Origin of the sequence: Streptomyces sp. NPDC001381, from assembly GCF_042895685.1 — a bacterium.
Lineage (GTDB): Bacteria > Actinomycetota > Actinomycetes > Streptomycetales > Streptomycetaceae > Streptomyces.
Genome location: NZ_JBIAWO010000005.1, coordinates 166,894 through 280,468, shown reverse-complemented (window position 1 = coordinate 280,468; position 113,575 = coordinate 166,894). Strand labels below are relative to the sequence as shown.

The 113,575-nt window shown below is 73.5% G+C and carries 96 protein-coding genes and 3 pseudogenes (2 of these 99 running past the window's edge); 59 read left to right on the top strand and 40 right to left on the bottom strand.

Annotation, left to right across the window (positions count from 1 at the left end; all coding sequences use genetic code 11):
- The 12 genes from ACFY2L_RS23995 to paaE form a co-directional block, all read left to right on the top strand.
- Window positions 1–965, top strand: the 3' portion of a protein-coding gene (locus ACFY2L_RS23995; RefSeq protein ID WP_390823320.1) for an alpha-ketoacid dehydrogenase subunit beta. The gene continues 55 nt to the left of window position 1, outside the view; the window shows 965 of its 1,020 coding nt (coding positions 56–1,020); the start codon falls outside the window, past its left edge; its stop codon occupies window positions 963–965.
- Window positions 962–2,290 carry a dihydrolipoamide acetyltransferase family protein gene (locus tag ACFY2L_RS23990; RefSeq protein ID WP_390823319.1) on the top strand — a complete coding sequence of 443 codons (1,329 nt, stop codon included), beginning with the start codon at window positions 962–964 and terminating at the stop codon, window positions 2,288–2,290. Before ACFY2L_RS23995 ends, ACFY2L_RS23990 begins: the two co-directional genes overlap by 4 nt.
- Before the next feature lie 78 nt (window positions 2,291–2,368).
- Window positions 2,369–4,105, top strand: a complete 1,737-nt coding sequence (gene paaN / locus ACFY2L_RS23985) for a phenylacetic acid degradation protein PaaN (protein WP_390823318.1) — start codon at window positions 2,369–2,371, stop codon at window positions 4,103–4,105.
- A complete protein-coding gene (locus ACFY2L_RS23980; RefSeq protein ID WP_390823317.1) occupies window positions 4,095–5,276 on the top strand; it encodes a thiolase family protein in 1,182 nt (393 codons plus the stop codon). The genes paaN and ACFY2L_RS23980 overlap by 11 nt, the downstream gene beginning before the upstream one ends.
- The gene (locus ACFY2L_RS23975) at window positions 5,273–6,019 is read left to right on the top strand and encodes an enoyl-CoA hydratase/isomerase family protein (RefSeq protein WP_390823316.1); all 747 of its coding nucleotides are present in this window, start codon (window positions 5,273–5,275) and stop codon (window positions 6,017–6,019) included. Before ACFY2L_RS23980 ends, ACFY2L_RS23975 begins: the two co-directional genes overlap by 4 nt.
- Window positions 6,016–6,882, top strand: coding sequence for a 3-hydroxyacyl-CoA dehydrogenase family protein (locus tag ACFY2L_RS23970; RefSeq protein WP_390823315.1), 867 nt, complete (start codon window positions 6,016–6,018; stop codon window positions 6,880–6,882). Before ACFY2L_RS23975 ends, ACFY2L_RS23970 begins: the two co-directional genes overlap by 4 nt.
- Window positions 6,873–7,688: an enoyl-CoA hydratase/isomerase family protein gene (locus tag ACFY2L_RS23965; RefSeq protein ID WP_390657396.1), complete on the top strand. Its 816-nt coding sequence runs from the start codon at window positions 6,873–6,875 to the stop codon at window positions 7,686–7,688. The genes ACFY2L_RS23970 and ACFY2L_RS23965 overlap by 10 nt, the downstream gene beginning before the upstream one ends.
- Before the next feature lie 27 nt (window positions 7,689–7,715).
- Window positions 7,716–8,675: a 1,2-phenylacetyl-CoA epoxidase subunit PaaA gene (gene paaA / locus ACFY2L_RS23960; RefSeq protein WP_390657395.1), complete on the top strand. Its 960-nt coding sequence runs from the start codon at window positions 7,716–7,718 to the stop codon at window positions 8,673–8,675.
- The gene (gene paaB, locus ACFY2L_RS23955; RefSeq protein ID WP_390657394.1) at window positions 8,672–8,965 is read left to right on the top strand and encodes a 1,2-phenylacetyl-CoA epoxidase subunit PaaB; all 294 of its coding nucleotides are present in this window, start codon (window positions 8,672–8,674) and stop codon (window positions 8,963–8,965) included. The genes paaA and paaB overlap by 4 nt, the downstream gene beginning before the upstream one ends.
- A 19-nt stretch (window positions 8,966–8,984) precedes the next feature.
- Window positions 8,985–9,851, top strand: coding sequence for a 1,2-phenylacetyl-CoA epoxidase subunit PaaC (paaC, locus tag ACFY2L_RS23950; RefSeq protein ID WP_390657393.1), 867 nt, complete (start codon window positions 8,985–8,987; stop codon window positions 9,849–9,851).
- A complete protein-coding gene (gene paaD, locus ACFY2L_RS23945) occupies window positions 9,848–10,363 on the top strand; it encodes a 1,2-phenylacetyl-CoA epoxidase subunit PaaD (RefSeq protein WP_390657392.1) in 516 nt (171 codons plus the stop codon). The genes paaC and paaD overlap by 4 nt, the downstream gene beginning before the upstream one ends.
- A complete protein-coding gene (gene paaE / locus ACFY2L_RS23940; RefSeq protein ID WP_390823314.1) occupies window positions 10,360–11,463 on the top strand; it encodes a 1,2-phenylacetyl-CoA epoxidase subunit PaaE in 1,104 nt (367 codons plus the stop codon). Before paaD ends, paaE begins: the two co-directional genes overlap by 4 nt.
- 161 nt (window positions 11,464–11,624) lie before the next feature.
- On the opposite strand, the gene ACFY2L_RS23935 is transcribed toward paaE, so the two are convergent.
- Window positions 11,625–14,252 (bottom strand): protein kinase, encoded by a 2,628-nt coding sequence (locus ACFY2L_RS23935; RefSeq protein ID WP_390823313.1) that lies wholly within the window; start codon window positions 14,250–14,252, stop codon window positions 11,625–11,627.
- Window positions 14,253–14,670: 418 nt separating this feature from the next.
- Between ACFY2L_RS23935 and ACFY2L_RS23930 the strand changes: the two genes are divergently transcribed.
- From ACFY2L_RS23930 to ACFY2L_RS23915, 4 genes are all read left to right on the top strand, one after another.
- Window positions 14,671–15,297, top strand: coding sequence for a TetR/AcrR family transcriptional regulator (locus tag ACFY2L_RS23930; protein WP_390657389.1), 627 nt, complete (start codon window positions 14,671–14,673; stop codon window positions 15,295–15,297).
- Between the two features lie 270 nt (window positions 15,298–15,567).
- Window positions 15,568–17,025, top strand: a complete 1,458-nt coding sequence (locus ACFY2L_RS23925; protein ID WP_390823312.1) for an APC family permease — start codon at window positions 15,568–15,570, stop codon at window positions 17,023–17,025.
- Window positions 17,026–17,134: 109 nt separating this feature from the next.
- Window positions 17,135–18,625 carry an aldehyde dehydrogenase gene (locus ACFY2L_RS23920; RefSeq protein WP_390657387.1) on the top strand — a complete coding sequence of 497 codons (1,491 nt, stop codon included), beginning with the start codon at window positions 17,135–17,137 and terminating at the stop codon, window positions 18,623–18,625.
- Window positions 18,622–19,332 (top strand): gamma-glutamyl-gamma-aminobutyrate hydrolase family protein, encoded by a 711-nt coding sequence (locus tag ACFY2L_RS23915; protein WP_390823311.1) that lies wholly within the window; start codon window positions 18,622–18,624, stop codon window positions 19,330–19,332. Before ACFY2L_RS23920 ends, ACFY2L_RS23915 begins: the two co-directional genes overlap by 4 nt.
- A gap of 34 nt (window positions 19,333–19,366) precedes the next feature.
- Here ACFY2L_RS23915 and ACFY2L_RS23910 read toward each other — a convergent pair whose 3' ends face one another.
- From ACFY2L_RS23910 to ACFY2L_RS23870, 9 genes are all read right to left on the bottom strand, one after another.
- Window positions 19,367–20,518 (bottom strand): PP2C family protein-serine/threonine phosphatase, encoded by a 1,152-nt coding sequence (locus ACFY2L_RS23910; protein ID WP_390823310.1) that lies wholly within the window; start codon window positions 20,516–20,518, stop codon window positions 19,367–19,369.
- A 100-nt stretch (window positions 20,519–20,618) separates the two neighbouring features.
- Window positions 20,619–21,377, bottom strand: coding sequence for an IclR family transcriptional regulator (locus ACFY2L_RS23905; RefSeq protein WP_390823309.1), 759 nt, complete (start codon window positions 21,375–21,377; stop codon window positions 20,619–20,621).
- Between the two features lie 108 nt (window positions 21,378–21,485).
- A complete protein-coding gene (locus tag ACFY2L_RS23900) occupies window positions 21,486–22,082 on the bottom strand; it encodes a TetR/AcrR family transcriptional regulator (protein WP_390823308.1) in 597 nt (198 codons plus the stop codon).
- Between the two features lie 27 nt (window positions 22,083–22,109).
- Entirely contained in the window at window positions 22,110–24,164 is a 2,055-nt protein-coding gene (locus ACFY2L_RS23895; protein ID WP_390823307.1) for a discoidin domain-containing protein, read from the bottom strand.
- A 283-nt stretch (window positions 24,165–24,447) separates the two neighbouring features.
- On the bottom strand, window positions 24,448–25,164 hold the full coding sequence (locus ACFY2L_RS23890) for an alpha/beta fold hydrolase (protein ID WP_390657378.1): 717 nt from the start codon (window positions 25,162–25,164) through the stop codon (window positions 24,448–24,450).
- Window positions 25,165–25,185: 21 nt separating this feature from the next.
- Entirely contained in the window at window positions 25,186–26,154 is a 969-nt protein-coding gene (locus ACFY2L_RS23885) for an alpha/beta hydrolase (protein ID WP_390657376.1), read from the bottom strand.
- Window positions 26,155–26,319: 165 nt separating this feature from the next.
- A complete protein-coding gene (locus ACFY2L_RS23880; protein WP_390823306.1) occupies window positions 26,320–27,243 on the bottom strand; it encodes a helix-turn-helix domain-containing protein in 924 nt (307 codons plus the stop codon).
- A gap of 107 nt (window positions 27,244–27,350) precedes the next feature.
- Entirely contained in the window at window positions 27,351–29,171 is a 1,821-nt protein-coding gene (locus tag ACFY2L_RS23875) for a BTAD domain-containing putative transcriptional regulator (protein ID WP_390823305.1), read from the bottom strand.
- A 238-nt stretch (window positions 29,172–29,409) separates the two neighbouring features.
- A complete protein-coding gene (locus ACFY2L_RS23870) occupies window positions 29,410–32,277 on the bottom strand; it encodes a BTAD domain-containing putative transcriptional regulator (protein WP_390823304.1) in 2,868 nt (955 codons plus the stop codon).
- A gap of 293 nt (window positions 32,278–32,570) precedes the next feature.
- Here ACFY2L_RS23870 and ACFY2L_RS23865 point away from each other — a divergent pair, with 293 nt between their 5' ends.
- From ACFY2L_RS23865 to ACFY2L_RS23850, 4 genes are all read left to right on the top strand, one after another.
- On the top strand, window positions 32,571–33,026 hold the full coding sequence (locus tag ACFY2L_RS23865) for a MarR family winged helix-turn-helix transcriptional regulator (RefSeq protein ID WP_390657370.1): 456 nt from the start codon (window positions 32,571–32,573) through the stop codon (window positions 33,024–33,026).
- Window positions 33,027–33,174: 148 nt separating this feature from the next.
- On the top strand, window positions 33,175–34,731 hold the full coding sequence (locus ACFY2L_RS23860; RefSeq protein ID WP_390823303.1) for a tol-pal system YbgF family protein: 1,557 nt from the start codon (window positions 33,175–33,177) through the stop codon (window positions 34,729–34,731).
- A 105-nt stretch (window positions 34,732–34,836) separates the two neighbouring features.
- A complete protein-coding gene (locus tag ACFY2L_RS23855) occupies window positions 34,837–35,412 on the top strand; it encodes a hypothetical protein (RefSeq protein WP_390657367.1) in 576 nt (191 codons plus the stop codon).
- Window positions 35,413–35,706: 294 nt separating this feature from the next.
- Window positions 35,707–38,334, top strand: a complete 2,628-nt coding sequence (locus ACFY2L_RS23850) for a LacI family DNA-binding transcriptional regulator (RefSeq protein WP_390823302.1) — start codon at window positions 35,707–35,709, stop codon at window positions 38,332–38,334.
- 8 nt (window positions 38,335–38,342) lie between these two features.
- Here ACFY2L_RS23850 and ACFY2L_RS23845 read toward each other — a convergent pair whose 3' ends face one another.
- The 3 genes from ACFY2L_RS23845 to ACFY2L_RS23835 all read right to left on the bottom strand — a co-directional run bounded on the left by ACFY2L_RS23845 (window position 38,343) and on the right by ACFY2L_RS23835 (window position 41,127).
- Complete coding sequence (locus ACFY2L_RS23845) at window positions 38,343–39,386, bottom strand: threonine aldolase family protein (protein ID WP_390823301.1); 1,044 nt, start codon at window positions 39,384–39,386, stop codon at window positions 38,343–38,345.
- 8 nt (window positions 39,387–39,394) lie between these two features.
- Window positions 39,395–40,051 carry a TetR/AcrR family transcriptional regulator gene (locus ACFY2L_RS23840; protein ID WP_390657362.1) on the bottom strand — a complete coding sequence of 219 codons (657 nt, stop codon included), beginning with the start codon at window positions 40,049–40,051 and terminating at the stop codon, window positions 39,395–39,397.
- Window positions 40,052–40,371: 320 nt separating this feature from the next.
- Window positions 40,372–41,127, bottom strand: coding sequence for a DUF429 domain-containing protein (locus tag ACFY2L_RS23835; protein WP_390657359.1), 756 nt, complete (start codon window positions 41,125–41,127; stop codon window positions 40,372–40,374).
- Window positions 41,128–41,360: 233 nt separating this feature from the next.
- Between ACFY2L_RS23835 and dacB the strand changes: the two genes are divergently transcribed.
- The 3 genes from dacB (at window position 41,361) to ACFY2L_RS23820 (ending at window position 46,113) form a co-directional block, all read left to right on the top strand.
- Window positions 41,361–42,725: a D-alanyl-D-alanine carboxypeptidase/D-alanyl-D-alanine-endopeptidase gene (gene dacB / locus ACFY2L_RS23830; protein ID WP_390657357.1), complete on the top strand. Its 1,365-nt coding sequence runs from the start codon at window positions 41,361–41,363 to the stop codon at window positions 42,723–42,725.
- 189 nt (window positions 42,726–42,914) lie between these two features.
- The gene (locus tag ACFY2L_RS23825) at window positions 42,915–44,612 is read left to right on the top strand and encodes a SulP family inorganic anion transporter (RefSeq protein ID WP_390657355.1); all 1,698 of its coding nucleotides are present in this window, start codon (window positions 42,915–42,917) and stop codon (window positions 44,610–44,612) included.
- Window positions 44,613–44,874: 262 nt separating this feature from the next.
- Window positions 44,875–46,113, top strand: coding sequence for a PP2C family protein-serine/threonine phosphatase (locus ACFY2L_RS23820; protein WP_390823300.1), 1,239 nt, complete (start codon window positions 44,875–44,877; stop codon window positions 46,111–46,113).
- A gap of 414 nt (window positions 46,114–46,527) precedes the next feature.
- On the opposite strand, the gene ACFY2L_RS23815 is transcribed toward ACFY2L_RS23820, so the two are convergent.
- Entirely contained in the window at window positions 46,528–47,442 is a 915-nt protein-coding gene (locus ACFY2L_RS23815) for a peptidoglycan-binding protein (RefSeq protein WP_390823299.1), read from the bottom strand.
- A gap of 220 nt (window positions 47,443–47,662) precedes the next feature.
- Here ACFY2L_RS23815 and ACFY2L_RS23810 point away from each other — a divergent pair, with 220 nt between their 5' ends.
- Window positions 47,663–48,514 (top strand): MIP/aquaporin family protein, encoded by an 852-nt coding sequence (locus tag ACFY2L_RS23810; RefSeq protein ID WP_390657350.1) that lies wholly within the window; start codon window positions 47,663–47,665, stop codon window positions 48,512–48,514.
- 51 nt (window positions 48,515–48,565) lie between these two features.
- Entirely contained in the window at window positions 48,566–50,083 is a 1,518-nt protein-coding gene (gene glpK / locus ACFY2L_RS23805; RefSeq protein ID WP_390657348.1) for a glycerol kinase GlpK, read from the top strand.
- An 89-nt stretch (window positions 50,084–50,172) separates the two neighbouring features.
- On the opposite strand, the gene ACFY2L_RS23800 is transcribed toward glpK, so the two are convergent.
- On the bottom strand, window positions 50,173–51,711 hold the full coding sequence (locus ACFY2L_RS23800; protein ID WP_390657347.1) for a multicopper oxidase family protein: 1,539 nt from the start codon (window positions 51,709–51,711) through the stop codon (window positions 50,173–50,175).
- A gap of 267 nt (window positions 51,712–51,978) precedes the next feature.
- On the opposite strand from ACFY2L_RS23800, the gene ACFY2L_RS23795 reads away from it, so the two are divergent.
- Complete coding sequence (locus ACFY2L_RS23795; RefSeq protein WP_390657346.1) at window positions 51,979–52,752, top strand: polysaccharide deacetylase family protein; 774 nt, start codon at window positions 51,979–51,981, stop codon at window positions 52,750–52,752.
- Here ACFY2L_RS23795 and ACFY2L_RS23790 read toward each other — a convergent pair.
- Complete coding sequence (locus ACFY2L_RS23790; RefSeq protein WP_390823498.1) at window positions 52,712–54,292, bottom strand: hypothetical protein; 1,581 nt, start codon at window positions 54,290–54,292, stop codon at window positions 52,712–52,714. The genes ACFY2L_RS23795 and ACFY2L_RS23790 overlap by 41 nt on opposite strands.
- 276 nt (window positions 54,293–54,568) lie before the next feature.
- Between ACFY2L_RS23790 and ACFY2L_RS23785 the strand changes: the two genes are divergently transcribed.
- From ACFY2L_RS23785 to meaB, 3 genes are read left to right on the top strand one after another with little or no spacing between them, the layout of a single operon-like run.
- Window positions 54,569–56,377: a methylmalonyl-CoA mutase family protein gene (locus ACFY2L_RS23785; RefSeq protein WP_390657345.1), complete on the top strand. Its 1,809-nt coding sequence runs from the start codon at window positions 54,569–54,571 to the stop codon at window positions 56,375–56,377.
- Entirely contained in the window at window positions 56,377–58,551 is a 2,175-nt protein-coding gene (gene scpA, locus ACFY2L_RS23780) for a methylmalonyl-CoA mutase (RefSeq protein ID WP_390657344.1), read from the top strand. Before ACFY2L_RS23785 ends, scpA begins: the two co-directional genes overlap by 1 nt.
- On the top strand, window positions 58,548–59,540 hold the full coding sequence (gene meaB, locus ACFY2L_RS23775; protein WP_390823298.1) for a methylmalonyl Co-A mutase-associated GTPase MeaB: 993 nt from the start codon (window positions 58,548–58,550) through the stop codon (window positions 59,538–59,540). Before scpA ends, meaB begins: the two co-directional genes overlap by 4 nt.
- A gap of 35 nt (window positions 59,541–59,575) precedes the next feature.
- Here the strand turns inward: meaB and ACFY2L_RS23770 are convergent, their stop codons facing one another.
- On the bottom strand, window positions 59,576–60,160 hold the full coding sequence (locus ACFY2L_RS23770) for an O-methyltransferase (RefSeq protein ID WP_390823297.1): 585 nt from the start codon (window positions 60,158–60,160) through the stop codon (window positions 59,576–59,578).
- Between the two features lie 316 nt (window positions 60,161–60,476).
- On the opposite strand from ACFY2L_RS23770, the gene ACFY2L_RS23765 reads away from it, so the two are divergent.
- Window positions 60,477–61,490 carry a phosphotransferase family protein gene (locus ACFY2L_RS23765; RefSeq protein ID WP_390823296.1) on the top strand — a complete coding sequence of 338 codons (1,014 nt, stop codon included), beginning with the start codon at window positions 60,477–60,479 and terminating at the stop codon, window positions 61,488–61,490.
- A gap of 10 nt (window positions 61,491–61,500) precedes the next feature.
- Here the strand turns inward: ACFY2L_RS23765 and ACFY2L_RS23760 are convergent, their stop codons facing one another.
- Entirely contained in the window at window positions 61,501–62,433 is a 933-nt protein-coding gene (locus ACFY2L_RS23760; protein ID WP_390657340.1) for a DMT family transporter, read from the bottom strand.
- Between the two features lie 81 nt (window positions 62,434–62,514).
- Between ACFY2L_RS23760 and ACFY2L_RS23755 the strand changes: the two genes are divergently transcribed.
- Window positions 62,515–63,441, top strand: a complete 927-nt coding sequence (locus ACFY2L_RS23755; protein WP_390657339.1) for a LysR family transcriptional regulator — start codon at window positions 62,515–62,517, stop codon at window positions 63,439–63,441.
- A 243-nt stretch (window positions 63,442–63,684) separates the two neighbouring features.
- Here the strand turns inward: ACFY2L_RS23755 and ACFY2L_RS23750 are convergent.
- Window positions 63,685–64,071: pseudogene (locus ACFY2L_RS23750) on the bottom strand (substrate-binding domain-containing protein); the annotation flags it as partial.
- Between the two features lie 597 nt (window positions 64,072–64,668).
- Between ACFY2L_RS23750 and ACFY2L_RS23745 the strand changes: the two are divergent.
- The 6 genes from ACFY2L_RS23745 (at window position 64,669) to ACFY2L_RS23720 (ending at window position 70,326) form a co-directional block, all read left to right on the top strand.
- A complete protein-coding gene (locus ACFY2L_RS23745; protein WP_390823295.1) occupies window positions 64,669–65,871 on the top strand; it encodes an NAD(P)/FAD-dependent oxidoreductase in 1,203 nt (400 codons plus the stop codon).
- Window positions 65,872–65,917: 46 nt separating this feature from the next.
- Window positions 65,918–66,814 (top strand): RNA polymerase sigma-70 factor, encoded by an 897-nt coding sequence (locus tag ACFY2L_RS23740; RefSeq protein WP_390823294.1) that lies wholly within the window; start codon window positions 65,918–65,920, stop codon window positions 66,812–66,814.
- A 467-nt stretch (window positions 66,815–67,281) separates the two neighbouring features.
- Entirely contained in the window at window positions 67,282–67,935 is a 654-nt protein-coding gene (locus ACFY2L_RS23735; protein WP_390823293.1) for a DUF6629 family protein, read from the top strand.
- Between the two features lie 380 nt (window positions 67,936–68,315).
- Complete coding sequence (locus ACFY2L_RS23730) at window positions 68,316–69,251, top strand: hypothetical protein (RefSeq protein ID WP_390823292.1); 936 nt, start codon at window positions 68,316–68,318, stop codon at window positions 69,249–69,251.
- 76 nt (window positions 69,252–69,327) lie between these two features.
- Entirely contained in the window at window positions 69,328–69,651 is a 324-nt protein-coding gene (locus ACFY2L_RS23725) for an antibiotic biosynthesis monooxygenase family protein (protein ID WP_390657332.1), read from the top strand.
- 270 nt (window positions 69,652–69,921) lie between these two features.
- Window positions 69,922–70,326 carry a hypothetical protein gene (locus ACFY2L_RS23720; protein WP_390657331.1) on the top strand — a complete coding sequence of 135 codons (405 nt, stop codon included), beginning with the start codon at window positions 69,922–69,924 and terminating at the stop codon, window positions 70,324–70,326.
- Between the two features lie 56 nt (window positions 70,327–70,382).
- On the opposite strand, the gene ACFY2L_RS23715 is transcribed toward ACFY2L_RS23720, so the two are convergent.
- A complete protein-coding gene (locus ACFY2L_RS23715; protein WP_390657330.1) occupies window positions 70,383–71,138 on the bottom strand; it encodes a helix-turn-helix domain-containing protein in 756 nt (251 codons plus the stop codon).
- A 223-nt stretch (window positions 71,139–71,361) separates the two neighbouring features.
- Here ACFY2L_RS23715 and ACFY2L_RS23710 point away from each other — a divergent pair, with 223 nt between their 5' ends.
- Window positions 71,362–72,033 (top strand): DUF4097 family beta strand repeat-containing protein, encoded by a 672-nt coding sequence (locus ACFY2L_RS23710; protein ID WP_390823291.1) that lies wholly within the window; start codon window positions 71,362–71,364, stop codon window positions 72,031–72,033.
- A 117-nt stretch (window positions 72,034–72,150) separates the two neighbouring features.
- On the opposite strand, the gene ACFY2L_RS23705 is transcribed toward ACFY2L_RS23710, so the two are convergent.
- Window positions 72,151–73,734, bottom strand: coding sequence for a helix-turn-helix domain-containing protein (locus ACFY2L_RS23705; RefSeq protein ID WP_390823290.1), 1,584 nt, complete (start codon window positions 73,732–73,734; stop codon window positions 72,151–72,153).
- 218 nt (window positions 73,735–73,952) lie between these two features.
- Here ACFY2L_RS23705 and ACFY2L_RS23700 point away from each other — a divergent pair, with 218 nt between their 5' ends.
- Both ACFY2L_RS23700 and ACFY2L_RS23695 read left to right on the top strand, forming a co-directional pair.
- A complete protein-coding gene (locus ACFY2L_RS23700; RefSeq protein ID WP_390823289.1) occupies window positions 73,953–74,183 on the top strand; it encodes a hypothetical protein in 231 nt (76 codons plus the stop codon).
- A gap of 23 nt (window positions 74,184–74,206) precedes the next feature.
- Entirely contained in the window at window positions 74,207–74,656 is a 450-nt protein-coding gene (locus tag ACFY2L_RS23695; RefSeq protein ID WP_390657326.1) for a carboxymuconolactone decarboxylase family protein, read from the top strand.
- Window positions 74,657–74,779: 123 nt separating this feature from the next.
- On the opposite strand, the pseudogene ACFY2L_RS23690 reads toward ACFY2L_RS23695, so the two are convergent.
- Both ACFY2L_RS23690 and ACFY2L_RS23685 read right to left on the bottom strand, forming a co-directional pair.
- A pseudogene (locus ACFY2L_RS23690) lies at window positions 74,780–75,097 on the bottom strand (hypothetical protein); the annotation flags it as partial.
- A gap of 8 nt (window positions 75,098–75,105) precedes the next feature.
- Window positions 75,106–75,883 (bottom strand): annotated as a pseudogene (locus ACFY2L_RS23685) (molybdopterin-dependent oxidoreductase); the annotation flags it as partial.
- Window positions 75,884–76,049: 166 nt separating this feature from the next.
- Here ACFY2L_RS23685 and ACFY2L_RS23680 point away from each other — a divergent pair.
- Window positions 76,050–77,270, top strand: coding sequence for an NUDIX domain-containing protein (locus tag ACFY2L_RS23680; RefSeq protein ID WP_390823288.1), 1,221 nt, complete (start codon window positions 76,050–76,052; stop codon window positions 77,268–77,270).
- A 190-nt stretch (window positions 77,271–77,460) separates the two neighbouring features.
- The gene (locus ACFY2L_RS23675; protein ID WP_390823287.1) at window positions 77,461–78,690 is read left to right on the top strand and encodes a phosphodiester glycosidase family protein; all 1,230 of its coding nucleotides are present in this window, start codon (window positions 77,461–77,463) and stop codon (window positions 78,688–78,690) included.
- An 18-nt stretch (window positions 78,691–78,708) separates the two neighbouring features.
- Here the strand turns inward: ACFY2L_RS23675 and ACFY2L_RS23670 are convergent, their stop codons facing one another.
- The 6 genes from ACFY2L_RS23670 to ACFY2L_RS23645 form a co-directional block, all read right to left on the bottom strand.
- Entirely contained in the window at window positions 78,709–78,903 is a 195-nt protein-coding gene (locus ACFY2L_RS23670; protein ID WP_390657323.1) for a hypothetical protein, read from the bottom strand.
- A 119-nt stretch (window positions 78,904–79,022) separates the two neighbouring features.
- Window positions 79,023–79,877 (bottom strand): phosphatidylinositol-specific phospholipase C/glycerophosphodiester phosphodiesterase family protein, encoded by an 855-nt coding sequence (locus tag ACFY2L_RS23665; protein WP_390823286.1) that lies wholly within the window; start codon window positions 79,875–79,877, stop codon window positions 79,023–79,025.
- 171 nt (window positions 79,878–80,048) lie between these two features.
- Window positions 80,049–81,122 carry an acyl-CoA dehydrogenase family protein gene (locus ACFY2L_RS23660; protein WP_390657321.1) on the bottom strand — a complete coding sequence of 358 codons (1,074 nt, stop codon included), beginning with the start codon at window positions 81,120–81,122 and terminating at the stop codon, window positions 80,049–80,051.
- Window positions 81,119–82,297: an acyl-CoA dehydrogenase family protein gene (locus ACFY2L_RS23655; RefSeq protein ID WP_390657320.1), complete on the bottom strand. Its 1,179-nt coding sequence runs from the start codon at window positions 82,295–82,297 to the stop codon at window positions 81,119–81,121. The genes ACFY2L_RS23660 and ACFY2L_RS23655 overlap by 4 nt, the downstream gene beginning before the upstream one ends.
- The gene (locus ACFY2L_RS23650) at window positions 82,294–83,271 is read right to left on the bottom strand and encodes an NADPH:quinone oxidoreductase family protein (protein WP_390657319.1); all 978 of its coding nucleotides are present in this window, start codon (window positions 83,269–83,271) and stop codon (window positions 82,294–82,296) included. Before ACFY2L_RS23650 ends, ACFY2L_RS23655 begins: the two co-directional genes overlap by 4 nt.
- A 112-nt stretch (window positions 83,272–83,383) precedes the next feature.
- On the bottom strand, window positions 83,384–83,956 hold the full coding sequence (locus ACFY2L_RS23645) for a helix-turn-helix domain-containing protein (protein WP_390823285.1): 573 nt from the start codon (window positions 83,954–83,956) through the stop codon (window positions 83,384–83,386).
- Between the two features lie 78 nt (window positions 83,957–84,034).
- Here ACFY2L_RS23645 and ACFY2L_RS23640 point away from each other — a divergent pair, with 78 nt between their 5' ends.
- The 5 genes from ACFY2L_RS23640 to ACFY2L_RS23620 all read left to right on the top strand — a co-directional run bounded on the left by ACFY2L_RS23640 (window position 84,035) and on the right by ACFY2L_RS23620 (window position 88,738).
- Window positions 84,035–84,985 carry an NAD(P)/FAD-dependent oxidoreductase gene (locus tag ACFY2L_RS23640; RefSeq protein ID WP_390823284.1) on the top strand — a complete coding sequence of 317 codons (951 nt, stop codon included), beginning with the start codon at window positions 84,035–84,037 and terminating at the stop codon, window positions 84,983–84,985.
- Between the two features lie 29 nt (window positions 84,986–85,014).
- Window positions 85,015–86,553: an ATP-dependent DNA ligase gene (locus tag ACFY2L_RS23635; protein ID WP_390823283.1), complete on the top strand. Its 1,539-nt coding sequence runs from the start codon at window positions 85,015–85,017 to the stop codon at window positions 86,551–86,553.
- Entirely contained in the window at window positions 86,550–87,014 is a 465-nt protein-coding gene (locus ACFY2L_RS23630) for an NUDIX domain-containing protein (RefSeq protein ID WP_390823282.1), read from the top strand. Before ACFY2L_RS23635 ends, ACFY2L_RS23630 begins: the two co-directional genes overlap by 4 nt.
- Before the next feature lie 76 nt (window positions 87,015–87,090).
- Entirely contained in the window at window positions 87,091–88,476 is a 1,386-nt protein-coding gene (locus ACFY2L_RS23625) for an NADP-dependent succinic semialdehyde dehydrogenase (protein ID WP_390657314.1), read from the top strand.
- A 25-nt stretch (window positions 88,477–88,501) separates the two neighbouring features.
- Window positions 88,502–88,738, top strand: coding sequence for a DUF6213 family protein (locus ACFY2L_RS23620; RefSeq protein WP_385277643.1), 237 nt, complete (start codon window positions 88,502–88,504; stop codon window positions 88,736–88,738).
- A gap of 87 nt (window positions 88,739–88,825) precedes the next feature.
- Here the strand turns inward: ACFY2L_RS23620 and ACFY2L_RS23615 are convergent, their stop codons facing one another.
- Window positions 88,826–90,052, bottom strand: coding sequence for an acyl-CoA dehydrogenase family protein (locus ACFY2L_RS23615; RefSeq protein ID WP_390657313.1), 1,227 nt, complete (start codon window positions 90,050–90,052; stop codon window positions 88,826–88,828).
- 179 nt (window positions 90,053–90,231) lie between these two features.
- On the opposite strand from ACFY2L_RS23615, the gene ACFY2L_RS23610 reads away from it, so the two are divergent.
- Window positions 90,232–90,876: a TetR family transcriptional regulator gene (locus ACFY2L_RS23610; protein WP_390657312.1), complete on the top strand. Its 645-nt coding sequence runs from the start codon at window positions 90,232–90,234 to the stop codon at window positions 90,874–90,876.
- 70 nt (window positions 90,877–90,946) lie between these two features.
- Here the strand turns inward: ACFY2L_RS23610 and def are convergent, their stop codons facing one another.
- A complete protein-coding gene (def, locus tag ACFY2L_RS23605) occupies window positions 90,947–91,501 on the bottom strand; it encodes a peptide deformylase (protein ID WP_390823281.1) in 555 nt (184 codons plus the stop codon).
- A gap of 156 nt (window positions 91,502–91,657) precedes the next feature.
- Between def and ACFY2L_RS23600 the strand changes: the two genes are divergently transcribed.
- The 5 genes from ACFY2L_RS23600 (at window position 91,658) to ACFY2L_RS23580 (ending at window position 96,200) form a co-directional block, all read left to right on the top strand.
- The gene (locus ACFY2L_RS23600; RefSeq protein ID WP_390657310.1) at window positions 91,658–92,896 is read left to right on the top strand and encodes a MurT ligase domain-containing protein; all 1,239 of its coding nucleotides are present in this window, start codon (window positions 91,658–91,660) and stop codon (window positions 92,894–92,896) included.
- A gap of 20 nt (window positions 92,897–92,916) precedes the next feature.
- A complete protein-coding gene (locus ACFY2L_RS23595; protein WP_390657309.1) occupies window positions 92,917–93,645 on the top strand; it encodes a type 1 glutamine amidotransferase in 729 nt (242 codons plus the stop codon).
- 216 nt (window positions 93,646–93,861) lie between these two features.
- The gene (locus ACFY2L_RS23590) at window positions 93,862–94,887 is read left to right on the top strand and encodes a 6-phosphofructokinase (RefSeq protein ID WP_390657308.1); all 1,026 of its coding nucleotides are present in this window, start codon (window positions 93,862–93,864) and stop codon (window positions 94,885–94,887) included.
- 105 nt (window positions 94,888–94,992) lie between these two features.
- Complete coding sequence (locus tag ACFY2L_RS23585) at window positions 94,993–95,943, top strand: cytochrome c oxidase assembly protein (protein WP_390657307.1); 951 nt, start codon at window positions 94,993–94,995, stop codon at window positions 95,941–95,943.
- A gap of 86 nt (window positions 95,944–96,029) precedes the next feature.
- Window positions 96,030–96,200, top strand: a complete 171-nt coding sequence (locus ACFY2L_RS23580) for a hypothetical protein (RefSeq protein WP_390657306.1) — start codon at window positions 96,030–96,032, stop codon at window positions 96,198–96,200.
- On the opposite strand, the gene ACFY2L_RS23575 is transcribed toward ACFY2L_RS23580, so the two are convergent.
- Genes ACFY2L_RS23575 through ACFY2L_RS23560 form a run of 4 tightly spaced genes read right to left on the bottom strand, consistent with a single transcriptional unit; the run spans window position 96,201 to window position 100,292 of the window.
- A complete protein-coding gene (locus ACFY2L_RS23575; protein ID WP_390657305.1) occupies window positions 96,201–97,406 on the bottom strand; it encodes a sensor histidine kinase in 1,206 nt (401 codons plus the stop codon).
- Window positions 97,403–99,133: a cation acetate symporter gene (locus tag ACFY2L_RS23570; protein WP_390657304.1), complete on the bottom strand. Its 1,731-nt coding sequence runs from the start codon at window positions 99,131–99,133 to the stop codon at window positions 97,403–97,405. The genes ACFY2L_RS23575 and ACFY2L_RS23570 overlap by 4 nt, the downstream gene beginning before the upstream one ends.
- Before the next feature lie 9 nt (window positions 99,134–99,142).
- A complete protein-coding gene (locus ACFY2L_RS23565; protein WP_390657303.1) occupies window positions 99,143–99,541 on the bottom strand; it encodes a hypothetical protein in 399 nt (132 codons plus the stop codon).
- A 1-nt stretch (window position 99,542) separates the two neighbouring features.
- Window positions 99,543–100,292 (bottom strand): LytR/AlgR family response regulator transcription factor, encoded by a 750-nt coding sequence (locus ACFY2L_RS23560; protein WP_390657302.1) that lies wholly within the window; start codon window positions 100,290–100,292, stop codon window positions 99,543–99,545.
- Between the two features lie 77 nt (window positions 100,293–100,369).
- Between ACFY2L_RS23560 and ACFY2L_RS23555 the strand changes: the two genes are divergently transcribed.
- From ACFY2L_RS23555 to ACFY2L_RS23530, 6 genes are all read left to right on the top strand, one after another.
- Window positions 100,370–100,873, top strand: coding sequence for an Lrp/AsnC family transcriptional regulator (locus ACFY2L_RS23555; protein ID WP_390657301.1), 504 nt, complete (start codon window positions 100,370–100,372; stop codon window positions 100,871–100,873).
- Window positions 100,874–101,008: 135 nt separating this feature from the next.
- Window positions 101,009–101,821, top strand: a complete 813-nt coding sequence (gene ddaH / locus ACFY2L_RS23550; RefSeq protein WP_390657882.1) for a dimethylargininase — start codon at window positions 101,009–101,011, stop codon at window positions 101,819–101,821.
- Complete coding sequence (gene rocD / locus ACFY2L_RS23545; protein WP_390823280.1) at window positions 101,818–103,071, top strand: ornithine--oxo-acid transaminase; 1,254 nt, start codon at window positions 101,818–101,820, stop codon at window positions 103,069–103,071. The genes ddaH and rocD overlap by 4 nt, the downstream gene beginning before the upstream one ends.
- Before the next feature lie 148 nt (window positions 103,072–103,219).
- On the top strand, window positions 103,220–106,375 hold the full coding sequence (locus ACFY2L_RS23540; protein WP_390823279.1) for a SpoIIE family protein phosphatase: 3,156 nt from the start codon (window positions 103,220–103,222) through the stop codon (window positions 106,373–106,375).
- A gap of 86 nt (window positions 106,376–106,461) precedes the next feature.
- Window positions 106,462–107,703: a PP2C family protein-serine/threonine phosphatase gene (locus tag ACFY2L_RS23535; RefSeq protein WP_390657298.1), complete on the top strand. Its 1,242-nt coding sequence runs from the start codon at window positions 106,462–106,464 to the stop codon at window positions 107,701–107,703.
- 162 nt (window positions 107,704–107,865) lie between these two features.
- Window positions 107,866–108,588 (top strand): lysophospholipid acyltransferase family protein, encoded by a 723-nt coding sequence (locus ACFY2L_RS23530; protein ID WP_390657297.1) that lies wholly within the window; start codon window positions 107,866–107,868, stop codon window positions 108,586–108,588.
- A gap of 99 nt (window positions 108,589–108,687) precedes the next feature.
- On the opposite strand, the gene ACFY2L_RS23525 is transcribed toward ACFY2L_RS23530, so the two are convergent.
- From ACFY2L_RS23525 to ACFY2L_RS23505, 5 genes are all read right to left on the bottom strand, one after another.
- On the bottom strand, window positions 108,688–110,286 hold the full coding sequence (locus tag ACFY2L_RS23525) for an alpha/beta hydrolase (protein ID WP_390823278.1): 1,599 nt from the start codon (window positions 110,284–110,286) through the stop codon (window positions 108,688–108,690).
- A gap of 144 nt (window positions 110,287–110,430) precedes the next feature.
- Window positions 110,431–111,189 (bottom strand): urease accessory protein UreD, encoded by a 759-nt coding sequence (locus ACFY2L_RS23520; protein WP_390823277.1) that lies wholly within the window; start codon window positions 111,187–111,189, stop codon window positions 110,431–110,433.
- 1 nt (window position 111,190) lies between these two features.
- Window positions 111,191–111,868: an urease accessory protein UreG gene (ureG, locus tag ACFY2L_RS23515; RefSeq protein ID WP_390823276.1), complete on the bottom strand. Its 678-nt coding sequence runs from the start codon at window positions 111,866–111,868 to the stop codon at window positions 111,191–111,193.
- A 308-nt stretch (window positions 111,869–112,176) separates the two neighbouring features.
- Window positions 112,177–112,851 carry an urease accessory protein UreF gene (locus ACFY2L_RS23510; RefSeq protein WP_390657293.1) on the bottom strand — a complete coding sequence of 225 codons (675 nt, stop codon included), beginning with the start codon at window positions 112,849–112,851 and terminating at the stop codon, window positions 112,177–112,179.
- A 13-nt stretch (window positions 112,852–112,864) separates the two neighbouring features.
- Window positions 112,865–113,575: the 3' end of an urease subunit alpha gene (locus ACFY2L_RS23505; RefSeq protein WP_390823275.1), read on the bottom strand. It continues 1,011 nt past the right edge of the window; the window shows 711 of its 1,722 coding nt (coding positions 1,012–1,722); its start codon lies off the right edge, out of view — the gene reads right to left on this strand; the stop codon is at window positions 112,865–112,867.

Below are 113,575 nucleotides of genomic sequence, written 5' to 3'. Positions count from 1 at the left end.
GCGAGGACGAACGGGTCCTCGTCTTCGGGGAGGACGTCGGCCCGCTCGGCGGGGTCTTCCGTATCACCGACGGCCTGACCCGCGATTTCGGCGAGCAGCGCTGCTTCGACACCCCGCTGGCCGAGGCCGGCATCGTCGGACTGGCGGTCGGCATGGCGATGGGCGGGTTCCGGCCCGTGGTGGAGATGCAGTTCGACGCCTTCGCGTACCCGGCGTTCGAGCAGATCGCCTCGCACGTCGCCAAGCTGCGCAACCGCACCCGGGGCCGGATCGGCCTGCCGATGGTGATCCGGGTCCCCTACGCCGGCGGGATCGGCGGAGTGGAGCACCACTGCGACTCCAGCGAGGCGTACTACGCCCACACGCCCGGTCTGAAGGTGGTCACCCCGGCCACGGCCGAGGACGCGTACTGGCTGCTGCGGGACGCGGTGGCCGACCCCGATCCGGTGGTCTTCCTGGAGCCCAAGAAGCTGTACTGGTCGCGCGAGGACACCGATCTCCACACGCGCGGCGCCCTGCCGTTCGGGCGGGCCGCGATCCGGCGGGCGGGACGTGACGCGACCCTCGTCGCCTACGGCCCCTCGGTCCCGGTGGCGCTGGCCGCCGCCGAGGCCGCGGCCGAGGACGGCATCGAGCTGGAGGTCGTGGACCTGCGGACGCTGGTGCCCTTCGACGACGAGACCGTCACGGAGTCGGTGCGCAGGACCGGGCGCTGTGTGGTCGTGCAGGAGGCGCAGGGCTTCGCCGGAGTGGGCGCGGAGATCGCGGCCCGGGTGCAGGAGCGCTGCTTCCACTCGCTCGCCGCTCCCGTGCTGCGGGTGGCCGGCTTCGACATCCCGTACCCGCCGCCGAAGCTGGAGCACGCCCACCTGCCCGGGGTCGACCGGGTCCTGGACGCCGTCGACCGTCTTCAGTTCGCGGACGAGCCCGACACCCGGCACCTGGTGAAGGGAGCGGTCGCGTGACCACGGCGACGAGGGAAGAGCAGCTCTTCCGGCTCCCCGACCTCGGCGAGGGCCTGACCGACGCGGAGATCGTCGAGTGGAAGGTCGCCGTCGGCGACACCGTCACGATCGACCAGATCGTGGTCGAGGTGGAGACCGCCAAGGCCGCCGTCGAGGTGCCGGTGCCGTACGCGGGAACGGTGCTGCGGCTGCACGCGGAGGCGGGCACGGCGCTCGGGGTGGGGGAACCGCTGATCACGGTGGGCGCGGCGGCACCCGTGGGGGCGGCGGCACCCGCGAAGGTGGCGGCGCCCGTGGCGGAGCCCGCCGCGGCCGAGCGGTACCGCGAGGAGGAGCAGGCCGGATCCGGCAACGTCCTGATCGGTTACGGCACCGGGCACGCACCGGCGCCACGCCGTCGCCGCCGGCGTGCCGCCACGACGGCGGCCACCGCACCCGCGCCGGTGGCCGAGGGCCAGGCCCCTCGTGTGATCTCCCCGCTGGTGCGGCGGCTGGCCCGGGACCACGGGATCGACCTCGCCGCCCTGGCACCGACGGGGCCCGCCGGGGTGGTCCTGCGGCGGGACGTGGAAGAGGCGGTCGCGCGCAAGGCGCCGGCCCCGGCCGAGCCCGCGCCGGCCGCGGTCCCCGACGGTCCCGTCCGCATCCCGCTGCGCGGTGTCCGCAAGGCGGTCGCCGACAAGCTCTCGCGCAGCCGCACGGAGATCCCCGACGCCACGACCTGGGTCGACGTGGACGCCACCGGACTGCTCCAGGCCAAGAAGGCACTGGAGGCGGCCGAACCGGGCCGCCGTGTCGGGCTGCTGGCCCTGTTCGCCCGGATCTGCGTCGCCGGTCTGCGCCGCTTCCCGGAGCTGAACGCGGCGGTGGACGCCGAGCGCCGGGAGATCCTGCGCTTCGACGAGGTGCACCTGGGCTTCGCCGCCCAGACCGACCGCGGCCTCGTCGTGCCCGTCGTCCGCGACGCGCACCGGCTGACCACGGTCCGGCTCGCGGCCGAACTCGCCCGGCTGACCGAACTGGCCCGGACTGGGAACCTGCCCCCCGACCGGCTGACCGGGGGCACCTTCACGCTCAACAACTACGGCGTGTTCGGCGTCGACGGCTCCACGCCCATCATCAACCACCCGGAGGCGGCGCTGCTCGGCGTCGGCCGTATCGTCGACAAACCCTGGGTGGTGGACGGCGAGCTGACCGTCCGCAAGGTCACGCAGCTGTCGTTCAGCTTCGACCACCGGGTCTGCGACGGCGGCACCGCCGGCGGCTTCCTGCGCTTCGTGGCCGACTGCGTGGAACGCCCGGCGATCCTGCTCGCCGACCTCTGACCGACCCGTCTTCCCCCGCGCCCCGGATCCGGGCGCACGACACCCCTTCACCGACCGAACGTTCGGCCTGGAGCTCTCATGTCCCCCGACCAGCATCCCGACTTCTACGCCCGCCACGCGGACCTGCTCGAACAGGCCTCGGCGCGCACCGCCGACCGCGGCTACTGGACGCCGTACCCGGAGGTCCCGAGCACCTCCGCGTACGGCGCCGGGGCGCCCGAGGCCGGCGAGGCGGCCTTCCGCGCCCTCCTCGACCGTCCCTTCCCGCTGGACGGGCACCCCACCACGGGCACCGTCCCGGCCGCGGAGGTCTCGCCGTACGGCTTCCCCCTCGGCATCGCCTACCCGCATCTGGCGCCCGAGGCCGCGGTGGCGACGGCCAAGGCGGCCGCCCCGGCCTGGCGTGCGGCGAGCCCCGACGTGCGGGCCGGCGTGGCGGCCGAGATCCTGGCCCGGCTGAACGCGGCGAGCTTCGAGATCGCGCACGCCGTCCAGCACACCACCGGCCAGCCCTTCGTGATGGCCTTCCAGGCCGGGGGCCCGCACGCCCAGGACCGCGGGCTGGAGGCGGTGGCGTACGCCTGGGAGGCGCAGCGGCGCCATCCGGCCACGGCACGCTGGAGCAAGCCCCGGCGGCGGGGCGGACCGCTCGTCATGGACAAGTCCTACACGCCGGTCGGCCGGGGCGTGGCCGTGCTCGTCGCCTGCAACACCTTCCCCACCTGGAACGGCTATCCCGGCCTCTTCGCGAGCCTGGTCACCGGCAACCCGGTGATCGTCAAGCCGCACCGGCGGGCCGTGCTGCCGCTGGCGATCACCGTGCGGATCGCCCGGGAGGTGCTGACGGAGGCCGGGTTCGACCCGGACGTGGTGCTGCTGGCCGCCTCACGCCCCGAGGAGCGCACGGCGCCCGCCCTGGCCACCCACCCCGACGTGCGGATCGTGGACTTCACCGGTTCCAGCGAGTTCGGCGACTGGCTGGAGGACAACGCCCGCCAGGCCGTCGTGCACACGGAGAAGGCGGGGCTGAACACCGTCGTCGTGGACTCCACGGACGACTACGCCGGGCTGCTGCGCAACCTCGCGTTCTCGCTGTCGCTCTACAGCGGGCAGATGTGCACCACCCCGCAGAACATCCTGGTGCCCCGTGCGGGGTTCCCCACCGATCAGGGGCCGCGTACGGCGGACGAGTTCGCCGCCGATCTGGGCGGCGCGCTGGACGAGCTGCTCGGCGACCCGGCCCGTGCCGCCGCCACCCTCGGCGCGATCGTGAACGGCGGGGTCCTCGCGCGGCTGGAGGAGGCGGCCGCCCTGGGCCGTACCGCCCATCCCTCCCGTGCCGTGGCGCACCCCGGCCATCCGGACGCCGTCGTCCGCACCCCGCTGGTGGCCCGGCTGGACGCCGACGCCGACGACAGGACCTACACGAGCGAGTGGTTCGGGCCGGTCTCCTTCGTCATCGGCACCGACGGCACCGCGCACTCCCTGCGCGTCCTGCGCGACACCGTGCGCGGCCACGGCGCGCTCACCGCCTGCGTGTACGCGACCGGCGAGGACGTCCTGGCGGCGGCGCGGGCGACGGCCCTGGAGGCGGGGGTGCACCTGTCGGAGAACCTGACCGCGGACGTGTTCCCCAACCAGTCGGCCGCCTTCAGCGACTTCCACGGCACCTCGGCCAACCCGGCCGCCAACGCGACGCTGACCGACCCGGCGTTCGTCACCGGCCGCTTCTGCGTCCTGCAGTCCCGCCGTCACGCCCCCGCCGAGAAGCACGGGGAGCACCGGAACCCCGAGGAGCACGCCGATGTCCGATGAGGTCTATCTGATCGACGGGGCCCGTACCCCGCAGGGCCGTTACGGCGGCGCCCTCGCGTCCGTACGGCCCGACGACCTGGCCGCGCTCGTCGTCGGCGAGGCCGTGCGACGCGCCGGTGTCCCGGCCGGCTCCGTGGACGAGGTGATCCTCGGCGCCGCCAACCAGGCCGGCGAGGACAACCGGGACGTCGCGCGGATGGCCGTCCTGCTGGCCGGACTTCCGCACACCGTGCCCGGATACACCGTCAACCGGCTGTGCGCGTCGGGACTCACGGCCGTCGCCTCCGCCGCGCAGGCGGTACGGGCCGGCGAGGCCGATCTCGTCGTCGCGGGCGGGGTCGAGTCGATGACCCGCGCGCCGTGGGTGACGGCCAAGCCCGGCACGCCCTGGTCGAGGCCGGGCGAGGTCCACGACACCTCGCTCGGCTGGCGCTTCACCAATCCCCGCTTCCCCGCCGCGACCACGCTGTCGATGGGCGAGACGGCGGAGGAGGTCGCCGCCCTGGACGGCATCACCCGGCTGGAGGCCGACTCCTTCGCCCTGCGCAGCCACCGTCGGGCGGTGGCCGCGACGACGGCGGGCCGCTTCGCCGCGGAGATCGTCCCGGTGCCGGTCGCCGACGGGGAGGTGACCGAGGACGAGGGTCCGCGCCCCACGACCACACTGGAGAAGCTGGGCGGGCTGCGCACGGTCTTCCGCCGGGACGGCATCGTCACGGCGGGCAACTCCTCTCCCCTGTCCGACGGGGCCGCCGCCCTGGTGGTGGCGGGCGGGGCGGCGGTGGAGCGGTACGGGCTCACCCCCCGGGCCCGCGTCGTCACCGCCGCCTCGGCCGGGGTCGAGCCGCACCTGATGGGTCTCGGCCCCGTGCCGGCCACCGCCATGGCTCTGGAGCGGGCCGGCTGGACGGTCGACGACCTCGACGCGGTCGAGCTCAACGAGGCGTTCGCCGCCCAGGTCCTGGCCGTCGTGCGCCGGCTGAAGCTCGACCCCGAGCGGGTCAACGCCGACGGCGGCGCCCTCGCCCTCGGCCACCCCCTGGGCTGCTCCGGCACCCGCATCCTGCTCACCCTGCTGGGCCGTCTGGAACGGGAAGGCGGCCGGCGGGGCCTGGCGACCCTGTGCGTCGGCGTCGGACAGGGCGTGGCGATGCTCGTGGAGCGCGTATGACCGCGTACGAGACGCTGTCCGTCGAGGAGCACGCGGACCGGGTGGTGGTCACCCTGTGCCGGCCCGCCGCCCGCAACGCCCTCGACAGCCGCATGATCGCCGAACTGCACCGGGTCTGCGAGGACCTGGAGCGCACTCCGAGGCTGCTGCTGCTCACCGGGCACGGCGGTGTCTTCGCGGGCGGCGCCGACATCGCCGAACTGCGCCGCCGCGGCCGGGACGAGGCGCTGCGGGGCATCAACAGCCGCCTGTTCGAGCGGGTGCGCGGGCTGCCCCTGCCCACCGTGGCCGCCGTGCCCGGCTGGGCCCTCGGCGGCGGCGCGGAGCTGGCCTACGCCTGCGACCTCAGGATCGCCGGGCCCGACGCGGTGTTCGGCAACCCCGAGCCGGGTCTGGGCATCCTCGCCGCCGCCGGCGCGTGCTGGCGGCTGCGCGAACTGGTGGGCGAGTCGGTGGCCAAGCAGGTGCTGCTCGCCGGGCGGACCCTCGACGCCGGGGCCGCGCTGGCCTGCGGGCTGGTGATGGACGTCGTACCGGCGGGCCGGCTGATCGACGAGGCGCACGCGGTGCTCGACCGGATGTCCCGCTCCTCGGCGCTCGCCCTGCGGCTCACCAAGCTCGTCACCGACGCCGCGGGAGCCCATCCGGTGGCCGACGACCTCGCCCAGGCCGTGCTCTTCGAGAGCCCGGACAAGGAGGAACGCATGACGCGCTTCCTGGAGAAGAAGGGAGGCCGGGCATGACCTCGGCTTCGACACCGCCCTCCGTGGTGGGGGTGATCGGCGGCGGCCGGATGGGCGCCGGGGTCGCGCAGTCCTTCGCGGCCGCCGGTTCGCGGGTGGTCGTGGTGGAGCGCGACGGCGCGGCCGCGGCCGCCGCTCTGGAGCGGATCACCGGGGGACTGCGGCAGGCGGCCGAGCGCGGGACGCTCGGCGGCCCGTCGGACCTCGACGTCCCGGACCGGGTCTGCGTCGTCCCCTCGATCGCCGCGCTCCCCCACGACACCGACCTGGTCGTCGAGGCGGTCCCGGAGAACGCGGCGCTGAAGGCCGAGGTGCTCGCCGCCGCCGAACGCGTGGTGCACGACGACTGCGTCCTCGCCAGCAACACCAGTTCCCTGTCCGTCACCGGCCTCTCGGCGGTCCTGGAGCGGCCGGGGCGCTTCCTGGGAATGCACTTCTTCAACCCCGTGCCCGTCTCCGACCTCGTGGAACTGGTGCTCGCCCGCGACACCGGCGCGGCGGCCCTCGGCGCGGCGATCCGCTGGACGCACGCCCTCGGCAAGCAGGAGGTCGTCGTCCAGGACTCCCCCGGCTTCGCCAGCAGCCGGCTCGGCCTCGCCCTCGGCCTGGAGGCGATCCGCATGGTCGAGGAAGGGGTCGCCGACCCGGAGGCCATCGACACGGCCATGCGCCTCGGCTACCGGCATCCGATGGGCCCGCTGCGCCTGACCGACGTGGTCGGACTCGACGTGCGGCTGGCCATCGCGGAGCATCTGCACGCGACGCTCGGCGAGCGGTTCGCGCCGCCGCGGCTGCTGCGGGAGAAGGTCGCCCGCGGTGAGCTGGGCCGCAAGAGCGGTCAGGGGTTCTACCGATGGCCGTGAGCGACAGCCCCGCCGGGCACGGAGTGTCGTACGAGGTCACCGATGCCGTGGCCGTGATCGAACTGCGCGGACGCACGACCGGCAACGCGCTCGACGCACACCTGCGCAGCGCCCTTCTCATGGCCGCCCGGCGCCTGACCACGGACGCCCGGCGCGAGGTACGGGCGGCCCTGATCACCGCCCGCGGCCGGCACTTCTGCGTCGGCCAGGATCTCAAGGAACACGCCCAGCTGCTGACGACCTCGCCCGCCACCGCCTTCGCCAACATCCCCGACCACTACAACCCGCTGGTGAAGGAGCTGCACGCGCTGCCGGTCCCGCTCGTCGTCGCGGTCGAGGGCTCCTGTGTCGGCGCCGGACTGGGCCTCGCGCTCTGCGCCGACGTGCGCGTGGCGGCCGAGGGCGCCCGCTTCGCCACCGCTTTCGGCGGGGTCGGCCTCGCCTCGGACTCGGGCGTGGCCCGCGCGCTGGCCCGGCAGCTGGGCCCCTCCCGCACCGCGGGACTCATGCTGCTCGGCGACACCTTCTCCGCGCGGGACGCCGAGCGGTGGGGGCTGGTCCACCGCGTCGTCGCGGACGGCTCGGCCGCCGCCGAGGGCGTGGCCCTGGCCCGCGCGCTGGCGGCCGGGCCGACCGCCGCGCACCGGGAGACCAAGACGCTGCTGCGGTCGGCGGCCACCACGACCCTGCCGGCGGCGCTGGAGCGCGAGTCCGTCGTCCAGCGGCGTCTCGGCACCACCGACGACCACCGCGAGGCCGTCACCGCCTTCCTCGAACGGCGGGGCCCGGTCTTCCGCGGCCGCTGACCGCCCGTCACCCACGAAAGGAGACCCATGAACGAGGCAGCCACCTCCATGAACATGTCCGTGTTCGAGGACACCATCGCCCGGGACCGGCGCATCGAACCCCGGGACTGGATGCCCGACGCCTACCGGGCCACGCTCGTCCGGCAGATCGCCCAGCACGCCCACTCCGAGGTCATCGGCATGCAGCCGGAGGGCGAGTGGATCACCCGGGCGCCCTCGCTGCGCCGCAAGGCGATCCTGTTCGCCAAGGTGCAGGACGAGGCCGGGCACGGCCTGTACCTCTACTCGGCGGCCGAGACGCTGGGCGCCGACCGCGCGGAGCTGACCGAGCGGCTGATCGACGGCCGCCAGAAGTACTCCTCGATCTTCAACTATCCGACCCGGACCTTCGCCGACGTCGGGGTGATCGGCTGGTTCGTGGACGGCGCGGCGATCTGCAACCAGGTACCGCTGTGCCGCACCTCGTACGGCCCCTACGGCCGCGCCATGGTCCGGGTCTGCAAGGAGGAGTCCTTCCACCAGCGGCAGGGCTACGAGCTGCTGCTGACCATGATGCGGGGCACGGCCGCACAGCGCGCGATGGTGCAGGACGCCGTGGACCGCTGGTGGTGGCCGTCCCTGATGATGTTCGGGCCGCCCGACGACGACTCCCCCAACTCGGCGCGCTCCATGGCCTGGAGGATCAAGCGGCATTCCAACGACGCCCTGCGGCAGCGCTTCGTCGACATGACCGTCCCGCAGGCCGCGAAGCTGGGCGTCACCCTGCCCGACCCGGAACTGCGCTGGAACGAGGAACGCGGCCACCACGACTTCGGCACCCCCGACTGGGACGAGCTGAAGCGGGTCGTCTCGGGCGACGGGCCGTGCAACGCCGAGCGGATCGCCCGCCGCCGTGCCGCCCACGAGGAGGGCGCCTGGGTGCGGGAGGCCGCGGCCGCGCACGCCGCCAAGCGGGCGGCCCGGCTGCGGGAAGGAGCGGCGGCATGAGCCCCGGGAAGCAGACCTGGCCGCTGTACGAGGTGTTCGTCCGCGGCAAGCGGGGGCTGAACCACGTCCATGTCGGCTCCCTGCGCGCCGCCGACGACGAGATGGCCCTCCTGCACGCGCGTGACCTCTACACCCGGCGCAACGAAGGGGTGAGCATCTGGGCCGTGCGCTCGGACACCATCGCCGCCTGCGCGCCCGACGAGAAGGACCCGTTCTTCGCGCCCAGCGGCGACAAGGTCTACCGGCACCCCACCTTCTACGCCATCCCCGACGACGTCCCCCACATGTAGCGACCCCGAGGAGCAGTGCATGACCGACGAGGACCTGTACGTCGACGGCGACAGCGCCCGCTGGGCGTTCGGCACCGGCTTCACCGACCCGCTGCACGGGGTCGACCAGGCGGTGCCCGACGGTGTCGACGCGGACGATCTGGCCGCCTGCTGCCTGGCGTTCGGCGACGACGCCCTGGTGTCCGCGCAGCGGCTGGCCGAGTGGTGCACCCGCGCCCCGGAGCTGGAGGAGGAGCTCGCCCTGGCCAACATCGGCCTCGACCTGCTCGGGCAGGCCCGGCTCCTGTACGCCAGGGCCGGCCGGGCCGACGGCACCGGCCGCGGTGAGGACGCGTACGCCTACTTCCGCGACCCGGTGGACTTCCGCAACGTGCGCCTGGCCGAACTGCCCGGCGGGGACTTCGCGTTCACCGTGGCCCGGCTGCTGGTGCTCTCCGTCTGGCGGCTGGCCGTGTGCGAGGCGTTCACCGGCACGGCCGACCCAGTGCTGGCCGCGATCGCCGCGAAGAGCGTCAAGGAGCTTGCCTACCACCGGCGTTACGCCGCGGAGTGGACGGTACGGCTCGGCGACGGCACCGCCGAGTCCGCCAGCCGGATGCGGACCGCGCTGGACGCCCTCGGCCCCTGGCTCGACGAGCTGCTGACGGACCGTACGGCCGAGCGGTTGGGCGCGGATCCGGCCGCCGTCGCGACGCGGACCCGCGCGGAACTGTCCCGGGTGCTGGCCGACGCCGGACTGAACCGGTCCGACGACATGTCCCCGACCGGCCTCCCGGCGCCGCCGGTCCCGGGCTCCGGCAGGAACGGAGACCACACCCCGCACCTGGCACCGCTCCTCGCCGAACTCCAGAGCGTCGCCCGCGCCCACCCGGACGCGTCGTGGTGACGGCGTCGCCGGAACGGGCCTGGCGCATCGCCTCCGAGGTCCCCGACCCCGAACTGCCGATGCTGACGCTCGCCGACCTCGGGGTGCTGCACGGCGTCGAGGTGACCGGGCAGGGCACCGTCGTCGCCCGGCTCACCCCGACCTACGCGGGCTGCCCCGCCGTCGCCGAGATGCGTGCCGAGGTGGCGGCCCGGCTGCGGGCCGCCGGCTTCGCCGACGTACGGGTGGTCACGGTGCTCGACCCGCCGTGGACCACCGACCGGATCACCGACGAGGGCCGCCGCAAGCTGGCGGAGCACGGCATCGCACCGCCCGGCCCACGAGGCGCGCCGGGTCCGGCACCGGGCCGGACCTGGCTGAGCCTGACGACGGCGCCGGCCGACGTCGCCTGCCCGCGCTGTGCCTCCGCCGACACGGAGGAGATCTCGCGATTCGGCGCCACCGCCTGCACGGCACTGCGGCGCTGCCGCACCTGTCTGGAGCCGTTCCCCCACGTCAAGGACCTGCCATGACCCTGCCCCCGGTTCGCTCCCGCCGCCGCCCGGCCTTCCACGCCCTGCGCGTGTCCGCCGTGGAACCGCTGTGCGCCGACGCCGCCGCCCTCACCTTCGACGTCCCCGGCCGCCTGGCCGACGCGTTCGCGTTCCGGCCCGGCCAGTGCCTCACCGTGCGCCGCGAGATCGACGGCCGCGACGAGCGGCGCTCGTACTCGATCTGCTCGCCGGCCGGCGCCGCGCCGCGCATCGGGGTGCGGGTGGTGCCGGGCGGGGTGTTCTCCTCCTGGCTCGTGCACGGTGTACGTCCCGGGGACACGCTGCAGGTCATGGCGCCGACCGGTGCGTTCACCCCGGATCTGACCGGGCCCGGCGGCCTCGGCCACCATGTCCTGGTCGCCGCCGGGTCCGGCATCACGCCGATGCTGTCCATCGCCGCGTCCGTCCTCGCCGCGGACGACGACGCGCGCGTCACGCTGCTGTACGGCAACCGGCGCTCGGGCACCGTGATGTTCGCGGACGAGCTCGCCGACCTCAAGGACCGGTACCCGGCCCGCTTCCACCTCGCCCATGTGCTGTCCCGCGAGCCGCGCGAGGCCGAGCTGCTCTCCGGCCGTCTCGACACCGGCCGGCTCGGCGCACTGCTGGACGCGCTCCTCGACGTCCACGACGTCGCCCACTGGTGGCTGTGCGGCCCGCACGGCATGGTGCGCGACGCCCGCGCGCTCCTCGCCGGACGCGGCGTCCCGGCGGACCGGGTCCACCGGGAACTGTTCCACGCGGACGAGGAACCGCCCGCCCCGACCGCCGCCGAGCGCGACGACGTCTCCGGCCGGGGGCCGACGAGCGAGGTCACCGTGGTCCTCGACGGCCGGGCGAGCACGTTCACCGCACCACGCCACCGCAGCGTCCTCGACGGCGCCCAGCAGGCCCGCCCCGACCTTCCGTTCGCGTGCAGGGGCGGCGTCTGCGGGACCTGCCGCGCGCTCGTCACCGACGGCGAGGCGGACATGCGCCGCAACTACGCGCTGGAACCGTCGGAGGTGTCCGCGGGCTACGTCCTCACGTGCCAGACCTACCCCGTCTCCGACACCCTCACCGTCGACTTCGACAGCTGAGCCGGACCGTCGCACCGGCCATCGAGGAGGATCGCCGGGATAGTGGCCTTCCGCGTCTCCGCACTGCGCGCCCGCATCCGGGCCGCCCTGCACGGCGTCAACGAGCGGGCGGAACCGGCCGGCCGGCCGGAGAGGCGAGGGAGGGCGTCGCGGTCGGCCGCTCAGGTGACGGGCAGTCCGTAGGTCCGGTCGAAGTGCTGGGCCACCAGGTGCCCGGCCCCGTCGCAGGAGAGCTGCCAGTCGTTGACGCCGGTCTCACGGCCGTCGGTGAAGTTCCACAGCAGGCGGCCGGAGGCGGTGTCGACGGCGTAGAAGCCGTTCTTGTTCTCGAAGGCGGGGACGTAGACGGCGTGCGCTCCGACCGCGATCGGAGCGTCGACGTTGAGGCGGGGGGTCGCGCAGAACCAGCGCCGCCGGCCGTTCGCCGCGTTGAAGGCGTGGACGCCGTAGGGATCGGTTCCGGTGGCGTAGACCGTGTTGCCCCCGGCGCCGAGGGAGGCGAACATGCCGCGTTCGGCCCTCGCCCGCCAGCGGATCTTCCCGCTGCTCAGGTCCAGCGCGATGAACTCCGAGCCGATGGCGAAGACGGTCCGGCCCAGTACGGCGAGCCCCGGCCGGAGGTCGTAGCCCACCTGGTGCCGCCAGCGCAGGCCGCCGCCCTCGCGGGTGGAGCGGACCGCGACGTTGCGCAGTCCGTCGGCGTAGACGAAGTAGTCGGAGGTGATGACGGGCTGCAGCGGGACGCCGACGTCCTCCGGGTTGATCGGTATGACGAGGGCCTGGTGCGCCTGGAGGTCGACGCCGAAGACCGCGCTGGTGGAGGTCGCCACGCCCTGCTCCGCCGACTGGCGCTGCAGGCTGGCGCCGAGGACCGAGACGGCGAAGCCGTCGTAGCCGCCGAGGAGTTGGTCGAACTGGTAGTCCGCGCCGAAGTCGAGCGTGAACCGCTCGGCACCGCTGGCCGGGTCGACGCCGATCAGGGTCGCGCCGGTGCCGAGCGCGACGGCGGCGCCGTAGGTCAGCAGGACGGGGGTGGGCGAGAGGCTGATGCCCCGGTAGACCCACTTGGGCTGGGTGCCGTTCTCCAGATCGAGGCAGATCATGTCGCCGGGACGGGACTTCAGCAGGGCCGTGCCGTCGTGGAAGACGGCCGGGGTCTGCAGCAGCGGGCCGCCCCGGTAGATCCAGGCCGGCTCGGGGGCCGGGCCGAGCGGGCGCACCGCCTGCCCGCCCGTTCTTCCCCGGGCGGCGACGAGGGCCGCGCCGCCGACGAGCGCCGTGCCCGCGGCTCCCGCCGCGGCGAGGACCGCGCGTCGGGAGGCGCCGGCCCGGGCCGGGGCGCGGTGCTGCGCGGGCGCGGCGGAACGTTCCGGCGGCGGTTCCGGCGCCGGTTCCTCCGTACGGGCACGGGGTCCGGCTTCGATCAGTCCGGCGGCCCCGGTCTGGAGACCACGGCCTCCGAAGTCCCGCCCCGCGCCGACGTCGGCGACGCGGGGGACGGGATCCACGCCGAAGCCACCCGCACCGACACCGGCGCCAGCACCAGCACCAGCACCAGCACCAGCACCAGCACCGGAGACCTCGTCCACGCCGAAGTCGCCCACACCGGAGACCTCGTCCACGCCGAAGCCGCCCACACCGGAGACCTGATCCACACAGGCCCCGGCACCCTCGGCTGCGGGATCACGCTCCGGGCGGGCCCCGCCGGCCCCGGCTCCGGGAGCGCGATCCGGTGCGTCCCCGGCACTCCCCCCTCCGCCGGCGCACCCCGGGCCGGAAGCGCCCTCCCCGCCCCCGCCCCCGCCGTCGACCGCGGCGGTGTCGTACGCCGGCCACCTCTCCGCCGCGTACGCCGGACCCCGCCGGCCCCGGCCGGGCGCGGGCGGCCCCGGTTCGGGTCGGGGTACGCCGGCCGGGCGGGCCGGTGCGGGGACCGGGCTCAGCGTGGCGTGGCCGAGGTCACCGGCGGCGGCCCGGCGCTCGGCGACCATGGCGGCCACCGGCGCGGGCAGCCAGCCCTCCGTCAGCACCTGTTCGGCGCCGCCGGGAGCACAGGCGGCGGAGAGCCGGTCGGGGCCGATCCGCAGGGCCGGGTCCTTGGCGTGACAGAGGCTGATGATCTTGTCGAGCGGTTCGGGCACCAGGGTCAGATCGGCCGAGCCGTGGACCACCTGGTAGAGCAGGGCGGCTCCTGCCGCTCCCTCGAACGGCGCGTGGCCGGAGGCGGCGAACGCGAGCACCGAGCCGAGACAGAAGACGTCTCCCTCGGGTCCCATCCGGTCACCCGTGGCCTGCTCGGGACACATGTAGTCGAGGGAGCCGAACAGGGAGCCGTCACCGGTGAGTTCGTAGCCGTCCCGGGCGCGGACGATACCGAAGTCGATGACGCGCGGGCCGTCCGCCGCGAGCAGCACGTTGGACGGTTTGAGGTCGCGGTGCACCAGGCCCTCGGCGTGCACCGCGATCAGCGCCTCGGCGACTCCGGCGCCCAGCGCGAGGACCGTCTCCACCGGCAGCGGCCCGTGCGCGGCGACCGCCTCGGCGAGGGTGGGGCCGGGCACGTAGGCGGTGGCGAGCCACGGCGTCTCGTCGTCCGGTGCGGCATCCACCACGGGTGCCGTGTAGACGCCGCCGACCGCCGACGCGGCCGCCACCTCGCGCCGGAAGCGGATACGGAAGTTCTTGTCCTCCGCCATCTCGGGGCGGATCACCTTGACCGCGACGGTGCTGCCGTCCGCAGCCTGCGCCAGATAGACCCGGCCCATGCCGCCCGCTCCGAGCCGAGCCACGAGACGGTAGGGCCCTAGCTTCTCGGGATCTTCTGGGCGCAGTGGTGTCATGCCCTCAGCCGCCTGTTCTGGGTGGTGCCGGGCGGGAGTCCCGCCCACGCTGCGGGGGAAGGCCCTGTGGGGGGTCTGTGCGACAGAGTAGAGGCAGGAGGGGCGGACGAGACCACCTCCCGGCGGCCCTCGCCGCCCACCCGGAGGCAGGGGTCCAGCCCTTCTCCCCCTTCGGGACGGACTTCTGACATCACGTCAGAGATCGGGTGACACGTGCCCGCCCTGCGGGAACAGTGCGCGATGAGCAACAAGTGCACGGTGAAGCCACCGGCACCGGCCAAGACCTCCGATGTGTTGAAGGTCACCCCTCCCTCCGTCGTCACCCGAGGTGCCTGGCGTGCCCGTCCCTGCGGGTAGGGTCACCCGCATGACCGATTCCGCAGCCGAGCCCAGGAGCCGGCAGCCACGCAGGCGTCTGCACTACGGCGAGGGCCGCGAGGCCCTGCTGAACGCCGCCGTGCGGGTCGTCGCACGGGGCGGGCTGCGCAAGCTCACGTACCGGGCGGTCGCGGAGGAGGCCGGGGTCACGCACGGTCTCGTCGTGCACCACTTCGGTTCGCGCGACGCGCTGATCGAGGAGGCCCTCGCCCACACGATCCGCACCTCCCTGAGCATCAGCTCCCTCGAACCGGGCACCGGCAAGGTCACCGACTTCTCCAGCGGACTGTCCGAGATGGTCACGGCGGATCCGGGCACCCAGGCGTTCCAGTACGAGCTGCTGCTGGAGGCCCGCCGCAGGCCCGAGCTGCTGCCGCAGATCCGCACGCTCTACGACCAGTACTTCGACGCCACCCAGCGGGAGCTGGGCCGTATGCTGCCGGCCGGCGCGGACCGGGCGCTGACCCGGCTGGTCTTCGCCGCGCTCGACGGGCTGGTGCTGCACCAGCTCGTCCTCGGTGAGCCCGAGATCACGGACGCCGCCCTCGAGGAGCTGCGCTCCCTGCTCAAGCTCCTCGACGCCGACGGCGGCGCACCCGGCGAAGCCCGCACATGATCTTCTGAACCGCGCATGCCGCAGCCCCGGACGTTCGGCGTCCGGGGCTTTTCGCTGTTCCGGGCCCATGCGTACCGTTCTCCGCGGACACGCCGGCCCGGCCCGCCGGCCGTGGGCGCCAGGTCGGTCACGGCTCCGTAAAAGACCACCGGACCGAGGAGAAATCCCGCCTCACCCCCTTGCCAAACGGATAGTTCCCGCCCACGATGAGGCAACTCGTTTGGCTTCAAAACAAACTCCCATCCCTCCCCGTCCCGACAGGTGATCCGAGTGGACAGTCAGACGGCGGTCGCCCCGCACCTCACGCACGACCCCTCCACGGCAGGCAGACTCAAGCCCGACTCGCTCGGCGTCCTGGGCATCCTCTTCTTCGTCCTTTCCGCCCAGGCACCGCTGACCGGCATCGCCGGTGCCGTGCCCATCGCCATCGCCGTCGGCAACGGTGCCGGCGCACCCGCCGCGTACGTCGCGGCCGGCGTCGTCGTCCTGCTGTTCTCCATCGGCTTCGTCGCCATGGGCCGCCACGTCGTGGACGCCGGCGCCTTCTACACCTACATCGGCAGGGGCCTGGGCCGCTCGACCGGCTCCGGCAGCGCGGGCGTCGCCCTCTTCGCCTACTGCGCCGTCCAGGCCGCCATGTACGGACTCTACGGCGCGACCGTGAGCGGCCTGGTCGAGCACTACACCGGGGTGCACGTCGCCTGGTGGATCTGGACGCTGGTCACCATGGTGGTCGTCCAGATCCTCGGCGCCGCCGGCATCGAGATGGGCGCCAAGGTCCTCGCCGTGTTCGTCCTCGCGGAGTTCAGCATCCTGCTCGCCTTCGCCCTCGTGACCCTGGTCAAGGGCGGCGGACCCGAGGGCCTGGGCTTCGGCGACAGCTTCTCGCCGGGCGCGGCGCTCCAGGGGGCGCCCGGCGTGGCCCTGATGTTCGCCGTGGCGTCGATGTTCGGTTTCGAGGCCACCGCGATCTACGGCGAGGAGGCCCGGGAGCCGAAGAGGACCGTCCCGCGCGCCACCTACCTGTCGGTCGCGGTGATCACCTGTTTCTTCGCCTTCACCTCGTGGATGCTGGTCTCGGCGCACGGCGCGTCCGCGGCGACGGAGGAGGCGGGCAAGGCGCTGGCCTCGGGCGACGCCACGGCCTTCGTCTTCGCCCCCGTCACCGCCCAGTTCGGCGCCTGGGCCGGCGACGTCCTGCCCGTCCTGCTGGCGACCTCGCTGTTCGCGGGCATCCTGGCGTTCCACAACTCCGCCAACCGCTACCTGTTCTCCCTCGGCCGCGAGGGTCTGCTGCCGCGGGGCCTGACCGCGCTCAACCGGCGCCACTCCCCCTGGGCGGCCGGCATCGTGCAGACGGTGATCGCGGCCGCGCTGGTCCTGCCGTTCGCCGTGCTGGGCAAGGACCCGGTGCTGACGCTCTTCTCCTGGTTCAGCGGAGTCGCCGTCCTGGGGATCATGCTCCTGTACTTCCTGACCTCCGTCTCGGTGGTCGTGTTCTTCCGCCGCACGGGTGCCGACACCCGGATCTGGAACACGCTGGTCGCCCCGGTGCTGGGCGCCCTCGGCATCGCCGGCGCCATCTGGCTGATCATGGCGAACTTCACCACGCTCATCGGCGGCGACCGGGCCACCGCCGTATGGCTCCAGCTCACCGTCCCGGCGGTGCTGGTCCTCGGGCTCGTCACGGCGCGGCTGACCCGGCACCGGCACTCCACCCCGGCCTGACCCGGCGTCCCCGCCCACGGCCGACGACGGCACCCCTCCCCGGGTGCCGCCGTCGGCCCGCGGTCACGGCCCCGCCCACCATCGTCAACGACCACCAGGAGGAGAGCCGATGCCGGCCCTCGCCCACGACGAGCTGCTGCGTCACGCCAAGGATCTGGACCCGCCCGTCCAGCACCACATCGACGGAGTGGACGAGCCCGGAGGCGGAGCCACCTTCGCCGTCGTCTCGCCACGCGACGGACAGGTCCTCGCCCGGGTCGCCGACGCCGGGCAGGCCGAGGTGGACCTGGCCGTGGCCGCCGCGCGCCGGGCCTTCGACCGCGGCCCCTGGCCCCGCCTCGCGCCCGCCGACCGCGGCCGGATCCTGCTGCGCGTCGCCGAGCTGCTGGAAGAACAGCGGGAGCAGCTCGCCCTGACCGTCAGCCTGGAGATGGGCAAGCCGATCACGGACGCGTACGGGATCGAACTGCGCGCCGCGATCAACACCTTCCGCTGGTACGGGCAGCTGGCCGACAAACTCACCGACGAGTCGCCCCACACCTCCCCCGACGCGCTGGCCCTGGTCACCAGGGAGCCGGCCGGTGTCGTGGGCGCCGTCGTGCCGTGGAACTTCCCGCTCACCCTGGCGAGCTGGAAGGTCGCTCCGGCGCTGGCCGCGGGCTGCACGGTCGTGCTCAAGCCGTCCGAGAACTCGCCGCTGTCCGCGCTGCTGCTCGGCCGGATCGCCACCGAGGCCGGACTGCCGCCGGGCGTGCTCAACGTGGTGACCGGCGACGGGCCGGTGGCCGGGCGGGCGATCGGGCTGCACCCGGACGTCGACGTGCTGGCCTTCACCGGCTCCACCGCCGTCGGCCGCCACTTCCTGCGCTACGCGGCCGACTCCAACCTCAAGCGCGTCTGGCTGGAGCTGGGCGGCAAGTCGCCGAACATCATCCTGCCCGACGCCCCCGACCTGGAGAAGGCCGCCGCCACCGCCGCCTGGGGCATCTTCTTCAACCAGGGCGAGATGTGCACCGCCCCCTCCCGGCTGCTGGTCCACTCCTCCGTCGCCGAACGCGTCACCGAGGCCGTCGTGGCCCGGGCCCGCGATCTGCGGGTCGGGGATCCGCTGGACCCGGCCACCGAGATGGGCGCGCTGGTGGGCGAGAGCCATCTGGAGCGCGTCCTCGGCCACATCGGCACCGGCCTCGACGAGGGCGCCCGGCTACGGGCCGGAGGCGAGCGCACCCTGGCCGGCACCGGCGGCAGCTTCCTGCACCCCACCGTCTTCGACCACGTCGACCCCGGCATGCGGCTGGCCCGTGAGGAGATCTTCGGGCCGGTGCTGTCCGTGCTCACCTTCGACGACCTGGACGAGGCGGTCCGCGTGGCCAACGCCACCGAGTACGGCCTGGCCGCCGGTCTGTGGACCTCCGACCTGTCCACCGCCCACAAGGTCTCGCGCGCGCTGCGGGCCGGGACGGTCTGGGTCAACTGCTACGAGGAGGGCGACCTGACCGTCCCCTTCGGCGGGGTGAAGCAGTCGGGCAACGGCCGCGACAAGTCCGTGCACGCCGTCGAGAAGTACACCGAACTGAAGACCACCTGGATCCAGCTGTGACGACACCCGTACGACCGCTCATCGCGATCCCCGCCCGCTTCTCCGCCACCACCTCCGCGCTGCGGTACGCCGCGGAGGTCAACGCCCGCGCGCTGATCGAGGCCGTCTGGCGGGCCGGCGGCGAACCCGCGAGCGTCCACCCCGCCCCCGCGGACGCCGCCTCCCGCCTCGCCCGCTTCGACGGCGTCCTGCTCCCCGGCGGCGGCGACCTCGCCCCGCACCGGTACGGCGCCGCCGACACCCACGCGAGCGTGTACGACGTCGACGAGACGCAGGACGCCTTCGACCTCGACGTCGCCCGCACCGCGCTGGACCTGGGCCTGCCCCTGCTGGCGGTGTGCCGCGGACTCCAGGTCGTCAACGTCGCCCTGGGCGGCACCCTGGAACAGGACATGGGCGGCCCCGCACGCGAACACCGGCACGTCGTCCACCCGGTGGCGATCCGGCGCGGCACCCTGCTGGAGCGGGCCACCGGCGCGGAGAAGATCGAGGCGTCCTGCTACCACCACCAGCGGGTGGACCGCGTGGGGCCGGGCCTCACGGTCACCGCGCGCGCCGCCGACGGCACCGTGGAGGGACTCGAACTGCCGGGCGCACGGGGGTGGTTCACGGCCGTCCAGTGGCACCCCGAGGACACGGCCCACGAGGACCCCGCCCAGCAGGGTCTGTTCGACGCCCTCGTACGAGCCGCCCGCACCGCACGCTGACACCGCGGGCCCGCGTCGGCCGGCGGCCGTGTCGTCAGATCGCCTGGTCGTCCAACAGCAGCTCGCTCGGGGCCGGTTGGGGGATGCCCGGGCCGACGGCGGTCGGCTTGCGGATGAGCAGCAGCGCCGCGTCGTCATGGAGCCGGCCGCCCACGTGGGCGAGGAGTTCGTCGTGCAGCGCGTCGAGGGTGCGCGCGGGTGCGTCGGACACATGGCGTGCCAGCCCCTCGGCGAGCGGGTAGAAGGCCCGCCCGTGGTCGCGCGCCTCGGTCACCCCGTCGGTGTAGAGCAGCAGCTGGTCGCCGTCGGCGAAGGGCAGCACCTGGAGGCTGGGCGTCTCGTCCGTGAGGGCGCGCAGGCCCAGGGGCGGCGCGGGACGGGAGGACTCGACCGCCGTGACGGCCGCGGAGGCCGACCGGACCAGCAGCGGCGGGGCGTGTCCGCAGTTCACCACTTCCAGCTGCCCGGCCCGCGGGTGGCCGGCGACCACGGCGGTCACGAAGTCGTCCGCGCCGAGGTTGCGCGCCAGGCTCCGTTCGATGCGGTCGACGACGGTCAGGAGATCGGGTTCGTCGTAGGCGGCCTCCCGGAACACACCGAGCACCAGCGCGGCGGTCGAGACGGCCGGCAGGCCCTTGCCGCGCACGTCGCCGACGATCAGCCGGACCCCGTACGGCGTGTCCACCAGGGCGTACAGATCCCCGCCGATCCGGGCCTCGGCCGCGGCGGCGCTGTAGCGGACGGCCGTCTGGAAGGGGCCGACGATCTCCGGCACGGGCTTGAGGAGCGCGTGCTGGGCGGCCTCGGCGACCGAGCGGACGGCCGCGAGCACCCGCTCCCGGCGGCCGCGCAGCGCGCTGGCCAGACCGCTCGCGAGGGTCACGGCCGCCAGGGCGGACAGGACGGCCATCAGCTCATGGGCCGGGACGCCGTCCCGGATGCCGAGCAGCCCCCCGAGCAGCGCGGCGAACAGACCGATGCACAGGACACCGCGCGGCTCGTTGGTGCTGGCGGCCAGCGCGGGTCCGGCCGCCAGCAGCGGCAGCCAGATCATCCCGGCTCCGCCGGCCAGGTCGACGAGGATCACGACCAGAACGATCAGTACGGGCAGGACCGGTCCTGCCACCACGTGCCTGAACAGGTGCGTCGGCCCGTGGACGGCACCACGGTGTCGGGCCTGGTTCATGTCGCGTTGCATTCCTCGTCTGTGGATCGGGGATGGGCAGGGGAATGTCCGTTTCATCCAGGAAAGCGGGTTCGACCCGTGCCCTGCAAGGAGCCGGATTTCAGATAGTGAGCGAGAGACCCCTGGTCACCCGGTTCGCGGTCGGGATCAGCCGTGCCCGGATCTCCTCGAGCCGGGGAAGCCGGTCCGCCGGCAGCGAGACGCCGAGGGAGCCGAGGGTGTCCCCGCTGTAGACGGGTACGGCGACGCACACCGTGCCGAGGGCGTACTCCTCCAGGTCCGTGACGGCCGGGGCCACGGGCGAGGAGTCGAGTCGGCGGAGCAGCTCCGGGGGGCTGGTGATGGTCCGGGGCGTGAGGTCGGCGAGGTGGTGGCGGGACAGGTAGTCCTTGCGGGCCTCGTCGTCCAGTTCCCGCAGCACGGACTTGCCCAGGGCGGTGGCGTGTCCGGCGTCCTCGAACCCCACCCAGAGATCGACGCGGGGCGCCCGGGGGCCGTCCACGATCTCGGCGACCCGGATCTCGCCGTCCTCGTAGAAGGTGAGGTAGGCGGCGGTCGCCAGCTCGTCCCGCAGTGCGGCCAGCGTGGGCCGGACCCGGCTGAGCAGCTCCTGTCCCCGGCCCGACGTGTGCAGCGTGCGCAGCCTCTCGCCCAGGATGAAGCCGCCGTCCTCCAGTTTGCGCACGTATCCGTCGTGCACCAGCGTCCGCAGCAGGTGGTAGGCGGTGGCCAGGGGCAACCCGGTCTCGCGCGCCAGCTGCTTCGCCGGCGCGCCGTTCTGGTGCGCGCCCACCGCCTCCAGCAGGCGGAAGGCCCGCTGCACGGACGTGATGAGCGTGGGGCCGTCCTGCCCAGGCATACGACCAGCGTGCGCCGGGCGGCCGCCCGAGGCAAGATGTGCGCCCTCCCGGCGCCCTCCCCAGCCCCTCTCCCGGCCCCACGGGCGGTACGGGCGGCAGGTAGGGCCTCAGGCGGCCCGCACCAGCCCGGCGATGTGCGCGGTGACCGTGTCGAGGATGTCCGTCCAGGCGGCCGCGTCGCCGAGGACCAGGTAGTTGAGGGTGAGCCCGTCGGTCATGGCGGCCAGATAGCGGGCCAGGACGGGCACGGGGACGCCGAGCCGGAGGTCCATGGTCCGGCACAGCTCCTCTGTCAGCTCGGCGTACGCCTCCTCGTAGAGCTCGTACTGCCGGCGCGCCAGATGCTCGAACCCGGGCTGGCGCAGGGCGTACTGGGTGAGTTCGTAGGTCAGCATGTGCTCGTCGGGGTGGGCGCGGACGTGGTCCCAGTACGCCTGGAAACCGGCCCGGACCGTCTCCTCCAGGGTGGCCCTGGGCAGGATCGCCTCCTTCACGACGCTCACCGAGTGGGCGGTGAGCGTCGTGATGACGGACTCGACCAGGGCCTGCTTGGAGTCGAAGCAGTAGTGGAAGACGCTCAGGGACACGCCGGCTTCGGCGGCGATGGACCGGGTGGTCGTCCTGGGGACGCCGTCCCGGGCCATCGCCCTGATCGCCGCTTCCGTCAGCTGCCGGCGCCGTTCGGCCGACGGCATCCGTGCCATCCGTGTCCCCCGGGTGTCGTACTGCGGCTAGGCGCTGTGGACGCCCACTTCGTAGAGCGAGTATCCCCAGTCGGTGCCGCGGTCCAGGCCGTGGACGCGGACGTAGCGGGCCGGGGTTCCGGTGAATCCGGCCGTGTCGAGGCCGCCGTCGCCGGAGGTGGTGGACCAGGCGGTGGTCCAGGTCGTGCCGTCGGTGGAGAGTTCGATGCGGTACGACTTGCCGTAGGCGCGCTCCCAGTCGAGGGTGACCCGCGAGACCAGGTTGGTGGAGCCCAGGTCGACCTGCCAGTACTGGTCGTCGCTCCAGTCGCTGGCCCAGCGGGTGCCGTCGTCGCCGTCCACGGCGCGGCCCGGCTGGTAGCTGGTGAACGGGTTGGACTCGGAGGAGCTGGCGGTGGCCGTACGCCCCTTGGCGAGGTTGACCGAGGCCTGGTGCCGCTCGGTCGACCCCCAGGTGCCGAGGTAGGACTCGGCGCCGCGGAAGAGGTCGTTCACCACGTCCTGGCCGCCGACGAGCCGGATGTCCTCGATCCAGTCGGGGACCAGACCGACGTTGGCCCCGCCGTCGGTGTTGAAGTCGAAGGTGCGCGAGCCGACCGTCTGCCTGTCGATGACGGAGCCGCCGTCGACGCTCTTGAAGGGGTACGTCACCTTGTCGGCGGCGTCGGCGCCGCGCGGGGCGGGGTGGTCGCCGATGCCGTTGAAGTCGGTGCCGAACCCGTAGCCCACGTCGTACTTGTCGCGCAGCGCGTCCGTGCGCTTCGCCTCGGCGGCGAAGCCCTCCGAGCCGTGCATGTACTGGGCGACGAAGCCGCCGAGGGAGTAGACCCGCTCGGTCCAGTTGAGGTCCATCCAGCTGTGCGAGGAGAGCACGCCGGGGTAGTCCGCGGCCTCGAAGACGTCGAGCGCCTGGCCGACTGCCTTGACGCTCATGTGGTCGATCTCCAGCATCATCTTGCGCTTCATCATGCCGCGCACGGCGTACTCGCCGAGCGACGTCAGCCCGCGCACGTTGCACTGGGCGTCCTCGTCGTACTCCGGCACCTCGGTGCCGGCCGGGAGTTCGTCCTCCGCCTGCGAGGCGGCGGTGCCGATGGGGTTGTCGTGCATCGCGGTGGTGCACTTCTCGGTCTTCCAGAAGGTGCCGGTGGACAGGAACTGGCCGACGTTGATGGCGGTGCCGAGGCCGCCCTCGTCGAAGCGCACGCCGCACAGGGCGTTGTCGAACTTGTGGCACAGGAACATGCTGCGCACGCCCAGCGCGTACAGCTCGTCGAGTCCCTTGTCGATGTCGGACTTGCTGCACTGCGCGATGTCCAGGATCTGCTTGCAGCCGAACGGCTCGGAGGTCTCGACGCCGAGGACGACGGCCAGCTTGCCCGCCTTGACGACCTCCCGGGCCTGGGCGCTGTCGGTGACGATCCGGAACCAGCCCTTGCCGGTGCCGCCGTACATCTTGTCGATGTAGGCCTGGAGGTCGTACGTCAGCTTGGCCTGCAGCCGGATCGAGGTCATCTCGTCACAGCTGCGGTCCTTGAAGAAGTAGACCGAGCAGATCATGCCGTTGGTGACGAGGTCGTTGACGAGGACCCGCTGCCCGCCGCGCCAGGCGCGCTCCACCCAGGCGTAGTAGTTCGCCTGGTGGGTCATCGAGTCGTACGCCGGCCAGTCCGCGAAGGTCGGCCAGCCGACCGGGTCGTGCTTTCCGTCCCCGCCGTGGGTGATGTAGTCGAAGATCGCGAGCGTGCCGTCGGGGTAGTGCTCGGGACAGTCCTTGAGGGCGTCGGCGACGCCGGCCTCCGAGAACACCTTGCCGCAGATCAGCCGGCCGCCGAAGGCCTCGTTGGAGAACAGGTGGTTGTGCGCGTCGACGAACCCGCGCACCTCTCCGGCCGAGTCGGTGCCGGTGAAGGGCTCGCCGGTCACGTTGATCTGGGAGTCGGGGGAAGGCCGGGACGTCGGTGTCCACCAGTCGGTGCCGGCCGCCGAACTCTGCGCGGGGCCGAGGATCGTGGCCAGTACGAGAAGGAGCAGCGCGACGACGGTGACGTCTTTGCGTCTGCGGTACAGGCGTCCGGTCATGGTCACAGCCCACGTCCCTCGGTCGGCGGGTCGGCGCGGTCGACGCGGGCGCTGCTGACCGCCCTCGAGATTGTCATGACCGACGCAAGTTGGTGCGACGAGGATCGCGAGTGACGCTTTCCGAGTCAAGAGTCCGGGACACTTGACCTGATGACGGGGGTACCGCCGGTAAGCCACCTGCGCGCGTTGGGCAGTTGAACGCCGGCGACCGCCGGCAGGGCTCCGCGGCCGGGGCCGCGCGGACGTGCCCGGTCAGGAGACGTCCGCGCGGCCCTCGGGGGCATCAGGCCGTCGCGCGCACCGCGTCGCGGATCAGCTCCGCGACCTCCTTGGGCCGCGAGACGGCGACGGCGTGCGAGGCGCCTTCCAGCTCGACGGTCGTCGCCCCGGCGCGCTGGGCGCCGAACCGCTCCACCTCGGGGTTGATGGCCTCGTCCGCGCCGGCGATCAGCGCCCAGGACGGCTTGGACCGCCAGGCCGCGGCGGCGGCCTTCTCCTCGAACGCGGCGGCGGCCAGCGGACGCTGGGCCGCGGCCAGGACCCGGGTGACCTCCGCGGGCACGTCGGCGGCGAACACCGAGGGGAAGGCGTCCTCGGCGATGGTGACCTCGACGGCCGGCTCGCCCGCCGGAGTCGGGTACGTCCACTGCTTGAGGTTGCTGACCAGCGGCGACAGCGGGAAGCGGCCCTGCAGCTCGCCGAGGCTCTCGCCCTCCTCCAGGGCGTAGGCGGCGACGTAGACGAGGCCGACGACGTTCTCCGTGACACCGGCGACCGTGATGAGGGCGCCGCCGTAGGAGTGGCCGACGAGGATCACCGGGCCGTCGATCTGGGAGGCGACCGAGGCGACGTAGGCCGCGTCGGAGGCGAGGCCGCGCAGCGGGTTGGGCGGGGCGATCACGGGGATGCCGTGGGCCTGCAGTTCCGTGATGACACCGGACCAGCTGGTGGCGTCGGCGAAGGCGCCGTGGACGAGCACGACGGTGGGCGTGGTGGTCATGGCTGTGCTCTCTCCTGGAGGTCAGACGTGCAGGGCGTCGCGCAGGGTGCCGACGGCGAGGGTGATGGCGGCCTCGGCGGCGTGCGTCGGGCGCAGGGCGTTGAGCATCACGAAGTCGTGGATGATGCCCTGGAACCGGACGGCGGTGACCGGGACACCGGCCTCGCGCAGCTTGTTGGCGTACGCCTCGCCCTCGTCCCGCAGGACGTCGGCCTCACCGGTGATGATCAGGGCCGGGGGCAGACCGGTCAGCTGCTCGGTCGTGGCCCGCAACGGGGACGCGGTGATCTGGGCGCGCTCGGCGTCCTCGCTCGTGTACTGGTCCCAGAACCACTGCATCGCGTCCCGGCGCAGGAAGTACCCCTCGGCGAACTGACGGTAGGAGGGCGTGTCGAACGCGGCGTCCGTCACCGGGTAGAACAGCACCTGCTGCACCAGCGGGATGCCGCCGCGCTCCTTGGCCATCAGGGTGAGGGCCGCGGTCATGTTGCCGCCGACGGAGTCACCGGCCACCGCCAGGCGCGCACCGTCCAGGCCCTTCGACGCGCCCTGCTCGACGATCCACCGGGCGACCGCGAAGTTCTGCTCGATCGCGACCGGGTACCGGGCCTCGGGCGACAGGTCGTACTCCGGGAACACCACGGCCGCCCCGGCACCGGCCGCCAGCTCACGCACCAGCCGGTCATGGGTGTGCGCGTTGCCGAACACCCAGCCCGCGCCATGGATGTACAGGATCACCGGCAGCGCGCCCCCGGCACCGGCCGGCTTCACCACACGGACCCGGACACTCCCGGTGGGACCACCCGCCACCGTGACCCACTCCTCGTCCACCGCCGGCTTGGCGATGTCACCGGACTGCACCTCGTCGACCGCCTTGCGGCCCTCCACCGGCCCCAGATCGAACAGGTACGGCGGATTCGCGGTCGCCTCGGCGAACGCCGCGGCCTCGGGCTCGAGTACCGGCACGACCGGCTCGACGACGTCGGACATGGGGATCTCCTGGTGTTGTCGGTGTGCGTTGTCCTGCTCCCGCACGCTAAATCGGCCGGGCGTCCGGGAGTTGACCGCGCGTGCACCGGTGATGTCCTCTCAGCGCACGGCCCGCGGATGCCGCGGATCTCGTCGTGCGACACCGGGTCCGGGGGCCGGGTGGGCTCAGCGCCGCCCGGTCCTCGCGGCACCCCCGGCGCTGTCGCGCCATTCGCGGGGGGACATGCCGTAGGCGGCCCGGAAGACCCGGCTGAAGTGGGTGGCGCTGAGGAAGCCCCAGCGGGCCGCCACCGCCGCGATGGTGCGGCTGCCGCGGCCGTGGCGGATCAGGTCGCGCCGGCACTCGTCCAGGCGGCGGCGCAGGATCCAGCGGCCGACCGTGGTGCCCTCGTCCTTGAACAGCTTGTGCAGGTAGCGCACGGAGATGTGGTGGGCGCGGGCGATGACCTCCGGGGACAGGTCCGGGTCGGTCAGATGCAGTTCGATGTGGTCGAGGACCCGCGCCAGCACCGGCGAGCGGGCGCCCGCGGGGTCCGGCGACTGCCCGCCGAGCTGCTCGGTGACGAGCGTGGCCAGAAGGTTCACGGCGTTCCAGGCGAGCATCTCGCCGACCTGCGGGCGGGCCTCGGCCGTGGCACGGGCGAGCTCGGACAGCAAGGGCGACAGGAGCATGCCCAGGCGGGACGAACGGGCGACCGGCGTGCGCGCGATGCGTCCCGCGTCGGCGCCGGCGAGCCCCAGCAGGCCGGCCGGGACGAGGAAGACCGTCGCCCGGAACCGCTCGGGGAAGTCGAGGGCGGGGGCGTGCCGGACGTCGTAGAAGCAGAGGTCGCCGGGGGCGAGGTGGAGGGTGAGGGGCTGGGGGTCGGGCGGGGTGGTCCCGCCGCCCAGGCCGACGAAGAGGTACTCGCCGCCGTCCTGTGCGCGCAGCCGGTGGGCGGGGTGCGGGCGACCCTGCCCCGGCAGCCGCGCGCGGGGCTCGTCGCCGTGCTCGCCGTGCTCGCCGTGCTCGCCGGTCAGGATCTCGACGCCCAGGGGCGTACGGAGGGAATTCGTCAGGGCGCTGGTGGTGGGACTGGTGGTGGGCATTCCGCCGTTGCCTCCGGGGGGGTCGGGTGCCCGGACCGTAGGCCGGAGGATGTGTAAAAAGAGTGACAGCGCAGTGACGGAGCCCTCCGCACCCCGCGGTTCACCGGTCAGTCGGCCGGGCGCCGTTCGTCCGTCGCGGCGAGTTCGGTCGCGAGGGCGCGGAGCAGGGGGTGCAGGGTGTAGCAGCCCGGTGCGGGCTCGGCGAGGAGGTGGGACTCGGCGAGGTGGCCGAGGAGGAGCCGGGACCGGCGGGCCGGCAGCCCGGTGAGGGAGGCGGCCGTCGCCGGGGTGATGAGGGCTCCGGGGTGCCGGGACAGCTGCCGGAACAGGCGCGCGCTGTCGTCCGGCAGGCGTCGGCAGGAGCCCAGGAGGGCCGGGCGCAGGGCGGGCAGGGCGTCGAGGCTGCCGTGGCGCGCGCGCAGTTCGGCGGCGACGGCCGCGAGGGGGAGGCGGGGATGGGCGGCGGCACGGCCGGCGACGACCGCGAGGGCCAGGGGGAGCCGCCCGCAGTGGGCGACGATCTCGTCGGCGGCCGCGGGTTCGGCGGCCGCCCGTCCGGGGCCGGCACGACGGGTGAGGATCGCGAGCGCGTCCTCGGCTGACGGCGGCTCCAGACGCAACGGCCGGGCCCCCTCGGCGACCAGGCCGGGCAGGGCGTTGCGGCTGGTGACCACGGTGAGGCAGCCGGGGGCGGCCGGCAGCAGCGGGCGCAGCTGTTCGGTGTCGAGCGCGTCGTCCAGCACCACCAGGACGCGCCGCCCGGCCAGCAGCGTGCGGTACAGCCCGGCCCGGGCGGCCGCCCCGTCCGGCATGCGCCGCGCGGACACCCCGAGTGCGGCGAGCATGATCCTCAGGGCCTCCGCGGGTTCCACGGTCGCCCGGCCCACGGCGAAGCCCCCCAGGTCCACGTACAGCCGCCCGTCGGGAAACCGGGCGGCGGCGGCCCGATGCGCCCAGTGCGCCACCAGGGCGCTCTTCCCCACCCCCGCCATCCCGCCGACGACCACCACGCCCGCCGTGCGCCCGAGTGCCGACAGCCGCCGTGTCTCGGCCTCCCGCCCCACGAAGACGCCGGGATCAGGAGGCAGCCGAGCGGCCGGGCCGAGGGATCCGGTCCTCACGGACTCCACCGGCGCGGGACCCCCGGCCTCCCCTCCCCCACCCCCGGCTCCTCGCACCTCCTGCCGCAGCACCCGCGTATGGGCCGCGGTCAGTTCCGGGCCGGGGGTGACGGACAGGTCGGCGGCGAGGCGGCGACGGATGTCGTCGTAGGCCCTGAGGGCTTCCGCCTGGAGGCCGCACGCGGCGAGGGTGAGGACGAGACGGGCGTGCAGGGGCTCGTCGAGGGGGTCGTGGGCGGTGGCCCGGCGCAGGGCGGGGAGGACCTGTTCGGCGTGACCGGCCAGGAGCGCGGCGTCGGCCGCCATGCGTACGGTGTCCAGGAGTTCACGCTGCACGGCCGTGAACCGGACGTGGGCGCGCACGGATTCCGGGAGGCCCATGACCACCGGGCCCCGCCACTCCCCCAGCGCCCGGCCGAAGTGGCGGGCCGCTGCCTCGGCCCGCCCGGTGGCGGCCGCCCGCCTGCCCTGCCGGGTGAGTTCACGGAACCGCAGAAGGTCGACCTCGTCCGTGGTCGCGTCCAGGAGGTAGCCGTCGGCCCGGCGCAGCAGGCGCCGGCCGGGAGCGCGCGGCGGCAGTCCGGGTTCCAGCAGGCGGCGGAGGGCGCCGGCGTAACGGCGTATCACGTGGGGCGCGCTGGCGGGCGGCCGTTCGGCCCACAGGACGTCGAGGATCTCACCGGTCGGCACGGCCCGGCCGGCGTGGGCGAGGAGCAGGGCGAGCAGGGCGCGTTGCTGGGGGAACCCGAGGTCGAGTTCCCGTTCCCCGCGCCATACGCGCACCGGCCCGAGCACCTCGAACCGCATCGCCTCTCCGCACCCCGAAGCCGTTCCCCCGACGCCGGAGGCCGTTCCCACGACGCCCGAAGCCGTTCCCACGGCGCCGGCAGGCCCCCGCTCAGCCTCTCCCATCGCCCCGGCACCCCGGTCAGCCCCACCCGCCACGCCGGCAGGCCCCCGCCCAGTCCCGTCCACCACCTCACCGGCCCCCCGCGCAGCCCCACCCGCCCCGTCGGAAGCCACCCGCCCGGCCCCACCCGCCCCGTCAGCAGGCACCCGCCCGCCCCTCCTCGTCCTCCTTCAGCCGGGCCGCCATCCGCTCGGCGTCGGGATGGTTCAGCGCCCTGAGGAGGGTCAGGGCCTCCTCCCAGGCGGCGCGGGCGGCGGTCGCGTCGCCCATGGCGAGCTGGGTGTCGCCGACCCGGGACAGGATCTCGGCCTCCACGTACGGCACGCCCAGGTCCCGCAGCAGGGCGAGGGCGTTGCGGTAGCCGAGCAGGGCGTGCGGGTGGCGGCCGAGGCGCTGATGGGCGTAGGCGATGCTGTCCCAGGTGACGGCCTGGCCGTAGCGGTCGCCGAGGTCCTGGAGCATGCGCAGCGCCTCGAAGCAGTGCGTCAGGGCCTCCCGGTACTCGCCGAGCAGGGCGTGGTACCAGCCGACGGAGTTCAGGACGCTGGCCTGGGCGGCGTGGTCGCCGAGGGCGCGGAACAGGCCGAGGGCGAGCTGGTTGTGGCGCAGGGCGCCGGGCAGGTCGCCCTGCTGGTCGCACTCCCAGCCGAGGCTGCGGTGGGTGTGGGCGCGGCCGGTGTCGTCGCCCAGCTCGGTGAACAGGCGCAGGGCGCGTTCCAGGCGGGGGACGGCGCGGGTGTGCAGGCCGAGGCGGCCCTCGATACGGCCCAGTCCGCGCAGTGCGCGGGCGACGAGGACGGGGTCGGCGAGCCGCCGGGCCGCGTCGAGCGCGGTGCGCTGCGCGGTGAGCCCGTCGTGCCAGTGTCCGCGCCGGTCGAAGAACGGCTCCAGGGACCAGGCCAGATGGCAGGCGAGACGTTCCTGCCGCGGTTGGCCGGAGGCGGCGGCCGTGGCGACGACGGCGAGCAGCACGGCGTGTTCGGCGGTGAGCCAGGCCAGGGCGCGCTCGTCGTCGGCGAGCGGTACGGGCTGGGCACCCTCGGGTGCGGGCGGCGGGTGCAGCGGGTCGGCGTTGGGGGCGAGCAGGCGGTCGGCGGTGTGCGCGGTGCGCAGGTAGTGGTGGTGGAGCCGGTCGAGCGCGGCCCGCCGGTCTGTCACGGTCTCGTGGTCGTGGACGAGTTCACCGGCGTGGGCGCGCAGCAGGTCGTGGAAGGTGTAGCGGGCGGGGCTGTGCTCGGTGACCAGGTGCAGGCCGGTCAGCTCGGCCAGCAGGCGGCGGGTCCGGCGGGCCGGAAGGCCGGCGAGGGCGGCCGCGGCGGGGAGGGCGAGGTCGGGGCCGGGGTGCAGGGCCAGCAGCCGGAAGAGCCGGGCGGCGTCGGGGGACACCGCCCGGGTGGACCAGGAGAACACCGTGCTCACGTCGACGGACGCGTCGGCGCGGGCGAAGGCGTCGAGGCTGCCGTGGGCCTCGCGCAGTTCGGCGGCGACGGCCGAGAGGCGGAAGTGCGGGTGGGCTGCGGCGCGGGCGGCGACACAGGCGAGCGCGAGGGGCAGCCCGGCGCACAGGGCGCCGATCTCGTCCGCGGCCCCCGGTTCGGCCGCCACCCGCTCCGCGCCCAGCCGGCGGACGAGGAAGGCCCGGGTCTGGTCCTCGTCGAAGGGGCGCAGGGTCACGGTGCGGGCGCCGTGGGCGGCGACCAGGCCGGGCAGTTCGTCGCGGCTGGTGACGATGGTGAGGCAGCCGGGCGCGCCGGGCAGCAGGGGCTTGATCTGTTCCGTGTCGCGGGCGTTGTCGAGCAGGACGAGGACCCGGCGCCCGGCGAGGACGCTCCGGTAGAGGGCGGCTTGCGCGTCCGGGCCGTGCGGCACGCGGTCGGAGGGCACGCCGAGCGCGTCCAGGAACCCGCGGACGGCCTCCGCGGGGTCCATCACCGCGCCGGACGGGTCGAAGCCGCGCAGGTTCACGTAGAGCTGCCCGTCGGGGAACCGGTCGGCGACCCGGTGCGCCCAGTGCACCGCGAGGCTGGTCTTGCCGACGCCCGCCATCCCGCCGACGGCTCCGATCACCACGGTCCCGGGATGCGGCGGTCGCGCGTCGAAGAGCGCTAGCGCCTCGTCTAGTTCGTCCCGTCGGCCGGTGAAGGTCGGCAGGTCGTGGGGCAGTTGGGAGGGGACGACGTAAGGGAGGTCGGTGCCCTGCCGGTCGTTCTCCGACGGGCCGTCATTCCCGGCGTGGGGCCGCTGTTCCCGCCTCACCGCGTCATGCGCGTCCCTCAGTTCCTGGCCGGGGTCGATCCCCAGTTCCCCGCCGAGCCGCGCCCGTACGGTGTCGTACAGGGCCAGCGCCTCGGTGCGGTGGCCGGCCGCGGAGAGCACGCGGAGCAGCGCGGCGTGGACGGGTTCGTCCAGCGGGTGCTCGGCGGCGGCCCGGCGCAGGCAGGGAAGGACCGTCTCCGGCAGCCCGGCACGCAGGGCGGCGTCGGCCGCTTCGCGCGCGACCGTGAGCCGCTCGCGTTCCACCGCGTCGAACGCGGGGTGCGCGCGGGCGGGCGCGGGAATGCCGGCGGCGACCGGACCGCTCCACAACGACAGGGCCTCGGTGAGGAGTTCGACCGCCCGTGCGGGTGCGGCGCCGGCGTCGCCGCGGGCCGCCTCGCGCAGCGCGCGGAACCTCAGGAGGTCCGTGGAGTCACCGTCGGTCACCAACCGGTATCCGCCCGCGTCCCGCACCAGCCATCGGCCCTCGGCGCGGGCGGCGAGCCCGGGTTCCAGGAGCCGGCGCAGCGAACCCACGTGCCTGCGGACGACGTTGACCGCGCTGCGCGGCGGATCCGTGGCCCACAGCACGTCCACGATCTCGCTCACCGCGACCGGTTGTCCCGCCTTGACCAGCAGCAGAGCCAGGAAGGCGCGCTCCTGCGGCCCGCCGACGTCCAGCTCCGTCCTCCCCCGGCGCACCCGGAGGGCACCCAGCACCGTGAACCGCACCGACTCCGGCGGCACGCCATCCCTCCCCGTCCTTGCTCCCCGACCCGATCCGACCGTATGTCGCGGGTCGCATGACCCAGAGTTACGAATCAGACGTCCTGCCTGTTCACGAGCACCGTGCGCAGGGTGCCGACTCGAACGGACACGGCGGATGCGCGGTCGCCTCGCGGCACGACCAGAAGAGTAGCGCACTACTAGGTCGCGCACAACTAGTTGGCCATCGATCCATTGGGAGGCGATACGATCGGGAGGACTCGAACGATAGGGTGGTGACCCCGATGGCCAGCGCAGACACCAGGAGCCGCGCAGTGGAGCAAGCCGCCGCCGCACCGACCGACGGATCGCTGCTTCTGGACGACCAGCTCTGCTTCGCCCTGTACGCCGCCTCCCGCGCGGTCACGGCCCGCTACCGGCCACTGCTCGACGAACTGGGCCTCACCTACCCGCAGTACCTGGTGATGCTGGTGCTGTGGGAGCAGGACTCCATCTCCGTCCGCGAACTGGGCGCCGCGCTCCAGCTGGAGTCCAGCACCCTCTCCCCCCTCCTCAAGCGCCTGGAGGCGAACGGCCTCCTGCGCCGCGAGCGCCGCACCGACGACGAACGCTCGGTCGCCCTGCGCCTCACCGAGGCCGGCGCCCGCCTCCGCGACCGCGCGGCCACCGTGCCCCTCGCCATCGGCGACGCCATGGGCCTCACACCGGAGCAGGACGCACTCGCCAAGCAACTCCTCCGGCTGATCACGGCGAACGTCACCGACGGCTGAGTTCTCCCCCTCCCGCGCGGGCCGCCGTCCGGCCCTCAACCGTGTCCGACGGCACCCGAGAACCCCCCTCGCCCTGTCGGCGGCTCTTCTTCGCCCGATAGACTGACAAATCAGAGATACATGGGCGCAGTTGACGGGGGAGGCCGCCATGTCCGGGGACCAGTACGGCAGATACGACCAGGGATTCGTCGTCCCGCCGATGCCGGCGGCACCGCCGCCCGCTCCGGCGGACGGGGTGCGGGCGGTCGCGGTGGCGGTGCTCAACCTCAGCGGCCTCGGCCTCGGCTACGCGCTGGTGCGCCGCTGGATCCTGATGCTGCTCTGTCTCGCCGCGACCGCCGTCCTGCTGTTCGTGGCGCTGCCCGCCGACCCGGACGGCGTCCCGGTGTTCGCGCTGGTCCTCTACGTAGCGTTCCTGATCGGCGTGGCGGCGCACGGCGCCGTCGTGGGTCTGCGCACCCGTCTGGCGTGGCCCCCGTCCGCGCCGCTCGCGCTCGTCCTCGGGCTGGTCCTGCTCGTCGCCCCGGCCGGCGGCGTCGTGGCGTACGACGGGGCACGGGACGAGGCGACGCAGCAGATGCTCCTCGACCGCCTCGACGAGGCCGACCGCCTGGTGGAGGCGGCGGGCCGCAGGACGTTCACCTCGGCCCAGTCCGACTACCGCGAGGCGCTGGAGGTCTACGAGGACCTGAGCGCCGACCATCCGGACTCACGGGCGGCCGCGAAGGTGCCGGCCCGGATGAAGACGTACTACACGACCGTGGGCGCGGCGTACGAGAAGGGCGACTACTGCGAGGCGGTCGCCCCGCTCGACTATCTGCGCACGGTCCCGAAGAAGATGCCCGAGACCGATCTGAGCGGCCTGAAGGACTGGCCCGACGACCGCCTGGCCACCTCGCTGTACGAGTGCGCGTCGGACGGCCTCGCGAGCGGGCAGTCCACCTGGGCCTCGCAGTTCGGCCAGCTGCTCACCACGTTCCCCGACTCGGAGCAGGCCACGAAGGTCGAACCGGCCGTGGGCTCGGCGGTCTCCGCGAAGGTGAAGGGCCTCGGCGGCAGCGACCCGTGCGCGGCGGTCGAGCAGCTCAAGAGCCTCAGCGGCCAGATCGAGAACATCACGGCCGAGGACGCGAGCGTCGCCGCCGCGCTGACCAAGGACGCCGACCGGGCGGCGAGCAGCGCCGGCTCGGGCACGTACAACTGCGGTGTCGACCAGTACAAGGACGGCGACTTCGAGTCCGCGCAGACGACCATGGAGGAGTACGTCTCCGACCACAAGTCCGCCAAGAACGCCGCCCTGGCGAAGAAGATCGCGATCGCGGCGGAGGTCGCCCAGACGGTCCCGGCGGCCGGCAAGAAGCTGCCCACGACGCGCACCGGCGGCAGCATCTCGGTGACGGTCCAGAACGACAGCCCCGACGACATCACCGTCATGTACACGGGCCCGGTGACCGGCAGCTTCACCCTCAAGGCCTGCGGCAGCTGCAAGGCGTACTCCTTCGCCAGCACGATCAGCCCGGGCTTCAAGCCGTGCAACGCGAACAAGAACTACCCGGAGCGGACGATCAGCCTGCCGGTGGGCACGACGTACTTCGTGCACAAGCCGAACGGGGACAGCCTCTCCACTCCGGCCTCCGACACGGCCAAGCTGGAGTCCGGCTACATCTACACGGAGTGCGCCTACACCACGACGAGCCTGTCGTAGGCCGGAAAGCCCATTTTCCCCACTTTCCGGTGCAGCGAGTGCAACCTTCCGCTCGACCAGAATGTCCTCCCTAGTAACAGACACTCGCAGCCTTGGGGGAACAAGATGGTGCGAAACAGGACGGTCTTGGTGACCGCCGCTCTCCTGACCGCCACACTGGGCGCGGCCGCGGTACCCGCCGTGGCCGCGCCGGCCGCCACCCCACGGGCGGCGGCCGCCTGCCCCACCGGCTGGGGCAGTCTCGACAAGACGGACTGGTCCAGCACGTCGGGCGAATACATCACGAACGCCCGGACCGGCCGCCACGACTGTTACGACCGGTTCGTCGTCGACGTCCCGGGCGCGGACGCCGACCAGCTCGGGTACACCGTGCGCTACGTCGACCGGCTCATCCAGGACCCGACGGGCGACCCCATCCCGGTCGGCGGCGGCGCCATCATCGAGGTGATCGTGCGGGCGCCGGCCTACAACCCCGAGACCGGCACCCCCACGTACCCCGGCCGCGCGGGTCAGCCCCTGCCCGGTGTGAACCTCACCGGGTACCGCACCTTCCGGGACGCGAAGTTCGCGGGCAGCTTCGAGGGGCAGTCGCAGTTCGGGCTCGGGGTGCGTGCCCGGCTGCCCTTCCGGGTGCTGCAGCTGGACGGCCACCTGGTGGTGGACGTGGCCCACACCTGGTGAACCACCCGTCCGTGCCTCCGCCGCCGGCCTGACCGGCGGCGCGGCCGGGTACCCGGCGGTGTCGCCCGAGGCCCGTCCCCGTCCGCCACATCCGCGCCACGTCCCCGTCCTCCCTGTCCGCGCCCCGTCTCCGTACCGGACCGCCGCACCGGCGGCCCCGGGCCGAGGCGGGGCGCGGCGCCTTTCCGCCGGCTCCGGCTGCCGCAAGTTCCCTCGAGGCCACCGCCGTTCGGCAGACCGCCCGGCCTCCTCCGCTCCCTTGACGGCCCCCATGTGATCGGTGACAATCCCGACATGGATGTGACCGGTCACAGAAGGCGCCCGGCGAGCATCCGGGATGTCGCGACCGCCGCCGGGGTCTCCTGCCGGACCGTCTCCCGAGTGGTCAACGGCCACCCCGGCGTCCGCCCGGCCACCCGGGAGCGCGTGCTGGCCGCCGTCACCGAGCTGGACCTCCGGCGCAACGCCACCGCCCTCCCCCTGGCCCGCGGGCGGCGCGTCCGGCGGCGTCTCACCGTCGACCTCGCCGACTCCGAGGGCCCGGTGCTGCACGGCGCCAACGGCGCGCTGTACGGGCTCAGCGACGACGGGGTGCCCTCCGACGCCGCCCTCGCACCCCTGAAGATCACGACGATCACCCAGAAGCCGCAGGGCGGCGCCCAGCACCCCAACGGCGACGCGCTCACCGTCGCGACGTCGTTCTTCCGCAACGGCGGCGGCGAGATCAACGTGCTGCTGCAGGACGTCCACGCCGCATGGCCGTACGAGGACCTGGGCATCGACGACTATCTGCCCCGGGTGGACGCGATCGTCCGGGAGGTGGCGGCGCGTCCGGACCGCGACCGCTTCGTCCACGTCCCGTTCAACGAGCCCGACCAGATCTGGTACCACCTCGACGCCGCCGACCGGGCGGAGTACGAGGCCGGCCGGGACCGGTTCCTGCGGGACTGGAAGACGGTGTACCAGCGCATCCGCGCGATCGATCCGGACGCGAGGATCGCCGGTCCCAACGAAGCCGCCTTCCACGCGCGGCTGCTGACCGACTTCCTCGACTTCGCCCGGCGCGAGGACGTGCTGCCGCAGGTGGTGACCTGGCACGAGCTGGACTCCTCGTCCCTGCGGGACTTCCAGGCCCACTACGACGCGTACCGGGCGATCGAGCGGGACCTGGGCATCGCGCCGCTGACCGTCAGCATCGACGAGTACGGCAACCGCCGTGACCTCTCCGTACCGGGCCAACTCGTGCAGTGGGTCTCGATGTTCGAGAGGAACAAGGTGTACGCCAACCAGGCCTACTGGGACGCCGCGGGCGACCTCAGCGGCAACGTGGTGCGGGGCGGCGTCCCCAACGGCGGCTGGTGGTTCTTCCGTTGGTACGCCGGCCTGACCGGCGACACCGTCCGGGTCACGCCGCCGGAGCCGCACACCGTCGACACCCTCCAGGGCCTCGCCTGCCTCGACCCCGCGCGCCGCCAGGCCCAGGTGCTGCTCGGCGGTTCGGCCGGGGACGCCGACGTCGTCGTACGGAACGTCCCCCCGGCCGTCTTCGGCCGTACGGTCGTCGCGACCGTCGCCGAGGCCGCCTGGTCCGGGTACGAGGGAGCCCACCCGGCGCCGCGTGTCCTGGCCCGGACCAGGGTGCGGGTGGCGGGCGACGGTTCGGTGACCGTCCCGCTGCGCGGCCTGCGCCGGATGTCGGCGTACCGGCTCGTCCTCACCCCGGCCGGACGGGGCGCCCCGGCCCCCGTGGCGGTCCCGTGGTCGGCGTCGTACGAGGCGCAGGACGCGGCCGTCACCGGCGGGCGGGTCCGCACCCAGGGCACGGTGAGCGACGCCAACGGCTACGCGGCGTCCGGGACGAAGACCGTCGGCTCGCTCGACTCCCCTTCCAGCAAGGTCGACTTCACGGTGTCGGTCCCCGCGGACGGCGGCTACGACCTGGCGATCCTGTACGGCAACGGGTCCGGCGGCCCCGCCACCCAGCGGCTGTCGGTCGACGGCGGCGCCCCGGTCACGGTCGTCTGCCCGTCCACCCAGAACCGGGCGCACACCGGCAAGAAGGACCTCCGGGTCGGGCTGTCGGCCGGTCGGCACGTCCTCACCCTCGCCAAGGGCGACGGTGAGGTCACCCTCGACCGCCTGGACCTCACCGCGCGTACGGGTGCCCCGTCCGCCGTGTACGAGGCGACGCTGGCGGACGTCGGCGGCGAGCCGTCGTACGACTACTCCTCGTCGGCCGGGGCCGGCACGGGCGCCCTGTCGCTGCGCGCAGGCGACCGGGCGGTCTTCGACGTGTACGCCCCGCGCGACGGCTACTTCACGGTCGTGGCGCGGGCCTCGGCGGCCGTGGAACTCGCCCTGCACGGCGAGACGGTGACGGCGCGGCCCGGCCGGCCCCTGCGGCTGTACCTCGCGGCGGGCAACAACCGTCTCACCGCCACGGCCGGGCACGCCCGCCTGCGCTCCCTGGACGTCTCCGGCGACGGCTCGACGGCCGGCATCCTCTCGTACGGGGCCGCCGACGCGGCCCTCACGGGCGGGGCGCGGCTGGAGGACTGCGTCCATGCCGGTGGCGGGTGCCGCATCACGGGCCTCGGCAACAGCCCCTCCGGGACCGCCCGGTTCATCGTGGTCGCGCCCAGGGCGGGCCGCCATCTGCTGGTCGTCCACTACGCGCACGACGACCGGCGCGACAACGGCCACGCCTACAACACCGACATCGTGTCCCGCACGGCGGACATCACGGTGGGCGCCCGTGATCCGCTCCGGGTGACCTTCAAGAACACCTGGAGCCCGGACGACTTCTGGACGCTGGCCGTCCCCGTCGACCTGGAAGAGGGCCGCAGCACGGTCGCCTTCGGGAACGCGGACGGCGCCGCCCCGGACATCGCCGGGATCGAACTGGGCCGGGTCGTCGGCTGACCCGCCGCTCAGCCGGTGTGCCGCCGGACGGCGTGCAGCAGACCGTCGACGTCCTGCTCGGTGGTCGCGAAGGAGGTGACGAAGCGGGCGACGCCCGGCTCCCAGCGGTCGTGGTAGAAGACATAGCCCTCGGCCAGGAGCGCCTCGGTGACCGGCTGGGGCAGACGGCAGAAGACGACGTTCGCGTCGGCGACGCCGAGCAGGTCCACCCCGGGCAGCGCCTTCAGCCCGTCCTGGAGGCGGGCCGCCATGGCGTTGGCGTGCCTCGCGTTGCGCAGCCACAGGCCGTCGGTCAGATAGGCGTCCAACTGGGCCGCGTGGAAGCGCATCTTGGCGGCGAGCTGGCCGGCCCGCTTGGCGCGGAAGGTGAGTTCGGGGGTGAGGGAGCGGTCGAAGACGACGATCGCGTCGGCGGTCATCGTCCCGTTCTTGGTCGCGCCGAAGGACAGCAGGTCGACGCCGGCCCGCCAGGTCAGCTCGGCGGGGGTGCCGCCGAGCGCGGCGACGGCACCGGCGAACCGGGCCCCGTCCATGTGCAGCCGCAGACCCGCGTCCCGGGTGAGGGAGCCCAGGGTCCGGATCTCGTCGAGGGTGTACACGGCTCCGGTCTCGGTCGCCTGGGTCAGGCTCACCACCGAGGGCTCCACGCTGTGCACGTCCCCGGCCTTGTGCCGTACGGCCGCCCGCAGCTCGTCGGGGTCGATCTTCGCGTCGTCGCCGCCGAGGGGGACCAGCTTGGCACCCGCGGTGTAGAACTCGGGGGCTCCGCACTCGTCGTTGTTGATGTGGCTGTCCCGGTGGCACAGCACGCTGCCCCAGGGCGGGGTCAGCGCGGCCAGGGACAGGGCGTTGGCGGCGGAGCCGGTGGAGACGAGCAGGACGTCGACGTCGCGTTCGAATATCTCGCCCAGCCGGCGCCGGACGTCGGCGGTGAGGTCGTCCGCGCCGTACGGACGGGCCTGGCCGGTGGCGGCCCGGGTCACGGCCTCGACGATCTCCGGGGAGGCGCCGGCGGTGTTGTCGCTGCTGAAGATGCGGGCGGGCGTGGTCATGGAGGTCCTCAGGGGGTGTCGGCGGCGGCCGCGGGGTCGGCGGCCCGGATCAGCTGGCGCAGCGCGCCGTAGTAGACGTCGTGCCGGGTCACGGCGGGCACGACGGCGGTCAGATGGCCCGTCAGCACCGGGAAGTCCGCGGGATCGAGCGCGGCCAGCGCGGTGCGGGTGAGCGCCTGGGCGGACCCTGGGTCGCGGTGGTCGACGAAGCTGGCGCTGCCGAGGGTCAGCAGGTACATCCGGCGATAGGCGGCGATCGCCTCCTCGGCCGTCAGACCGGCCGCGAGGCTGTCGGCGAGCTGCGGCTCCACGAGCCGGGCGAGCAGGTTCACGCCGAGCCAGGGGCGGGCTCCGCGCAGCACGAGCAGGCCCGGGTGCGCCACGAGCAGCCGGTACAGCGCGCTGAACCGGGCCTCGGTGGCCGTCGCCCAGTCGGTGCCCGGCGCGGGCTCGGGCAGACGGGCGGCCAGATGGTCCAGGCACAGGTCGAGCAGCCCGGCCAGATCGGTGCAGCGGCGCTGGAGGGAGGCCAGGGAGATGTCCAGGCGCGCGGCCAGGGCCCGGAACGTCAGCGCTTCCGGGCCGCTCTCGTCGATCAGCAGAAGCGCGGTCTCGGCGATCCGGTCCGGTGTCGCACGGTCCAGGGAAGGGGAACGGCGGGGCATACGGGTCACTGTACGGTACGCCGTATCGTTCCCGGGAGGCGAATCTCGGCCGTACGGCCGCACAGGGGGGCAACGTTCCGGCCGTCGCGGTGGTCATCGGGCCGTGCAGGGCCGCGCATGGCCGTCAGGAACGTAGGCGACGGTCGTCATCATCCCGGCCGCGGCGTGGTGGGCGTCTTGCCGTCGGCGGCGGCCACGGCCGCTCCGGAAGGATCGACCGGGCCGCGGCCACTGCCGGAGCGGCCCGTGCCGCCGCACGCGCGTCCGGCCGAGGAGGCGGAGAGGTGCCGCCCGGCGGAAAGGGCGCCCACGCGTGCGGACTACCCCGGCGGCCCGGCACCGGCCCGCCCCGCGGGCCGCAGACGCTCCAGCGTGCCGGGGGCGGGAATGTGGATCCACCCCTCCACCCGGGCGGCTTCGGCGTCCTCGGGCCCGGGCGCGGTGGTCAACCGCAGTCCGACCGCCCGCGCCACCAGCGCGCAGACGAGCGCGTCATAGGCGTCCCGGCTGGCGGCGCAGACGCGCCGGGCTTCGTCGGGCACCTCCAGCCAGGGCGCCGCAGCCGTCAGCTCGTCGACCGTGCCGAGCGGCAGGCCCCACTGGTGGCGGGCGGCGGCGGGGTACACCTCGGCGATCCGGCCGGCCCCGCCGCGGTCGACGGGCCGGCCGCGCCCGGCGAGCAGCGCCTGCAGCCGGGCCCAGCGGGCCGCCACCGCTCCGAGCTTGTCGAAGGAGACCGACAGCGGGGGTCTGGGCGCGTGACGTGCGGCGAACAGGTCGGTACGCCGGTAGCGCAGGGCCCGCAGGTCGTCGTCGCCCTCGGCGTCGCGGCCCGGCCACCGGGGGCTGCGCCCGGCGTGGGCGGACATGGCCTCGACGAAGGCGGCCGGCCAGCCGAAGGGGCAGTCCACACCGGCCCGGTCCGCCGCGCCGAGCGCGGTGAGCAGGTGCAGCAACTGCTCGTCGCCGCATCGGAGGAGCGGGGTCCGGACGACGGCCCGCTCCGCCGACCAGTCGACGACGACGGCGGCGGTACGGCGAGGACGAGCGGAGAGATCGACGCCCAGCGTGTGCATGCCCTCAGCATGCCGCGCCCGGGCGGAGGAACGCGATCACCCTGTCATGTGATCCGCACCGGGAATTCCGCGCCGCGGACAGGGCGTGAATTACAGCCCGCTGAAAAGCATTCAATTCCCGGCGCGACCCCATGTGTTGCCTGTGAAGCGCTTGCCACCGGTGATAAAGTGCCGCCGCATTCTCCTGCGCACCCCCCACCGAAAGTCACGAACCCCCCATGTTCGAAACCCCCATGAGTGACATGAACGCGGAAAGCCCCGCCCCGTCCTTTGCTCCCGGCGGGCGGCGCCGGCATCGCCGGGTGAGGCAGAGCGGCGGGGGTGCGCGGCGCGCGCTCGTGCTCGCCCTGGCCGTGCCCGTCGCCTCGGTGGCGCTGTCGGGCCCCTCGGCCTTCGCCGTCGACAAGGGCATCGGCACGACGGCCAAGGACACCGCGGAACCCGGCCCGGACGACCAGCGGATGGTCGCCAACCTGGAGAGCCGGGTCGTCGACCAGAGGCTGGGCTCCCAGGTGAGCGGGGTGGTCCTCGACGCCGAGTCGGACGCCACCCTGTGGGACCACGACGGCGCCACCGCGCTGATGCCTGCCTCCAACGTCAAGCTCGCCACGGCGACCGCCGCGCTCACCGTCCTCGGCCCGGACCACCGGTTCACCACGAAGGTCGTGTACGGCGACGGCACGCTGACCCTCGTCGGCGGCGGCGACCGGACCCTGACCACCGCCGACCTCGCCGAGCTGGCGAAGACCGCGGCCGACGGGCTCAGGGCGGCGGGGCGGAGCTCGGTGAAGGTCGCCGTGGACGACGGTCTCTTCCCCGAACCGACCCTGGCCAACGGCTGGAACACCGGCTACTACCCCGACTCCGTCGCCCCGGTGCGCGCCCTGGTCGTCGACGGGCACGGAGTGCAGGACACCTCGCTCGACGCCGGGCAGGTCTTCGCCGGGCAGCTCGCCGCGCACGGCGTCACCGTCGCCGGGGACGTCACCCGTGCCACGGCGGGCCCGCACGACGTACCGGTCGCCCGGCACCGGTCGGCGCCGCTGTCCGACGCCGTGCGCACGATGCTCAAGAAGAGCGACAACGACATCGCCGAGACGCTGTTGCGGATGACCGCCCTCGGCGCGGGCCGCCCGGCCACCTTCGAGGGCGGCACGGAGGTGGTGCGCCAGGTGCTGAGCAAGCGCTACGGCGTCTCCCTCGCCCACTTCGAGATGTACGACGGCAGTGGCCTGTCCCGCGCCGACCGCATCCCCGCTGCCACCCTCGCGCAGATCCTCGAACTGCTCACGGAGGAGCGTCACGCCCACACCCTCGGCTCCGTCCTCGACGGTCTGCCCGTCTCCGGCGAGGCCGGCAGCACCCTCGGCCCGGAGTGGGGCCGCTTCGACGACGTGAACTCCCGCTGCGCCGTCGGCAAGGTGCACGCCAAGACCGGCACCCTCACCGGGGCCATCGCGCTGAGCGGCCTCACCCAGGGCAAGGACGGCAAGTGGAAGGTGTTCTCCTTCATCGAGAACGGCTCCACCGCCAACCCGAACGACATCAAGGACGCCATGGACGGCCTGGCCGCGACCGTCAACGGCTGCTGGGCCTGACGGGCGCGCGGCACGGCGCGGTGACCGCTCCCTTTATCATCGTCGTCACCCGAGGCACGTCCGGGCGGGCGGGACGGTGGAGAACGGCCACGGCGGAGGGCACGGTGCCCCGGACGGACCAGGGCACCGGGCGGATCCGGGACCGCCGCGCCCAGGGCGGATGCCGAAGGCGTCCGCAGAAGGAGGTCCATGTCGCACGCCCCGTCGCGGCTCCGCCCGTTGCCCGGGCTCACCGTGCTGGCCCACTACCGCCGGGCCTGGCTGCGCGGCGACCTGCTCGCCGGGGTGACCGTGGCCGCGTATCTCGTGCCGCAGGTGATGGCGTACGCGGGGGTGGCCGGGCTGCCGCCGGTGGCCGGGCTGTGGGCGATCCTGCCGGCGCTGGGCCTGTACGCGCTGTTCGGGTCCTCCCGTCTGCTGTCGGTGGGCCCGGAGTCGACGACCGCGCTGATGACGGCCACCGTGGTGGGCCCGCTCGCCGCCGGTGATCCGGCGCGCTACGCCACCCTGGCGGCCGCGCTGGCCGTCACCGTGGGTCTGCTGTGCCTGGCCGCGTGGGCGCTGCGGCTGGGCTTCGTCGCGGACCTGCTGTCCCGGCCCGTCCTCATCGGCTATCTGACGGGCGTGGCGCTGATCATGATGGTGGACCAGCTGCCCAAGCTGACCGGCGTGGACACCTCCGGTTCGGGCTTCTTTCCGCAGCTGTGGTCCTTTCTGCGGCACCTGACGGACCTTCACCCGGCCACCCTGCTGTTCTCCGTCGTCGCAATCGCGCTGTTGTTCGCGGTGCAGCGGTGGCTGCCGAGGGTGCCCGGGCCGCTGCTGGCCGTGGGGCTCGCCACCGCCGTGGTGGCGGTCTTCGGCCTCGACGACCGCTACGGCCTCAAGGTGATCGGCGACATCCCCTCCGGCCTGCCCGGCGCGGCCGTGCCGGACCTGTCGGACCTGCCGCGGCTGGTGCTGCCCGCGGTGGGCGTGCTGCTGGTCGCCTACACCGACTTCGTCCTCACCGCACGCGCATTCGCCGGCCGGGACGCCGAGGGCCCGCAGCTCGACGCCGACCAGGAGTTCCTGGCGCTGGGCGCGGCCAACCTGGGCGCGGGCGCGCTGCACGGCTTCCCGGTCAGCAGCAGCGCCAGCCGCACCGCCCTCGCGTCCTCGGCGGGGGCCCGCAGCCAGGCGTACTCGCTGGTCGCGGGCGTGGTGGTGCTGGCCGTGCTGCTGTTCCTCGGCCCGCTGCTGGCCCATACGCCGTCGGCGGTCCTCGGCGCGCTCGTCGTGTACGCCGCCGTCCGCATGATCGACCTGGCGGGCTTCCGCCGGCTGGCCTCCTTCCGCCGCCGCGAGCTGCTGCTCGCCCTCGGCTGCCTGGCCGGTGTCCTGGCCCTGGACATCCTGTACGGGGTGCTGGTCGCCGTCGGCCTGTCGGTGGCGGAGCTGCTGACCCGGGTGGCCCGCCCGCACGACGCCGTCCAGGGGCTGGTGCCGGGTCTGGCCGGGATGCATGACATCGACGACTATCCGCAGGCCCGCACGATCCCGGGGCTGCTGGTGTACCGGTACGACTCGCCGCTGTTCTTCGCCAACGCGGAGGACTTCCGGCGGCGGGCGCTGGCCGCGGTCGACGCGCAGCCGGACCCGGTGCGGTGGTTCGTCCTGAACGCCGAGGCGAATGTGGAGGTCGACATCACCGCGCTCGACGCGGTCGACGAGCTGCGCCGCGAACTCGCCCGGCGTGACGTGGTGTTCGCCCTCGCGCGGGTGAAGCAGGACCTGCGGGACGACCTGGACGCCTACGGTCTGACGGAGTCCGTCGGCGAGGAGCGGATCTTCCCGACGCTGCCGACCGCGGTGGGCGCGTACCGGGAGTGGCGCGGCGAGGCGTGAGCGCTCCTCTCCCGCTTGATCACAACTTCCTTCCCGGCTTCACGACTTGACGCGCCATCATATAGTGGCCGACTACGCGTGGTGATCCGTTGTCCCCGCCGCGCGGCCGTCCCACCGGAAAGGCACGACCCTGCGGAACGACCCGCGCAGCCGCGGCTCCGACTCACCCGACCCCCTGCCCTCGCCCCGCCGGTCGGCGTTCTCCCCCGCGGCCGACGTCATCGGCTCGGAACTCGATCTGCGGCTGACCGGCAGCCATGTCGTGCACGCGCTGACGCCCGGATTCTGCGACGCGGCGTCGGTGTACCTGCTGGAGCGCTGGCGCCGTGAGGAGGACGCGCACACCGCCGCGGATCCGCCCCGCGTCGAGGCGCGCCGGCTGGCGCTGCGGGTGGGGCCCGGGGCGTCCGAGGACTGGGAAGGGGTGCTGCCGGTCGGCGAGATGGTGTCCTTCCCTCGCGACACCCCCTACGCGCGGGCGCTGGCGGCGGGGCAGGCCCAGGTGCTCGACGAGGTGGACCCGTACACGGCCGAGCGGCTCGTCGCCTCCGGCGGCGGCGAGGCACGCGTCGGCGATCTGCGGTGTGTGGCGTCCTTCCTCGTGGTCCCGCTGCGGCTGCGGGGCGTCGCGATCGGCTTTCTGACGTGCACCCGCGGGGAGGGGCGGACACCGTTCCGGCCGGCCGACGTGGCCGCCGTGGAGGCGCTGGCCGCCCGGGCCTGTGTGGCCCTGGACAACGCCCGCCGCTACGAGCGCGAGCGCCGCACGGCCCTGGCCATCCGGGACAGTCTGCCGCCGGGCCCCGCGCAGAAGTTCGAGGGCTGCCGCATAGCGCACGGCTGTCTTCCGGCCGGGAAGGGCAGCGTGGTCGGCGGCGACTGGTACGACGTGCTGCGCCGGCCCGGTGACCGGGTGGGGCTGATCGTCGGGGACGCCATGGGGCACGGCCCGGAGTCCGCCGTGGCGATGATCCAGCTGCGCACCGCCCTGCGCACGCTGGCGGGGCTCGACATCCCCGCGGCCGAGCTCATCCGGCGGCTCGACGCGCTCGCCAGCGAGACCCCGGGTGCCTCGTTCGCGACCTGCGTGTACGCCGAGTGGGACGCGCGGGAGCGCACCTGCGCCCTGGTCGGAGCGGGCCACCCTCCCCCGCTGCTGCGCGGCCCGGACGGCCGTACCTCCCCGGTCGCCCTGACCGGAGCGGGCCTGCCGCTCGGCCTCGGGGCGGGCAGCTACGAGCCGACGGTGCTGACCCTGCCGGAACCGGCGCTGCTCGCGCTCTACAGCGACGGGCTGGTCGAGTCGCGGGACGCCGACATCGACCAGGAGATAGGCCGGCTCGCGCGCGCCCTGGACGAGGACGCCGCGGAGCCCGCCGATCCCGGCGACCCGGGCGCACTGCCCGCTCTGTGCGAACGGCTGCTGCACCTGCCGTCGGGCGCGGCCGGCACCGACGACCGCACGCTGCTGCTGGCCGAACTGACCCCGGCCGCGGGCTGATCCCGCTCCCCGGACACCGCACGCGTCCCGCCTCTCCGGTTCGCCGACGCCACCGACGGCCCCCGGAACCCGTCCGCCGCGGGCTCGTGGACCCGCTCTCCGGCGAGGACGAGGGTTCGCCCGGGTAGGACGGCTCACGGACCACCACGTACCGGATCGAGCGGGTGCGCCGTCGCCCGGTTCCCACACCTCGACCCCGCCCGGCCCGCGGCACTGCCCGGCCCTCGGCACCGGCCGACCCGCGGCACCGGCCGAGCGGCCCTCCGGGCACGGTTTCGAGGCACGGCGCCGGGCTCGCGGCCCATGGTCACAGCGCCGGAACCACGGCCCGGGTCACAGCGCGGTGATCACGGCCCGTGATCACCGCACGAGGTCACAGCGCCGGAACCACGGCCCGAGGCCACAGCACCGTGGTCACGGCTCCGAGGTCTCGGCTTCGAGGGACTTCCGGGTCGCCTTCCCGTAGGTGCCCGACTCGTCGGCCAGGACGAGCCGCGCGAGCTGGTAGCCGCGGACGGCGTTCTCGACGTCGCTGTCGAAGTCGCCGTCGGCCTCCCCGCCGTAGAAGCCGGCCTGCCGCAGACGGAGCTGGAGTTCGGTGACCTCCGGTCCGCTGTCGCCGAGGCGGAGGACGGGGGCCTGGCCGCCGGTCGAGGACGGTGCGGGAGCGGCGGTGGCGGTGGCGGTGGCACCGGACCCGCTCGGGGAGGCGGTCGTGCCGGGGGATCCGGTCGGGGTGGACGCGCTGCCGGAGGGGGTGGCGCTCGGCGACGACGTGGGGCTCTCGGACGGCCGTGTCGAGGACGCCGACCTGGACGGCCCGGCGAGGGACGCACCGGTCCCGGCGGCTCCGGCCGGCACGCTCGCCCGGAGGTCGCCGGGTCCGGCGCCGTCCCGTGCGGGGCTCTGGTAGGTGAAGAGCGCGGCCAGGACGCCGCCCGTCACCACCACGGCCGCGGCGGCGCCCGCGCCGGCGGTCAGCGCGACGTGCCGGGGGCGGCGCCGCGCGGACCGGTCGCCCTCGGCCGGGGGCGGCGGGGACTGCCCGGCCCCGAGGGCAGCGACACCGGGCCCGGGCGGGGGCAGCTCGTCGATGCCGCCTGCCGGCAGCGGTCCGGGTAAGTCGCCGCCGGCGCCCGCCGGGGCGACGGCCGGTTCCACGAACGGCCGTATGCGCAGCGGGTCGAAGTCCTCGGCGGCAGCGGTCTCCGCGGCGCGCGTCTCCAGGTGGGCGTCGGCCGCGCGGCGGGCGCAGGAGCAGGCCGGACCGCCGTCCGCCGCCCTGGGGGTCCCGCACTCCGGGCAGACGTGGCCAGTCGGTTCACTCACGCGCGATTCCTCTCCCTGCGAACTACAGAATTCAACCAAATCCTCTGCACAGGATCCCCGGGAGTCCCCCGAATCCGGAATCGCGACGTCCGCGGCGACGAAAACCAGTCACCGCAGGTAAATGTTCTGTAAGTGCGATATGTACTTGATCGTCCTATTCTGATGCCGTGAGGACTCGGGCAATCTACGGCCGGTCCTGAGCCGGCGGAATCGAGCTGCTATGGCTGAGCGGCTGAAAAGGTCGGGTTTGGTCGGCGAACTGTCGGCCGAATTCGCCGGAACCATGGTTCTCATCCTCTTCGGCTGCGGCGTGGTCGCCCAGGTCGTGGCAGGTGGAGGACTCACCACACCTCCGGGCGGGCTGGGGAACCACGACAGCATCGCCTGGGCGTGGGGCATCGGCGTCACCCTGGGTGTCTACGTCGCGGCACGGCTGAGCGGCGCGCACATCAACCCCGCGGTGACGCTCGCGCTGGCCGCGTTCAAGGGGTTCCCGTGGAGCAAGGTGGCGCCCTACGCGCTGGCCCAGACGGCCGGCGCCTTCGTGGCGGCCCTCATCGTCCGCTGGAACTACACCGAGGCGCTGGGCAAGTTCGACCCCGGCCACACCATCAAGTCGCAGGGCGTGTTCTCCACGCTCCCCGCCAACGGCAACACCAATCTGCCGGTCCACGAGTGGGGCGCGTTCCGTGACCAGGTCATCGGCACCGCCATCCTGCTGATGCTGGTCCTGGCCGTCACGGACCTGCTGAACAACCCGCCCGGCGCGAATCTGGCCCCGTTCATCGTCGGCCTGATCGTGGTGGGCATCGGTATGGCCTGGGGAACCGACGCGGGTTACGCGATCAACCCGGCCCGTGACTTCGGCCCCCGGCTGGCCAGCTTCATCACGGGGTACGGCACAGCCTGGAGAGATCAGTACGGCAACTTGTACTTCTGGGTGCCGATCATCGGTCCGCTCGTGGGCGGCCTGCTCGGCGCGTTCCTGTACAAGTTCTTCGTCGGACGGTTCCTGCCGACGGCCGAGCCGGAGCCTCCCGGTCGCGTCCCGACCCCTGAGGGCAAGGACTGACCCCCGGGGCCTGGCACGCGGGCCCGACACCCACCAAAGAGGCGGCATCTCATGGCGGACTTCGTGGGCGCGGTGGACCAAGGGACCACCAGTACCCGTTTCATGATCTTCGACCACAACGGCAACGAGGTGGCGAAGCACCAGCTGGAGCACGAGCAGATCCTCCCGAGAACGGGATGGGTGGAACACGACCCGGTGGAGATCTGGGAGCGCACCAACTCCGTGATCCAGAACGCCCTGCGGCACGGGAACCTGTCCCCCACCGACCTGGCGGCGATCGGCATCACCAACCAGCGGGAGACCACCGTGGTGTGGGACCCGCGCAACGGCCGGCCGTACTACAACGCCATCGTCTGGCAGGACACCCGCACCGACTCCATCGCCGCCGCCCTCGACCGCGAGGGCAAGGGCGACGTGATCCGACGCAAGGCGGGGCTGCCGCCGGCGACGTACTTCTCCGGCGGAAAGATCCAGTGGATCCTGGAGAACGTCGACGGCGTCCGCGAGGCGGCGGAGCAGGGCCACGCCCTGTTCGGCAACACCGACGCCTGGGTCCTGTGGAACCTGACGGGCGGTCCCGACGGCGGCATCCACGCCACCGACGTGACCAACGCCAGCCGCACCATGCTGATGGACCTGGAAACCCTCGACTGGGACGACGAGCTGCTGGGTTTCTTCAACATCCCCCGGGCGATGCTGCCCAAGATCAACCCCTCCTCGCACGCGGAGGCGTACGGCACGACCCGTACCTCCCGGCCGCTGCGCGAGGCCATCCCCATCGCCGGGGTGCTCGGCGACCAGCAGGCGGCCACCGTGGGGCAGGTCTGCTACGCGCCGGGCGAGGCGAAGAACACCTACGGCACCGGTAACTTCCTGGTGCTCAACACCGGTACCGAGCTGGTGCGTTCGCAGAACGGACTGCTCACCACGGTGGCCTACCAGTTCGGCGACAGCCCGGCGATCTACGCCCTGGAGGGCTCCATCGCCGTCACCGGGTCGGCGGTGCAGTGGCTGCGCGACCAGATGAAGATCATCAGCAGCGCGCCCGAGAGCGAGACCCTGGCCCGTACCGTCGAGGACAACGGCGGCATGTACTTCGTCCCCGCCTTCTCGGGCCTGTTCGCTCCGTACTGGCGCTCCGACGCCCGCGGCGCGATCGTCGGGCTCGCCCGGTACAACGACAACGGGCACCTGGCGCGGGCCACTTTGGAGGCCATCTGCTACCAGAGCCGCGATGTCGTCGAGGCCATGGAGCAGGACTCCGGGGTCCATCTCGACGTGCTCAAGGTGGACGGCGGCGTCACCGCCAACGACCTGTGCATGCAGATCCAGGCCGACGTCCTCGGCGTCCCGGTGAGCCGTCCGGTCGTGGCCGAGACCACCGCGCTCGGCGCCGCCTACGCGGCGGGGCTGGCCACCGGCTTCTGGCGGGACACGGACGAACTGCGCACCCACTGGCAGGAGTCCAAGCGCTGGGAGCCCCAGTGGTCCGAGGAACAGCGCGCGAAGGGCTACGACGGCTGGAAGCGTGCGGTGGAACGCACCCTGGACTGGGTCAAGGTCGAGTAGGCCCTCTCACCCTTCGTCCGCGACTCCCGGCCGCCGTGGCCGGGAGTCGCCGCCGTGCGCGGCACACGGCGGTTGCCCACCGGGAGGGCTCAGCGCACGTAGTCGAGGATCTGCATCATGCCCTCGTCCTCGTGCTGGGACTGGTGGCAGTGCACCATCGCGCGGCCCACGAAGTCCGTGGCGCGCAGCCGGAGGGTGATCGAGCCGTGGGGCGGCAGGCCCACGGTGTCGTGCCAGACGGGGGTGGCCAGGGGGCGGTTGTTGACGGCGGTGAGGAGGAAGTGGTTGGTGTGCAGGTGGAGAGGGTGATGGGCGTGCCGGCGGGAGTCGTTGGTGACGGTCCATTCCTCCACCTGGCCCAGGCGGACGCGGTGGTTGACGTAGTCGGGCCGGAAGCGGCCCCAGGCGAGGTCGCTGCGCCCGGCCCCGGGATCGGCGTGCGGTGTCTCGCCCTCGCCCAGCATGCGGTAGGCGTGGGGGAAGGCCCCTGAGAAGACGTTCTCGTAACTGCGCAGGATCAGCGCGCGGGTACGGGTGGGTTCGGGCAGGGTGGGGGGCCGGCCGGGCAGCCGGGTGGGCAGCGGCATGGGGCGGGGGGTGCCGGTGACCTTCAGCGTCATCAGGGGCTTGGGGACACCGCCCGCGGTCAGCCGGTAGACGCCGGGCTCGCCGCCACGGATCAGCAGGTCCGCCCGGCCGCCGACCGGCAGTTGCAGGGCGGTGACGGCGGCGGGCTTCATGAAGGTGACGCCGTCGCAGGCGATCTGGTGCATCTTCTGCCCATCCAGGCTCAGGTAGAGCGTGGTGAGCGCGCCGGCGTTGACCACCCGCCAGCGCTGGACCTCCCCCGGGGCGATGGTCAGGACGGGGTTGGCCGCGCCGTTGACGAGGAACGTCGAGGAGATGCGCTCGTAGACGTCCTCCGAGGTCAGGTCGGGGACCCTGCCGCCGGACAGTTTGAGTTCGTTGATGCAGACGACGATGTCCTTGGCCGCGGCGACCTCGGGGACCTCGTCGATGTCGCCTTCGACGATCAGCACGCCGGCCAGGCCGTTGAGCAGCTGGGTCGCGGTGGCCCCGTGGTGGTGGGGGTGGTACCAGAACGTGCCGGCGGGATGGTTGGCCGGCACGTCCACGACGCTGCGGTAGGTCTTGGTCCGGCCGGGCGTGTCGGCGGGCTCGAAGGAGCGGAAGACGTTGTCCGCCTCGCCCGTGGGGTCGACGTGCATGCCGTGCAGATGCAGGTTGACGGTGTTGAAGCCGTGCGGGACGTTGAGGGCGGCGCCGTGGTGCTGCGGCCCGGTGTTCGGGGGCAGCGCGTTGACGTGCGTGATCTCCAGGGAGTCCCCGGGACGCACCCGCAGGGTCGGCCCCGGGACGGATCCCTCGTAGGTGCGCGTGCGAACGGTGCCCACCCCGGGCAGTTTCTGCTCGGTGAAGCGGACCGTCAGCTGGGTCTTCAGCCTTCTGGGGCGCGGCCGGGCCGTGCGGGTCACGGGCTGCGGGAAGGCGGCCGGGGCCGCTGCGGTGGGTGTCGTCGCGTGCGCGTCCGCCACCCACGCGGTGATGGCTGCTCCGGCCGCGACCGGCAGGCCCTTCAACACACCACGACGCGGCAGAGATGCCATGAATCGCCTCCACGGGCAGCAGCGGGCAGACCGTCGACCGGACACACCACACCCCGGAATCACGGAATGTGATCACATCGTACGATGAGTAGTCATTCGAGGAAGCGTGACAGGGCCGGTGGAGTGTTCCGGGCCGGTCCGCCGCCGGGTTGTCCGCGAATCACGTGGGAATCGTCCGTGATCGGTAACAGACGCATCCCGTGACCGTCCGTCCTCGTCCTGCCAGTTGCGCGGAAGACGACGAGAACAGCGGGAAGCGGGGCGGACATGGCGCGGCACGGCGGGCGGGGCTGGTACGGCAGGGTGGTCGTGGCGGCGGTCGGGGTGACGGCTCTGGCGGCGGGCGCGTCGGTGTGGACCGCGCAGGCCGGTGCCGTGGGCGGCCGGTCCCCGCAGGCGGCGAGTTCCGCCACGCCGGGGAGCGCCGACGTGACCCCGGTCGCGGTGAGCATCGCCCACGCCTCGGACCAGGGGTCACGGGGCGTCAACATCACCATCGACGACGGGCCCGACCCCGTCTGGACCCCGCAGATGCTGCAGGTGCTCCGGGAGAACGGGGTGCGGGCCACGTTCTGCATGGTGGGGACGCAGGCCCAGGCCCACCCGGACCTGGTCAAGCAGGTGGTGGCGGCCGGGCACCGGCTGTGCGACCACTCCGTGGCGCACGACACCACCATGGACACCAAGTCCCCGACCTACCAGTCGCAGCAGATCCTGGACGCCGAGCGCATGATCACCGAGGCGTCGGGGGGCGTGCGGCCGATGTACTACCGGGCCCCCGGCGGTGCCTTCACCCCGTACAGCCGTCAGCTCGCCGCCTCCCGGGGCATGCGCCCGCTGGGCTGGAACGTGGACTCCAAGGACTTCGAGCGTCCGGGCGCCGACGCCATCGTCGCCACCGTCGAGCGGGAGCTCGCCAACGGGCCGACGCTCCTCTTCCACGACGCGGGCGGCGACCGTTCCCAGACCGTCGAGGCCCTGCGCAGGCTCCTGCCCCGGCTCAAGGAGCAGGGCTACTCCTTCGGCTTCCCGGTGCGCTGACGCCGCGGCCCGGCTGCCCTCCGGCCCGGCCACGGCCCTCCCGCTCCGGGCGCGCCGGAGGCGGGGCCAGGTACACGCGCAGCTCGCCCGCGTCGGCCGGGGTCCACGTCCGTGCGTAGCCGGGCGGGTCGCCGCCCGGCGGTACGAGCGCGGCGACGGGCAGGCTCCGCGCGGAGCGATGGAGGGCGGCCTCGGTGGTGTTGGCGTCGTGGCCGCCCGTGGCCGCCGACGAGCAGCCCGCGTAGTAGGCGATCGGCACGTAGGTGTGCCCCGTCAGCAGACAGGGCGGGCGGACGCCCAGCCGGTGCAGCGCGGCGGCGGTGCGGGCCCACTCGCGGTGGGAGGCGGTGGTGCGCCGCACCGTGTGCTCCAGCACCGCGAACTGCACGGCCAGGTGCGCGGCCAGGGCGGCGGTCACCAGGGCCGCGGTCAGCGGCCGCCGGATCCGCCCCGGCGCCCCGACCAGGTGCACCAGGAGGCCGGCGACGGGCACGGCGAGCAGCGCGTAGGCGGCCAGCAGGAATCGGGGGGCCGCGTAGCCGATCAGGAAGAGGTAGGGGACGGCCGCCGAGCCGGCGCACGCGAGCGGCACCAGTGTGGGGGCGGCGCGCCGGGCGCGGACGGCGACGACGGCCGCGCCGACGGCGAGCACCGGCAGGGTGTACCACCACAGGGTCACCACGGCGGGGGGCAGGGCACCGGTGCACGGGCGGCACAGCGTCCGTCCGGCCAGCCCGCGCAGCTGGTCGGCGACGGCGACGTGCCAGCCGAGGCCGCCCTGGATGCGGGACGCGTCGGACAGGCGCTGTGCGAGGCCGCCGTAGGAGACGTACGCCTCGATCACCCACTCGGCCGCCCCGGCGGCGAGACCGCCGACCAGCGCCATCAGCGCCGCGGGGCCCCGCCACCGCCGTACGCCCACCAGCAGGACGAGCAGGGGCAGCGCCGCCCAGACCGCGTCCATGGGGCGCATCCAGGCCATGAGAGCCGCGCTCAGGGCCAGACCCCACAGGGCGGTGCGGTCGCGGCCGCCCGCCCCGGCCCGCAGGAAGTACCCCGTGCCGGCCAGGGCGCCGACGGCGACCCAGTAGTTGGGCATGGCCTGCGGGCCGTAGAACAGCGTCACCCACAGGGTGGCGAACAGGGCGCCCGCGGTCGCGAGCACGCGGACGCGGACGACGCCCCGCCAGGCGCGCAGGGCGAGGAAGAGCCCGAGTCCGGACAGGACGGCCAGGTAGAGCCGCAGCAGCGCGGTGGACGAGGACCAGGCGGCGACCGGCGCCACGAGCAGCGGGACGCCACGGGCGCGCGGGGCGCTGAAGAACGCGGCCGGGGCGTGCGAGGAGACCTGGCTGACGTAGACCGTCTCGTCCCAGCCGAGGCCCATCCACGGTGGTACGAGAAGGACCTGGGCCAGGGTGAAGGCGCCGGCCACGGCCGCGAGTCCCAGCGCGCCCCGGGACCGCCCCGCGGAGCGGAGAACCGTGCCGGGGCCGGAGCGGCGCGCGCCGGTCAGCGTGGCCTGCGGACTGTCACTCACCATTCACCCCTGGTCCTTGCGGCGGGCAGGTCACGGCGATCGTCCGAACCGGAGATCCCCTACGGGCCAAGGTCGCAGTCAGGGCCGGGGCGGGCCCCCGCAGCGGAGCCGAACGGCGTAACGGCGGAAGGGGCCGTGACCGGCGGCGACGCGCCCGGCGAAGGGCTCGCCGCGGGGGCGTTCGACGCCCGGTGAACGGGGTCACAGCCAAGGAGAGGGCAAGGTCACAGCCGTGCCCCCTGCTGCCCCTTTGTGCCTCTGGCCTAACATCCGAGCATGACGGTCCTGCCTGACGACGGGCTTGAGCTGGCCGCCGAGTTCCCTGACTCCACCCACGAGCAGTGGCAGCGCCTCGTCGCGGGCGTGCTGCGCAAGTCGGGCAAGGACGTCGAGGGCGCTCAGGCCGAGGAAGCCCTGTCCACCGCGCTGGAGGACGGGCTGCGCACCCGGCCTCTGTACACCGCGCACGACACCGCGCCCGAGCCGGGTCTCCCCGGGTTCGCCCCCTTTGTCCGCGGCAGCAGGCCGGAGGGCAACACCGTCGGGGGGTGGGACGTACGGCAGCGGCACTCGGCGGCCGACCACGGCGCCGTGCTCGCGGACCTGGAGAACGGCGTCACCTCCCTCTGGCTGGTCGTCGGCGAGGCGGGCATCCCGGTGTCGTCGCTCGGCCAGGTCCTCGAGGGGGTGTACCTCGACCTGGCGCCGGTCGTCCTCGACGCCGGCCGCGATGTCGAGCCCGCCGCACGGGAGTTGCTGCGGCTGTACGAGGAGCGGGGCGTCGCCGGGGACGCGGCGCGCGGCAACCTGGGCGCGGATCCGCTCGGTGACGAGGCCCGTACCGGGCAGCCCGGCGACTTCGCGTCGGCGGCCGGTCTCGCCCGGCTGTGCGCCGAGGGGTACCCGGGGCTGCGGGCGCTGACGGTGGACGCGCTGCCGTACCACGAGGCGGGCGGCTCGGCCGCTCAGGAGCTGGGTGCCTCGCTCGCGACCGGGGTGGCGTATCTGCGGGCGCTGACCGAGGCCGGCCTGAGCGTCGAACAGGCCTGCGCACAACTGGAGTTCCGCTACGCGGCCACCGCCGACCAGTTCCTCACGATCGCCAAGCTGCGTGCCGCGCGCCGGCTGTGGGCACGGGTCGCCGAGGTGTGCGGGGCGCCCGACGCGGGCGCGCAGATCCAGCACGTCGTGACCTCCCCGGTGATGATGTCGCGCCGCGATCCGTGGGTGAACATGCTGCGCGCGACCGTGGCCACGCTGGCCGCGGGGGCGGGCGGGGCGGACTCGGTCACCGTGCTGCCCTTCGACGACGCGCTCGGGCTGCCGGACGCGTTCGCGCGGCGCATCGCCCGCAACACCTCGACGATCCTCATCGAGGAGTCGCATCTGGCCCGGGTCATCGACCCGGCGGGCGGCTCCTGGTACGTGGAGCGGCTGACGGACGAACTCGCCCGTGCGGGCTGGGAGTTCTTCCAGTGGATCGAGGGCGGCGGCGGGCAGGCGGCCGCTCTGCGCTCGGGCGAGCTCGGGCGGCGGCTGGCCGACACCTGGCAGGCGCGCAGCGCCAGGCTCGCCAAGCGGCGCGAACCCGTCACCGGCGTCAGCGAGTTCCCCTTCCTCGCCGAGAAGCCGGTGGTCCGCGAGGCCGCGCCCGAGCCGCGGTCCGGCGGTCTGCCGCGCGTGCGCCGCGACGAGGCGTTCGAGGCGCTGCGGGCGCGCTCCGACGCCCACCTGGCCGCGACCGGTGCACGGCCGCGCATCCACCTGACCACGCTGGGCCCGGCCGCCGCGCACACCGCGCGGCTGACCTTCGCCTCGAACCTCTTCCAGGCGGGCGGCATCGAGCCCGTCACCGAGGGCACGTTCGAGGAGAGCGGTGCCTCGGAGGCCTGTCTGTGCTCCAGTGACGCGCTGTACGAGGAGCAGGCCGCGGCGGAGGCCGCGCGGCTCAAGGCCGCCGGTGCCGCGCATGTGTTCCTCGCCGGGCGTCCCGGGCAGTACCCGGATGTCGACGGCTACGTCTTCGCGGGCTGCGACGCCGTCGCCGTGCTGTCCGCCACCCTCGACCGCATGGGAGTGTCCTGATGGGAATCCCCGACTTCTCCGGGATCGAGCTGGGGACCCCGGCCGCCGCGGGCGGCACCGACGAGTGGCGTACGGCCGTGAAGAAGGCGGCCGGCGGGGACGACCTGCTCTGGGACACGCCGGAGGGCATCGCGGTCAAGCCGCTGTACACCGGGCAGGACCTGGAGGGCCTGGACTTCCTGGGCACGCACCCGGGCATCGCCCCGTATCTGCGCGGCCCGTACCCCACGATGTACGTCAACCAGCCCTGGACGATCCGCCAGTACGCGGGCTTCTCCACGGCCGAGGAGTCCAACGCCTTCTACCGCCGCAATCTGGCGGCCGGTCAGAAGGGCCTGTCGGTCGCCTTCGACCTGCCCACGCACCGCGGCTACGACAGCGACCACCCGCGGGTGACCGGTGACGTCGGCATGGCGGGCGTGGCGATCGACTCGATCTACGACATGCGGCAACTGTTCGACGGGATCCCGCTGGACCGGATGAGCGTGTCGATGACGATGAACGGCGCCGTGCTGCCGGTGCTGGCGCTGTACATCGTGGCGGCGGAGGAACAGGGTGTGCCGCCGGAGAAGCTGGCCGGGACCATCCAGAACGACATCCTCAAGGAGTTCATGGTCCGCAACACCTACATCTATCCGCCGAAGCCGTCGATGCGGATCATCTCCGACATCTTCGCCTACACCTCGCAGCGGATGCCCCGCTACAACTCCATCTCCATCTCCGGCTATCACATCCAGGAGGCGGGTGCGACGGCCGACCTGGAGCTGGCGTACACCCTCGCCGACGGCGTGGAGTACATCCGGGCGGGCCGGGAGGCGGGCCTGGACGTGGACGCGTTCGCGCCCCGGCTGTCGTTCTTCTGGGCGATCGGCATGAACTTCTTCATGGAGATCGCCAAACTGCGGGCGGCCCGCCTGCTGTGGGCGAAGCTGGTGAAGCAGTTCGACCCGAAGAACTCCAAGTCGCTGTCGCTGCGCACGCATTCGCAGACCTCGGGCTGGTCGCTGACCGCCCAGGACGTGTTCAACAACGTCACGCGCACCTGCGTCGAGGCGATGGCGGCGACCCAGGGCCACACCCAGTCGCTGCACACCAACGCCCTCGACGAGGCCCTCGCCCTGCCCACCGACTTCTCCGCCCGCATCGCCCGCAACACCCAGCTGCTCATCCAGCAGGAGTCCGGCACCACCCGGGTCATCGACCCGTGGGGCGGCAGCGCGTACGTCGAGAAGCTGACGTACGACCTGGCCCGGCGCGCCTGGCAGCACATCCAGGAGGTCGAGCAGGCGGGCGGCATGGCCCGCGCCATCGACGCCGGCATCCCCAAGCTGCGCATCGAGGAGGCCGCCGCCCGCACCCAGGCGCGGATCGACTCCGGGCGCCAGCCGGTGATCGGCGTCAACAAGTACCGTGTGGACACCGACGAGCAGATCGAGGTCCTCAAGGTCGACAACTCCTCGGTGCGCGCCCAGCAGATCGCCAAGCTGCGGCGGCTGCGCGAGGAGCGGGACGAGACCGCCTGCCGCGCCGCGCTGGACGCGCTGACCCGGGCCGCCGACGGCGAGGGCAACCTGCTGGAGCTGGCGGTGCAGGCCGCCCGCGCCAAGGCCACCGTCGGTGAGATCTCCGACGCCCTGGAGAAGGTGTACGGGCGGCACGCGAGCCAGATCCGTACGATCTCCGGCGTGTACCGCAACGAAGCAGGCGAGTCCCCGTCCGTGGACCGCACCCGCACCCTGGTGGACGCCTTCGCCGAGGCCGAGGGGCGCCGTCCGCGCATCCTGGTCGCCAAGATGGGCCAGGACGGCCACGACCGCGGCCAGAAGGTGATCGCCACCGCGTTCGCCGACCTCGGCTTCGACGTCGACGTCGGCCCGCTGTTCCAGACGCCGGCCGAGGTCGCCCGCCAGGCCGTCGAGGCGGACGTGCACATCGTCGGGGTGTCGTCCCTGGCCGCCGGCCACCTCACCCTCGTACCGGCGCTGAAGGAGCAACTCGCCGAGGAGGGACGCGAGGACATCATGATCGTGGTCGGCGGGGTCATCCCGCCGCAGGACGTGCCGACCCTGCTGGAGATGGGCGCGGCGGCCGTCTTCCCGCCCGGGACGGTGATCCCTGACGCGGCGTACGACCTGGTGGCACGGCTGTCGGCCGACCTCGGGCACGAGCTGTGATCGATGTCGACGCGTATGTGAAGGGCGTACTCGACGGGAAGCGGGCGCTCGTCGCCCGCGCGATCACCCTCGTCGAGTCCACCCGCCCCCAGCACCGGGCGCTGGCGCAGGAGTTGCTGACCGCGCTGCTGCCGCACAGCGGCCGGGCCCGGCGGATCGGCGTCAGCGGGGTGCCGGGCGTGGGCAAGTCGACGTTCATCGACGCGTTCGGCACGCTGCTGACCTCGCTCGGGCACCGGGTGGCGGTGCTCGCCGTCGACCCGTCCTCCAGCCGTACGGGCGGCTCGATCCTGGGCGACAAGACCCGGATGGAACGCCTGGCCGTCGACCCGGCGGCCTTCGTCCGCCCCTCCCCCAGCGCGGGCACGCTCGGCGGGGTCGCCAAGGCCACCCGGGAGTCGATCGTGGTCATGGAGGCGGCCGGCTACGACGTGATCCTCGTCGAGACGGTCGGCGTCGGCCAGTCCGAGACGGCCGTGGCCAACATGGTCGACTCCTTCCTGCTGCTCACCCTCGCCCGTACGGGCGACCAGCTCCAGGGCATCAAGAAGGGCGTCCTGGAGCTGGCCGACGTGATCGCCGTCAACAAGGCGGACGGCCCGCACGAGCGCGACGCGCGCGCGGCGGCCCGTGAACTCTCCGGCGCCCTGCGGCTGATGCACGGCCCCGACCCGGCCTGGACGCCGCCCGTGCTGAGTTGCAGCGCGCGGGAGTCGACCGGTCTGGACACCGTGTGGGAGCGCCTCGAACAGCACCGTACGCTGCTCGACTCGACGGGCCGTCTCGCCGCCAAGCGCCGGGACCAGCAGGTCGACTGGACCTGGAGCATGGTCCACGACGAGCTCCTGGGCCGCCTGCACGCCGACCCCCGGGTACGGTCCCTGGTACCCGCGCTGGAACGGCAGGTCAGGGAAGGCGAGTTGACGGCGACGCTGGCCGCCGAGCAGATCCTGGAGGCGTTCGGCGGACCCACGCGGCCGCCGGCCTGACGCCCCGTCGGCTGATCCCGCGCTGCGACGCGGACTCAGTCCCGGGTGGAACGCACCGCCATCAGCAGGCCGCTCGCCCACGCCATACGGACGCACCGGAAGTCCTTGCGCCCCTCCAGTCCGGCCAGCAGCCGTACGACGGAGGCCCTGTGTTCCGCGGGCCAGCCGGGCCGGGGGTCGAGGTCGTCGATCAGATAGGTCCCGCCGGGAGCCACCAGGTCCAGCGCCCGGTCGAGGTGGGTGAACTTCCCCGGCCAGGTGTCCGCGAACACGAGGTCGAAGGGCTCGCCGGTGTACTGCTCCAGCCAGGTGCCGCCGTCCCCCTCGACGAAGGTCACCCGCTCGTCGGCGCCCAGTTCCTCCCGGGCCAGGGCCTGGAGGGCGGGGTCGAGTTCGACGGTGACCAGTCGGGCGTCGCCGCTCATTCCGCTGAGGAGCCAGGAGGTCCCCTCCCCCGTCCCGGTGCCGAGTTCGAGGATCCGCCCGCCGGGCCGGGCGGCCGCGAGCACGGCCAGGAGGCTGCCGGTGCGGTCCTCGCAGGACATGGTGAACCCCGCGGCACGGGTCCTGGCGCGCAGGCCGGGAAGGGCGGTCGGGAAGCGGCTCGGTGTGTCGTCCATCGGGAGATGATGCGGGGGGGCGGTCCGCGCGGACAAGGTCGAATCGCGCTAGGGGGTGTTTCGAAAGTCCTGTGCGGTGCCCGCGGTGGTCGGTGCGTGCCCTCGGCGTGCCGGACGAAGGCCCTCGTAGCGGAGCTACTTGGGTCTTCGGCCGGTGCGGCGAGGGTGCGTGCCGGGCGCCGCGGGTGCTGTGCGGGACTTTCGAAACACCCCCTAGGTGGCGTCACCGCCCCTTGAACGGTTCCCGCGGGCTGCTAGCCTCCTGCTGGGAGCGCTCCCAACGGCCCCGGGGCCATGACGCGAAAGCGAGCCGCCCATGCAGAGTCTCTCCAAACGCCGCCTGTCCGCAGCCGGGTTGGACGATCTGATGCGCGAGGCGACCGGCGTCGGCTGCCGTCTGGAGGCGGAGCTGACCGACGGCTGGTTCAACACCGCCTACCGGGTGCGGTTCGAGGACGGCCGCGCGGCCGTGGTGAAGCTGGCACCGCCGGCCGACGCCCCGGTGCTGCGGTACGAGCGCGGCATCATGGCGACCGAGGCGATGGTCTACCGGCGTCTCGCGCCCTTGGCCGGCAAGGGGGTCCCGACCCCGGAACTGCTGTACGCGGGGGACGACTTCCTCGCCGTGTCCGTGCTGGACGGTACGCCGTGGGACAAGGTGGCCGGCCGTCTTCCCCCTGCCACCGGGGCGGTTCTGCGGCGTGAGCTGGGCGCGATCACCGCACGGCTGCACACCCTGTCCCCCGGCGACGGCCGGTTCGGCTATCCGGCCCCCGAGGCCGCGCTGTCCGCTCCCGACTGGCGTACGGCGTTCACCGCCATGGTGGACGCGCTGCTGGACGACGCCGAGCGCTGGCGGTCCGAACTCGGCGTGGCGCCCGCCGCCGTACGGGCCCTGGTGGCCGAGGGCGCGGCAGCCCTCGACGAGGTCACCGAGCCGCGTCTGATCCACTTCGACCTGTGGCCGGGGAACGTCTTCGTCAGCGTTCCCGAGCCGGACGGAGCGGCGGCCGCGGACGGTCCGGGCGGCCGGGTCACCGGGATCATCGACCACGAGCGGGCCTTCTGGGGCGACCCGGCCGCCGAGCTCGTCTCCCTGGAGTTCGGCGGGGACACCGGCCCGGACAGTGATCTCGTGGCCGGATACCTCCAGGCCGGGGGCCGCCTCGACTTCACGCCCGGCCTCCGTCACCGGCTGGCGCTCTACAGCCTCTACCTGGGCCTGATCCTGGTCGTGGAGTGCGGCCCGCGCGGCTACGACGCCGACCGCCGCGCCGAATGCCGCGGCTTCCTGGACGAGCGGGTCGCCGCGGTGCGCGCCCTGGGGTAGACGGCGGCGCTCAGGGTGACGCCGCCGGCGCGGGCTCGGGGCGGCGGCCGGTGTCCACGGGGTGCGGCAGGCGTGCCCCGCGCTCGACGGCCTGCCCCCAGTACGTCCCGGCGACGATCAGCGCGGCTCCGAGGACGGAGAGCGCGGTGAGCCGTTCGTCGCCGAAGCCGACGCCGACCAGGAGGGCCCAGACCGGCTCGGTGCCCAGCAGCAGGCTGGCCCGGGTCGCGGAGCTGCGCTGCACCGCCCAGGTCTGGGCGAGGAAGGCGAACAGGCCGCAGAACAGGGCCAGATACACGAGCTGGGCCCAGGTCACGGCGCCGGCCCGGGCGAGGACCGGCAGACCGCCCGCCGCGAACGGGAGGAACAGGACCGCACCGACGACGCTCTGCACGGTCGTCAGGTGCAGCGGGCGCAGTGTCCGGCCGGCGGTGAGCCGTCCAACGAGCACCACGTGGCCCGCCCGGACCACCGCCGCCGCGAGCATCAGCAGATCACCGGTGCCGGGAGCGCGCAGGCCGTCGCCGGACACGAGCAGACCGACGCCTGCGACGCACAGACCGGCGGCGAGGTAGAACCTCGGCGGCGGTCCGCCGGGGCGTCCCGCGCGGTCCAGCAGGGGCGTGAGAACGAGCGTGAGGCTGATGATCAGGCCCGCGTTCGCGGCGCTGGTGCGGGCGACGCCGTACGTCTCCAGGGCGAGGACGGCGGCCTGGGTGAGACCGAGCAGACAGCCGCGGACGGTCTCGTCCCGGGTGAGGGGACCGCCCTTGCGGAGAGCGGCGACGGCCGCGACGCAGGCGAGTGCGGACAGGGCGTAGCGCAGGAACAGGACGATCGAGACCGGTGTGGTCGCCGTGGCCGCCTTCGCCGTCAGGTAGCTGGATCCCCAGACGACGGCGACGGCCAGGAGCACCACATCCGTACGGCGGGTGGCTGGCATGCCCTCCACCCTTGCCGACCAGCACTTTGAAGTAAACGACGAGTTGCTCAAGGAATCTTTTAGCGAAGCTACACTGACGGGGTGGACGAGAGGCAGCTGCGCGTTCTGCGGGAGCTGGGCGAGCTGGGCAGTGTCACGGCGGTCGCGGAGGCGATGCGGGTGACGCCGTCGGCGATCTCGCAGCAGCTCCGGCTGTTGCAGCGTTCGATTCCGGTGCCGCTCACCGAGCGCGACGGGCGGCGGCTGGTCCTCACGGCCGCCGGGCAGGCCCTGGCGGACGCGGCGATCGGGGTGGAGACGGCGCTGGCCCGAGCGCGCCACACCGTCGACGCGTTCGTCGAACGGCCCGACGGCGCGGTGTCGGTGGCGGCCTTCCACAGCGGAGCCGCCGCGTTCTTCCCCCTTCTGCTGCGGCGCCTGCGCACGCCGGGGTCCCCGGTCCTCTCCCTCCACGACGAGGACGTGGCACAGCACGACTTCCCTCCCCTGACCCGCCACTACGACCTCGTCATCGCCCACCGCCTCGACCACGCGCCGCCGTGGCCCCGGACCGCGACGGCCACCGCCCTGCTGCGGGAACCGCTCGACGTCGCCCTGCCCGCCGGCCACCCCCTGGCCGCGAAGCCCCGGCTCACCCCGCGGGACGTCGCCGACCAGCCGTGGATCACGGTGCACGACGGCTTTCCGCTCCTGGCCACCGTCGAGGCGGTCTCCGCCGCCGCCGGGCGCCGGGTCGAGATCGTCCACCGCATCAACGAGATCGCGGTGGTCGCGGAGGTGGTGGCCGCGGGCGGCGGGGTGGCCCTGATGCCGCGCTGGACGTCCCGCCCGCACCCGGCCGTGGTCCTCCGGCCGCTCGACGGCATCCACGCCCACCGCCACATCGACGTGCTCCACCGCCCCGAGCGCGCGGCCCGCCGGGCCGTACGGACGGTGCTCGCCGAGCTGCGGCACACGGCGGAAGCCATCCGAAGCCGAGGCGACGCGGCCGCGGACCCGCCCGGGTAGCCCCGGCACCGCGCCACCCTCGCGGGCCGGCAGGCTCCCGCCCTCGTAGCGCCGACGCCCCTCCGGGCACGAAGCCGGGCGCCGCGCGCCCTCCTCCGGCGCGCTGCCGCGGAGTCCGGCGACGCGCACCTGCCTCCGGCGTGCGTCCGCGGGCATCCTCCGCCGGGACGATCCGCGCGCGGGACGCACCACGAGCTTCGGCTCCACCACCGCTTCCCGCGGCTGGAGTTCGGGGTTCTCCAGCCGCTCCACCGCGAACCGCACGGCGTGCTCCGCCATGAGGACGGCGTCCTGGCGGACGGTGGTCAGGCCGATCGGCATCAGATGGGAGAGGTGACTGTCGTCGCAGCCGACGACGGACAGGTCGCGCGGCACCTCGACCCCGGCCCGGGTCAGGGACATCAACAGGCCGATGGCGCAACGGTCGTTGCCCGCGAGGACCGCGGTCGGCACCGGCAGCCCCCGCTCCCGTTCCGCCAGGAGCAGAGGACCGTTCTCGATGCCCGACTCCTCTGTGTGGTCACCGGGGACGACCCGGCCTCGGCCTCCAGCCCGTGGCGGCGCATTCGCGGCCCGGCAGGCGCGCCGGCGCTCGGCCGAGCCGGGACCGCTGCCGCCGTCGATGTGCATGATCCGGCGGTGCCCCAGTTCGACGAGGTGATCCGCCTTCTCCTCGCTGGGGCCGTGCGTGGCGCCCGACAACAGGACCTCGTAGCCGAGACGTTCGGCCTCGGGGTAGATGGCCTCGATGAGGTTGGTGTGTGGAAGGTCTGGTGCACGGTGAACATCACGCCGGGGGTGCGGCTGCGCCCGCGTGCCAGCAGCCGGGCCGCGCTGTCGGGCCGGTAGCCGATCTCGTCGGCGACCCGCAGCACCCGCTGCCTGCCCGATGCTTCCACTGAACCCACCCCTTTGACGCGCCCGCCCCGACGGGGTCTCGCAACGCTCCCGGTGCCAGGTCAATGACAGGTCATACGGACAGGGATCATCGTACTCGGGCCGTGTCCCGCGAGGAGAGCCCGCGCCGGCACCGCCCGGCTCCCCGGCGCCACCGCCGCCCGCGCACCCCTTTCCCCGAGTCCCACCCCTTTCCCCGAGTCCCGCCCGTTCCCCCGAGTCCCGCCCGCCAGGGTGGAGTGACCTGCGCCACACTCTGTCACAACGAACGTCTCCGCCGTGTCTTGAGACCGAACCCGCTCGAAGCGAAAGCGAAGCGAAGGAGACACCATGACCGGGAACACCGAAGTGGTCGTGATCGGCGGCGGATACGCCGGCGTCATGGCGGCCAACCGTATGACGCAGCGCGCCGGTGTCACCGTCAGGCTGATCAACCCGCGCCGGACCTTCGTCGAGCGGATCCGCCTGCACCAGCTGGTGGCCGGGTCCCATGAAGCGGTCGTCGACTACGGCAAGGTCCTGGGCGAGCGCGTCCGGCTGGTGGTCGACACCGTGACCCGGATCGACGCGGCCGGGCGCCGCGTGACGCTGGCGTCGGGCGGCTCGGTCGGCTACGACTACCTGATCTACGCGGTGGGCAGCGACGGCGCCGGCCCCCGGGTGCCCGGCGCGGACGAGTTCGCCCACCCGATCGCCACCCTGGAGGAGGTGCGCCGGCTGCGGCCGGTCCTCGACGCCGCGCCCGCGTCGGCCGCGGTGTCGGTGGTCGGAGCCGGTCCGGCCGGCATCGAGACCGCCGCCGAGCTGGCGGAGGCGGGCCGTGCCGTGACCCTGGTCTGCGGCGGCGTGCTCGGCCCGTACCTGCACCCCCGGGGACGGCGCTCGGTCGCCGGGCGGCTGGGCAGGCTGGGGGTGACCGTGGTCGAGGGCCCCGACACCGTGGTGACGGCCGTGACGCGCGACGGCGTGCAGCTCAGCGACGGCCGTGTGCTGCCGAGCCAGGTGACCATCTGGACCACCGGGTTCGGCGTGCCGGAACTGGCCTCACGCAGCGGGCTGAGCACCGACTCCCTGGGCCGCCTGCTCACGGACGAGACGCTGACCAGCGTGGACGACGAGCGCATCGTCGCCGCCGGGGACGCGGCGGCGCCCTCGGACCTGCCGTTCCGGATGGGCTGCCAGTCCGCGGTCCAGCTGGGCCCGCAGGCCGCCGAGACCGTGCTCAGCCGGATGGCGGGCCGGCAGCCCGCGCCCGTCAGCGTGGGCTTCGCCGGCCAGTGCATCAGTGTGGGACGCCGCACGGGCGTCTTCCAGTTCGCCCACCGCAACGATGTCGCGGTAGGGGTGTACCTCGGCGGCCGTCCGGGCGCCAGGCTCAAGGAGTTCGTGTGCAGGAGCACCGTCTGGCAGCTGGGATACGAGGCACGCAAGCCCGGAACACGCACCTGGTGGGGCAAGGACGACAAGCGCCGGCTGCTGCTGCAAGACCAAAGCGGCGAGGTGCCGGCCGCCGCCGGACGGGTAGGACGGTGAAGATCCGCGTCAGGCCGGGACGACCGCGAGGAAGAGGGACCGAGAGATGAGCGAGCACGGCACCGACCCGGCGACCGAGACGTTCGTCGCGCTCCGCAATCTGCTGTTCACCGTCGCCTACGAGATGCTCGGGTCGGCGGCCGACGCCGAGGACGTGCTGCAGGAGACCTGGCTGCGGTGGGTCCAGGTCGATCCGGGGCAGGTGCGCGACCCGCGCGCGTACCTGGTCCGGATCACCACGCGGCAGTCGCTGAACCGGATACGGACCCTGCAACACCGCAAGGAGGCCTATGTCGGCTCCTGGCTGCCCGAACCGTTGCTCACCGCGCCGGACGTGGCCGAGGACGTCGAGCTCGCCGAGAGTGTGTCGATGGCGCTCATGCTGGTCCTCGAGACGCTCTCGCCGACCGAGCGTGCGGTGTTCGTGCTGCGTGAGGTCTTCAACGTCGACTACGACGAGATCGCGTCCGCCGTCGACAAGAGCCCCGGCGCGGTCCGTCAGATCGCCCACCGCGCCCGTCGGCACGTGGACGCCCGCCGCCCTCGCACGACGGCCTCCGCGAGCGAGACCCGGGCGGCTCTGGAGTCGTTCCGGCACGCGCTCGAGACCGGGGATCTGCAGGGCCTCCTCGACGTGCTCGCCCCGCACGTCGTCCTGGTGAGCGACGGGGGCGGCGTCAAGCAGGCCGCGCCGCGGCCGATCACCACCTCCGGCAAGGTGGCCCGCTTCATCATCGGCGGCCTCGGCAAGCACAAGGTCACGCTCACCAGCGACCCCACCGTGGTCAACGGCAGCCCGGCGCTCGTCATGCGCCTGGACGGCGACGTCGACGGCGTCCTGGCGTTCCGCGTCGAGGACGCCCGCATCACCGGCCTCTACTACGTCCGCAACCCGGAGAAACTGACCCGCGTCGCGTCCGAGACCCCGCTCACCGTGCGATGACCACGGCGCGGGGCTCCGGCTCCGGCTCCGGTGTCAGGGCACGGCGGGGCCCGTGACGAGGTCGCCCTCGGTGTCGTACGGCCAGGTGTCGGGGACGCAGCCGCTTCGACTCCGGGGCGGCGGTCCCGCGTCTGGACGAGATCGACTCGCCGAGTCGGTACGGCGCACCGTCTCGCCCCCGCCGGCCGGCCGTGGCCGTTGCCGACCTGGTCGGCAACGCCCTGCGGCAGGGGACCCGTCCGGTGAGCGTCGCGCCCCTCTCGACCCGCCTGACCGCACGGCCGCCCGCGTCGGCCCCGCTCCGGTGCGGCTGTGCCGGCCCGCCCAGCGCGCGCGGGGAGCCCGTCTCTTCCACCGGCTCGTCCAGCCCGGCACCGACTCAGACACGCCGACGGAGACCCGGGGCGCGAGGGACGTCGCCGAATGACAAGGTGGACGCCCGTGAAAGCCGACCCCGTGGTGGCGTGATGTGCTGGAGTGCGACGGCCGATCTGGTGGCGGGCGCCGGTGTCGCGACCGTCGGCGTGGCCTGTGTGGCACGGGTGCGCGACATCCGGGATCTGCCGCTCGCCGCACTGCCGCTCCTGCTCGGCGCCCACCAGATCGTCGAGTCGGTGGTGTGGGCGTCGGGTGGGGGCGGCGGACCCGCCACCGTGGTGTGGGCCGTCATCGCGCTGCCGCTGCTGGCGGTGTGGGTGCCGGCCGGAGTGCTGTGCGCCGCCGCGCCGCCCGTCCGGCGCAGGCTGGCCGTCCCGCTCGCCGTGGGCGTCGTCACCGCCGCGGTGCTCGCGTACGCGCTGGCCACCGGACCGGTGACGGCCGAGATCCACGGCCGGACGGTCGGCTACGCGTTCGGCCTGTCCCACCCGGTGCCGCTCGTCATCGGATACCTCCTGGCCACCGTGGGCTCCTTGCTCCTGTCCGGCGACCGGCGGCTGTCGCTGCTGGGGGTGCTGGTCGCGGGGGGAGCGGTGGCCTGCTGGGCTGTGTGGCGCCTGGAGTTCGTCTCGACCTGGTGCGCACTCGCGGCCGGGTGCTCGGTGGTGCTGTTCGGCTGGGTGCACGCTCGGCCGACCCCCTCGGGGGGCCTGCACCGGACGACGCCGCGCGGGCTCGACTGAGGAAGCGTGTTCGATTCAGCGGGACGCCGGCCCCTCGCCGGAACACCCAAACCGCACCTGACGGACGGCTGGCCGGCCGCCTGAGGCGGATGCCTGGAGACCGCAGGGCCGGGAGGCCGCAAAGCCGGGAGACCGCGAAGCCGGAAGACCGGAACACCAGGAAGCCGCGAGACCGGAAGACCGCGAAGCCGGAACACCGGGAAGCCGCGAGACCGCAAGGCCGCCAGGCCGCCAGGCCGCGAAGGACATGGAGTTCGGCTGGCCTCGGTGTCGTCCCGGAGCCTCGGCCTCGTCTTCCGGCCACCGGCGAACCGCCTCGCTGCCCGCCCGGGGCGGAGCCCGGCGTGCGCGGTGGCGCGGCCCGGCGGAGGCTGTGGACCATGCAGCGTAAGGGCGCGCGCGGTGGCGGCGGGACGGACGACGTGGAGGCGGTCCTCGACGGGCTCTTCACCACCCCGCCCTCCGATTTCGTCGCGCGCCGCGAGCAACTGGCGGCGGCCGCCAGGACCGCGGGCCGGGACGAGGACGCGCGCCGCATCCACGCCGCCCGCCGTCCCACCCTCGCGGCCTGGGCCGCGAACCTGCTGCTGCGGTCGCGGCCCCGCGAGAGCGGGCAGTTCCTGGAACTCGGACAGGCGTTGCGCAAGGCCCACCGGGAACTGGACCCGGCCGCGGTCAGGGAACTGTCCACGCAGCGGCGCCAGATCGTCGCCGCCCTGTCCCGCCAGGCGGCGGAACTCGCGCTGGACGCCGGGCACCGTCTGTCGGACGCGGTGCAGAACGAGGTCACGGCCACCCTGCAGGCCGTGCTGGCCGACCCGGATGCGGCCGACCAGTGGGCCACCGGCCGCCTGGACGGCGCCCTCACCCCGCCGTCGGACTTCCCGTCGGGCCTCGCCCCGCGGAGCGCGGCCCGGCGAGTTCCACCGCGTTCGTCGGCGCCCGCGCCGCCCGCACGTCCCGCTCAGAATGACGAGCTCGCCCGGCGCCGGCGGGAGCACCGGGAACGGCTCGCGCAGGCCCGGCGGACGGCGGAGGCCGCCACCCGGGAACTGCACGACCGTCGCGCGGAACACGCCACCGCGGAGGGGTCCGCGGAGCGGGCGCGGGAGGCAAGGGAGCGGGCCCAGCAGGAGGTCGACGAGGCCGAGCAGCGCCTGCGTCGGACACGCGAGGCCCTCCGGGCGGCGACCCGGGACGAGCGACAGGCCGAGGAGGACCACCGCACCGCCGCCGAGGCGCTCGCCCGCGCGGAGCGGGACGCCCGGCAGGCCGGACGGGAGGTGGAGCGGCTCGGACGGTCCCCCGTCAAGTAGCGCCTCGGCAAGGGTGCCGGCTGCCGGGGTGGGGGCGGTCCGCCGCCCCGGAGGCCGTGGGAGGCAGGATGGGGGCATGAGCGTAGTCAAGATCAACGTATTGACCGTCCCGGCGGAGCAGCGGGAGACCCTCGAGAAGCGGTTCGCCGCACGGGCCCATGCCGTCGAGAACTCCGACGGCTTCGAGTGGTTCGAGCTGCTCCGACCGGTCGAGGGCACCGACACCTACCTCGTCTACACGCGGTGGCGCGACGAGGAGTCGTTCCAGGCGTGGCTGGAGGGCCCGATGAGGGCGGCGCACCGAGGCGGCGCGGAGGGCGAGAAGGCGAAGCCCGCCGCTTCGGGGGCCACCCTCTGGTCCTTCGAGGTGGTGCAGCAGGCGGCGCCGAAGGGCGAGTAGTCCCTCCGGCGGCGGGCCGGCGCGAGGGCGTCCGGCCCGGCGGCAGCACCGGCGCGGCTGTTCCGCGTGCGCTGCCGGAGCGTTTCCGTGGGCGGGCGGGCCGGACGGCCGGACACACCGGCCCGCCCCTCCCTGTTCAGGGCCTCGGAAGTCGTCGGCCGTCCGCCCCGCCCCGTCCTCCGTACGGCGTAGCAGAACAGGGCCGGGCGGCGGGAGGATCCTTAGGGTCGCGGTGTCGGCCCGTGAGGCCCCGCTCGAAGGGAACGGCTCATGCGCATACATGCCGGATTCGCCGCCGCGGTCATGGTGGCCCTCACCGTCGGACCCTTTGCGGGCACCGCGCACGCCCAGACCGATCTGGACTGCGGCGACTTCGCCTTCCAGGAAGACGCCCAGGCGGAGCTGAACCGCGATCTCAGCGATCCGAACCGGCTGGACGAGGACCGGGGGCCCGACGACGGCATCGCGTGCGAGGTGCTGCCCCACCGGCCCGTCATCAGCTCGACGACGTCCCCGCTGCCGACCCGCGGCACCCAGGGCGGGGTGGGCGGGAGCACGGATCCGGCCGACTTCGCACAACCCCTCGGGGTGGGCCTGACGATGGGCGCTCTGGGCGTGGCGGCCGGCTGCCTGGCGCGCCGGCACCGGCACTCCGCCGGCCACCGGAGGATGTGAGAGCACTCTCTGCCCGGCGCGCGGCACCCACTGGCCGCGGCCGTCGGAACGGCTGTCTATGCGTCGTCCGAACCAGGTCCGGCGCTGCCGCCCGTGGGCGTTCCGGCGTTCGTGTGAAGGACCTCGCGGGCCTGCTCCGCGGCACGGATCAGGCTCTCGGTGACGAAGTCGACGAAGCGGGCGATGTTTTCGAGGCGGGCGGCGGCCGGGGTCCCGGGGCCGAGGACGCCGACTCCCTGCCGTGCGGCCTCGGAGAGCTGGGCGCTGGACCGGGCGCCGGCGATCATCGACTGGTACCAGACGTCGTCGTCGACGATGTAGCGCTCGCGGCGGCGTTCGTCGCGCTCCCGGCGGATGAGGCCCTGGCCTTCGAGGAACGCGACCGCCTTGGAGACGGACGCGGGGCTGACCTGGAGGCGGCGGACGAGTTCGGACGCGGTGAGACTGCCCGCGTCGGTGGTGTAGAGGCAGGTCAGCACCCGGGACATCATCCTGGGCAGACCCTGCTGCATGAGGAGGGTGGTGAACATCTCCTCGTATTCGCGCACGGCCTCGGCGTCGCGTCCGTGGGCCTGTGGGGGCGCCTGCGTTCCCCGGGGCGCGGCCTGCCTGCGCCGGTGGGCGCGGCGTTCGGTGGCGCGGTGGGCCAGATCGGCGCGGTAGGCGGTGGGGCCGCCGTTGCGCATCACCTCACGGGTGATCGTCGAGGTCGGACGTTCGAGACGTCTGGCGATCTCCGCGTAGGCGAGGCCGTCGGCCAGCCCCAGCGCGATCCGCTGGCGCTCCTGCTGGGTGAGCCTGCCTCCCGGCATCGCGGTCTCCCTCGTTCTCCTCGACTGCCTCCACGATAGCGTTCACTCCCACTTCATTGCAACGATCCTTTCCCTCTTCGTTGCATTGAATCCACACCAGTTGCAACGATTTCCTTGAGTTCACCTGCGATTCTCCACCCAAAACGCAACGGCAACGTTGAGAGATCTCTGAACGCAACGTAGCTTTTCCCAAGTCAGAAACAACGACCCGAGGGAGAGCACGATGCAGAAGTTCGACACCCCCGCCCCCGTCTCCGCCGTCCTCGACATCCCCGCGGGACGCATCCGGCTCATCGCGGCCGACCGGGCCGACACCGCGGTCGAGGTCCTGCCCGCGGACGCCTCCGACAGCCGGGACGTGAAGGCGGCGGAGCAGACCAGGGTGGAGTACGGCGACGGCGTCCTGCGGATCGAGGGCGCACCGGCGAAGAACCGGATCCTCGGCAAGTCCGGCTCCGTCGAGGTGACCGTCCAGCTGCCCGCCGGCTCTCACGTGGAGGCGAAGGCGGCCGGCGCCGAGTTCCGCGGGGTCGGACGGCTCGGTGACGTCGCCTTCGAGGGCGCCCAGGGCCCGGTCAAGCTCGACGAGACCGCGAGCGCCCGCCTCACCCTCCTCGCCGGTGACATCTCGGTCGGCCGCCTGGGCGGCCCCGCGGAGATCAGCACCCAGAAGGGCGACATCCGGATCACCGAGGCCGTGAGCGGCAAGGTCGTGCTGCGCACCGAGTCCGGCGAGGTGTCGGTAGGCGCCGCCCGCGGAGTCTCCGCCTTCCTGGACGCCGGCACCGGCTACGGCCGGATCCACAACGCGCTGAAGAACACCGACGGCGCCGACGCCACCCTGAGCATCCGCGCCACCACCGGCTACGGCGACATCACCGCCCGCAGCCTCTGACGGGGCGGGCCCACGCTCACGGTGGAGCCTCGTACGCCCGGTGGCCGAGCCCGCCCGCCTCGGGTGGGCCCGCCGCCGGGTCTGGTGCGACCGCGCCGGCCGTCCGCCGTCACGCCGTCACGCCGTCGGAGTCGGCCACAGCCGTACCGTCCTGTCCGTGCCCGCGCTGCTCAGCAAGCCGCCGTCGCGGGAGAAGCTCAGGCCGGTGACCGGTCCTTCGTGGCCGGCGAGCGGCTCGCCCACCGCGCGGCCGGTCGTCGTCGACCAGCACCGCACCGTCGCGTCGTCGCCGGCGCTCGCCACCAGCCGCCCGTCCGGTGAGAAGGCCACGCATCCGACCGGTCCGGTGTGACCGGTCAGGGGTCGCCCCGACGAGGCGGCGACCGGATCCCAGAGCCGTACGGTCCCGTCCGCGCCGCCGGTCGCGATACGGCGCCCGTCCGGCGAGAACGCGATCGCCCGCACGGAGCCCTCGTGCCCGCCGAGCGGGCCGACGACCGGCGTGCCCGCCCTCAGGTCCCACAACCTGACCGTTCCGTCGGCCCCGGCGGTCGCCAGGCGGTCGGCAGCGGGCGAGAACGCCAGCGCGTCGACCCCGCCGTCGAGGCCGCCGAAGCCCTCGTACAGCCGATAGCCACTGAACCGGCCCACGCGCGTGCCTGGTGGCGGGGGCCTGCCGTTCTCGTCCCGGAGGAAGCGCGCACGCCGACTCGGTGCGCCGGGAGCGGCCCCCTCGGGGGCGGCCTTCCACAACTCGACCGCTCTGCCGCCGGCACCCGCGATCGCCAGCAGGCCGTCGGGACGCGGCGCGAAGGCCACCGCACGCACCTGGACGATGCCGGAACCGAGACGTTCGGGCTCGTCGGACCGGTCTGCGGCCAGCCTCCAGAGCCATGTGCTGCCGTCCCGGCAGGCCGCGGCCAGGAGACGGCGCCCGGCGTGGAAGTCCAGCTTGGTCACCGGCCGGTCGCGGTGCAGGGAACGCACCGGCGACTGGCCCGCGGACGGCTCCCAGAACCGCATGGTGTCGTCCGAGCCCCCGCTCACGATCAGGGCGCCGCCGGGCGACAGCGCGACCGCGCTGCCGGTACGGGCGCGGAGGACCAGGCCGGTGAGGGGCCCGTGGTACGGCAACCCCCGTGGACGCGTGAGGACCAGTCCCTCCTGCAACCGCCCCACTTCCGCGAGGGCTTGTTCCAGGAACTGCCGGCGTTCCCGTTCGGCACGCCCCTGTTCGGCGGACCGCTCACACCTCTGGAGGAGCGCTTTCCGCTCACCTTCAATGTGGCGCAGGGTGTCGCGGAGTTCGGTGACCTGCCGGTGCAGCGCTTCGCGTTCCGTGTCGTGGGCGTTCGCCCGCTCTTCCAGCTGCTGCTTCAACTCGCGCTGTGCGGCTTTGAGTTGCTCCTCCATCTGGAAGAGCCGGTACTCGGCGGGTGCTCGGTCGCGGATGGACTCGAAGTACATCCGCCGCGTCTCCTCGCGGACCGCCTCGGCCACCGGGCGGCCCGTACGGTCTTCCAGCGCGGCGAAGAGTGTGTCCAGGAATCGCGCCTTCGGCTGCCGCTCGCCCGAGAGGAAACGCGAGATGGTCCCCCTGCTGTAGCCGACCGCCTGCGCGAAGGCCTGCAAGGAGGGCCAGCCACTCTCCTCGTACAGCCCCCGCAGGCGCAGGACGAAGGACAGGGCCGGTTCGCTCACGTCCTCCTTGATCGGCCCCAGGTCCGGTTGCCCGCTCTCTCCACCGCCCACGGCTCCTCCGGATGCGTTGCGCAAGAGGCAATGGTCGCACCGGAGATGCGTTCCGGTGGTGCGACTTCCGGCAAGGGGCGGCGGTGTCCGACGCTCGGGGCATCGGCCTCCGTCCGGACCGGCCGGCCCTGGCCTGCGCAGGCGTTGCTGAGAGGACCTTTCTGCCCATGCACACTCTCCTCACCACCGTGGCCACCCTGTTCCAGGGGCGGCAGCGCCCGCTCGTGATCGCCCTGTGCCTGCTGCCCCTGCTGGTGGTGACGGTGTGCTGCGTACCGGCACTCCTCGTCCTGCCGTTCTGGCCCGCCGGCCACACCCGGGCCACTGCCTTGGTCCAGCACCTCAGGGAATGGTCCCTGGCGCTGCCCGGGACCGACGGCGAGGTGCCCGGCCGGTGACGAGTGATGCTTTGATCTCGGTCATGACTCGACGGATCTTCATCGACAAGCAGAGCCCCAAGGCCTACCACGCGCTGGTCCAGACGTCGGAGGCCGTGCGGGCGACCGCGGCCGACGCCGGTCTGGAACGCACCGTCGTGGAACTGGTGAATCTGCGGGTGTCGCAGCTCAACGGCTGTGCGTTCTGCCTCGATGTGCACACCAGGGCGGCTCTGAAGGCCGGCGAGGACACCCGGCGGCTCGGCGTCCTCGCCGCCTGGCGGGACACCGGGCTGTTCAGCCCGCTGGAGCGCGCGGCCCTGGCACTGGCCGAGGCGACCACCCTGCCGTGCGACGCCGCCGCGCAGGAGGCCGCGTACGCCGACGCCCGCGAGGTCCTCACCGAGGACCAGATATCGGCGGTGATCTGGGTCGCGGTCACCATCAACGCCTTCAACCGGGTGTCCATCCTCAGCAAGCACCCCGTGCGCTGAGCACGCGGGCAGGGATGTGGGCCCGCCGCGCACTGGGCTCTCGGACACCGTCACGTGCGCTGTCGGACGGCTCGCCCGGCCCGCTGCGGGTGGACACGCCTCGCGTGCGCGCCGGAGCCCGGCCTACCGGGCCGACAGCAGTTGCGGTGCCTGCTCCTTGACCATCGTGTTCGTCCAGCGCATCTGGCGCAGCGTCTGCGGATGGCAGGCGCTGACCAGGTCGAGGAGTTCCCCGTCGCGCAGGGCCCGCGCGGCCTGGGCGAGCATCTCCCAGTGCAGCGAGTTGCGGGCCGCCGCAAGATGCAGGTCCCGCAGGTCGTGCAGGAGGAGCAGGCCCGGCTCGGGGCGCCGGCCCAGCGCCTCCGCGGTCCTCTCTCTCGCCCCGGCGGTCTTCTCGCGCAGGGCGGAGCGAGCCCCCGGCCCGGGAAGGTCCACGCCCCGGGCGCACCCACGTTCGTGCCGGGCCGGGGAGCCAGGTGCAGGTCGGCGTGGCGGGCGACGGGCGTGCGGCGCGGGTCGACGCACAGCAGGGCGGGCGGGGCGGGGCCGGCCAGCCGGTCCAGGACGCGCATCCACAGCACCGTCTGCGTCTCGGCCATGTTGTGCCCGAACAGGGCGAGGGTGTCGGCGTGGTCGACGTCCTCGTAGGAGGCGGGCTGTCCGTCGCAGCCGAACGCCCTCGGCGGCCGTGGCCGTGCACAGCCGGGTGTTGCCGTCGAGATGGTGGGTGCCGATACCGGCCCGGGCGAGCACGGCCAGCGTGTAGTACTCCTCCAGGAACAGCTGGCCGGTGGTGTGGAAGCCGAACGCGCCCGGCCCCCGCTCGTCCAGCAGGGCGCGCGAGCGGGCCACGATCCGCTCCATCGCCGTGTCCCAGGCGCACTCCACGAGCCGCCCGCCGTCCCGGACGAGGGGCCGGGTGAGCCGGTCCGGCGAGCCGTTGGCCTGCCAGCCGTACAGGTCCTTGGGCCCCAGCCGGCCCCGGTTGACCCGGTCCCCCGCCCGGCCCCGTACGCCCACGATCCGCCCGTCCCGTACGGCGATGTCCATCGCGTCGCCGTTGGAGTGCAGCAGCGACGCGGAGACCGCCCACCGCTCCACGTCCTGCTCGGTCACGCCGTCCGCCAGCCGTACGTCGACCCGCTCCGGCCAGGGAGCGCCCGGCGGGTACGGTGTGCGCGCTCCCCAGGGGTCCGCGATCCGGTCCGGTCGTCGTCCTGCGGCCATGCTCTCGCCTCCGTCGAACCAGGCCGCCGGCACGGCCTGCCCACTGCTGCGGGCCGAGTACCCCCGATCACCCGGACCTCGCGTCCCGGCCCGGCCGGGTGATTGCGGGCCCGCGGGCCCGGTAAGAATCGCCTGGCCGTCCGGCCGACACCCTGGAGGACCGCCCATGTCCGAACCCCTCGCCCCCGGCGGAGCGGAGTCCGTCAACGCCGACGCCTGGCAGGCGTACGCCGCCCACCATCTGCGGCGCGGCACGGTCCTGGCGGAGGTGGAGCGGATCGACTGGGGGTTCCCGGGCGCCGGGCCGGACGTGGCGTTCCTCGGGGAGCTGAGGGGGCGGCGTGTCCTCGACCTCGGCTGCGGCACCGCACGGCACGCCGCCCACCTGGTGCGGGTGTACGGCGCCGAGGTGGACGCGGTCGACTCCGCGGCGGGCCAGCTGGAGCGGGCCCGCGCCCGGTACGGCTCGCTGCCCGGCCTGCGCCTGGTCCACGCCGACGCCGTCGGCCATCTGCGCGCCTCGGAGCCGTACGACGTGATCTACTCCGTGAACGCGGTCCCGTACGTCGACCCCCGCCGGCTGCTGCCCGCCCTGGCGACCGCGCTGAAGCCCGGCGGGACACTGTGTTTCTCGGTGCTGCACACCAACTCCCGGGGGGACGGCCCCACTCCGGATCTCGCCCCCCGCCCGGAGACCCTGACGTTCGCGGGCGGTGGCGAGGCCGGCGTGCGGATGTGGGTGCTCACCCCCGAGCACTGGGAGCGCCTTCTCACCGACCACGGTCTGCGCCTGGAGGACGTCGAGACGGTGACCGCGCCGGACCCCGCCAACCGTGCCTCCTACCGTGTCCTGCGTGCCCGCCGCCCGGCGCGGATCTCCGCCCGCCCGCGCACCGCCCGCCCACCGGTCGCGCACGCCGCCCTCGGTGTCGGCGCCATCCTGCACGGCCCCCGGGGACTGCTGCTGGGCCGTCACCGCCGGGGCACCTGGGAGCTGCCCGGCGGCACGGTGGAACCCGGCGAGACGCTGGAGGAGACGGTGGTGCGGGAACTGCGCGAGGAGACGGGACTGCGGGCGGACCCCGCGGACGTGCGGCTCCTCGGCACCAGCCTGGACCGGGTCGAGGGAGTGGTCCGGGTGACGGTCGGCGCCGTCGTCGGCAGCTGGCGCGGCGAACCGGCCGACCAGCCGGGCGAGAGCGTCGGCGACTGGCGCTGGTACCCGCTGGACCGGCTGCCGCCGTCCCTGTTCGTGTGCAGCGCCCAGTCCCTCACCGCCTGGCGCCCGGACCTGCCGATCGACCACGCCCCGGCCCACTTCACGCCGTACGCGCACCCTGGACCCGCAGCGGGACGGCCGCTCACGGCTCCCCCGCCCACGGCCTGACCGGCCCGACGGAGTCCGCTCTGCCGGAGGGTGGCTAGCACGAACGGGCGAGCGGCACGCCGAAGGGCGGTGCGGGGTAACCGGATTCGTGCCTTTCGTCACCCGTTCTCGTGATATTCCCCGCTTCTCCCCTGGCGGTTGGTCCCCCGGGCCGTGAGAAAGTTGCGGCCCACACCAGCCAGGGGGGTCCGTGACACGACATCAGAAACGGTCCGGTGCGCGCAGAACGTGGCTGACGCTGCTCACGGCACTCGGGACGCTGGCCGGCGCGGCCCTCGCGGGGGCCGCGCCGGCCGATGCCGCGGCCTGGACCACCGTGGCGGCCGGGGTGACCTACCGGCACTACGACCTGCGAGCCGCCGCCGGGGTGACGCGGGTGCACGTGCTCGGCGTCGACCTCACCCGCGCCCACGTGCGCCTCGGGCTGCTGTACCCGGGGAAGGTCGCGGCCCGTTCGGCCGTCTCCTCGATGGCCGACGCCCGGAAGGCGGTCGCCGCCGTCAACGGCGACTTCTTCAACATCTCCGAGACCCAGCACCCGGGCGTCACCGCGACCGGGGCGAGCGTGGGTCCGGCGATCGCGAACGGCAGGGTGCTCAAGGGGGCGGTCCCGGACGCGCAGCGGTTCGGACCCGAACTGCCCCCGGGCACCACGACCAGGGCGGTGGTCGGCGTCGGCACCGACGGCAGGGCCAGGCTGGACACGCTGGCGCTCACGGGCACGATCACCGCGTTCCGGCGCCGGCTGCCCCTGGGCGGACTCAACCAGTACGCGCTGCCGGTCGGTTCGATCGGCGCGTTCACCTCGGACTGGGGCAGCGCCTCGCGCCTGCGGGCCACGTGCGGCACCGACACCAGCCGGGCCGCCGCGTGCAGCACGAGCACCTACGAGGTGACGCTCAGGCGGGGACGGGTGGTGTCGGCCTCCGCCACGCCCGGCGGCGGCTCCATCCCGGCGGGCACCACCGTGCTCGTCGGGCGGGAGGCGGGCGCGCGGCACCTGAAGGCGCTCACGATGGGTGAGCGTGTGACGGTGCGTCACCGGCCGGTGTCCGGGTCGGGCATGGCGTACCGCTTCGCCATGGGCGGCTGTCCGCTCCTCAGGGGCGGGCAGCCGCTGCCGGGACTGGACGCGCGGGTGTCCGCCGTGCGGACGGCGGTGGGGATCGCCGACGGCGGCCGACGGGTGATCCTGCTCGCGCTGGACGGCGCGCTCCCGTACCGCGGGGGAACGACGATCGCCGAGGTCGCCGCCGCCCTGCGGAACCTCGGCGCGACCGAGGGTTTCAATCTGGACGGCGGCGGCTCCTCGACCCTGGTGGCCCGCCCGGCGGGCTCGACCAGGGTCACGGTCCGCAATCACCCCTCCGCGGGGACGGAGCGCCCGGTGGCGAACGGCATCGGGGTCTTCACCCGGTAGGCCCGCTCCCCCGCGCCCTCATGGCCGGAGACTGCCGACGATGTCGGCCGTGGCCACGAGGCCGCTGTGGATGGTGGGGGCCATGCTTGTGCCGGCCAGGAAGAAGCCGAGCAGCAGACAGACCAGTGCGTGCGAGACCTTCAGTCCGCTGTTGCGCATGAAGACCACCGCCAGGATCAGCAGCAACAGCACCACGGAAATGGATACGGCCAACGTCAACCTCCTCCGCACGTCCGCTTTCGCGGCGTTCGGCCGCAAGTGTGGCGTAACGGAGGGTTCGTCCGGGCGGTCGGCCTGTCCGCCGAAAGGGTGGTGTCCGTCCGCCCCGGTGTCTACCGGTGTGCGTCGAGGAAGGCCTCCAGGCCGGCCAGGTCGTCGGTGTTGAGGTGATCGACGCCGGCGGCGAGGAGTTCGGTCCACAGCGCGTCCCGGGCGGGGCCGGCGAGGTCCGGGGTGGCCCAGAACCGCACCCGTTGTCCACGCGCGTGGGCCGCCGCGACGATCCCCCGCAGCTTCTGCCGCTCCGCCTCGGGGAAGGCGCCGACGCCGAGCCAGGTGAAGTGGAGCGTCCAGTTGTCGCTGATCAGCGAGGCGAAGGAGGCGTCGGTGCCGCCCAGGTCGGTGAGGCGTCCGTCGTAGAAGGCGCGGCGGACGGTCTGCGCCTCCATGGGCGCACGGGCGGCGCGGTCGCCGGAGACGACGGCGGTGACCGGGCCGGGGCGGATCCGGCCGTGGGCGTACGTCGTGAAGAGGTGCCGGTGGCGCTGGAGCAGCTCGTCCAGGGCGAGGTAGGTGGTGGAGCCCTCGGTCTTGATGTCGATGAGCAGCTGCAGAGGCTGCCGGTAACCCCGGTACACGGAACCGCGGTTGGCCTTGACCCGGGCGGCGAGCGGGGCGAGGTAGAGGGACTCCAGGGTGCGGGCGGGGTCGAGCTGGTCCGCCGAGTGGGCGACGAGGAGTTCGCCGTCGACGAGGAAGATGTCGGCCTCGACGCTGCCGAAGCGGTGGTCGAGCGCGTCGAGGAGGGGGCGCGGGTGCTCGTAGTCGTTGTGGGCGTGGGCGCGCCACAACGGGCGGGGGCCGCGCGGGTGTCCGTCGGCGAACGCGGCGTGGGCGGGCGGGGCGAGTACCGCGGCGAGGGTGGCGCCGAAGCCGGTGAGCACTCTGCGGCGGGCGAGGTGGGCCATGTCGTTCCTCCCTGTGGGGCGGGTCGGGACCACAGGGAGTATGGGGCTGTCCTGGCGTCAACGAACCTTTACCTGCCAGGAGTTGGCCGGACTGCCGTCGCCTGTTCACTCGGGCCGCGCGGGCGCACGGAAAAGCCCGCCCCAGGTGGGGCGGGCTTCACCGGGCGACGCTCAGGGGGCCCGCAGGTCGACGAGTTCGGCCACGGCGGCCCGATGGGCGCCCGCGGTGCCGTAGGCGATCGAGTCGGCCTTCGCCCGCTTGAGGTAGAGGTGGACCGGGTGCTCCCAGGTCATGCCGATCCCGGCATGCAGTTGCAGCGCCTCCTCGGCGGCGTGCACGGCGACCCCCGCCGCGTAGGCCTGGGCGACGGCCACCGCGATGTCGGCGTCCTCGCCGGTGGCGAGGGCGTCGGCCGCGCCCCGGGCGGCGGCCCTGAGGTTGACGACCTCCAGCCACAGCTGCGCCAGCCGGTGCTTGAGCGCCTGGAAGCCGCCGACGGGCCGGTTGAACTGCTTGCGCTCCTTGAGGTAGCGCACGGTCTCCGTCAGGGTCCAGTCGGCGAGCCCGAGTTGCTCGGAGGCGAGCAGCCCGGCTCCGGCGCGCAGGGCGCGGCGCACGGCGGGCCCGGCGTCGCCGAGGCGGCGGCCGGCGGCTCCGGCGAGGGTGACCGTGGCGAGGGGCCGGGTGAGGTCGAAGGAGACCTGCGGGGTGACGGTCACCGCGTCCGCCTCCACCGCGTACAGCCCGCCGTCCTCGGCCGGCACGAGCAGCACGTCGGCTGCCGCGGCGTCGGCGATGCCGGTCAGTTCGCCGTGCAGGGCGCCCCCTTCGACGCGTACGGCCGTGAAGGCGGCGCCGGGAGCGGTGTGCAGCCCGACCGCCAGCGCGCCGATGGCCCGCCCGGAGGCCAGCCGGCCGAGCAGTTCCCCGTCGCCGCAGGCCAGCAGCGCCTCGGTGGCGACGACGGCACTGGTCAGATACGGCACGGGCGCCACCGCTCGGCCCAACTCCTCCAGCACCACGGCGACTTCGCGGTGCGTGGCGCCCTGTCCGCCCTGTGCCTCGGGAATCAGCAGGCCCGCGAGGCCCATGCCGTCGGCGAGGGCCTTCCAGGCGGCCAGGTCGTGAGGGGCGTCGGACTCGGTGCGGGCGATGACACCGGGCGCGTCGCAGTGGTCGGCGAGCAGGTCGCGTACCGCCGACCGCAGCGCCTCTTCCTCCTCGGAGTAGAGAAGATCCGTCATCGGGCGAGGTCCTTCCAGGCGACGTCCTTGTCGGTGCGCGGCTCCGAGGGCAGGCCCAGGACGCGCTCGGCGACGATGTTCAGCAGGACCTCACTGGTCCCGCCCTCGATGCTGTTGCCCTTGGAGCGCAGGTAGCGGTACCCGGCGTCCCGGCCGGTGAAGTCCACCAGTTCCGGGCGGCGCATGGTCCAGTCGTCGTACAACAGGCCTTCCTCGCCGCGGAGTTCGACCTCCAGGCCGCTGATCTCCTGGTTGAGGCGGGCGAAGGCGAGCTTCATGCCGGCTCCCTCGGGGCCGGGCTGGCCCGCGACGAGCTGCTGGCGCAGCCGCTCGCCCGTGAGCCGGGCGACCTCGGCCTCCACCCAGAGCGTGAGCAGCCGCTGGTGCAGGTCGTGGGTGCGCAGCTCCGGGCGCTCGCGCCAGGTCCTGGAGACCGGCCCGATCATGCCGCCCTCGCGGGGCAGCCGCATGCCGCCGATGGCGACGCGCTCGTTGTTGAGGGTGGTCTGCGCGACCCGCCAGCCGTCGCCGATCCCGCCGAGGCGGCGGGAGTCGGGGATGCGGACGCCGGTCAGGAAGACCTCGTTGAACTCGGCCTCGCCGGTGATCTGGCGCAGCGGCCGGACCTCGACCCCGGGGTCGGTCATGTCGCAGAGGAAGTAGGTGATGCCGGCGTGCTTGGGGACGTCCGGGTCGGTGCGGGCGATGAGGATGGCCCAGCGGGCGAGGTGGGCGCTGGAGGTCCACACCTTCTGCCCGTTGACGACCCAGTCTCCGCCGTCCTCGCGGACGGCCCGGGTGCCGAGCGCGGCGAGGTCGGATCCGGCGCCGGGTTCGCTGAACAGCTGGCACCAGACCTCCTCCCCCGTCCACAGGGGCCGCAGGAACCGGCGCTTCTGCTCCTCGGTGCCGTACTTCAGGATCGTCGGCGCGGCCATCCCGAGGCCGATGCCGATGCGGCGGGGGTCGTTGTCGGGGGCGCCCGCGGCCTCCAGTTCGGCGTCCACGACGGCCTGCAGGGAGCGGGGCGCGCCGAGTCCGCCGAGGCCCTCCGGGTAGTGCACCCAGGCGAGGCCGGCGTCGAAGCGGGCCTGGAGGAAGCCGAGACGGTCGGTGGTGTCGGACGATGCCAGGAACTCCCTGGTGCGGGTGCGCAGTTCCTCTGCGGTGATCATACGGCGGCTCCGTTCTCCAGCGCCGGGACGACGGCCACCCGGCCGGTGGTGGCACCGTCGGCGACCCGCTGCACGGCGTCGGCCGCGCCGTCGAGCGGCACCCGCTCGCTCACCAGGGGCTTGATCGCGCCCCGGGCGGCCAGCTCGGTGAGCTGTTCGTGGCAGTGCTGGACCAGCTTCGGGTTCTTGGTGTTGTACAGGCCCCAGTGCAGGCCGAGGATCGAGTAGTTCTTCACCAGGGCGTGGTTCAGCCCGGGGCTGGGGATGGTGCCGCTCGCGAAGCCGACGACCACGATCCGGCCCTCGAAGGCGACGACCTTCGTGGACTGGGTGTAGGCCTCGCCGCCCACCGGGTCGTAGACGACGTCGGCGCCCCGGCCGCCGGTGGCCTCCTTGACGGCGGCGACGACGTCCTCGGTTCGGCGGTCGACGACCACGTCGCAGCCCAGTTCCCGGGCGACGGCGGCCTTGTCGGCGCCGCCCACCACGCCGATGACCCGGGCCCCGGCGGCCTTCCCGAGCTGCACGGCCGCGCTGCCGACCCCTCCTGCGGCGGCGTGGACGAGCAGCGTCTCGCCGGCCTCGATCCCGGCCCGCCGGTGCAGGCCGAACCAGCCGGTCTGGTAGCCGATGTGCAGCGCGGCGGCCTCGGCGTCGTCCAGCGCCTCCGGGGCGGGCAGCAGGGCGGCGGCGTCGGCGACGGCGTACTCGGCGAATCCGCCGTACGGCAGCGCCGGGTTGGCGATCACGCGCCGGCCGTCCTCGGTCTCGCCGCAGATCTCCACGCCCGGGGTGAAGGGCAGCGGCGGCCGGACCTGGTAGTGGCCCCGGCACATCAGCGCGTCCGGGAAGTTGATGTTCGCGGCGCGCACCCTGAGCAGGACCTGGCCGTCACCGGGCGTGGGCCGCTCGACCTCGTGGAGCCGCATCACCTCGCTCGGCTCGCCGTTCTCGTGCACCTGCCATGCCTGCATGCGGAGCCTCCACGGGACTGCGTCGTCCGACCGGTGTCGTGACCGGTCGTCGTTCCGACCGGCGCCTCGCATACTAAGCGGTCGCTTGCCGATCGGGGAACAGTCAGGTGCGTCACGTCCCCTTCGGCCGCGCCCGGACGTGCATCCGCTCCCCCTGCGGCCCGAAGAGACTGAGGAACTCCGCCGGCCCCTCCCCCGTCGATCCGAACCAGTGCGGCACGCGCGTGTCGAACTCGGCGGCCTCTCCCGCCGTCATCACCACGTCGTGCTCCCCCAGCACCACCCGCAGCCGCCCGGACAGCACGTACAGCCACTCGTAGCCCTCGTGGGTGCGCGGCTCCGGTTCCTCCTCGCGCTGCGGCACGAGCACCTTGAACGCCTGGAGGCCGCCGGGCTGCCGGGTCAGCGGCCAGAAGGTGCGCCCGTGGCGGGTCACCGGCCGCGCCCGCACCCGGGGGTCGCTCACCGGCGGGGCACCCACCAGCTCGTCCAGCGGCACCTGGTGCGCCTGGGCGATCGGCAGCAGCAGTTCCAGGCTCGGCTTGCGCAGCCCCGACTCCAGCCGGGACAGCGTGCTGACCGATATGCCGGTCGCCTCGGACAGCGCCGCCAGGGTCACCTCCCGCTCCTTCCGGATCCGGCGCAGCCGGGGGCCCACTTCCGCGAGAACGTCTTCGGCACTCATACCCCGTATTGCAGAATCGGCAAAGACGTTTGTCAATGCCGCGGCATCCGGGTCACCTTCTCGGTGGAGGTGGTCACCATGACCGATGTGTACGAAGTGGTCGTCGTCGGCGGCGGAGCGGCGGGCCTGTCCGCGGCCCTCGTCCTGGGCCGGGCCCGGCGCCGCACGCTGGTGGTCGACGCGGGCGAGCCGCGCAACGCGCCGGCCGCCCATATGCAGGGTTATCTGAGCCGGGACGGGATGCCGCCCGCGGAGTTCCTCGCCGCCGGCCGGGAGGAGATCGCCCGGTACGGCGTGGAGCTCGTCCGGGACCGGGCGGTGGACGTCCGCGAGGGCACGGGCTTCGCCGTGGTCCTCGCGGGCGGCCGTACCGTGCGCGCCCGGCAGCTCGTCGTCGCCACCGGCCTCGGGGACGAGCTGCCCCCGGTGCCGGGCCTCGCCGAGCGCTTCGGCCGGGACGTGCTGCACTGCCCGTACTGCCACGGCTGGGAGGTCCGCGACCAGGCCTTCGGTGTGCTCGCGACCGGTCCGCTCAGCGTGCACCAGGCGCTGATGGTGACCCAGTGGTCGAAGGACGTGACCCTGTTCCTGCACACGGTCGCCGAGAAGGAGCTGACCGACGAGGACCGGCGCCGGCTGACTGCCGCCGGGGTGCGGGTGGTCCCCGGCGAGGTGGCCGGTCTCGTGGTCGAGGACGACCGGCTCACCGGGGTCCGCCTGACCGCCGCCTCCGGGGAAGGGCAGGTGCACGCCCGTCAGGTGCTGTTCGTCGCCCCGCGCCCGGTGCCGCGGACGGAGCTGCTGGAGCGGCTGGGCGCCGAGATGACCGAGACCGCCTTCGGCACCTACCCCGTGGTCGACGGGCACGGCCGGACCACCGTCCCCGGCCTCTGGGCGGCGGGCAACGCCTCCGGCTTCTCCGAGCAGGTCGTGAACGCGGCGAGCCGCGGCTACCGGGCCGGGGCCGCGATCAACGGAGAGCTGCTGATGGCGGACCTCGACGCGGCCGCCGGGGCGGCGGGGGTGTAGCCGGGGCCCCGGCGTAGCACCATGGCTGCATGCTGCTGACCCGGCTCGCCGACGTGTCCCGGGAGGTCGCCGCCAGTTCGGCGCGCTCCCGCAAGATCGCTCTGCTCGCCGAACTCTTCCGGGACGCGGAGGCGGAGGACGCGCCGATCGTCATCCCGTACCTGGCCGGACGGCTCCCGCAGGGCCGGCTCGGCGTCGGCTGGAAGGTGCTGAGCCGCCCGGTCGCGCCCGCCGGGTCGCCGACACTGACCGTGCGCGAGGTCGACGCCCTGCTGACCGAGCTCGGCAAGGTGTCCGGCCCCGGCTCGCAGGCCGAACGGGCGCGCCTGGTGGGCACGTTGATGGGCGCCGCCACGGCGGACGAACAGCGGTTCCTGCTCGGGCTCCTCACCGGCGAGGTCCGTCAGGGCGCGCTGGACGCCGTGGCCGTCGAAGGCCTGGCCCAGGCCACCGGGGCGCCCCCGGGGGACGTACGGCGGGCGGTGATGCTCGCCGGCTCCCTCCAGACGGTCGCCGCGTCCCTGCTCAGGGACGGTCCGCCGGCGCTGGAGGCGTTCCGGCTGACCGTGGGCCGCCCGGTGCTGCCGATGCTGGCGCACACCGCGTCCTCGGTCGCCGAGGCGGTCGGCAAGCTCGGCGGCTGCGCGGTGGAGGAGAAGCTGGACGGCATCCGCGTCCAGGTGCACCGGGACGGCGACGACATCCGCCTCTACACCCGCACCCTCGACGACATCACCGACCGGTTGCCCGAAGTGACGTCGGCGGCGCGGGAGTTGAGGGGCGAGCGGTTCATCCTGGACGGCGAGGTCATCGCCTTCGACGCGCGCGGCCGGCCGCGCTCCTTCCAGGAGACGGCCGGCCGGGTCGGCTCCCGGGTCGACGTGGCGGCGGCCGCCGAGTCGGTGCCGGTCGCGCCGGTCTTCTTCGACGCGTTGTCCGTGGACGGCCGTGACCTGCTCGACCTGCCGTTCGCCGAGCGGCACGGGGAGCTGGCCCGGCTGGTGCCGGAGCCGATGCGGGTACGGCGGACGCTGGCGCGCGGGCCGGAGGATCTCCCCGTGGCCGAGGAGTTCCTCGCGCACACGCTGCGCCGCGGCCACGAGGGCGTGGTCGTGAAGTCCCTCGACGCCCCCTACAGCGCGGGCCGCCGCGGCGCGTCCTGGCTGAAGGTCAAGCCCGTGCACACCCTGGACCTGGTGGTCCTGGCCGCCGAGTGGGGCCACGGCCGCCGCACCGGCAGGCTCTCCAACCTGCACCTCGGCGCGCGGACCGCCGACGGCGGCTTCGCGATGCTCGGCAAGACCTTCAAGGGGATGACCGACGCGATGCTCGGCTGGCAGACCGAGCGGCTGCGGGAGCTGACCCTGAACGAGGAGGGCTGGGGGGTCACCGTACGCCCCGAACTGGTCGTCGAGATCGCCTACGACGGCCTCCAGCGCTCGACCCGCTACCCGGCCGGTGTCACCCTGCGCTTCGCCCGCGTGGTCCGGTACCGCGAGGACAAGCGGCCGGAGCAGGCCGACACCGTGGAGACCCTGCTGGCCGCCCACCCGGAGGTGCACCCGTGACACCGAAGCGCAGCGCGGGCCTGCTGCTGTTCCGCCGCACCGACGAGGGCACGGAGGTGTTGCTGGGCCACATGGGCGGCCCGTACTTCGCGAGGAAGGACGCCGGGGCGTGGACCGTGCCGAAGGGCGAGTACGAGCCCGACGAGCCCGCCTGGGAGGCCGCCCGCCGCGAGTTCCGGGAGGAGCTGGGGCTGCCGCCGCCCGACGGCGAGGCGATCGGTCTCGGGGAGGTCCGGCAGACGAACGGCAAGATCGTCACCGTGTGGGGGATCGAGGCGGACCTGGACCCGGCGGCGATCGATCCGGGCACGTTCACGATGGAGTGGCCGCCCAGGTCCGGGCGGACGCAGGAGTTCCCGGAGCTGGACCGGGTGGCCTGGTACGGCCTGGACCGCGCCCGCGAGGTGATCGTCCCGGCGCAGGCCGCGTTTCTCGACCGTCTGACGGAGCACTCGGCCTGAGCGGACGCGCACGCGTTGCGGCCCCCCGCGCGGCGCGGGAAGGTCGAAGCACAGGCAGCTCTCCAGGAGGTCGGTCATGCCCATCGCGACGGTGAACCCGGCGAACGGCGAGACGCTCAAGACGTACGAGGCCATGGGCGAGGAGGAGCTGGAGCGCCGGCTCCAGCTCGCGGAGGCCACCTTCCGGACGTACCGGCTGAGCGGTTTCACCGACCGCGGGCGCCTCCTGATCCAGGCCGCGAACCTGCTGGACGAGGACCAGGCGGACATCGCCCGGGTGATGACCACCGAGATGGGCAAGCCGGTCAAGCAGGCGCGTGCGGAGGCCGCGAAGTGCGCGAAGGCGATGCGCTGGTACGCCGAGCGCGCGGAGACGCTGCTCGCCGACGAGCGGCCGGCCGGCGCCGACGTCGAGGACTCCGGGGCCGCGCGGGTCGTGGTGCGGTACCGGCCGTTGGGACCGGTGCTCGCGGTGATGCCGTGGAACTTCCCGCTGTGGCAGGTCGTCCGCTTCGCCGCGCCCGCGCTGATGGCGGGCAACGTCGGCCTGCTCAAGCACGCCTCCAACGTGCCGCAGACCGCCCTCTACCTGGAGGACCTCTTCCACCGCGCCGGTTTCACCGAGGGCTGCTTCCAGACCCTGCTCGTCGGGTCGGGCGCGGTGGACGAGATCCTGCGCGACGAGCGCGTGAAGGCGGCGACGCTGACGGGCAGCGAGCCCGCGGGCCGGGCCGTGGCCGCCACGTCCGGGGCGATGGTCAAGAAGACGGTGCTGGAGCTGGGCGGCAGCGACCCGTTCGTCGTCATGCCGTCGGCGGACATCGACCGGGCCGCGCGGGTCGCCGTCACGGCCCGGGTGCAGAACAACGGGCAGTCCTGCATCGCCGCCAAGCGGTTCATCGTCCACTCGGACGTGTACGACGCGTTCGCCGAGCGCTTCACCGAGGGGATGCGGGCGCTGAAGGTCGGTGATCCGCTGGAGGAGGACACGGAGGTGGGCCCGCTGGCGAGCGAACAGGGGCGGGCCGACCTGGAGGAGCTGGTGGACGACGCCCGGCGCAGCGGCGCCGACGTGCTGTGCGGAGGCGAACGGCCCGACTGGCCGGGCTGGTACTACCCGCCGACCGTTCTCGCCGGTGTCACCCGCGCGATGCGCATCCACCGCGAGGAGGCGTTCGGGCCGGTCGCGACGCTGTACCGGGCGGCCGACCTGGACGAGGCGGTGCTCATCGCCAACGACTCGCCGTTCGGCCTGAGTTCGAACGTCTGGACCCGGGACGAGGCCGAGGTCGACCGCTTCGTACGGGATCTGGAGGCCGGCGGGGTCTATGTGAACGGGATGACCGTGTCCCATCCGGCGTTCCCCTTCGGCGGGGTGAAGCGGTCGGGGTACGGGCGTGAGCTGTCCGGGCACGGAATCCGCGAGTTCTGCAACATCACCACCGTTTGGCACGGCGTGTGAGCGCGGCGCGGCTACGATCGCGGGTGTGAACCGCGAAGTGACCCTGCCTCTGATCGTCGACGACCGCGGGACGCTGCAGGTGGCCGCGGCCGACGTGAGCAAGCTGCTGCGGACGCTGGGCGGCCGGTGGCTGCATCTCGTCGAGGCGGGTGCGGACGGACTCGACGAGGACACGGTGGCCGCCCTGACGATCGAACTGGCCAAGCTGGCCGACAGGATCGACGTGGCCTGCATCGCGCACAGCAGCGGGGGGACTTCCTGACCGGAGTTGTCCGGCCGCCCCGGGGCAGCCGGTCGAGGGGCGCGGGGAACTGTGCGACCAGCCCCCCGCGCACCCGCGGACCGCGTCCTACCGGATGGGCATCCCGGAGAGCGTCCTGGCGATCACCAGCCGCTGAATCTCACTGGTCCCCTCGAAGATGGTGTAGATCGCGGCATCCCGGTGCATCCGCTCCACCGGGTACTCCCGGGTGTATCCGTTGCCGCCGAGAATCTGGATCGCCTGCGCCGTGACCTGCTTGGCCGTCTCGCTCGCGTACAGCTTCGACATCGAGCCCTCGGCGGCGGTGAAGGGCTTCCCGCTGATCGCCATCCAGGACGCCCGCCAGACGAGCAGACGAGCGGCGTCGATCTGCGTGCGCATGTCGGCGAGCTGGAAGGCGACGCCCTGGTTGTCGATGATCGGACGTCCGAACTGCTCACGCGTCCTGGCGTAGTCGAGGGCGACCTCGTAGGCGGCCCGGGCGGTGCCGACCGCCATGGCTCCCACCGCGGGGCGGCTCGCCTCGAACGTCGCCATCGCCGCGTTCTTCACCCGCTCGCCCCCGGCCTTCGCCCGCTCCCGGGCCCGGGCCAGGCGCTCGTCCAGCTTCTCCTTGCCGCCGAGCAGGCAGGAGCCGGGGACCCGCACGTTGTCGAGGATGACCTCGGCGGTGTGCGAGGCGCGGATGCCGTGCTTCTTGAACTTCTGGCCCTGGGCGAGGCCGGGCGTGCCGGGCGGGACGATGAAGGAGGCGTGGCCCTTGGAGCCGAGGTCCGGGTCGACGACGGCCACGACGACATGGACGTTGGCGATGCCGCCGTTGGTCGCCCAGGTCTTCGTGCCGTTGATCACCCACTCGTCCTTGGCCTCGTCGTACACGGCCCGGGTGCGCATGGAGGCGACGTCGGAGCCGGCGTCGGGCTCGGAGGAGCAGAACGCGGCGACCTTGACGTCGTTGGCGTCGCCGTACATCTGGGGGATCCAGGTGCCGATCTGTTCCTCGGTCCCGTTGGCGAGTACGCCCACGGCGGCCAGTCCGGTGCCTACGATCGACAGGGCGATGCCCGCGTCGCCCCAGAACAGCTCCTCCATGGCCATCGGGATGCCGAGGCCGGTGGGGTCGAAGTACTGCTGCGCGTAGAAGTCGAGGGAGTAGATGCCGACCTTCGCCGCCTCCTGGATGACCGGCCAGGGAGTCTCCTCACGCTCGTCCCATTCGGCGGCCGCGGGGCGGATGACGTCGGCCGCGAAGCCGTGCAGCCAGTCCCGGACCTCCTTCTGTTCGTCGTTGAGCTCCATGGTGAACTCGGCCATGTCCCCTCCAGCGGCGGAACGTGTGTGTTACTAGCGGTAACCCCGAGTCTGTTACTCGCGGGTAGGAAAAGTCAACTCCTGGCGGGTGCACGGGAGCCCTCAGGCCCGTTCGCTGTCAGGCTGCTGTCGGGTGTTAGTTTGCGCAGGCGGCACCGAAACATCACGGGTGGGGAGAGCACATGGACACCACGCAGCGGACCGAACAGCAGCAGTCCGCGGACCGCCGACGGCGCGAGTTGCTGGAGGCCGCGGACCGGGTGGTGCTGCGCGACGGCCCGCAGGCCTCGATGAACGCGATCGCCGCGGAGGCCGGGATCACCAAGCCGATCCTCTACCGCCACTTCGGCGACAAGGGAGGGCTCTACGCCGCCCTCGCCAAGCGGCACACGGACGCACTGCTGGACTCGCTGCGGGCCGCGCTCGACGCCCCCGCCGAGCGCCGGGAGCGGGTGGAGGCGACCCTCGACACCTACCTCGCCGCCATCGAGGCCCGGCCTCAGGTGTACCGGTTCCTGATGCACCCGTCCGAGGGCGGGCAGGGCGGGGACCAGGGGTTCGACGTGGGCAAGCACAGCGCGCCGCTGCTCCGCAGGATGGGCGAGGAGCTGGCCCAGGTGATCGAGGACCGGCTGGACCTCGGCCCCGGGAGTCAGCAGCTCGCCCGGGTGTGGGGGCACGGGATCGTCGGGATGATGCACGCGGCAGGGGACTGGTGGCTCGGGGAGCGGCCGTGTTCCCGGGCCGAGCTGGTGCGGAGTCTGGCGGATCTGCTGTGGGGCCGTCTCGCGGCGGCCGGGGACAAGGTCGGCGGTCCGGGGTTCTGAGGGTGGCGGACGCGCGCGGGTCCGTCACGGCCGCCCGCGCCCGCACGGCCACGACGCGGATCGACACGACCTAGGCGGGCGAGACCACCCTGTGCCAGGGGGCTCGGGTCACCTGGCGCAGGAGTCTTCTCCTGCGCCAGCCCGTGACCCGGTCCGCATAGACGCGGCCCTCCAGGTGATCGCACTCGTGTTGCAAGCATCTGGCAAAGAATCCCGTGCCGTGGACCGTGACCGGCTCGCCCGTCATGGTCAGGCCCTCGACCACGGCGTGGTCGTGGCGTTCCGTCCCCGCCTCCAGGCCCGGCAGGGACAGGCAGCCCTCGGGGCCGCGCAGGACGATGCCGTCCGCCTCCACCAGCCGCGGGTTCACGACATGGCCCAGGTGACGCACGTCCTCGTCGTCGGGGCAGTCGTAGACGAAGACGCGCAGGGGCACGCCCACCTGGTTGGCGGCCAGACCCACGCCCTGGGCCGCGTACATCGTGGCGAACATGTCCTCGACGAGCCGGGCGAGTTCGGGGCCGAAGTCGGTGACCTCCTCGCAGGGTTCCCCCAGGACCGGATCGCCGAGGAGACTGAGGGGTCTGACGCGCCCGCGCGCGCCCGGGATGGAGCCGTGTCGCATGGCGGCAAGGGTACGGTCCTTTCTGACACGCGCATGCCTACGGGCGTGAGGTGGTGCCGCGATTCGGGAGTGTGAATGGATCTCGATAGGCTGACCACCTACCACGGTGCCGTCAGGCCATAGGCGCGGCGCGTACGCAAGGAGGATCGAGAACTGATGGCAGGCAACTCGGACCCGCTCACGCCGCGGGCCAAGCTGGCCGTGACCGCCGGCAAGGCGGTCGCTGCGGCATCCCGCGCAGCCGGACGCGGCAGCGGTTCGGTGATCGGTGGCCGGGTGGCGCTGAAACTCGACCCCGACCTGCTCGCCCGGCTCGCCCAGAACCTGGACGTCGTCCTGGTCTCGGCGACCAACGGGAAGACGACGACGACCCGGCTGATCGCCGAGGCGCTGCGGGCCGCGGGCCCGGTCGTCTCCAACGCGCTCGGCGCCAACATGCCGGCAGGCATCACCTCGGCGCTCGCCGGCGGTTCGGAGTCCAAGTACGGCGTCATCGAGGTCGACGAGAAGTACCTCGCGGGCGTGGCCCGGGACACCGACCCCAAGTGCATCGCCCTGCTCAACCTCTCCCGCGACCAGCTCGACCGCGCCGCCGAGACGCGGATGATGGCGGAGAACTGGCGAGAGGGGCTGGCCGGCTCCAAGGCGGTCGTCGTCGCCAACGCCGACGACCCGCTCGTCGTGTGGGCCGCGTCCTCCTCCCCCAACGTGGTGTGGGTCGCCGCCGGGCAGATGTGGAAGGACGACGCCTGGTCGTGCCCGTCCTGCGGTGGCGTCATGCAGCGGCCCGGTGACGACTGGTTCTGCGGTGAGTGCGGATTCCGGCGTCCCCAGCCGAGCTGGGCGCTCTCCGGCGACCACGTCATCGATCCGCACGGGTCCGCCTGGCCCATCCATCTGCAGCTGCCCGGTCGCGCCAACAAGGCCAACGCCGCCTCCTCGGCCGCCGTCGCCGCCGTGTTCGGGGTGCCGCCGCAGGTCGCGCTGGAGCGCATGTACCAGGTGCAGGCCGTCGCCGGGCGCTACGACGTCGTCCAGTTCCAGGGCCGTGACCTGCGGCTGCTGCTGGCGAAGAACCCGGCGGGCTGGCTCGAGACGTTCAGCCTGATCGACCCCCCGCCGACCCCGGTGATCCTCTCGGTGAACGCGCGCGGAGCCGACGGCACCGACACCTCGTGGCTGTGGGACGTCGACTACACGCGGCTGACCGGCCACCCGATCTTCGTCATCGGTGACCGCAAACTGGACCTCGCGGTCCGGCTGGAGGTGGCGAACCAGCACTTCCAGGTGTGCGACACCGTCGACCAGGCCGTGCAGATGTGCCCGCCCGGCCGGATCGAGGTCATCGCGAACTACACCGCGTTCCAGGACCTGCGCCGCCGCGTCGGCAACTGACCACGAAGGACGACCAGTTCATGAGCGACAACCAGCTGCGGATCGTCTGGGTCTACCCGGACCTGCTCAGCACCTACGGCGACCAGGGCAACGTCCTGGTCGTGGAGCGCCGGGCGCGGCAGCGCGGCCTCGACGTGGCCCGCCTCGACGTGCGCAGCGATCAGCCCATCCCGACCTCCGGCGACATCTACCTCATCGGCGGCGGCGAGGACCGGCCCCAGCGGCTCGCGGCGGAGCGGCTGCGCCGTGACGCGCATCTGTACCAGGCGGTGCAGAACGGCGCGATCGTGTTCGCGGTCTGCGCCGGCTACCAGATCCTCGGCCATGAGTTCGTCAACGACCTCGGGCAGCGCGAGCCGGGCCTCGGCCTGCTCGACGTCACCACGGTGCGCGGCGAGGGCGAGCGGTGCGTCGGTGACGTCCTCGCGGACATCGACCCGCGGCTCGGTCTGCCGCCGCTGACCGGCTTCGAGAACCACCAGGGCATCACCCACCTGGGCCCGACCGCCCGCCCCTTCGCCCGGGTCCAGCTCGGCAAGGGCAACGGCACCGGCGACGGCACCGAGGGCGCGTACAACGACACCGTGTTCGGCACGTACATGCACGGGCCGGTGCTCGCCCGCAACCCGCTCATCGCGGACCTGCTGCTGAAGCTGGCGCTCGACGTGAACGCGCTCCCGCCGATCGACGACCGCTGGTACGAGGCCCTGCGCAACGAGCGCATCGCGGCCGCGCAGCAGCCCGCGTGAGCACAGGGGTCCGCCGGCCCGCGTGAGTTACCCGTTCACCTGCTTTTCAGAGCACCGTCAGCAGCCCGTCTGACCGTGCGTCCGCACAGGTGAGCGGGCACGTCCAGCAGGCGGACGCATGCTTCGGCCCCGCCCCCTCCTGCCGCTAGGGTGGCGGGGATCGAGCCGGACAATGCGGTCCGGAACCGGCCCACGTGGAGAAGGTTGTTTCGGGCTATGCGCATTGGTGTCCTCACGTCCGGCGGCGACTGCCCCGGCCTGAACGCCGTCATCCGGTCCGTCGTGCACCGTGCCGTCGCCGACCACGGCGACGAGGTCATCGGCTTCCGGGACGGCTGGAAGGGCCTCCTGGAGTGCGACTACCTCAAGCTCGACCTCGACGCGGTGAGCGGCATCCTCGCCCGCGGCGGCACCATCCTCGGCTCCTCCCGGGTCCAGCCCTCGCATCTGCGCGACGGCGTGGAGCGGGCGAAGGGCCATGTCCAGGAGCTCGGCCTCGACGCGATCATCCCGATCGGCGGTGAGGGCACCCTCAAGGCGGCGCGGCTGATGTCCGACGCCGGGCTGCCCATCGTCGGTGTGCCGAAGACCATCGACAACGACATCGCCGTCACCGACGTCACCTTCGGTTTCGACACGGCGGTCGGGGTGGCCACCGAGGCCCTCGACCGGCTGAAGACCACGGCCGAGTCCCACCAGCGGGTCCTGGTCGTCGAGGTCATGGGACGGCACACCGGCTGGATAGCGCTGCAGTCCGGCATGGCGGCCGGCGCCCACGCCATCGTCGTACCGGAACGCCCCTTCGACATCGAGGAACTGGCCCGCCGGGTCGGCGAGCGGTTCGAGGCGGGGAAGCGGTTCGCGATCGTGGTCGCGGCGGAGGGGGCCAAGCCGAAGCCCGGCACCATGGCCTTCGACGAGGGCGGCAAGGACATCTACGGGCACGAGCGGTTCGCCGGGATCGCGCGGCAGCTGTCCGTCGAACTGGAGGAGCGGCTCGGGAAGGAAGCGCGGCCGGTCATCCTCGGGCATGTGCAGCGGGGCGGCACGCCGACCGCGTACGACCGGGTGCTGGCGACCCGGTTCGGCTGGCACGCGGTGGAGGCCGTGCACCGGGGCGAGTTCGGCAACATGACGGCTCTTCGGGGGACCGACATCGTGATGGTGCCGCTGGCCGAGGCGGTCGAGACCCTCAAGACCGTCCCGGCGGAGCGGTACGCAGAGGCCGAGTGCGTCCTGTAGAAGCGCCACGGACTCCAGCGGCCCCCGGTGACAGCAGTCGCCGGGGGCCGCTCTAGTCTTGGGGCGGTAAAACGCACATCCCCCCACGAATCAGGAGCCGGCGGAATGGATCACAGCGGGCACGGCATGACCATGGATCTGCCGCCGTTCACGCTGGGGCGGGGTCTTCAGTGGTCGGCGGACCCGTTCTTTCTCGTCGCCTGCCTCGCGGGGCTGGCGCTGTACGCCTGGGGGGTCGTACGGCTGCGGCGGCGCGGGGACGCGTGGCCGGCCGGGCGGACGGTGTCGTACGTCGTCGGTGTGCTCACCGTCATGCTGGTGATGTGCACCGGGCTGAACGACTACGGCATGGTGATGTTCAGCGTGCACATGGTGCAGCACATGGTCATCAGCATGCTGTCGCCGATCCTGATCCTGCTCGGCGCTCCCGTCACGCTGGCGCTGCGCGCGCTGCCCACGGCCGGCGCGGGCCGCAAGGGGCCGCGTGAACTGCTGCTGATGCTGCTGCACAGCCGGTACATGCGGATCATCACCCACCCGGCGTTCACCATTCCGATGTTCATCGCGTCCCTGTACGCCCTGTACTTCACGCCCCTCTTCGACTTCCTGATGGGCTCCAGGACCGGGCACATCGCGATGATGGTGCACTTCTTCGCGGTCGGCGTGGTGTTCTTCTGGCCGATCATCGGGGTGGACCCCGGCCCCCACCGGCCCGGCTACCTCATGCGGATGCTGGAGCTGTTCGCCGGGATGCCGTTCCACGCGTTCTTCGGCATCGCGCTGATGATGGGGACGACGCCGATGGTGGAGACGTTCAGGAACCCGCCCGCCTCCCTCGGCATCGACGCGCTCTCCGACCAGAACGCGGCCGGCGGCATCGCCTGGGCCTTCAGCGAGATCCCGTCGGTGCTGGTGCTGATCGCGCTGCTGTTCCAGTGGTACGGCTCCGAGCAGCGGCAGGCCAAGCGCAAGGACCGGGCCGCCGACCGGGACGGCGACAAGGAGCTGGAGGCGTACAACGCCTATCTCGCCTCGCTCGACGCGCGCGGCCGCTGAGCCGAACCCGGCGCGCCGGCGGACGAGCCGGGGCACCATGGTGGTGGACACGCCCAGCGGAGGGCGGCCCTGAGGAGGGTGTCGCGATGGCAGGTTCCACGGACAGTTCCACGAAGACCATGGGGGTGCTCACCGTCGGCGGACTGGTCGCGGTGACCGCCTACACGGTGGCGCTCGGCAGCAACGGCTGGCTGTGGTTCGGCTGGGTGGTCCTCGGGCTGATCACCCTCGCGATGATCATGACGAAGACCGGCTGATCACCCGGGGGCGAGGCGGGCCGCCGAGTGGACGCCCGGCTGGTACTTCGGGAGCCGGGCGGTGACCTTCATGCCCGCTCCCACGGCCGTCTCGATGACGAGGCCGTAGTCGTCGCCGTACACCTGGCGCAGCCGGTCGTCGACGTTGGACAGCCCGATGCCGCCGGAAGGGCTGACCTCGCCGGCCAGGATGCGGCGCAGCAGGACCGGGTCCATGCCGGCGCCGTCGTCCTCGATGACGACGAGGGCCTCGGCACCCGTGTCCTGCGCGGTGATCTGTATATGGCATTTGTCCGCCTTGCCCTCCAGGCCGTGCTTGACGGCGTTCTCCACGAGGGGCTGGAGGCACAGGAAGGGCAGGGTGACGGGGAGGACCTCCGGGGCGATCTGGAGGGTGACGGCGAGGCGGTCGCCGAAGCGGGCCCGGACCAGCGCCAGGTAGTGGTCGATGGCGTGGAGCTCGTCGGCGAGGGTGGTGAAGTCGCCGTGCCGGCGGAACGAGTAGCGGGTGAAGTCGGCGAACTCCAGAAGCAGCTCACGGGCGCGTTCGGGGTCGGTGCGGACGAAGGACGCGATGACCGCGAGCGAGTTGAAGACGAAGTGGGGGGAGATCTGGGCGCGCAACGCCTTGATCTCCGCCTCGATCAGCTTCGTACGGGACTGGTCGAGGTCCGCGAGCTCCAGCTGGACGCTCACCCAGCGGGCCACCTCCCCCGCCGCCCGGACGAGCACGGCGGACTCACGGGGCGCGCAGGCGACCAGGGCGCCGTGGACCCGGTCGTCGACGGTGAGCGGGGCGACCACGGCCCAGCGGACCGGGCAGTCGGCGTGCTCGCAGCTGAGCCGGAAGGCCTCGCCGCGGCCGCGCTCCAGGGGGTCGGCCAGCCGTTCCATGATCTCGCCGCGGTGGTGCGCGCCCACGCCGTCCCAGACCAGTACCTCCTTCTGGTCGGTGAGGCAGAGCGCGTCCGTGCCGAGCAGGGTGCGCAGTCCGCGGGCGGACTTGCGGGCCGTCTCCTCGGTGAGGCCGGCCCGGAGCGGGGGCGCGGCCAGGGACGCCGTGTGCAGGGTCTGGAAGGTGGCGTGCTCGACGGGGGTGCCGAGGCCGCCCAGGTTCCCGGGGCGCGCGGTGCGGCGGCCCAGCCAGAAGCCGACGGCGAGGAAGGGGAGGATCGCCATGCACAGGCCCGCCAGGAATCCGCTCATGCCCTCGCCTCCGGCGCTCTGAGTTCCTCGGCGCGCAGTTCCTCCGGCAGGTGGAAGCGCGCCAGGATCGCCGCCGTGCCGGCCGGGACCCGGCCCGGTGTGGCCAGCGAGACCAGGATCATCGTCAGGAAGCCCAGGGGTACGGACCACAGCGCCGGCCAGGCGAGCAGGGCGTGCAGCCGGCCCGTACCCGGCAGGCCCGCCATGGTCGCGGCCACCGCCACGAACGCCGACCCGCCGCCCACCACCATCCCGGCCACCGCTCCGGGCGGGGTCAGCCGGCGCCACCAGATGCCGAGGACGAGCAGCGGGCAGAAGGAGGACGCCGACACGGCGAACGCGAGGCCGACCGCGTCGGCCACCGGCAGCCCGCCCACCAGCAGGCTGGCCGCCAGCGGCACGACCATGGCGAGGCCGGTGCCCAGCCGGAAGTGACGGACGCCGCGGGTCGGCAGGACGTCCTGGGTGAGGACGCCCGCGACGGCCATGGTGAGCCCGGACGCCGTGGACAGGAACGCGGCGAAGGCGCCCCCGGCCACCAGTGCGCCGAGCAGGTCGCCGCCGAGTCCGCCGATCATCCGGTCGGGCAGCAGCAGGACGGCGGCGTCGGCGTCGCCGGTGAGGGCGAGCTCGGGGGTGTACAGGCGGCCCAGGGCGCCGTAGACGGGCGGCAGGAGGTAGAAGGCGCCGACCAGGGCGAGGACGGCGACCGTGGTGCGGCGGGCGGCGACGCCGTGCGGGCTGGTGTAGAAGCGGACGACGACGTGCGGCAGGCCCATCGTGCCGAGGAAGGTGGCGAGGATCAGGCCGTAGGTGGCGTACAACGGGCGTTCCTCGCGGCTGGCGGCCAGGGAGGTGGACATGCCGCCGCTGCCGCCGCGTCCGGCGGTGGGGACCGCGGTGCCCCGGGCGAAGGTGAGGCGGGTGCCCCGCTCGATGCGGTGGGTGCCGGCGGGCAGGCGCAGGACGGCGCCGGCGTGCGGGCGGCCGTCGACCGTGCCGTCCACCGTCACGGTCAGGGGGCGGTCGAGCTTCAGGTCGAGGGTGTCGTCGACGCGGACCGTGCGCTGCTCGCGGAAGGCGGCCGGTTCCTCGAAGGCGCTCCGGGGCGCTCCGTCGCCCTGCCAGGCGAGCACCAGGAAGAGCGCGGGGACGAGCAGGGCGGTGAGCTTGAGCCAGTACTGGAAAGCCTGCACGAAGGTGATGCTGCGCATGCCGCCCGCGGCCACGGTCGCGGTGACCACGACCGCGACGATCAGCCCGCCGAGGGAGTCCGGCGCCCCCGTGAGGACCGTCAGCGTCAGCCCGGCGCCCTGGAGCTGGGGAAGGAGGTACAGCCAGCCGACACCGACGACGAGGGCGCCCGCGAGCCGTCGCACCGCGGGGGAGGCGAGGCGGGCCTCGGCGAAGTCGGGGAGGGTGTAGGCGCCGGAGCGGCGCAGCGGGGCGGCGACGAACAGCAGCAGGACGAGGTATCCGGCCGTGTAGCCGACCGGGTACCAGAGCATGTCGGGGCCCTGCACCAGGACCAGGCCGGCGATGCCGAGGAAGGAGGCGGCGGAGAGGTACTCGCCGCTGATGGCGGCCGCGTTCAGACGGGGGCCGACGGTGCGGGAGGCGACGTAGAAGTCGGAGGTCGTCCGGGAGATGCGCAGGCCGAAGGCGCCGACCAGGACGGTCGCGACCACCACCAGGGCGACGGCGGGTACGGCGTACGTCGAGTTCACCGGCCTGCCCTACCGGTCCTCGACCAGCCGCACGAAGTCCCGTTCGTTGCGTTCGGCGCGGCGGACGTACCAGCGGGCCAGCAGGACGAGCGGGAGGTAGAGGCAGAAGCCGAGGACCGCCCACTCCAGGCGGTGCGCGTCGGGGATCGCCGCGAACAGCAGCGGCAGCGGGCCGACCAGCAGGACCAGCACGGCGAACACGGCGAGCGCGGCCCGCAGCTGGGAGCGCATGAGCGAGCGGACGTAGGTGTGGCCGAGGGTGGTCTGCTCGTCGATCTCGGTGCGCGGGCGGTAGTAGCCGGAGGCGTGGGGGTACCGTCCGCGCGAGCGGAGCCGGGCGTGGGGGACGGTGCGGCGGGGCGGGCCGGTGACGACGACACGCCGCTCGGCGGGGTCCTGGCCGGGCACGTCAGGGCCTCCTCATCAGCAGGTCCCGCAGCTCGCGGGCGTGCCGGCGGCTGACCTGCAGTTCCTCGCCGCCGACCAGGACACTCACCGTGCCGGCGTCCAGACGGAGTTCTCCTATGTGGCGCAGGGCGACGAGATGGCGGCGGTGGATGCGGACGAAGCCGCGGGCGCGCCAGCGCTCCTCCAGGGTGGAGAGGGGGATGCGGACGAGGTGGCTGCCGCGGTCGGTGTGCAGGCGGGCGTAGTCGCCGCGGGCCTCGACATGGGTGATGTCGTCGACGGCGACGAAACGGGTCACGCCGCCGAGCTCGACGGGTATGTGGTCGGGGTCGGGCTCGTGGACGGGGATGCGGGGCGCGGTGCCGCGCAGTTCGGCGGCGCGGCGGACGGCCTCGGCGAGGCGTTCCTTGCGGACGGGCTTGAGGACGTAGTCGACGGCCTTGAGGTCGAAGGCCTGGACGGCGAAGTCCTCGTGGGCGGTGACGAACACGACCAGCGGCGGCCGGGCGAAGCCGGTGAGGAGGCGGGCGAGGTCGAGGCCGTCGAGACCGGGCATCTGGATGTCGAGGAAGACGACGTCGATGGCCTCCGGGCCGTCGGGGCCGGACTCCAGGGCCCGGTTGATGCGGCGCAGCGCCTCGGTCGCGTCGCCGGCGCCCTCCACGCTGCCGACGCGGGGATCGGCGTTCAGCAGGTACAGCAGTTCCTCGAGCGAGGGGCGTTCGTCGTCGACGGCGAGGGCGCGCAGCATGAACGTGGAGTGTAGGGGCGATCGGCACGGCTGGACATGTGCCGGGTGTGGACGTATCCGCTGGATACAGTGCCCGCATGAACAGCGGCACTGCCCCTTTCGACGAGCTGGACCGGAAGATCGTCACCGCTCTGATGGCGAACGCCAGGAGCAGCTTCGCGGAGATCGGATCGGCGATCGGCCTGTCGGCGACGGCGGTCAAGCGCCGGGTGGACCGGCTGCGGGACACCGGGGTCATCACCGGGTTCACGGCCACGGTGAAGCCGTCGGCGCTGGGCTGGCGCACGGAGGCGTACGTGGAGGTGTACTGCGAGGGGGCCGCTCCCCCGCGCCGGCTCGCGGAGGTGGTGCGCAACCATCCGGAGATCACGGCCGCGATGACCGTGACGGGCGGGGCGGACGCGCTGCTGCACGTGCGGGCGCGGGACGTGGAGCACTTCGAGGAGGTGCTGGAGCGGATCCGGGTCGAGCCGTTCATCCGGAAGACGATCAGTGTGATGGTGCTGTCGCATCTGCTGCCGGAGAGTCCGGAGGCGGGAGCCACCGTCGCGGCTCCGGATGACGCAGCGAACCTGCGCTGAGCAGGCACAGCACGCAGCGATCGTGCGTGGCCACGCAGCGTTCCCGCCTTGTAGCACTCCGCTGTCGCTTCTTACCTTGGTGTCATCCCTTCGGCACCGTAGGAAAAGCGGAGGAACCCCTCTGTGCGCGAGAGTGTGACCGGCGGCCGTGTGCCGCGCGCCCGGCGCTTCCTGGTCTGTGAACCCAGACATTTCGCCGTGCAGTACGCGATCAACCCCTGGATGCATCCCGACACCCCCGTCGACGTCGACCTCGCCCAGGAGCAGTGGCGGTCGCTGATCGACGCCTACCGCTCCCACGGCCACACGGTCGACACCGTGGATCCGGCGCCCGGTCTGCCGGACATGGTCTTCGCCGCGAACTCCGCGGTCGTCGTGGCGGGCCGGGTCTTCGGCTCCCTCTTCCACGCGCCCGAACGGCGCCAGGAGTCGGTGCACTACGACACCTGGTTCAAGACCGCCGGCTACGACGTGTACCGCCCGGAGAACGTCTGCGAGGGCGAGGGCGACCTGGTGTGGACCGGCCGGTACGTGCTGGCCGGGACGGGCTTCCGGACCACCCGGGAGGCGCACCGCGAGGTGCAGGAGTTCTTCGGCCACCCGGTGATCAGCCTGACCCTGGTGGACCCGCACTTCTACCACCTGGACACCGCCCTGTTCGTGCTCGACGACGAGAACATCGCCTACTACCCGGAGGCGTTCTCGCCGGGCAGCCGGGAGGTGCTCGCCCGGCTGTACCCGGACGCGGTGCTCGCCACCCGCGACGACGCGATGGCGTTCGGCCTGAACTCCGTCTCCGACGGCCGCCACGTCTTCATCGCCCCCCGGGCCGAGGCCCTCGCCGCCGGGCTGACCGAGCGCGGCTACGTCCCCGTCCCCGTCGACCTGTCCGAGTTCCAGAAGGCCGGCGGTGGCATCAAGTGCTGCACCCAGGAGATCCGCTCATGACCGCACCCGTCGTTCCCGCGCGTTCGTCCGAGACCGCCCCCGCGCGTTCCTCCGGCGAGCTGATCCGCGCCGAGGAGCCGGTCCTCGCGCACAACTACCACCCGCTGCCCGTGGTCGTCGCGCGTGCCGAGGGCACCTGGGTGGAGGACGTCGAGGGCCGCCGCTATCTCGACATGCTGGCCGGCTACTCGGCCCTCAACTTCGGCCACCGCCATCCCCTGCTGATCGAGGCGGCGCACCGCCAGCTCGACCGGCTCACCCTCACCTCGCGTGCCTTCCACAACGACCGCCTCGCCGAATTCGCCGAGCGGCTCGCGGAGTTGACCGGCCTGGACATGGTGCTGCCGATGAACACCGGCGCGGAGGCGGTGGAGAGCGGCATCAAGGTGGCCCGCAAGTGGGCCTACGAGGTGAAGGGCGTCCCGGCCGACCGGGCGACGATCGTGGTGGCGGCGGAGAACTTCCACGGCCGTACGACGACGATCGTGAGCTTCTCGACGGACGAGACGGCCCGCACCGGCTTCGGTCCCTTCACCCCGGGCTTCCGGATCGTCCCGTACAACGACCTGGCGGCGCTGGAGGCGGCGGTCGACGAGACCACGGCCGCGGTGCTGATCGAGCCCATCCAGGGCGAGGCCGGGGTGATCATCCCCGACGAGGGCTATCTGGCCGGTGTGCGGGAGCTGACCCGCCGGGCGAACTGCCTGTTCATCGCGGACGAGATCCAGTCCGGCCTGGGCCGGACCGGCCGGACGCTGGCCGTGGAGCACGAGGGGGTCGTCCCCGACGTGCTGCTGCTCGGCAAGGCGCTCGGCGGCGGGATCGTGCCGGTGTCGGCCGTGGTGGCGCGGCGCGAGGTGCTGTCCGTGCTGCGGCCGGGCGAGCACGGGTCGACGTTCGGCGGGAACCCGCTGGCGGCGGCGGTCGGCACGGCGGTGGTGGGACTGCTGGAGACGGGTGAGTTCCAGCAGCGGGCGGCGGATCTGGGCGGCGTCCTCAGGGACGGTCTGACCGGCCTGGTCGGCAGGGGGGTCGTCGGCTTCCGGGCCCGGGGCCTGTGGGCGGGCGTGGACATCGACCCGGCCCTCGGCACCGGCCGCGAGGTCAGCGAGCGCCTCATGCGGGAGGGCGTCCTGGTCAAGGACACCCATGGTGCGACCATCCGGCTGGCGCCGCCGCTGACGATCACCGGTGAGGAACTGGGCTCGGCGCTGGAAGCGTTGGAGAGGGCGCTGACCAAGGGGGCCTGAGCGGGCGGGGTGCCCGCCGGGACCCGAGAGGCGCCTCCCCGGGCGGGGACGCCTCTCGGGTCCCGGGTGGCCCGGTCGGTGCCGGGCGGGCAGGGTGAAGATTGAGGCACGAGGTGGTAGACCACTCTCAGCGACAGAGAGGTCGACCGTGGGCACACACGACGAGGACGGCGTTGCCCGCCGGCGGTTCGACGTGGCGGACGCCGCGCCCCTGCTGCTCGACGGGCGGGGCGTCGTGACGAGTTGGACCAGGGACGCCGAGCGGCTGCTGGGCTACCCGTCGCCGGAAGCGGTGGGCAAGGACCTGGCCGGCCTGCTGACCGACGCGGACGCCGGCCGGGTGCCGGACATCCTGGAGCGGTGCCGTCGCGACGGCGGCTGGAGCGGGCTGCTGTCCGCCCGGCGCGGGGACGGCCGGCCGGTCCCGGTCATGGCCCGGTTCACCTCGGCGGACGAGCCCGGCACCCCGTCCCGCTGGCTGGTGCTGCTGAACGAGATGGGCGACGCCCCCGGCTGGACGATGAGCCGCTTCGTCCTGGAGCAGATGGTGACCGGCTCCCCGGTCGGCATCGCGATCGTCGACACCGATCTGCGGTTCGTGTGGTCCAACGAAGCCCTGGCCAGGTTCGGCGGGGGCCGGCCCGGGGACCGGCTGGGGCTGCGGTTCGCGGACGTGCAGCCGGGCCTGGACGCGGAGGCGGCCGAGGCGCAGATGCGGAGGGTGCTCGAGAGCGGCGAGACCGTCGTCGGCTACGAGCACGTCGGGCACCTACGGGCCGCCCCGCACCGCGAGACCGCGCACATGCTGTCGTTCACCCGGCTCGAGGACGAGCACGGCAACGCGATGGGCGTCTATTACACGGTCGTGGACATCACCGACCGCCACCGCGCCCGGCAGCGGCTCGCCCTGCTGGACCGGGCCGGCCGGCGCATCGGCAGCAGCCTGGACATCGCCCGCACCGCTCAGGAACTGGCCGACGTGGCGGTCCCCGGATTCGCCGACGCGGTCGCCGTGGACCTGCTGGAGCCGGTGCTGCGCGGCGCGGAACCCGCCCCGGGCCTGACGACGGCGGGCCCCGGCGACTCCGTACCGCTGCGCCGGGCCGGGCTCCGGATCGCCGGAACCCCCCGCCCCGGCGGGCCCGCGACCGACACGCCTGACGGCTCACCGCCCGCCCCCACCCCGACCGGGCCGGCCACCGGCACGGACCACACGTCCCCCACCGCCACCCGGCCGGACGCCCCGACGGCAGCCGAGACCGCCACCGACACCGCCGAGAGCCCCGCGGCCAACCGGCCGGGCGCCCCCGCGGCGACCGAAGCCGAGCGTACGGAGAACGCCGTCGGGAGGGCCGACGCCGACCGACCGGGCGCCCGTGCGGCGGCCGGAGGCGTGGGCGCGGCCGACACCGTCGGGAGGGCCGACGCCGCGGGCCGGCCGGGCGCCCCGCCCTCGGCCGGGGCTGCCACCGGCACCGCCCCGAGGCCCACCCCCAACCGGCCGGCCGCCACCGACGCGCGTACCACCACCGAAGTCACCGACCGGGCCGACACCCCCGCGACGGCCGGACGCGAGGCCGACGCCGCCGGCCGGCCGGGCGCGGGCGGCACCGACGCCCCCGAGAACACCGACCCCACCGACCCCCACAGCACCGCCGAAGGCACCGACCGAGCCGACGCCCCCGCGACGGCCGGACGCGAGGCCGACGCCGCCGGCCGGCCGGGCCCCGCCCCGGACGCGGGCGGCGCCGACGCCCACACGGATGCCGACCCCGCCGACCGCCACCACGGCACCGAACGGGCCGACGCCCCCGCGGCTGCCGGAGGCGAGGGCTCTGCGGCGGTCGGGGGCGGGGCGGAGGACGGCGGGGCGGTCCGGTATCCGGCCGGTTCACCTCCTGTCCGCTGTCTCCTCACCGGGCAGCCCTGGCGGGCCGAGCGGCTCGACGCGTCGGCCGGGGAGTGGCTGCGCGACATGGAGGCGAAGCCGGAGGCGGCCTCGCCGTCCGATCCGGTCGACGTGCTGATCGTGCCGGTGCGGGCGCGGGGGGCCACGCTGGGTGTCACGACCTTCCTGCGGCGCCGTCGGCGGGAGCCGTTCGACGCCGACGACGTGGCGCTCGCCGAGGACCTCGTCTCGCGGGCGGCCGTCTGCGTGGACAACGCCCGCCGCTACACCCGGGAACGGGACGCGGCCCTGGTGCTGCAGCGCAGTCTGCTCCCCCAGCGGCTGCCCGAGCAGGACGCGGTCGAGGTGGCCGCCTGCTACCGGCCGGCCGACGAGCTGACCGGTCTCGGCGGCGACTGGTACGACCTGATCCCGCTGTCGGCGGCACGGGTGGCCCTGGTGGTGGGCGAGGTGCCCGGGCACGGCATCGACGCCGCGGCGGCCATGGGGCGCGTACGGACCGCCGTACGCACGCTCGCCGCCCTGGACCTGCCGCCCGAGGAGGTCCTCGCCCATCTCGACGATCTGGTCGCCCGTACGTCCCGTGAGGAGGGGCGGGAGGCGAGCACCCAGGCGCAGGGGGCGGGGTGCGTGTACGTCGTCTACGACCCGGTGGACGGCCGGTGTGCGATGGCCGCCGCCGGGCATCCCGCGCCGGCGGTCGTCCTGCCCGACGGGACGATCACGTTCGTGGACCTGCCGCAGGGGCCCCCGCTCGGCGCGGGCGGGCCGCCGTTCGAGTCGGTGGAGACGGTCCTGCCGGAGGGCAGCACCCTGGCGCTGCACACCGACGGTCTGCTCGCGCAGGGCGAGGAGTGGGCGCTGGACGCCGACCGCACCCGGCTGCGGCAGGCCCTGGAGCGGCGGGCGGACACCCTGGACCTGCGCTGCCAGGCCGTGATCGACGCGCTCGTGCCGGCCCGCCCGTTCGACGACGTGGCCCTGCTGATGGCCCGGACGCGCCGGCTGTCCGCGGACCGGGTCGCCGAATGGGAGCTGCCCGCCGACCCGGCGGCCGTCTCCGAGGCCCGCAAGACGGCGAGCCGCCGGCTGACCGAGTGGGGGCTCGCGGAGCTGTCGTTCACCACCGAGCTGGTGGTCAGCGAGCTGGTCACCAACGCCATCCGCTACGCCACCGGCCCCATCCGGCTCCGGCTGATCCGTGAGCGCACCCTGGTCTGCGAGGTCTTCGACGGCGGGGCCACCGCGCCCCATCTGCGTCATCCGCGCACCACGGACGAGGGCGGCCGGGGCCTGCTGCTGGTCTCCCAGGTGACCCAGCGCTGGGGCACCCGCTTCCTCCCCGAAGGGAAGATCATCTGGGCCGAGCAGTCCGTCACGGATCCCGGCGGGTGACACACAAGGCCCCCCACGTCGCATCACGTGCGAAAATTGCCCAAACCGGTGGATGTGAAGCGGGACCGGCGGATGGGGCGCGAGCCATGAACGACACGGCGATCGACTACGCGGCGGTGTTCCAGGCCCTGCCCGGCATGGTGGCGCTGCTGACGCCAGGGCTCGTCTACGCGGACGCCAACGAGGAGTTCCTGCGCGTCGCCGGGCGAAGACGCGAGCAGGTGATCGGCCGGCATCTCTTCGACGTCTTCCCGGACAACCCCAACGACCCGGGCGCGAGCGGTGTCCGCAATCTGCAGTCCTCGCTGGAGCGGGTGCTGGCCACCGGCGAGCGGGACGCGATGGCCCTGCAACGCTACGACGTCGAGGACGCCGAACGGCCCGGGGAGTGGGACGAGCGGTACTGGAGCCCGGTCAACGCGCCGGTGTTCGGCCCGGACGGTTCCGTGGTGCTCCTCGTGCACCGCGTCGAGGAGGTCACCGAACTGATCCGGGCCCGCGGCTCCCGGAACGTGGGGCGCCCGGGGAGCCGGACCCGCGTGCTGGAGGCCGAGCTGTACACGCGCGCCCGTGAACTGCAGGAGCTCAACGAGCGGCTGCGCCTGGCGCACGCCCGGGAGCGGGAGGTGGCCCTCGCCCTGCAGGAGGCGATGCTCCCGGCCCGCCCCCAGGTGGCCGACCATCACGCGGCGGTGCGCTACCGCCCGGCGGTCGGCTCGCTGAACGTCTGCGGCGACTGGTACGACCTCGTCGACCTGGTCGGCGGCAACCGTATCGGCGTGTCGGTCGGCGACGTCGTGGGGCACGGCCTGGAGGCGGCCGGGGTCATGGGCCAGCTGCGCAGCGCGCTCACCGCGGCCTCCCGGGTCGCCGACGGGCCGGCCGAGGCCCTCGACGTCCTCGGACGGTACGCCCACGTGGTGGAGGGCGCCGAGTCGGCGACCGCGGTCACCACGTTCATCGACTTCGACCGCCGCACCATCACCTACAGCAGCGCCGGCCATCCCCCGCCCGCGCTCGTCCACCCGGACGGCCGGGTGGAATTCCTCGACCGGGCCACCGACGCGCCCCTCGACGCCAGCCCCGACCCGGGGCCCCGGCCGCAGGCGCGCACGGTCTACGACCAGGGCGCCACCCTCGTGCTCTACACGGACGGCCTGGTGGAGCGGCGGCACGAGGACATCGACACCGGCCTGGGCCGTCTCGCCGAGGCCCTCAGCCTGCACCGGGAGGCCGACCCGGAGACCCTCGCCGACTCCGTCCTGCTGGAACTGCTGCCGCATGGCGGCGCGACCGACGACACGGCCCTGGTGGTCGTACGGCTGTGAGCGCGACGGCGGGTCGTGGACGGCGACGGCCGTGCGGCATGGGCCGTTCGGCACGGTACCGGCGGCCCCCGCGTGCCCCTACACTGGCTGCCCACATCATGCCGGTTGACCTGCTGGAACACGGTGGCGGTGCCGAGCCGCCGGGCTGAGGAGCGATCCTTCTTGTTCTACTACCTTCTGAAGTACGTGGTGTTGGGGCCGCTTCTGCGCCTGCTCTTCCGTCCCCGAATAGAAGGTCTGCAGCACGTCCCGGAGTCGGGACCGGCCATCATCGCGGGCAACCACCTGTCGTTCTCGGACCACTTCCTGATGCCCGCAGTCCTCAAACGGCGCATCACGTTCCTGGCCAAGGCCGAGTACTTCACGGGTCCCGGCATCAAGGGCCGGCTCACGGCGGCCTTCTTCCGCAGCGCCGGGCAGATCCCGGTGGACCGTTCCGGCAAGGAGGCCGGTCAGGCCGCCATCCGCGAGGGCCTGGGCGTACTGGCCAAGGAGGAGTTGCTCGGCATCTATCCGGAGGGCACCCGCTCGCACGACGGCCGCCTGTACAAGGGCAAGGTGGGCGTCGCGGTGATGGCCCTGAAGGCCGGGGTGCCGGTGATCCCCTGCGCGATGATCGGCACCTTCGAGGCGCAGCCGCCCGGCAAGGTCATCCCCACCCTCCACCCGGTGGTCATCCGCTTCGGCGAGCCTCTCGACTTCGCCCGCTACGCGGGCATGGAGAACGAGAAGGCGGTCCTGCGCGCCATCACGGACGAGATCATGTATGCGATTCTGACGCTGTCCGAGCAGGAGTACGTCGACCGGTACGCGGCGGTCGTGAAGGCGGAGGAGGCCGCGGCGGCCGAGAAGCAGCGCAGGTTCCCGCGTCTGCCGCTCCGCTGACGTCGGGTCAGCATGCCGAAGGGCGGCCGGATCACTCCGGCCGCCCTTCGCCGTTCGGGCGTCACCGGGACGCCCTACGGGTGGTGCCTGCGGTGGTGCCTACGGCTTCGGCGTGGCGTGCGGGGCGCAGGTCACGTCCTTGCCGTCCAGCTTGCCGGTGAGGAGGTAGGCGTCCACCCGGGTGTTGATGCAGGAGTTGGAGAGGCTCGTCACACCGTGGGAGCCGGCGTCCTTCTCGGTGATCAGGCGGGAGCCCTTGAACCGCTGGTGCAGTTCGACGGCGCCGTCGTACGGGGTGGCCGCGTCACGCGTGGACTGCACGATCAGCACGCCCGGCAGGCCCTTGTGGGTCTTGACCTCCACCGGAGTCTGCTGCTTCACCGGCCAGAAGGCACAGGGCAGGTTCATCCAGGCGTTGGCCCAGGTCATGAACGGGTAGTCCTTGTTGAGCCGCGTGTTGTCGCGGTTCCACTTGCTCCAGCTCGTGGGCCACTTGGCGTCGGTGCACTCCACGGCCGTGTAGACGGCGTTGCCGTTCTCCGAGGCGATGTTGCCGGCGGTGTCGGTGAGGTCCGGGGCGGCCGCGTCGACGAGCGCCTGGGTGTCACCGGCGACGTACTTGCTGAAGACCGTGGCGACCGGGATCCACGACGAGTCGTAGTACGGGGCGCTCTGGAAGAAGGAGATCAGCTCGGCCGGGCCGACGAGGCCGCCGATGGGGTTCTTCTTCGCGGTGGCGCGCAGCTCCAGCCACTTGGCCTGGACGGCGGCGCGGGTGGTGCCGAGGTGGAAGGTGGCGTCGTTGGCGGCGACCCAGTCCTCCCAGTCCTTCCAGCGGCCCTCGAAGGCGACGTCCTGGTCGAGGTTGGCCTCGTACCAGATCTTCTCCCGCGAGGGGTTGACCACGCTGTCGACGACCATCCGGCGGACGTGGCCCGGGAAGAGGGTGCCGTAGACGGCGCCGATGTAGGTGCCGTAGGAGACGCCCAGGTAGTTGAGCTTCTTCTCGCCGAGCGCGGCCCGGACGACGTCCAGGTCACGCACGGTGTTGGGCGTGGTCATGTACGGCAGCATCTCGGCGCTGCGCTCGTAGCAGCCCTCCGCGTACGTGCGGGCCAGCTTGATCTGGGCGAGCTTGTCGGCCTCGCTGTCCGGGACCGGGTCGGCCTTGGGTGCCTTGACGAACTCCTGCGGGTCGGCGCAGGAGATGGGCGCGGAGTGGCCGACGCCGCGCGGGTCGAAGCCCACGAAGTCGTAGGCCTTCGCGGCGTTGGCCCAGATGGCGTTCTTGGTGGTGACCCGGCGCGGGAAGCGCATCCCGGAGCCGCCGGGGCCGCCCGGGTTGTAGACGAGGGCGCCCTGGCGCTCCTCCTTCGTGCCGGTGTTGCCGATGCGGTCCACGGCGATCTTGATCTGCTTGCCGTTGGGCCGGGCGTAGTCGAGCGGCACGCTGACCCAGCCGCACTGGATCGGCTTCTCCAGGCCCCAGTCGGCCGGACAGTCCTGCCAGTCGATACCGGCCTTGGCCGCGCGCTCCGCGGCGATGGCCGCGCCCCGCTGCTCCCTGTCCTGCCCCGAACGGCCGCTGGTCGCGCTCGCGGTCGGCGCCGCGATGGCACCGGCCATCAGCGTGGCGGCGACCAGCGCTCCGGCCGAACCGAGCGCAGCGGTCCTTCTGTTCGGACGTATGTCCCTCAAGTGGGCTTCTCCCCTACCTTGTTCTGACGGTACGGCGGTACGGCGATACACGGCGGTAGAGGGATCCTTGCGGCTGTGAGGCACCTGAGAACAGGTTTGGTTGACCTTCTTTGCCAATCCGATAACCGGAGAGGAACGTACCGCTCACCGGTTGTCGAACAGACCCAGGGCTTCGTCCAGTGTCCGCCGCAGCCGCAGCCCGTCCGGTGCGACGGCGGTCACCAGGGCCGCGGGGCCCGCGAGGGGCATGACGCAGGCGTACCCGTCGAGCACCTGCGCGGCCGCCGGCTTGTCCTCGAACTCCGGCCGAGCGACGACGAGTTGCCCCACCGCCCGATGTCCCGCGAGCACGGCGGGCCCGTCCCAGCCGCCGGGGGCGCCGGGCCCGCAGCCCAGCTCCTGATCGAGGACGACCCGGTCCGCCACCCGGAGGACCAGCCGGCTGCTCAGCCTCCCCGGCTCCTCCCCCACCCGCCCGAGAACCTGTTCCTCGCGCAGCACGAGGCGGGCGCCGGGGGCGAGGTCGACCCGGGTGCCGACGTGCAGGTCGCTCCCGCGTGCGGAGATCAACGGCTCGGGCAGCCAGTGGAGTTCACCGCCGTCGGCGACGGTGAGCCGTACGTCGTAGCGGGCGGCGTCCTTGATCTGCCCCGGCAGGGCGATGGTGGCGGCGGCGGAGCCGACGGACAGCCGGGCCCCGCTCCCGACCTCCGCCTCGACACCGAAGCGGTCCCCGCCCAGGGGTCCGCTCATGGCCCCCACGAGCATGACGCGCGCCTCGCCGCCGGTGCTCCGGGTGCGCCGCAGCGCGAGCGGACCGTCGCTCTCCAGGACGGGCAGGGAGGTCCCGCCGCGCCCGTCCGCCGTCGCCCGGATCCGGGCGACGGCGTGCACACCGCTCATGTCACGCCGTCCAGCCGGCGAGCTGCGCCCGCACCCAGGCCGCGACGTCCGCGACCCCGGCCTCGCTCCTCAACGACTGGAACACGACGGGCAGTTCGGCCCGCTGCGCCTTGGCGTCGGCAGCCATCCTGGCGAGGTCGGACCCCACGTACGGAGCGAGGTCGGTCTTGTTGACGACCAGCAGGTCGGCGGTGGTGACCCCGGGCCCGCCCTTGCGCGGGATGTCGTCCCCGCCCGCCACGTCGATCACGAAGATCTGCGCGTCGACGAGCCCCTTGGAGAAGGTGGCGGTGAGGTTGTCCCCACCGGACTCGACGAGCACGAGGTCGAGCGGCCCGACCACGTCCTCCAGGTCCTCCACCGCCTCGAGATTGGCGGAGATGTCGTCCCGGATGGCGGTGTGCGGGCAGGCCCCGGTCTCCACCGCGGTGATCCGCTCCGGCGGCAACACGGCCTCCCGCAGGAGGAATTCGGCGTCCTCGCGGGTGTAGATGTCGTTGGTCACCACCGCGAGCGACAACTCGTCGCGCAGCACCCGGCAGAGCGCCGCCACGGTGGCAGTCTTCCCGGACCCCACGGGCCCCCCGAGCCCGATCCGCAAGGCCCGCCGCCCCCCGTCCCCACGACGAACGTCGGCACTGACCGCGGCGGGTCCCTGATGAGAGTGATCGAGATGCATGGGGCGGCTCCGGTGGGGAGGAGAGGGGGCGGGCGGAGGTTCGTCAGACGGTTGAGGGCGGGTGTGGGGTTGAGGAACTGGGTGATGCCCCCGGGAGGGCGAGGGGCGAAGCCCCGGGAGGGCGAGGGGCGAAGCCCCGGGAGGAGCGAGGGGCGAAGCCCCGGGAGGAGCGGGGACGCAGCCCTTGCGGGGTGCAGGGGGCGCAGCCCCCGCCGGGGCCCGGGGCGGAGCCCCGGAGACGGGACCTCCCAGCCCACCGAGCCGGGCGGGTGGGTGGGCAAGACCCCCGGGGTCCAGGGGCAGAGCCCCTACGAGGCGAACAGACGTACCGGCCACGCCGCATGCGCCTCCGCCCCGATCTCCAGCAACGGCGCCGACGCCGCCGGCAGCACGTCGACACCGGCCGACCGCACCGCCGCCCCCGCCGACACCGCCCGGTCGACCACCCGGTCCAGCTCCGGCGCCAGCCGCGCCAGTACCGCCGTAGCCTCGAAGGGGTCGAGGCTGAGCAACCGCACCACGGCGGTGGCCGGCCCGCTCACGCTCTCGTAGACCGCGCAGTACGCCGCGTCCTCGGGCCCCAGCCCGGCCGCCCGCGCCGCCAGCCCGAGCACCACCGGCTGGTGCGCCCCTTTCGGGAACTCCCGTGCCAGCGCGTCCAGTTCGGCGCTCGGCCAGGTCGCGCGAGCGGCCCTCATCAGTTGGCGCCCCAGTTTCCGCGCGGCCAGCCGCAGCGCCGGCGACGGCGTGCGGGCGTCCGCCGCCGCGTCGAGCTCCGCCGGGTCGGCCCCGGCGGCCGCCGCCGCGGCGAGCCCCGCCGCCACCAGCCCCGCCGTGTGCAGCCGCCCCCGACAGAAGGCCTCCAGGCTCGTCGCCCCGGTGATCCGCCCCGCCCTGACGGCTTCCTCCGCTCCGCCGGAGTGCGCGTGCCCTCCGGCGGGGAAGCGTCCGTCGGCGAGGACCAGCAGTGCCGCCCTGCCCATCACGACCCGCCCATCAGAACAGGAAGTAGCGCTGGGCCATGGGCAGTTCGGCCGCAGGCGCCGCCTCGACCAGTTCCCCGTCGATGTGCACGGCGAAACTGTCGGGGTCGACCCGCACACGCGGCCGGGCGTCGTTCTCGCGCATGTCCGCCTTGGTGACTCCCCGCGTGGACTCGATGGCGACGAACCTCTTGCCCAGCTGCAGCCGCTCCGGCAGCCCGTCCTCGATCGCCAGCGGTGCGACGAAGTTGAACGAGTTCGAGGCCGGGGCCCGCCCGATCGCCCCGTACATCGGACGCGGCAGGATCGGCTGCGGGGTCGGGATCGAGGCGTTCGCATCACCCATCTGGGCGTACGCGATCTGGCCGCCCTTGATGACGAGGTGCGGTTTGACACCGAAGAACGCCGGCTCCCACAGGACGAGGTCGGCGAGCTTGCCCGTCTCGACGGAGCCGATCTCCCGCGCCAGTCCCTGTGCCAGCGCCGGGTTGATCGTGTACTTGGCGACATAGCGCCGTACCCGGTGGTTGTCCGCGCGCCCGTCCCCGGGCAGTGCGCCCCGCCGCCGCTTCATGACGTGCGCGGTCTGCCAGGTCCGCAGGACGACCTCTCCGACCCGGCCCATGGCCTGCGCGTCGGAGGAGATGATCGAGATGGCGCCGAGGTCGTGCAGGATGTCCTCCGCGCCGATCGTGGACGGACGGATCCGCGACTCGGCGAAGGC

Coding starts and splice junctions, on each gene's coding strand:
- paaN (WP_390823318.1), top strand. CDS start 2,369: ATGTCCCCCGACCAGCATCCCGACTTCTACGCCCGCCACGCGGACCTG.
- ACFY2L_RS23980 (WP_390823317.1), top strand. CDS start 4,095: ATGTCCGATGAGGTCTATCTGATCGACGGGGCCCGTACCCCGCAGGGC.
- ACFY2L_RS23975 (WP_390823316.1), top strand. CDS start 5,273: ATGACCGCGTACGAGACGCTGTCCGTCGAGGAGCACGCGGACCGGGTG.
- ACFY2L_RS23970 (WP_390823315.1), top strand. CDS start 6,016: ATGACCTCGGCTTCGACACCGCCCTCCGTGGTGGGGGTGATCGGCGGC.
- ACFY2L_RS23965 (WP_390657396.1), top strand. CDS start 6,873: ATGGCCGTGAGCGACAGCCCCGCCGGGCACGGAGTGTCGTACGAGGTC.
- paaA (WP_390657395.1), top strand. CDS start 7,716: ATGAACGAGGCAGCCACCTCCATGAACATGTCCGTGTTCGAGGACACC.
- paaB (WP_390657394.1), top strand. CDS start 8,672: ATGAGCCCCGGGAAGCAGACCTGGCCGCTGTACGAGGTGTTCGTCCGC.
- paaC (WP_390657393.1), top strand. CDS start 8,985: ATGACCGACGAGGACCTGTACGTCGACGGCGACAGCGCCCGCTGGGCG.
- paaE (WP_390823314.1), top strand. CDS start 10,360: ATGACCCTGCCCCCGGTTCGCTCCCGCCGCCGCCCGGCCTTCCACGCC.
- ACFY2L_RS23930 (WP_390657389.1), top strand. CDS start 14,671: ATGACCGATTCCGCAGCCGAGCCCAGGAGCCGGCAGCCACGCAGGCGT.
- ACFY2L_RS23920 (WP_390657387.1), top strand. CDS start 17,135: ATGCCGGCCCTCGCCCACGACGAGCTGCTGCGTCACGCCAAGGATCTG.
- ACFY2L_RS23910 (WP_390823310.1), bottom strand. CDS start 20,518: ATGAACCAGGCCCGACACCGTGGTGCCGTCCACGGGCCGACGCACCTG.
- ACFY2L_RS23905 (WP_390823309.1), bottom strand. CDS start 21,377: ATGCCTGGGCAGGACGGCCCCACGCTCATCACGTCCGTGCAGCGGGCC.
- ACFY2L_RS23900 (WP_390823308.1), bottom strand. CDS start 22,082: ATGGCACGGATGCCGTCGGCCGAACGGCGCCGGCAGCTGACGGAAGCG.
- ACFY2L_RS23895 (WP_390823307.1), bottom strand. CDS start 24,164: ATGACCGGACGCCTGTACCGCAGACGCAAAGACGTCACCGTCGTCGCG.
- ACFY2L_RS23890 (WP_390657378.1), bottom strand. CDS start 25,164: ATGACCACCACGCCCACCGTCGTGCTCGTCCACGGCGCCTTCGCCGAC.
- ACFY2L_RS23885 (WP_390657376.1), bottom strand. CDS start 26,154: ATGTCCGACGTCGTCGAGCCGGTCGTGCCGGTACTCGAGCCCGAGGCC.
- ACFY2L_RS23880 (WP_390823306.1), bottom strand. CDS start 27,243: ATGCCCACCACCAGTCCCACCACCAGCGCCCTGACGAATTCCCTCCGT.
- ACFY2L_RS23875 (WP_390823305.1), bottom strand. CDS start 29,171: ATGCGGTTCGAGGTGCTCGGGCCGGTGCGCGTATGGCGCGGGGAACGG.
- ACFY2L_RS23860 (WP_390823303.1), top strand. CDS start 33,175: ATGTCCGGGGACCAGTACGGCAGATACGACCAGGGATTCGTCGTCCCG.
- ACFY2L_RS23855 (WP_390657367.1), top strand. CDS start 34,837: ATGGTGCGAAACAGGACGGTCTTGGTGACCGCCGCTCTCCTGACCGCC.
- ACFY2L_RS23850 (WP_390823302.1), top strand. CDS start 35,707: ATGGATGTGACCGGTCACAGAAGGCGCCCGGCGAGCATCCGGGATGTC.
- ACFY2L_RS23845 (WP_390823301.1), bottom strand. CDS start 39,386: ATGACCACGCCCGCCCGCATCTTCAGCAGCGACAACACCGCCGGCGCC.
- ACFY2L_RS23840 (WP_390657362.1), bottom strand. CDS start 40,051: ATGCCCCGCCGTTCCCCTTCCCTGGACCGTGCGACACCGGACCGGATC.
- ACFY2L_RS23835 (WP_390657359.1), bottom strand. CDS start 41,127: ATGCACACGCTGGGCGTCGATCTCTCCGCTCGTCCTCGCCGTACCGCC.
- dacB (WP_390657357.1), top strand. CDS start 41,361: ATGAGTGACATGAACGCGGAAAGCCCCGCCCCGTCCTTTGCTCCCGGC.
- ACFY2L_RS23825 (WP_390657355.1), top strand. CDS start 42,915: ATGTCGCACGCCCCGTCGCGGCTCCGCCCGTTGCCCGGGCTCACCGTG.
- ACFY2L_RS23810 (WP_390657350.1), top strand. CDS start 47,663: ATGGCTGAGCGGCTGAAAAGGTCGGGTTTGGTCGGCGAACTGTCGGCC.
- glpK (WP_390657348.1), top strand. CDS start 48,566: ATGGCGGACTTCGTGGGCGCGGTGGACCAAGGGACCACCAGTACCCGT.
- ACFY2L_RS23800 (WP_390657347.1), bottom strand. CDS start 51,711: ATGGCATCTCTGCCGCGTCGTGGTGTGTTGAAGGGCCTGCCGGTCGCG.
- ACFY2L_RS23795 (WP_390657346.1), top strand. CDS start 51,979: ATGGCGCGGCACGGCGGGCGGGGCTGGTACGGCAGGGTGGTCGTGGCG.
- ACFY2L_RS23785 (WP_390657345.1), top strand. CDS start 54,569: ATGACGGTCCTGCCTGACGACGGGCTTGAGCTGGCCGCCGAGTTCCCT.
- scpA (WP_390657344.1), top strand. CDS start 56,377: ATGGGAATCCCCGACTTCTCCGGGATCGAGCTGGGGACCCCGGCCGCC.
- ACFY2L_RS23770 (WP_390823297.1), bottom strand. CDS start 60,160: ATGGACGACACACCGAGCCGCTTCCCGACCGCCCTTCCCGGCCTGCGC.
- ACFY2L_RS23765 (WP_390823296.1), top strand. CDS start 60,477: ATGCAGAGTCTCTCCAAACGCCGCCTGTCCGCAGCCGGGTTGGACGAT.
- ACFY2L_RS23760 (WP_390657340.1), bottom strand. CDS start 62,433: ATGCCAGCCACCCGCCGTACGGATGTGGTGCTCCTGGCCGTCGCCGTC.
- ACFY2L_RS23745 (WP_390823295.1), top strand. CDS start 64,669: ATGACCGGGAACACCGAAGTGGTCGTGATCGGCGGCGGATACGCCGGC.
- ACFY2L_RS23740 (WP_390823294.1), top strand. CDS start 65,918: ATGAGCGAGCACGGCACCGACCCGGCGACCGAGACGTTCGTCGCGCTC.
- ACFY2L_RS23735 (WP_390823293.1), top strand. CDS start 67,282: ATGTGCTGGAGTGCGACGGCCGATCTGGTGGCGGGCGCCGGTGTCGCG.
- ACFY2L_RS23730 (WP_390823292.1), top strand. CDS start 68,316: ATGCAGCGTAAGGGCGCGCGCGGTGGCGGCGGGACGGACGACGTGGAG.
- ACFY2L_RS23725 (WP_390657332.1), top strand. CDS start 69,328: ATGAGCGTAGTCAAGATCAACGTATTGACCGTCCCGGCGGAGCAGCGG.
- ACFY2L_RS23720 (WP_390657331.1), top strand. CDS start 69,922: ATGCGCATACATGCCGGATTCGCCGCCGCGGTCATGGTGGCCCTCACC.
- ACFY2L_RS23715 (WP_390657330.1), bottom strand. CDS start 71,138: ATGCCGGGAGGCAGGCTCACCCAGCAGGAGCGCCAGCGGATCGCGCTG.
- ACFY2L_RS23710 (WP_390823291.1), top strand. CDS start 71,362: ATGCAGAAGTTCGACACCCCCGCCCCCGTCTCCGCCGTCCTCGACATC.
- ACFY2L_RS23700 (WP_390823289.1), top strand. CDS start 73,953: ATGCACACTCTCCTCACCACCGTGGCCACCCTGTTCCAGGGGCGGCAG.
- ACFY2L_RS23695 (WP_390657326.1), top strand. CDS start 74,207: ATGACTCGACGGATCTTCATCGACAAGCAGAGCCCCAAGGCCTACCAC.
- ACFY2L_RS23680 (WP_390823288.1), top strand. CDS start 76,050: ATGTCCGAACCCCTCGCCCCCGGCGGAGCGGAGTCCGTCAACGCCGAC.
- ACFY2L_RS23665 (WP_390823286.1), bottom strand. CDS start 79,877: ATGGCCCACCTCGCCCGCCGCAGAGTGCTCACCGGCTTCGGCGCCACC.
- ACFY2L_RS23660 (WP_390657321.1), bottom strand. CDS start 81,122: ATGACGGATCTTCTCTACTCCGAGGAGGAAGAGGCGCTGCGGTCGGCG.
- ACFY2L_RS23655 (WP_390657320.1), bottom strand. CDS start 82,297: ATGATCACCGCAGAGGAACTGCGCACCCGCACCAGGGAGTTCCTGGCA.
- ACFY2L_RS23650 (WP_390657319.1), bottom strand. CDS start 83,271: ATGCAGGCATGGCAGGTGCACGAGAACGGCGAGCCGAGCGAGGTGATG.
- ACFY2L_RS23645 (WP_390823285.1), bottom strand. CDS start 83,956: ATGAGTGCCGAAGACGTTCTCGCGGAAGTGGGCCCCCGGCTGCGCCGG.
- ACFY2L_RS23640 (WP_390823284.1), top strand. CDS start 84,035: ATGACCGATGTGTACGAAGTGGTCGTCGTCGGCGGCGGAGCGGCGGGC.
- ACFY2L_RS23635 (WP_390823283.1), top strand. CDS start 85,015: ATGCTGCTGACCCGGCTCGCCGACGTGTCCCGGGAGGTCGCCGCCAGT.
- ACFY2L_RS23625 (WP_390657314.1), top strand. CDS start 87,091: ATGCCCATCGCGACGGTGAACCCGGCGAACGGCGAGACGCTCAAGACG.
- ACFY2L_RS23615 (WP_390657313.1), bottom strand. CDS start 90,052: ATGGCCGAGTTCACCATGGAGCTCAACGACGAACAGAAGGAGGTCCGG.
- ACFY2L_RS23610 (WP_390657312.1), top strand. CDS start 90,232: ATGGACACCACGCAGCGGACCGAACAGCAGCAGTCCGCGGACCGCCGA.
- def (WP_390823281.1), bottom strand. CDS start 91,501: ATGCGACACGGCTCCATCCCGGGCGCGCGCGGGCGCGTCAGACCCCTC.
- ACFY2L_RS23600 (WP_390657310.1), top strand. CDS start 91,658: ATGGCAGGCAACTCGGACCCGCTCACGCCGCGGGCCAAGCTGGCCGTG.
- ACFY2L_RS23595 (WP_390657309.1), top strand. CDS start 92,917: ATGAGCGACAACCAGCTGCGGATCGTCTGGGTCTACCCGGACCTGCTC.
- ACFY2L_RS23590 (WP_390657308.1), top strand. CDS start 93,862: ATGCGCATTGGTGTCCTCACGTCCGGCGGCGACTGCCCCGGCCTGAAC.
- ACFY2L_RS23585 (WP_390657307.1), top strand. CDS start 94,993: ATGGATCACAGCGGGCACGGCATGACCATGGATCTGCCGCCGTTCACG.
- ACFY2L_RS23580 (WP_390657306.1), top strand. CDS start 96,030: ATGGCAGGTTCCACGGACAGTTCCACGAAGACCATGGGGGTGCTCACC.
- ACFY2L_RS23575 (WP_390657305.1), bottom strand. CDS start 97,406: ATGAGCGGATTCCTGGCGGGCCTGTGCATGGCGATCCTCCCCTTCCTC.
- ACFY2L_RS23560 (WP_390657302.1), bottom strand. CDS start 100,292: ATGCTGCGCGCCCTCGCCGTCGACGACGAACGCCCCTCGCTCGAGGAA.
- ACFY2L_RS23555 (WP_390657301.1), top strand. CDS start 100,370: ATGAACAGCGGCACTGCCCCTTTCGACGAGCTGGACCGGAAGATCGTC.
- rocD (WP_390823280.1), top strand. CDS start 101,818: ATGACCGCACCCGTCGTTCCCGCGCGTTCGTCCGAGACCGCCCCCGCG.
- ACFY2L_RS23535 (WP_390657298.1), top strand. CDS start 106,462: ATGAACGACACGGCGATCGACTACGCGGCGGTGTTCCAGGCCCTGCCC.
- ACFY2L_RS23520 (WP_390823277.1), bottom strand. CDS start 111,189: ATGAGCGGTGTGCACGCCGTCGCCCGGATCCGGGCGACGGCGGACGGG.
- ureG (WP_390823276.1), bottom strand. CDS start 111,868: ATGCATCTCGATCACTCTCATCAGGGACCCGCCGCGGTCAGTGCCGAC.
- ACFY2L_RS23510 (WP_390657293.1), bottom strand. CDS start 112,851: ATGGGCAGGGCGGCACTGCTGGTCCTCGCCGACGGACGCTTCCCCGCC.